Raw genomic sequence first — 105,965 nt, forward strand, 5'->3', positions numbered from 1 at the left:
CGGCACTGAGGGCGACAGCGCCCGCATTCATGAAAAAGTTTCTACGTGTAATCATCATTATTCCTTTGCCGCAGTTGCCGCACCTGGGCCGCTGCCATTGATGGCCGATTGCAATGCCGTTTGGGCGATCCAGAAATCGCGCTGGGTTTCGATGGCGCCGTTGACGCTGGCGACTTGCTCGCGCGCGTCGGCCAGCAGTTCGAACACGCTGGCCAGCATGCCGTTGTAGCGCAGCAGCACTTCATGCGAAATGGTCTTGCGCAGCGGCACGACTTCATCGCGGTAGTGGCGCGCCAGGTCGTAGGCCGTGCGGTAGCTGGAATACGCTTCGCGCACTTCCGAGCGGGCCCGCACCGCCGTGCCCGCCGTGCGCTGCAGCGACTGCTCGTACAGCGCCTGCGCCCGGGCGTCGCGCGCCGTGCCCCAGTCGAACAGGGGCAGTTCCAGCGACACCTCGTAGCCGTTTTCGCGCGGCGCCTCGCTCGTGCTCTTGTTGGTATAGCCCACGTCGAGCACATTGACGAACCCCGTCACCTTGGACAGGCCCAGCGCGCTGGCCGTGGCGTGCGCGTCGAGTTTCGCTCTTTGCACGTCGAGGCGCTGCTCCATGGCCTGCGCCTCGATATTGCCCGCATCAACAGCCTGGGCCGGCAAATCGGGCAGGCGCGACGGTAAAGTAAAGCTGGTCTGCCTGCCCCACAGTCCCAGCAAGCGCGTCAGGTGCTCGCGCGTGGCCGTGGCCTGGTGGCGCGCGCGGGCCAGGTCGCCGACGGCGTCCGCGTAGAACACTTGCTGGCGCGCCTGGTCCAGGCGGCTCCAGTTGCCCGCCTGCTGCAAGCGCGTGGCCAGTTCGGCACCCGCCTCGGCCGACACGAGCGCCCGCTGCATGAACGCTTCCGTCTGCACGGCAGCCACGGCATGGAAGTAGGCGCGGCGCGTATCGGCCGCCAACTGCACGGCGCTGCTGGCGGCCTGCAGCTTGGCTTGCTCGAAACGGCCCCGCTCGATGTTCACGCGCATCGGCATCGTCAGCAAGCCAGCCAGGTCGAAGCTGACGCCGCGGTCGATTTCATTGCCGTGGCTGCCGTGCGAGCGGCCGAACGACAGGCCCGGGTTGCGCAAGCGCCCCGCCTGCACCAGGTCCGCCTCGGACGCACCCAGCTGGGCCAGCGCCACCTTCATGTCCTGGTTGTTCATCAGGGCGATGCGCACGGCGCTGTCCGCGTCCAGGGGCTGGGCCAGCAGCTGCGCCAGCTTGGCTTCGCCGCCCTCGCCGGCCAGCGCCGCAGGGGCGCCCGTGCGGGCGTCGGCCAGCGCGGACACCGTCTGCATGCCGCCATCCTGGCTGAAGCTGGCGCAGCCGCCCAGCAGCAGGACGGCCGCCAGCGCCAGCGGCGTCAAACAGGTTGATTTGGTAAAACGGGCCATGTCAGTGTCCTTCATGCTGGTGTTGCGGGGCGGGCTTGTCCGCCGGCTTGGGCTGGACGTGGTCCATCGGCATGGCATGACCTTCCATCTTGTGGCCTTGCATCTTGTGGCCTTCCATCTTCATCATGCCCATGTGGCCGCCGGCCTTGCCGACCTTGTCGTTGGCGGCGCGCCAGGCCTGGTCGGGCGTGGCTTCGTCGTCGGCGGCGGGACGGTAGCCCGAGAAAGCGGAGCGGAAGGTGGTGGCCGGCACGGCCGCTTGCGCCTCTTGCGGGGCGGATGGGCTTGGCATTGCGGCGGCCGGACTAGCGGCACTGGCGGCCAGCGCGGGCAATGCAACGCCGGCGGCCAGCGCAAGGCTGAACAGGTATTTCATGGTATTCCTCGAATGACGGGGGATGGCGCGGCGGGCGCGCAGGTGGAACGGGGGGCGCGGCCAGCACGGCCAGGATGGACGTGCAGCGGCCGCACCGCCTGGTTCACGGGCGGTCAGGCGGAGCGCGTGCTTCTCGGGGGGCGTTCCAGGCCGGACGGGATATGCCCGGCGAACAGGGAATCGGGCGCCAGCGCCGGAGGCGGCGCGCGCAGGGTCAAGGCGTGCAAGGCAGGCATGCCGGGCGGCGCCGTGGCGCCCACGGTGCAGGCGCCATGGTTGCTGCAATCGTGGCCATGGTGCGTGGCGCCGCCATCGTCCATGGCCATCTTCATCGGCTGATCCGGCATGGCCATGTCGGCCATGTCGCCCATGTCATGGCATTGGGGCGTTTGCGCCTGGGCGGGCGCGTGCACGGCCGCGACGGCGACCGCCAGCTCGTCCACGCAGCAGCTGCGCATGGCCGACGCAAAGCCCTGCAAGGGCAGCGTGACGGCCAGCAGCCAGAGCAGCGAGCGGGCGAGAAAGCGGAAAAAGGCACGGTTCATGGCACGACTATAAACCTTCCCACATGAGGAAGGTCAAGCCCCATTTGCCATCCGCTCAATGCGTGAGCCAGATCACGTACGCGCCGTAATAGCCTTCCCCCTCGAACACGGCATGGCCGTCGGCAAACGACACGGTGTGCACTTGATTGACGGTGAAATAGGCGCGCCGGTCGGCCGTCTCCACATCGCCCCAATAGCGGGCATCGGGAGAACGGTAGCCGCTGGCGCGGCCGATGGCCGTCATCAGGTCGAAAATCATGAAGTCGTACAGCATCCCGGCCAGCAGGGGCCGGTGGTCCGCCAGCATGGCCGTGATGTCGGGGTAGCCGGCCTGCTGCAATTCGGGCAAGTCGCTTTCCTCGTACTGCAAGTCGTCTTCGCGGCAAGTCCGGAGAAAACGGTTGAACGGCTCGTCCAGCAGGCTCGCCAAGGCCGTTTCCGGCACGCTCAGGCGGAACGGGCGCAGCGGCAACTCGCTGCGCTGGCCATAATTGAGTTCGCGGCAGCCGAGCAAGGCCAGTGCGTGCGGCCGTCCATCGACGTCGCAGCGGATGCCAGGCTCTTGCTCAAACGTCATCAGTATCCATCCCTGCCATGCCAGCCGCCTTCCTTATGCATTCAAGGGCCACATGGTAAGCGCTGGCGGGCAAACGGGACAGGCTCAGATGCAACAGAAAACAGGGGATCAGTTCATGCCGTACGGCAATACCGTCAGGCGGGCTCCGTGATGCCCACGCAGTTGCGGCCGTTTTCCTTGGCCACGTACAGGGCCGCATCGGCAGCCAGCAGCACGGCATCCGTGCTGCGCTCCCCGTGCCCGTGCGACGACGAGACCACGCCCAGCGAAACCGTGATGGCGCCCGCGCCGGGAATCACGGCGGTGGCCACCTTGGCGCGCAGGCGCTCGGCCACCTGCATGGCCACGTCGAGGTCGGCGTCGGGCAGCAGCATGATGAATTCATCGCCGCCATTGCGGCACAGCACGTCGGCATCGCGCGAGCAGGCGCGCATCAGCTGCGCCAGGCGCAGGATGACGTCGTCGCCCACGGCATGGCCCCAGCGGTCGTTGACTTGCTTGAAGTGATCGATATCGATGGCGATGACGGAAAACGGCCGCGCCTGCGCCTGCCAATCGTCCAGCGCCGCCGCCATGCCGCGCCGGTTCGACAGGCCGGTCAGCGGGTCCGTCTGCACGTCCGTCTTCAGCTTGCCGATCTTGGTCTGCAGCAGCGCCAGGCCCTTCAGCAGGGCTTTCTTGATCTGCGCCGCTTCCACATACCAGGAGCGGATGGCGGCGATGTGCTCGGCCGTGCCGGGCGCGTCCATGCGCCGCGCGCCCTCGGCCAGCTGCACCAGGGGCCGCGAAATCAGGCTGGCCAGCCACCAGATGAATGGCAGGCTCAACAAGGCGATGGGCAGCGAGTGCCACACCGTATCGGCCATCAGCTGGTTCAGCGGGGCCAGGGTCATGGCCGTCGGCCGCTGCGCCACGATGCCCCAGCCCGTCGACGGCATGACGGCATAGCCGGCCAGCATGTCCACGCCCAGGCTGTTGTACATGCGCCGGTTGCCACCGCCCTGCTGCGCGATGATGGCGTCGATCACTTCATTGCGGCCCGCCAGGTCGCCCAGGCGGTCCGGGTCCGGGTGGTACAGCAGGCGCCGCTTCTGGTCCACCACGTACAGGTAGGAACCGTCGCGGTAATAATGCTGGCCCAGCATGGTGTACAGGATGTTTTTCTGTTTCAGGTAGATGCTGCCGCCCACATAACCGAGATAGCGGCCATCCTTGCCCACGATGGGGTGCGAAATGAAGACCACCAGGTTGCCGGCCGACGAGACGTAGGGCTGCGTCACCAGCGGGCGCCGCTCGCGCAGCGCCTGCACGGCGCCGGCCGAATCGAGCGTGCGGTGCTTGAGGGCCAGCGTTTCCGGCGACACGCCCAGCACCTTGCCCTGGGCATCGACGATGAGCACGGAATTGAAGCTGTTCGTCTGCAGGCGCAGGCGCTGCGCCTCGCCCGTCAGCCAGGCGTCGTCGTCCATGCGCGACGGCAGGCCGCCCGCGCTGTAGGCCAGCTGCTGGCGCGCCGACTGCAGGAAATCCTCGGCCGTGCTGGCCAGCTTGCTCGCATACGCATGGTTTGCTTCCAGCGTGGTATCGATCAGCAGCTGGCGCTGCACGCTGTAGCTGGCATAAAAGGTATTGGCCAGGGACACCAGGGCGCTGGCAAAGGCCACGAGCACGATCAAGCGGCGCAAATTCATGCGCAGAACAGGTTTAGTCCACATGGAGTCGGCAAAAAATTGGGAAAGTATTGCGCTAAAGAAAGGGCGCATTATACCGAGACACCCGTGCCAATATTGAAATCTTGGCATCAATGGTCAAAGAATGTGTACAAGCGGCAACGCAGGGCGCTGCCGCCTTGACCTGCATCAAGCGTGGATGGCGTGCTTCCTGACCCAGTCCACATAGCGCTGCATCCAGCCCTGGAAGAAGCCCAGGCTGGCCGGGCCGATGCCGCCATGCTCGTCGAACAAGCCTTCCTTGGCCTGGATAAACATTTCAGGCTGCCCCAGCAGCGGCACGTCCAGGTAGGCCAGCACATTGCGCAAATGCTGCTGTGCCAGGGCCGTGCCCGTGGCGCCCACGGAAACGCCGAGCACGGCGCCCGGCTTGCCGCCCCACACGCTCTGGCCGTACGGACGCGAGCCGTGGTCGAGGGCGTTTTTCAGCACGCCGGGAATCGAGCGGTTGTATTCGGGCGTCAGGAACAGCAAGGCTTGCGCGTCGGAAATCTCCGTTTTCAGGCGCAGCACCTGCGCGGCCTGCGCGCCATCGTCGTCCTGGTTGTACAGCGGCAGGTCGCCGATTTCGATGTGCTTGAAGGAAAACTCGGGCGGCGCCAGCTTGACGAGCGCATCGGCCAGCTTGCGGTTGAAGGAATCCTTGCGCAGGCTGCCGACGATGATTGCAACGTTATATTGACTCATAGATATCCCCGATGATGGTGAAAAAATAGCCCTGGAGTGAACTTCACTGCAGGACTATCTTGCCACACAATCATCGGGTTTGCGCTGCTTAGCGTGCGCCGCCAGCCAGGCCTTGATACTCGCGGTAATAGCGCCCGCCCAGGTTGGTCAGCACCTCGTAGCCGATGGTATTGGCCATGGCCGCCACGGCGTCGACCGGGTGTTCGGCGCAGATCAGGTCGACCAGGCTGCCCGGCGCCACGCGTTCCTGCGCAATGGCGCTCACGTCGAGCGTGATGGAATCCATCGAGATGGCGCCGATCTGCGGCACTTTCACGCCGTCGACAATGGCCAGGCCCTGGTTGCTCATGCTGCGCAGCCAGCCATCGGCATAGCCGACGGACACGGTGGCCACCTGGCGCGGCTCGCTGGCCGTGTAGCGGCGGCTGTAGCCCACGTGGTCGCCGGCGGCAATCGTGCGCGTCTGCATGACCTTGCCTTGCAGGCGCACGACCGAGCGCAGGGGATTGGGCTCGCCGCCCTGCGGCGCGATGCCGTACAGGGCCGCGCCGGGGCGCACCAGGTCGAAATGGTAGTCGGGCGACAGGAAGATGCCCGAGGAATTGGCCAGGCTGGCGCGGTACTGGGGCAAGCGGGCGCGGATGGCGACGAAACGGGCCAGCTGCTCGCGGTTCATGGGGTTGCTGCGCTCGTCGGCGCACGCCAGGTGGCTCATGATGTAGCGCACCTTGATGCCGTCGAGAAAGTGCTCATCGGCCAGCCAGCCATCGATTTCCTGCGGCGACAGGCCCATGCGCGACATGCCGCTGTCGACCTGCACGACGGCATTCAGGGTGGTGCCCAGCGCTTTTGCGTGGGCACGCCAGCCCGCCACCTGGGGCTCGCTGTTGAGCACTGGTGTCAGGCCATGGGCCGTGAATTCGCCTTCCGTGCCGACGGGCGGGCCGTGCAGCACGAAAATGTCCGCGTCCGGCGCCACGTGCGGGCGCAGGCTGATGCCCTCTTCCAGGTGGGCCACGAAGAAATGGCGGCACCCTTCTTCATACAGGGCCGCACCCACTTGCGCGGCACCGAGGCCATACGCGTCGGACTTCACCACGGCCGAGCAGGCGGCCGGATGCGCCTTGTCGCGCAGCAAGCGGTAGTTGGCGCGCACGGCATCCAGGTCCACCGTCAGGATGGCGCCGCTACGCTCTTTCAGAGGCATGCTGGCCCCCATCTCAAGCCACCGCGTGTTGCAGTTTGCCATTGCCCTGCGCGCCGCTGTAGCGGCTGACGGACAGGTCGTCGGCCAGGATGGCGGGCTTTTTCGACGACATCAGGTCGGCCAGCAATTGCGCGGAACCGCAGGACATGGTCCAGCCCAGGGTGCCGTGGCCCGTGTTGAGGAACAGGTTGCGCAGCGGCGTGCGGCCGACGATCGGCGTGCCGTCCGGCGTCATCGGGCGCAAGCCCGTCCAGAAGGTGGCCTCGGCCGTGTTGCCGCCGCCGGGGAACAGGTCGTTGACGACCATTTCCAGCGTTTCGCGGCGGCGCGGGTTCAGGTTCAGGTTGTAGCCGGCGATTTCCGCCATGCCGCCCACGCGGATGCGGTCGTCGAAACGGGTCACGGCGATCTTGTACGTTTCATCGAGGATGGTCGACACTGGCGCCTTGGCCGCGTTGACGATAGGCACGGTGATCGAATAGCCTTTCAGCGGGTACACGGGGATGTCGAGCAGCGGCTTCATGAAGCCCGTCGAGTAGGAGCCGAGCGCCACCACATAGGAATCGGCCTTGACGATTTCCGCGCCGCATTGCACGCCGGCGATTTCATCGCCCTGCGTCAGCAATGCATCGATGGAGACCCCATAGCGGAACTTCACGCCCAGCGCCACGGCCATTTCGGACAGGCGCGTGGTAAACAACTGGCAATCGCCCGTTTCATCGTTGGGCAGGCGCAAGCCGCCGAACAGCTTATCCTTGACCGCTTCGAGCGCCGGTTCCGCGCGCGACAGCTCGTCGCGCTGCAGCACTTCATATGGCACGCCCGCGTCCTTCAACACTTCGATATCCTTGGCGGCATCGTTGTATTGCTTTTCGGTGCGGAACAATTGCATCGTGCCTTGCTGGCGGCCCTCATAGGTGATGCCTGCCTCGGCGCGCAGCACCTTGAAGCAGTCGCGGCTGTACTCGGCCAGGCGCACCATGCGTTCCTTGTTCACGGCATACGCTTCCGGTGTGCAATTACGCAACATCTGCCACATCCATTTGAGCTGGGCGGCGCTGCCGTCGAGCGAGATGGCCAGGGGCGCGTGACGCTGCATCATCCACTTCACGGCTTTCAGCGGAATGCCGGGCGCAGCCCACGGCGAAGCGTAGCCGGGCGAGATCTGCCCCGCATTCGCGAAGCTGGTTTCCAGTGCCGGGCCCGGCTGGCGGTCGATGACGGTCACCTCATGTCCTGCCTTGGCCAGATAGTAAGCACTGGTGACGCCGATGACGCCGCTACCCAGAATCACAATACGCATAGTTTCCTCAATTATATTTATGGCTAGTGCCAGATTAACCGCTATCATATTGGGAAAGAGCCAGTATTTGTTCACGTATAAATCGAGATATTCAGCAATAAATCATGAGAATCCTTAAAGAATCGGCACGTGGCCTCGACAAGCTGGACCGCCACATCCTGCGCATCCTGCAACAGGATGGCCGCATCTCGATGAAAGACCTGGGCGAACAGGTGGGCCTGTCCATCACGCCCTGCATCGAACGGGTCAAGCGCATGGAGCGCGATGGCGTCATCACGGGCTACCACGCCAAGGTGAACCCGGCCGCGCTGGGCGCCAAGCTGCTCGTCTTTGTGGAGATTACGCTCAATCAAAAATCCGCGTCTGCCTTCGAGCAATTCCGCCGCGAAGTGCTGCAGATACCCGAGGTGCAGGAATGCCACCTGGTGTCGGGCGACTTCGATTACCTGATCAAGGCCCGCATCCATGAAATGGCCGAGTACCGCAAGCTGCTGGGCGACATGCTGCTGCAGCTGCCCGGTGCCGCGCAATCGAAAAGCTATGTGGTGATGGAAGAAATCAAGGAAACCCTGGCGCTGTCGACCGACGTCTTGCAGAACCGGTAAAAGTACCGGTTGCCGCTACCGACGGCACCGTTTTATGCGCCTTTGTATAATCTTGTAGCACATTCGCAGCGACACAAGCACACTCCTGCCATGACATCACGCCCGTCCCCTCTGAGATTGGAAGCAGTGATGCACACTGGGAGTCCATATGAACACATTGATAAAACTGGCAGCTTCCTGCCTCGCGGGCCTGGCCGTGGCCATGTGCACCGCCAGTGAATACAAGGTCAACCGCGCGCCGGACAATGGCGCCATCTATCAGAACATCAAGGTGGGCAAGACCACCCGCCTCGACCTCGACGCGGCCCTGGGCAACGCCACCGTCGTCAGCTTCGATCCCGGCTATGAAGTCTGGGTCTACAAGAACCAGCTGAAAACGCCCAGCGTGACGCGCCTGATCCCTCTGCTGGGCGAAAAAGGCACGCGCGAAGTGGCCGTCATGTTCGACCAGGCGGGCATCGTCAAGAAATTCCGGATACACGAGCCGCGCAAGTAGGCATGAATCGGCGCAGGCCGCGCCAGTGTGCGCCAGTGAACGGCCGCCGCCAGCCAGATGGCTATACTGTCTGCTGGCTACCGCCGCCCACCGCCCACTTATTCAGCAAGGAGTTTCCATGCGCCTGCCCCTGATCGCTCCGAAAGACCTGACACAAGAACAAAAGCCGCTGTACGACGATATGCGCAAAGGCATCACCAGCAATTTCAACGATTTCATCGCCGTGCGCGAAGACGGCGCCCTGATGGGGCCATGGAATCCGTGGCTGCACGAACCGGCCATCGGCAAGGCCATCTGGGACCTGACCCTGGCCATGACGGCCAACGCCACCTTGCCCGACAATGTGCGCCAGATTGCCATCCTCGTGGTAGGCGCGCGCTACAACGCGGCCTATGAAATCTACGCCCACATCGCCGTCGCGGAGCGCGAAGGCATGCCGGCCGAGCGCCTGGCCACGCTGGTGGCCGACGTCAAGCCCGCCGACCTGGATTCGCACGAGAGCATAGCCTACGACCTGGCCTATGCGCTCAGCCGCGGCGGCACCCTGCCCGAGCCGGTGTACCGGCTGGCGCTGGCCACGTTCGGCCAGCACGGCACCAACGAACTGATCTACCTGGTGGGCCTGTACGCGCTCGTCTCGACCACCTTGAACGGCTACAACGTGCCGGTACCGGAACGCGACTGAAGAACCTGGCCGGTGCCGCGCCCTATGCGATCCGGGCCGCCGCCGCGCTGGCCGCCCGCTGCGGCCGGTGCGCCACCGCGCATGCCAGCACGCCCGCCAGCAACAGGGCCGTCGCCGCAGCTTCCGCCGCGGTGGGCCAGCGCCGCTCCCACGCATAGCCGTACACCAGGGCAAACAGGAATTCAAAGACAATCATCTGCCCCATCAAGGTCAGCGGCAGCACGCGGCTGGCGTAGTTCCACAAGCCATTGCCGACGACTGAACACAGCAGCGCCACGCCCGTGACGAGGCCGGCAAACTGCAGCCATGCCGTGCCGCCATGCGCGGCCGGAGCGGCAAGCGCGACGGGAATCGCCAGCAGCAAGGCGGCGGCGCCCGTCACCACGCCCGTCAGCAGATTCCACTCCTGCGCCGACACCGCGCGCAAGCGCCCCAGCCAGCGGCTATTGCCGACGGCATACACCGTCCACGACAGCAGCGCCGCCAGCGCGCACAACAGTCCCAGCAGCGATGCATGGCCGGGATGCGCAAGCGACTGCCAGCTGATGCACAGCAAGCCGGCACCGCTGAGCACCAGCGAAGGGAGCAGCTTGCGCAGCGGCACGGCATCGCGGTCGCGGCTGCCGACCACGGTGACGACCAGCGGCAGCAGGCCGATCACCATCGACGTCATGGCCACCCCGCCCGTCTGCACGGCGCTGGCCAGCAGCACGTAATAGATGATATTGCCGGTCAGGCTGAGCCAGATCAAGCCCCGCCATTCGCGCCAGCCCAGGCTGCGCAGCAGGCGCCGCCACGACGGCGCCACCAGCACGGCCGCGATCAGGCCGTAGGCCAGGTAGCGGCCCACCGACAGTTCCAGCGGCTGGAACGCGGGCAGCAGCGCCGGCGCCAGGAACACCAGCCCCCACAGCGCGCCCGCAGCGATGCCGGCCAGCATGCCCAGCCGGGTCATATTCTTTTGCAACATAGTCAATCTCCTGAAAAGGAGATTGTGGCCGCTGGGGCGCGCCCGTTCTTGGCGCCATCTACTGCGTTTTTGACCTGTTCTCGCGACGTTGGCGCCGGTAGGCGGCCGGCGTGGCGTCGATGCTGTCGCGCATGGCCCGCGTCAGCGCGCTCTGCTCGGAAAAGCCGGCCGCCAGGGCAATCTCGGCAATGCTGACATCGCTTCCGGCGAGCAAGTCGCAGGCCCGCCTTATCCGCTGCTGTTGCAGCCAGGCATGCGGGCTCGTATCCATTTCTTCGCGGAACAGTGCATGCAGGCGGCTGACGCTGAGGTTGGCAAAGCGCGCCATCGATAGCGTCGACCAGGGCAAGCCAGGCTCGGCCTGCACGCGCGCCAGCAGCGCAGCCAGCCGCGAGCGGACCTGCGGCGGGGTCTGCAGCAAGGTGTCGAGCAGCAGCGGTGTCCAGCCGTGGATGACGGCTGGCGTCAGCGCCTGCTGCCCCTCCATGATGCCCAGGTATTCGATCAGCTTGCGGGCGCCCGGCCCCAGCGCCGCATACGGCCGCTCCAGCAAACGCCCCCAGCTGCCCTGCTCCACGGCCGCCGCATCCACGTCAACGATGATCGAGTGGTTGGCCACCCGGCTATGCTGGGCGTGCCAGGTATTGGCCGGGATCACCACGCCCTGTTGCGCGTCCACCTTGCCCTGCTTGCCGTCGATCTCCAGCAGCAGCTGGCCGTGCAGGGGCAGCACCAGCTGCACGAAGTCATGCCGGTTCGGCGCGCCGATTTCCGCGTAGCTACGAAAGCTGAGGTCGAAGGCAGGATGGGGTGTGCTGGACATGGGGACCGGCCTGGGCGAAGAAGCAATTATTTTATCAGCACGGCGATTGTCAGCACGGCAATGCCTCAGGCCTGGCGCGCCGCCCCGCGCTCCGACGGTGCGCGCCAAGGGCGCCCGCTTGCTCTACACTGGCGTTTTATCCTCTGCCACTTCCATGCTACTACCTGCACAACTCGCCCACATCTCGGTGGAACAAGACTGGCAACACAGCGCACCCTACCCGCCCCTCGGCTTCAATCCCTTCGTCGAAGGCGCGCTGGGCAATGGCGATACCTACGGCCTGTACTGGCCCATCGGCCGCGAAGCAAGCGAACCCATCGTCGTCGAAACGTGGCATGACGAATGGCGTTTGCAGCCGAACTTTTCCAGCCTGGCCGCTTTCCTGCGCGCCCATGCGGCAGCCGGCGACGCAGAAGACGGAGACGAAGAAGACGAAGAAGGCTACGTGGCGCTGCCCACCTTGGCCGACGACCCCGCCTCGCCGCGCGCCGCCTTCCTGGCGGCCAGGGAATCGATTGCCCAGCAAAACCCCGCGGCCGCCATCGCCTTGCTGGAAGCGGCGCTGGCCCTCCTGCCCGAATACACGGATGCGCTGGCGCTGCTGCACGGCCAGTATGTGCGCGCGGGAAGAACCGATGAGGCGGTCAGGGTGGCGATCCAGTCCATCATCTCGCCGCCCTCGTTCGGCGGCCCGCCCTTGAAAGCCTTGCAATGGCTGCGCACGCAGCCGGTACCGCAGAATGAACGCGACCCGATCTGGCACGCCTGCGGGCAGCTGTCGTTCAACTTCGGCGGCAGCAAGGAAAATGCGGACTACCCCGTGCTGCTCGCCGCTATCGACACGTATCTTGAGCAAGGCAATTACCGCTGCGCCTCGACCCTGATGCAAACCTATGCTGAACTGATGAGCGCGGAAACCGTGTCCTTCCAGGAACGCCACGCCTTCGATCCGGCCGCCTTCATTGCGCGGCAGCTCGCCGTCAGCGCCGCGCTGCCGCAGGGCAGCCGCGACCCGGCAAGGCTATGGTCAAACGGCCTGGCTTAGCTGCTGCCGGAACAGCTTGCGGTAGGCCGACGGCGACGTCTGCAAGCTGGCGCGGAAATGCTGGCGCAGCGACAGGGCCGTGCCAAAGCCGGCCTCCTGCGCCACGACATCGATCGATACTGCGCTTTTTTCCAGCATGCCTTGCGCATGCGCAAGACGCTGGTTCAGCAGCCACTGCTTGAACGACGTGCCCGTGGCCTGGCGAAAATGGCGCGTGAAGTTGCGCCGGCTCATGGCAGCCCGCTCGGCCAAGGCATCGATGCTGTGGGCCATGCCCAGGTTGGCCGTCACGCAGGCCAGCACGTCGGCAAAACGCCCTTCGCTGCCGGACACGGGCAGCGGACGCTCGATGAACTGCGCCTGCCCGCCCTGGCGGTGCGGCGCCACCAGCAGCCGGCGCGCCACCCTGTTGGCCACTTCGGCACCTGCCAGCTGGCGCAGCAGATACAGGCAGCAATCGAGGCCGGCCGCCACGCCGGCCGACGTCAGCACGGCGCCATCGTCCACGTACAGCACTTCGCGGTCCACCCTCACCTTGGGATAGCGTGCCGCCAGCCGCTCCGCCATGCCCCAGTGCGTGGCTGCGCTCTTGCCGTCCAACAAGCCCGCCTGCGCCAGCGGAAACGCGCCCAGGCACAGCCCCACCATGCGCGCGCCGCGCCCGCTGGCTGCCTGCAGCGCCGTGACCAGCGGTTGCGCCGCGTCGCGGCAATCGTCGTGCCAGGCCGGCATGATGACGATATCGGCATCTTCCAGCCCTTCCAGTCCGAACTCGGGCGTGATGCCGAAGCCGGCCGCCGTGCGCAAGGGCACGGGATCGGCGGCGCACACGCGCACGTGGAAAGGCGGCAGGTCGGTCTCGTCCGTCTGGGCGCCAAACACGAGGCAAGGCACGGACAGGTGAAAAGGCGTCATGCCGTCGAAGGCAATCACGGCAATGGTCAGGGGAGTGGAAGACGGAATAGGCATGGCCCGATTTTATCGCAGATAGGCCTTCAGGCCACTTTTTGTTTGCAAGGTCCGGCCTGAGAATGGCGGTATCGAGGAAGTCCTTCCTCTTTCAACCATGCCAGGAGAACCCATGACCACCACCCCGCGCCGCGCCCTGCTCGTCATCGACGTGCAAAATGAATACTTCACGGGCGACATGCCCATCGAATATCCATCCGTCGACATTTCCCTGCCGAATATCGTCACCGCCATGGCCGCCGCGCGCGCCGCCGGCGTGCCCGTGATCGTCGTCCAGCACGATGCGCCGGAAAGCTCGCCCATCTTCGCCAAGGGCAGCGACGGCTGGCAGCTGCATCCGCAAGTGGCCGCCTTTGCCGCCGACCACCGCATCAACAAGGTCATGGGCAGCGCTTTCGCGGGCACGGATCTGCGCGCCTGGCTGGAGGGCCACGGCATCGACACCCTGACGGTGATCGGCTACATGACGCACAACTGCGACGCGGCCACCATCTTCCAGGCCGCGCACGATGGCTTGCAGGTCGAATTCCTGCAGGACGCCACGGGCACCCTGCCCTATGCGAATGGGGGCGGCACGGCCAGCGCCGAGGAAATCCACCGCGTGTTCAGCACCGTGTTCCACTCGAATTTCGCCGCCGTCGTCAGCACGCAGGACTGGCTCGCGGCCGTGCGCGAGGGCAAGCCGCTGGAAAAGGACAATATCTACCTGTCGAACCAGCGCGCGCGCAAGGCGGCCACCGTCCAAGGTCGCAGTTAAAAACGCCGGTGCCCGTCATCGGCGTCGCAGCGCCCGCTGAACTTGACCAAGCCATCGACCGTGATCACGCCGCTGCGGCGATTGATCACCACGGTGGGACGGTTCAGGCTATTGAGCTGGAAACGGCCACGAATTTCATCGTGGCCGACGACCAGGTCCATCAAGTCCCACCAGCCATTGTTGCTGTCGCCGTGGATTGGCGGAACCAGTTGCTTGGGCAAGCGGATTTGTGCCGCACTGCCCTGGACGCTGACATTGACGGCCGTATCGAAGCGGCTCTTGCCTGTCTCCACGGTGGATTTCTGCACGTACCTGTGCTTGTCGCTGTCCCATTCCATGCCCGAGCGGTTTTCCATGACAATCTTTTCCGCCTCGCCATAGCACACGAGCTGGATATCCTCGCCGCGCCCATCCCGCTCCGGGCGGTCATACTGCCCCGCCGGTTCAGGCTGGCCCGTTTGGGCGGCAATGGCCATGGCGATCAACAGGCTGGAAATGGCTGTCATGCAGGTTCTCCGATGCAAGATGGACGAAGCGAGGTTGTCAGTTCACCAAGCTTAGCATGGAAGGACCGCTGCCGGCATGGCTTGCGAACGCTCACGGCAGGACGTGATCTGCTACAGTCGCGCTCACGAAAAATTTGCCGGATGCATACGATGCGTAGACTGAAACTGACCGCCCTGCTGGCGTTGATGATTTTCCTGCTGGCCACCGCCGCGCTGGTGCTGGCCGGACTGAACGACAAACTGGCCCCCGCCGACATGATCGTCGTGCCGGGCAACACGATTGCCCCGGACGGCACGCCCAGTCCCCGCCTGCAGGCACGGCTCGATGCGGCCCTGGCGCAGTTCCAGGCTGGACGGGCGCCCCGCATCCTCGTCAGCGGAGCGACGGGCAAGGAAGGGTTCGACGAAGCCGCGTCCATGGCCCGCTACCTGCAGTCGCGCGGCGTGCCGGCCAGCGCCATCATTGAGGATAATCAAGGCTGGACCACGGAAGCGACGGCCCGCAATGCGGCAATCCTGATGCGCGAGCACGGCTGGAAGACGGCCATGGTGGCCACGCAGTATTTCCACGTCCCGCGCTTCCGGCTGGCCTTGGAGCGCAGCGGCATCGCCGTCAGCGGCAACGTGCACGCGCCCTATTTCGAATTGCGCGATTTATACTCCATTCCCCGGGAAACTGTCGGCTATGCGGTGTACTATGCATTTCATCAGTAATTAAAAACAGGATGGAATGAATGCAGCAATTACTTATGGTTTTGATTGCCGCTTTCGGCCTCGTCAATTCCAGTTTCGCTCAAAACAAAGAAGAATTTCCCCTACGCGATTTTACGAAATGCAGTGTGGAGAATAAAAATGCGGGATATACAAAACCCTGCAAGGATGAATTAAACAGCACGGATATCAAAGAATCTCGGGAGTCTGGCGAAAAACAGCCTTTTTCCTTTGCAATACAAGGCGATACGCTAACAATCACGGCCAAGGTCGCCGCTGGCGATATTACGTTCGCGGGCAAGCCTTATCTCTGCTGTGACATACAGGCTTATCTCGATCCGCTTGGCAATGATCTCTATGCGGCGAAGTTTCGCTGGCATGACATGGATAAATCACTGCTGGAATTGCGCTTGTTTAATGTGGCCAAGCCATCGAATGGCAACGCCACCTACCATGGCAGCAAGGAATTCCTTGTCCCACGCAACGATATCGATCAATCCGTGTTGAAAAATGCCGGCATGGTACTGACTGAACATGCATTTAAAATCAGCCAAGAATTTGGTGCGCGCATGGTCACTGTCATCAAAGGCCGCGCTTGCCTCCAGAACTTAACGGCTTGCCGGGTGATTTACATGGCAGATGGCCAGTCGCTGGCTTTCCTGGTCAAGAACGCCGTGCTCAATCAGCACGATTTGAGCCGCTTTGTTTTCGTGGGCATCCATATAGCGGAAGCCAAAGAAAAGACTAATAATATCCGCATCGATGAGCTGTTATTTGGCTACCATCCTGCTCGCTATGACACCTTCATGCATTTTGCCACTGTGACCCTCATACACGAAATTGAAGGGAAAGACATTCCGTTGGCACGCTACAGTGCTGGCTATTCGAATGGCGGCGCCTGGGCCTACGATATGCTGCTGGCCAGGCCCGACGTGTTTTCCGGCGCGATTGTCATGTCGCCCGCGGAATGGAAGTCGCGAACAGATACCCGTCTGACGGAGCGCCGTGTCTTCATCGGCGCCGGCCACCTGGAAAGCGGGTTCCTGGCCAATGCGCGCGCGATGGCAGCAGACCTACGCTCCAGAGGCGCGTTGGTGCAGGAAATTTACGTGCCAAGCGGCCATGGCATGAATACGTGGACGAATATCTGGAGCCGCTCGCTGCTGGCCCTGTTGGACTCGGCACCGGCCCGGCGTCCATGAACGCCTTGACCTCCGGTCTTATCGTTCCCCTGCCCCTGCGGTGCCTTTTCCTGGCGACGGCAAGACACGGCCAGTAAGCAGTCACTCGCTCCAGTCGCGCGAGCGCTCCACGGCGCGCTGCCATTTGTGCAGCCGCGTCAGGCGCTCGTCGGCCGCCATCTTTGGCTCGAAGCGGCGTCCCACCTGCCATTGGGCAGCGATTTCTTCCTCGGATTGCCAGAAACCCACAGCCAGACCCGCCAAATAAGCGGCGCCCAGGGCCGTCGTTTCCGTTACCACGGGGCGCACCACGGGCACATTCAAGATGTCGGCCTGGAACTGCATCAGCATGTCGTTGCGGGCCGCACCGCCGTCCACGCGCAGCTCGGACAGTGCGATGCCCGCGTCATCCTGCATGGCGGACAAGACGTCCACGTTCTGGTAGGCCACGCCTTCGAGCGCCGCGCGCGCGATGTGCGCCTTGCCCGTGCCCCGCGTGATGCCGATCAGGGTGCCGCGCGCATACGGGTCCCAGTACGGTGCGCCCAGGCCCGCGAACGCGGGCACGAAGACCAGGCCGCCCGAATCGGGCACGCTGGTGGCCAAGGCTTCCACTTCGGACGAGTCGCGGATGATGCCGATGCCGTCGCGCATCCATTGCACGGCCGCGCCCGCGATGAAGGCGCTGCCTTCCAGCAAATAATCGGTCTTGTCGCTGCCCGCGCCCAAGCTCCAGCCCACGGTCGTCAGCAGCCGGTTTTTCGATGGCAAGGGGCGCTTGCCCACGTTCATCAGCATGAAGCAGCCCGTGCCATAGGTATTCTTTGCCATGCCCGGCTTCAGGCACGCCTGGCCGAACGTGGCCGCCTGCTGGTCGCCCGCGATGCCGGCGATGGGCACCGACACGCCCAGCAGAGCAGCATGCGTGTGCGCCGCCACGCCGCTGGACGGCACGACGTCGGGCAGCAAGGAGGCGGGAATGTCCAGCAGCGCCAGCAGATCCGTGTCCCACTGCAGGGTGTGGATATTGAACAGCATGGTGCGCGCCGCGTTGCTCGTGTCCGTCAAGTGGGCGCCGCTCATCTTGTAGATCAGCCAGCTGTCGACGGTACCGAAAGCCAGCTCGCCCCGCTCGGCGCGCGCGCGGGCGCCGGCCACGTTGTCGAGCAGCCATTTGAGCTTGGTGGCGGAAAAATAGGCGTCCAGCACGAGACCCGTCTTGCGCTGGATCACGTCCGCCTTGCCCTGCTCGACCAGTTGCTCGCAATAGGCGGCATTGCGCCGGTCTTGCCAGACGATGGCGTTGGCGACGGGCTCGCCCGTGGCGCGGTCCCACAGCACCGTCGTTTCGCGCTGGTTAGTTACGCCGATGGCGGCCACGTCGGAAGCGGCCACGCCGCTGTCGCGCAGCACCTGCTGCAGCACGCCCTCTTGCGAGGCCCAGATTTCGCCCGCGTCATGCTCGACCCAGCCCGGCTGGGGGAAGATCTGCCGGAACTCGCGCTGCGCGCTGGCGTGCGGCCGGCCCGCGTGGTCGAACAGGATGGCGCGCGAACTGGTGGTGCCCTGGTCTAAAGCAAGTATGTATTTGGTCATGGTCGCTACTACGTCTGTACAGTAAAAAAGGCACGGGCAAGCGCCCGTGCCCCGGGAAAGCGGCGGCAGAGTTTACACGACTACCTTACCTTGCCTTCTTTCCAAGCCTGCAATAATTTATCGTAGGCAATCGTTTCGCCCTTCGGCTTTTCATTTGCCAGCTTTTTCCAGGGGGCGTGCTGGTCCGACAGGTACTGGTTCGGGTCGCCCTTGGCATTGAGCTTCGGTGCGCACGCCTTCATGCCGGCCCGCTGCAGACGTGCCATGACCTGGTCCATTTCCTCGGCCAGGTTATCCATGGCGGCTTGCGGCGTTTTTTCCGCCGTAATCGCCGTGGCCACGTTCTTCCACCACAGCTGGGCCAGCTTCGGATAGTCGGGCACGTTGTTGCCCGTCGGCGTCCATGCCACACGGGCGGGACTGCGGTAGAACTCGATCAAGCCGCCGTATTCGTTCGCGTGTTTCGTGAAGTAATCGTGGCGGATGTCGGAATCGCGGATAAACGTCAGGCCGACGATCGATTTCTTCAGCGACACGGTTTTCGAGGTGACGAATTGCGCGTACAGCCAGGCGGCCGCCTTGCGGTCATCGGGCGTGGACTTGAACAGGAACCAGGAACCCACGTCCTGGTAGCCGTTCTGCATGCCCTCTTTCCAGTACGGGCCGTGCGGCGACGGCGCCATGCGCCATTTCGGCGTACCGTCCTTGTTCACCACCGGCAAGCCCGGTTTCGTCATGCCGGCCGTAAATGCCGTGTACCAGAAGATCTGCTGGGCGATTTCGCCCTGCGCCGGCACGGGACCCGATTCCGAGAAATTCATGCCGTTTGCCTGCGGCGGCGCGTATTTCTTCATCCAGTCGATATATTTCGTCAGCGCAAAGACAGCGGCCGGCGAATTGGTGGCGCCGCCGCGCGACATCGACGCGCCCACGGGCGTGCACTTGTCGGCCGCCACCTTGATGCCCCACTCGTCGACGGGCATGCCGTTCGGAATGCCCTTGTCGGCCGCGCCAGCCATCGACAGCCACGCATCGGTAAAGCGCCAGCCCAGCGATGGATCTTTCTTGCCGTAATCCATGTGGCCATAGACTTTCTTGCCGTCCAGTTCCTTCACGTCATTCGTGAAGAAATCGGCGATATCTTCATACGCGGACCAGTTCTGCGGCACGCCCAGCTCATAGCCATACTTGGCCTTGAACTTCGCCTGCAAATCCTTGCGCGCGAACCAGTCGGCGCGGAACCAGTACAGGTTGGCAAACTGCTGGTCGGGCAATTGATACACCTTGCCGTCCGGCGCCGTGGTGAAGCTGATGCCGATGAAATCCTTCAAGTCCAGGCCCGGATTCGTGTAGTCCTTGCCCTTGCCCGCCATATAGTCGGACAGCGGTTCCACGGCGCCATAGCGGTAGTGGGTGCCGATCAGGTCAGAATCGGAAATCCAGCCGTCATAGATGCTCTTGCCGGACTGCATCGACGTTTGCAGCTTTTCCACCACGTCGCCTTCCTGGATGATGTCGTGGCGCACCTTGATGCCCGTGATTTCCTCGAAGGCCTTGGCCAGGGTCTTCGATTCATAGACGTGGGTATCGATGGTTTCCGAGACCACGGAAATTTCCTTGATGCCCTTGGCTTTCAGCTTGGCCGCCGCATCGATGAACCATTTCATTTCAGCAAGCTGTTGCTGCTTGCTCAGGCTGGATGGCTGGAATTCCTTGTCGATCCAGGTTTGCGCCTGCTTGGCGTCGGCCAGGGCCGCATTCGACACGAGCATGGCCGCAGCCGCGAAGACCGTGAACTTCAATTTCATCGTGAATCTCCCTTATAGTTGTCATCCGGCCTGCCGGAGGCGGGCCGCTGTTTTCATCTACGACTTCACACATCCAACTAATTTGAAGCGCCTGACAGAAGCTTAGCGAGCGGCAGTGATTTGTGGCCGAGAAGCGCAACCGTACTTTAGTACGGTGAGCATCGCCGGCCGCAAAGCGCGCCGCGCAGTAGCTGATGTCTGGTGCCCTCACCCCCAACGCATTACCACCAACAACACTACAAAACTGATGCCCGCCCCGATGGCCTGCTGCATTTCCGTGAAGCCCGCCCACGCCAGGTTCACGTAGGCGGCCGTGAGCAGCCCGATGAACAGGCGGTCGCCGCGCGTGGTGGGCATGGGCAGGAAACCCTTGCGTTCGATGCTGGGCGAACGGATTTGCCACACCGTCATGCCGGCCAGCATCAGGCCGATGCAAATGAAAAAGACGGCCACTTCGGGCGTCCACGCCATCCAGCCGAACAGGCTGGCCGTGCTATCGGTATTTTCCATGTCACACCCTCCCCATCGCAAAACCCTTGGCTATGTAATGCCGCACGAACCAGATCACCAGCGCGCCGGGCACGATGGTCAGCACGCCGGCCGCCGCCAGCACGCCCCAGTCCATGCCGGCCGCCGACACGGTGCGCGTCATGGTGGCGGCGATGGGCTTGGCATTGACGGACGTCAGGGTGCGCGCCAGCAGCAGTTCCACCCAGCTGAACATGAAGCAGAAGAAGGCCGTCACGCCCACGCCCGACTTGATCATCGGCAAGAAGATGCGGATGAAGAAGCGGGGGAAGCTGTAGCCGTCGATATACGCCGTCTCGTCGATTTCCTTGGGCACGCCGGACATGAAGCCTTCCAGTATCCACACGGCCAGCGGCACGTTGAAGACCATGTGCGCCAGCGCCACGGCCAGATGCGTATCCATCAGGCCCACCGTCGAATACAGCTGGAAGAACGGCACGAGGAAGACGGCGGGCGGCGTCATGCGGTTGGTCAGCAGCCAGAAGAACAGATGCTTGTCGCCCACGAAGTTGTAGCGCGAGAACGCATACGCGGCCGGCAAGGCCACCGTGACGGACATCACCATGTTCAAGGCCACGTAAATCATGGAATTGATGTAGCCGCTGTACCAGGAACGGTCCGTGAAAATCGTGTGGTAGTTGGCGAACGTCAATTGCTGGGGCCACAGGCTCAGCACGCCGACGATTTCCTCGTTGGTCTTGAGCGACATGTTGAGCATCCAGTAGATGGGCAATAGCGAGCCCAGCAGAAAGACGATCAGGATGGTGCTGCTCATTTTCTTGTGCATCATTTCTGGTCTCCCGTGCCGACGCGCTGCATCCACGTGTACAGCACAAAGCAGAACAGCAGGATGATCAGGAAGTAAATCAATGAAAACGCCGAGGCCGGCCCCAGGTCGAACTGGCCCACGGCCTTTTGCGTCAGGTATTGCGACAAAAAGGTGGTGGCATTGCCGGGGCCGCCGCCCGTCAGCACGAACGGTTCCGTATAGATCATGAAACTGTCCATGAAGCGCAGCAACACGGCAATCATCAGCACATTGCGCAGTTTCGGCAGCTGGATGTAGCGGAACACGGCCAGGCGCGAAGCGCCGTCGATGCGGGCTGCCTGGTAATACGCGTCGGGAATGGCGCGCAAGCCCGCATAGCACAGCAGCACGACCAGCGGCGTCCAGTGCCAGATATCCATCACCATCACCGTCAGCCACGCGTCGAGCGAATTGCCGTTGTAATTGTAGTCAACACCGAGCTGGTTCAGGGTATAGCCCATCAGGCCGATGTCGCCGCGGCCAAAGATTTGCCAGATGGTGCCCACCACGTTCCAGGGGATCAAAAGGGGCAGCGCGATCAGCACCAGCGCCAGCGACGCCTTCCAGCCATCGGCCGGCATGCACAGGGCGATCAGGATGCCCAGCGGAATCTGGATGGCCAGCACGGAGCCGGAAAACAGCAGCTGGCGCAGCAAGGCGCTGTGCAAGTCGCCGTCGAGCATGACCATGCGGAACCACTCGGTACCCACGAACACTTTTTGCGTGGGACTCAGGATATCCTGCACGGAATAGTTCACCACCGTCATCAGGGGCAGGATGGCGGAAAAGGCCACGCACAGCAGCACGGGCAGGATCAAAAGCCAGGCGCGGCGGTTGTTATCGGTTTTACCGTTATGTATCATCATGCCACCCGCTTATCGTTGACATAGAACAAGGTGCGTTGCGGCGGAAAGCGCAGCCGCACGGCATCACCAGGCGCGGCATCGATGGCGCGCAGCTTGGCCGCCACCGTCGCGCCGCCCAGCTGGAATTCCGCCAGGTAATGCGTGCCCATGTTGCGCACGGCCGTCACCGTGGCGTCCAGGCAATGGTCGCCACCTTCGCCACCCTCGCCTGCCTTCACGCATTCGACGAATTCGGGCCGCACGCCCACCGTGATTTTTCCTTGCGCGCCCGACAGCGCCGCACGCGCGGCGGCGGACACGGCGAGCGGCTGGCCCGCCACGCGCACGCCGCCATCGTCCAAGGTGCAATCGAGCAAGTTCATGCCCGGGTTGCCGATGAAATAGCCGACAAACGTGTGCTCGGGCTCCTCGAACAGCGCTTGCGCGCTGCCCGTCTGCACCACTTCGCCCTGCGTCATGACGACCACCTGGTCGGCAAAGGTCAACGCTTCCACCTGGTCGTGCGTGACGTAGATCAGGGATAACTTCAGTTCGTGGTGGATTTCCTTGAGTTTGCGGCGCAGCAGCCATTTCAGATGCGGGTCGATCACCGTCAGCGGTTCATCGAACAGCACGGCCGCCACGTCGGGGCGCACGAGCCCCCGGCCCAGCGAAATCTTTTGCTTGGCGTCCACGGACAAGCCGCTGGCGCGCAGCTTCAGGTCGCCCGTCAATTCCAGCATCTGCGCCACCTGCTGCACGCGCTTCTTGACCTCGCTCTCTTTCCAGCCGCGATTACGCAGGGGAAACGCCAGGTTGTCGTGCACGGTCATGGTGTCGTAGATGACGGGAAACTGGAACACTTGCGCGATATTCCTCGCCTCGGTCGGCAGCTGCGTGACGTCCTTGCCGTCGAACAGCACCTTGCCGTGCGACGGTTTCACGAGGCCGGAAATGATATTGAGCAAGGTCGTCTTGCCGCAGCCGGACGGCCCCAGCAAGGCATAAGCGCCGCCGTCACGCCACTCCATGCTCATGGGCCGCAGCGCATAGTCGGCCGGTGCCGCGGGATTCGGTTTGTAGGCGTGGGCCAGGTCGACCAGTTCGATGCGCGCCATGTCACACCCCTCCTTGCACAGGAGCAAACAGCAGTGCGCCGTCATCGGCAAAGATCAGCAAGGCGTGCGGCTGGCAATACACGGTGCAGGCGCTGCCGATCTCCAGGTTGTGCACGCCGCCCAGCTGCGCCACCAGGGCCAGCTCGCCGCGGCGCGCATGCACATAGGTTTCCGAACCGCTGATTTCCGCCAGGTCCACCTGCACCGCGATGGGCACGTCGCCATCGGACTGGGGCGACAGATGCAGGCTGTGCGCGCGCACGCCGAGGATCACGTCGCGCCGCTCGCCCAGGCGGGCCCGCTGCTCGCCGCTCAAGTGGATGGCCAGGCCGTCGGCCGCCTGCGCCACGCCGTGCGCATCCACGCGCGCGGGGATCAGGTTGATGGGCGGATCGCTGAAGGTGCGCGCCACGTCGATGGAATTGGGCGCATTGAAGACGTCCAGGGTCGGCCCCTGCTGCAGCAGCCGTCCCTCGTGCAGGACGGCCACGTGGCCGCCCAGCTGCAGCGCTTCCAGCGGTTCCGTGGTGGCGTACACGACGGTCGTGCTGCCGCTGGAAAACAGTTCCGTCAATTCGCGCCGCAATTCCTCGCGCAGCTTGTAGTCGAGGTTGACCAATGGCTCGTCGAGCAGCAGCAACGATGCATCCTTGATCAGCGCGCGTCCCAGCGCCGTGCGCTGCTGCTGGCCGCCCGACAGTTCGCCCGGCGTGCGCTGCAGGTAGGGCGTGATGTGCAGGCGCTCGGCCAGCGCCAGCACTTTCGCGCGGATCTGTTCCTCGGGCACCTTGCGCAAGCGCAAGGGCGAAGCGATATTGTCGTAGACGGTAAAGGCCGGATAATTGATGAATTGCTGGTACACCATGGCCAGGTTGCGCTTGCTGACGGGCACGCCCGTCACATCCACGCCATCGGCCGTGACCGTGCCCCCGCTGGGCTTGTCCAGGCCCGCCATCACGCGCATCAGGGTCGTCTTGCCGGCACGCGTGGTGCCCAGCAAGACGTTGATGGCGCCCGGCACCAACGCCAGCGACATCGGATATAAAAAGTCGTCAGCCCCCTGCTTCCTGCTGATCTTGTCCAGTACCAGTTGCACGCGATTCTCCTCCAGTGATGATTTCTTATTCTTCGCCGCACCCTCTGCGGGGCGCGGTCGCCAGCGTGTTCGGTCTTGCTCCTACGGCAATAACGGGTGCTGCAACAGCCAGGCGCCCAGCGTGTCCGCCGTCCCGCGCGGCAGGTGCAAGCCCAGCTTGGAGCGCCGCCACAGGATGTCGGCCGCGCTGACGGCCCATTCATGGCGCCGCAGATAATCGACTTCCGCCGCGTACAGGCCGGCGGCGATTTCCTCGCCCATGGCCGCCACGTCCTTGCGCCCCGCGAGCAGCAGATGGATGCGCGTGCCATAGGCGCGCGCATAGCGCGCCACCAGCGCCGCCGGCAGCCACGCGTACTCGCGCTGCAAGTCCTGCACGAACTGGCCGAACTCGCGCACGGACCGGTTCTGCGGCGTGCTGCCGAACACGTCGCCGCCGGGCAGGCAGGCATGTTCCGTCCACGCGGGCTGCGCATTGCCGAGAATCGGCGCCAGCAAATCGAGCGCTTCCTCGGCCAGCTTGCGGAAGGTGGTGATCTTGCCGCCGAAAATGCTCAGCAGCGGCGCCCCTTCCTGATGCAGCTCGAAACGGTAGTCGCGCGTGACGGCCTTGGCGTCTGCCGCCGCGTCTTCCACCAGCGGACGCACGCCCGCATACGTCCACACCACGTCGGCCGGCACAATGGGCTTGCTGAAATAGTAACTGGAAAGCTCGCACAAGTAACGAATTTCCTCGTCATCGATTTCCACCTTGCCGCTGTCGCCGTGGTAGTCGAGATCGGTGGTGCCGATCAGGGTGAAATCGTGCTCGTACGGAATGGCAAACACGATGCGCCCGTCCGGATGCTGGAAGATATACGCATGATCATGCGCGAACAGGCGCTTGACGACGATATGGCTGCCTTTGATCAGGCGCAAATGCCGGCCCTGTCCGCCGGGCGCCGCCTGCTGCAGGAACTCGGCCGTCCACGGCCCCGCCGCATTGACGACGCTGCGCGCGCGCACCATCGTCTGCCTGCCGCCCGCGTGCTGCAAGGTGGCCAGCCAGGAAGCCCCCTCGCGCGCCAGCGCCGTGCAGCGCGTCTGCGTCAGCACATGCGCGCCCTTGTCCGCCGCGTCGATGGCGTTGAGCACCACCAGGCGCGCATCGTCGACCCAGCCATCGGAATACACGAAGCCCCGCTTGAATTCGGGCTTGAGCGGTTTGCCCGCCGCGTGGCGCGTCAGGTCGATGCCGTGCGAGGCGGGCAGGATTTCCCGCTTCGCCAGCATGTCATAGAGGAACAGGCCGGCGCGTATCAGCCAGGCGGGACGCTGGCCCCGCGCATGCGGCATGACGAAGCGCAGCGGCCACATGATGTGCGGCGCCGAGCGCAGCAGCACTTCGCGCTCGATCAGCGCCTTGCGCACGAGGCCAAACTCATAGTATTCGAGGTAACGCAGGCCGCCGTGTATCAGCTTGGTGGACGCGGACGACGTATGCGCGGCCAGGTCGTCCTTTTCGCACAGCACCACGGACAAGCCCCGGCCCGCCGCGTCGCGCGCGATGCCGGCGCCATTGATGCCGCCGCCCACCACCAGCACGTCGCATTCCATCGCTGTCTCCACACCTTGCTGTGCTGCGGCCATCGGGACTCCGTGTCTGTCGGGGAAAGGCCGGCGAGGAAAGACTAGGCATCGCCGGCGACTGTCGTTAAGATCAATACAGATGCATTTCGAATGCAATATGGATAAGGTTACGCCAGAATACGAACCCATAGCAACATATTTTCAATACTATTTGTTCGTTTCTGTTCGTTTGTGATTTTTAAAGAGACAGCCCATGATTTTGAATCCCCGCCAGCGCCGCCTGCTTGAAGTGGTGCGCCAGAAGGTCACCATGTCCGTCGAAGAGCTGGCCCAGCAGCTGGACGTGACGCCGCAAACCGTGCGCCGCGACGTCAAGCAGATGGAAGAAGCGCGCCTGCTGGCCCGCTACCACGGCGGGGTCGGCTTGCCCTCGTCCGTGGAAAACATCGATTACAGCCAGCGGCAAGTGTTCAACAGCGACGCCAAGCGGCGCATCGCCGCCGCCGTCGCCGCGCAAGTGCCGCACGGCTGTTCGCTGCTGATCAATATCGGCACGACCACCGAGGAAGTGGCGCGCGCGCTGGGCCGGCACACGGGCTTGCACGTGGTGACGAACAACCTGAATGTGGCCGCCATCCTGGCCGACAACGCGGCCTGCGAAGTCATCGTGGCCGGCGGCGTGGTGCGCGGGCGCGACCGCGGCATCGTGGGCGAAGCCACCATCGACTTCATCCGCCAGTTCAAGGTCGACATCGGCATCATCGGCATTTCCAGCATCGACGAAGACGGCAGCCTGCGCGACTTCGACGCGCGCGAAGTGAAGGTGGCGCAAGCCATCATCGAACAGTCGCGCGAAGTGTGGCTGGTAGCCGACCAGCACAAGTTCGGCCGCAAGGCGCTGGTGCGCCTGGCCGACCTGGCGCAAGTCGATATCCTGTTTACGGATGCGCCGCCGCCGCCCCGCTTTGCCCAGGTCTTGCGCGACGCCAGCGTGAAAGTGCACGTCGCCGCCTGACGCTGGCCGTCGCCGGGCGGGACAGGTGTCCGCTTCTCAGTGCGCGATGGCAAGCTTGCCGAAGTGGCGCCCGCCGGCGCCCAGCTCCGCGTACGCGGCGGCCGTGTCGTCGATGCCGAACACGCGGTCGATGACGGGCACGATGCCGTGCGCGGCGATGGCCTGGGCCGCCTGCGCCAGGTCGGCCACGGAACCCGTGTTGTTGCCGACGATGCGCAAGGCCTTGACGATGACGGGCAGCAGATCGATGCTGGCGGCCGTGCCGCCGACAAACCCCACCGTGAAGATGGTGCCGCCCATCGCCGCCGCATTGAGCGAGCGCGCGATGGTGGCGCCGCCCACCGTCTCAACCACCAGGTCGGCGCCCCGCCCGCCCGTCAGTTTCAGCACTTCTCCATCCCAGGCCGGCGTGGCCCGGTAGTTGATCAGGTGATCGGCGCCCAGCTGGCGCGCGCGTTCCAGCTTTTCATCGCTGGACGACGCCAGGATCACCGTGGCGCCCGACGCCTTGGCGAACTGCAGCGCAAAGATGCTGACGCCGCCCGTTCCCAACAGCAGCACCACCGACCCGGGCCGCACTTGCGCCGAACGCACGGCATTCCAGGCCGTCGTCGCCGCGATGGGCAGGGCCGCACCCTGGATGAAATCGAGATGGGCCGGCAAGGCGACCAGGCTGGCCGCGGGGACGGCCACGTACTCGGCCAGCGAGCCCGGCAAGGTGACGCCCCGCATCGCGCCCACGTTGTGCGGCGTGATGGCCCCGCCCTGCCAGTGCGGCATGAAGTGGGGGATGACGCGGTCGCCCACGGCCAGGCCGCAGACGCCCTCGCCCAGCGCCGCCACGTCGCCCGCGCCGTCGGCGACGGGGATCAGCGGAAAGGCCGCGCCGGCAAAGCTGCCCGTGGCAATCGCCACGTCCAGGAAGTTGAGCGTGGCGGCGCGCATGCGCAGCACCACCTCGCCCCGGCCCGGCTGCGGTTCGGGCAGCGCGGTCTGGCGAAACGCGGCAAGGGAGGGAGCGGTCAGTTGGATGGCTTTCATGGTCTGTTCTCAGGCGATATGTATGAGGGTGGCCGCAGGCTTGCGGGAAAAACAGCAGTGTCATTTAAAATCATGAATAGATAAACTATGGTTTACTTCATTGATTTAACACTAGGAATTGCCAATGGATTTGCTCGACAGCATGAAGGTGTACGTACTGGCCGTTGAAAAAGGCAGCCTGAGCGCTGCCGCGGCCGCCAGCGCCATCTCCGCGACGATGGCCGGCAACCACGTGCGGACGCTGGAAAAGCGGCTGGGCATGCAACTGCTCCACCGCACCACCCGGCGCCAGCACCTGACCGCCTTCGGCGAGGATTACTACGCGCGCTGCAAGGAAATCCTCAGGCTGGTGGCGGAAACCGATGTGCAGGCGCAAAACCTGCAACTGGCGCCCGCCGGCAAGCTGCGCGTCACGGCGCCGCTGACCTTTGGCGCGGAAGCGCTGATGCCCGCCATGGCCGTGTACCTGGAGCGCCATCCCCAGGTGAGCATCGACGTGTCCCTGAGCGACCGCGTGGCCGACCTGGTGGAGGAAGGCTTCGAGGCCGCCATCCGTATCGGCCAGCTGCCCGATTCGTCGCTGATCGCCAGGCCGCTGGCGCCCTACCGGCTGATGATCTGCGCTTCGCCCGACTACCTGGCGCGCAGGGGTACGCCGCGCGAACCGGCCGACCTGAGCCGGCATGAATGCCTGTCCTTCTCGCCCGCGGCCCTGGCGCACTGGCGCCTGACGGGCGAGGACGGTGTTTGCAGCGTGCCCGTCTCGGGCCGCCTGCAAGTCAATCACGGCCAGGCGCTGCGCGTTGCCGCCTTGCATGGCATGGGTATCGTGCTGCAACCGGCCTTCCTGCTGGAAACGGACGTGCGGGCGGGCCGCCTGGTGCAGCTGTTTCCCACGCATGCACTGCCCAGCCGCCCCTTGAGCGTGGTCTACCTGCCGGACCGCTATCGCTCGCCCAAGTTGCGCAGCTTCGTCGATTTTCTGGTGGAACGCTTCAGCTGAGTGGTGCCGCAAACAACATGTGCTATTCGACATCAGGTGCGCGTTGAAATATTTATCAATTCGGCAAAAATCATGTTACCATTGATGCAACATGAGTTATTTTTTTAATCTTCCTCTCCGGCAATACGATTAGTCGCTTGATATTGCTTTTTATCTATCTGGAGCAAGAAAAACAGGAAAAACTCTTTGCCGGTAAGTGATTTCCTGTGAAAACAGTGTTAGAAATACCTCAAGCACGATGATTGTTCCCAAACAAACCACTCGACAGCAAGCGTGAAGGCCTTAACCATGCCGGCAACGCCGCCCAGTGAAGGAAAAGAAATGAGCCATAATTTTGAAACGGCCGCCATGCCGCAAACCGCCCATTCCAACAGCGTCCCCGTCAGCGAGCTGGAAGCCCATCTCGGCTACTGGCTGCGCTTCGTCTCCAACCACGTTTCCCACAGCTTCCAGAAAAAAGCGGAAGCCAACGGCGTGACGGTGTCCGAATGGGTGGTGCTGCGTGAAATGTTCCGCCTGGGCTGCACCTCGCCCACGGTGCTGGCGCAGGTGTCGGGCATGAGCAAGGGCGCCGTGTCGAAGCTGATCGACCGCCTGGAAAGCAAGGGCATGGTCAGCAAGTCGATCCTGCTGGCCGACCGCCGCCAGCACTCGATCGAACTGACCACGGAAGGCGAAGCGCTGGTGCCCGTGCTGGCCGAGATGGCCGACCAGAACGACGAGGAATTCTTCGGCAAGCTGCCGCGCCAGCTGCGCGACGACCTGCTCGAAGCGATGAAGGAAGTGGCGCGCACGCATCAGCTCAAGAGCGTGCCCCTGAATTAAGCCAGCGTGCGGCAAGGGTGAGACGGTGGCGCCGGCGCTTCGGCTATGATGCAGGCCTGACCGTCTTCCAGGAACACGCATGGCCCTGCACATCGAAACTCCCCTGCTCAACTCGCGCGCCCTGAGCCTGCACAGCGAACGCGCCATCTGGCTCAAGCTCGAAGCCTTGCAGCCGCCCGGCTCCTTCAAGATCCGCGGCATCGGCCTGGCCTGCGAAGAATACGCACGGCGCGGCGCCAGCCGTTTCATCTCTTCTTCCGGCGGCAATGCCGGCATCGCCGTGGCCTATGCGGGCCGCCAGCTGGGCATTCCCGTCATCGTCGTCGTGCCGGAAACGACCAGCGAACGGGCCCGGGCCCTGATCGCGCAGGAAGGGGCCGAAGTCATCGTGCACGGCGCCGCCTGGCAAGAGGCCAACGCGCTGGCGCAATCGATGCTCACGCCGCAGGACGCCTTTCTGCACCCGTTCGACGACCCGCTGCTGTGGCAGGGCCATGCGGGCATGATCGATGAAGTGGCCGGCGCGGGCCTGAAGCCGGACGCCGTGGTGCTGTCGGTGGGCGGCGGCGGCCTGCTGGCCGGCGTGGCCGAAGGCTTGCAGCGCAATGGCTGGGACGACGTGGCCCTGGTAGCCGTGGAAACAGAAGGCGCCGCCTCGCTGGCCGCCGCCGTGGCCGCGCGCGAACACGTGGCCCTGCCTGCCGTGAGCAGCATCGCCACCTCGCTGGCCGCGCGCCAGGTCTGCGCGCAGGCATTCCACATCAGCCAGACGCGCCCGCTGCACAGCGTGGTGGTGTCGGACCGCGCCGCCGTCGACGCCTGCCAGCGCTTTATCGGCGACCAGCGCCTGGTGGTGGAGCCGGCCTGCGGCGCCGCGCTGGCGGCCGTCTACGGCAAGGCGCCGCAGCTGGCGCCCTACCGCAATGTGCTGGTCATCGTGTGCGGCGGCGTGACGGCCACCACGCAGCAGCTCGATCACTGGACTGCTACCCTGTAAAACCTACGGCGCCGCCTCGAGCAGCGCCACGCCGTCGCGGCCCTGCCCCTTGGCCTGATACAGGGCCTGGTCGGCCAGGTCCAGCAGCAGCGCCGGCGTCAGCGCGCCTTCGCGGAAGAGGGCGATGCCGATGCTGGTCGTCACGGGCAGCGGGCCGCCGGCCAGTTCGAATGGCTGGCGGATGGCGTCGATGATCTTCGCGCCGATCTGGCCCACTTCGGCCGCGCTTTTCACGCCCTCGAAAACGATCACGAATTCATCGCCGGCCAGGCGCGCCACCAGGTCGCTGGCGCGCACGCTGCGCACCAGGCGCGCGGCGAATTCCTTCAGCACCTCGTCGCCCGCATGGTGTCCCAGGCTGTCGTTGATGGCCTTGAAGCGGTCGATATCGAGATAGGCCAGCGCCATCGGCGCGCGCGTGGCGCGCGTGCGCTGCATGCTTTGCGCCAGCTGTTCGTCGAAGCGGCGGCGGTTGGCGATGCCCGTCAGCGTGTCGGTGGCGGCGGCAAACTGCAGCGCCGTATGCACTGCCTTGGTCTTGGTGATTTCATGGATCAGGCCATACACGCCGGCCACCGCGCCGCTGTCGTCCACATGGGGCACGTAGCTGGTCTGGAAGGCGCGCCGGCCCCTGCCCTGCGCACCCTCGCTTTCGCCCTCGATGTCGCCGTCGACGGTAAATTCGAACTCCACCTCCTCGCCCGAGAAGGCGCGCCGCAGGTAGGCTTCGCGCAACTGGTACGCTTCCTCGCCCAGCACCTCGCGGATGGAATGCATCAGGCTTTCCTTGCGCGACATGCCGAACCATTTTTCAAACGTGGCGTTGATGAACTGGTAGCGGTGCTCGCGGTCGATGTAGACGATCACCACGGGCACATGGTCGGTCAGCAGCTTCAATCGCCGCTCGCTGTCGCGCGTCTGCGCCTCGGCGATTTCGCGCTCGGCCACCAGCGAGTAAAAATCGCGGCTCAAGTCGCCGATCTCGTCGCGCCGCTCGATCTGCAGCGCCTCGATGCCCAGGCGCTGGCGGCGGATCTGGCGCACCTGGCGGCGCAGGCGCTCCAGCGGTTGCAGCAGACGCAGCACCACGCGCCAGCCGGCCAGTCCCGCCAGCAGCGCCAGCAGCACGGCGGCCAGCAGTATCCTGCTGCGCATCGCATGCAATGGCGCGAAAGCTTCGTGCATCGGATACACCGAGGCCAGTATCCAGCCCGTGGCGGCGATGCGGTGATAGGCGAACAAGGCATCGACGCCTTGCGTGGTGGTGCCCGTCAGCCAGCCCTCGAAGCCCTGCATGGCGCGCCGCGTCGGTTCGCTGACGGGGCCATTCGCTTCGATATGCTGCATGATGCGCGACTTGTCGGGATGCTCGACGATGACGCCTTCGCTGGTCATGATGTACAGGTAGCCGCCCGTGCCCGGCTTGAGCGTGCCCAGGCGCCCCAGGAAATCGGGCTGGCGCAGGTTCACGCTGGCCGCCAGCACATAGCGCACGCCGCCCTGCGCGTCGAACACGGGCTGCGTCACCACCACGATGGGCATGCCGGAAATGCTGCCGTTGAGCGGCGCGGAAATCACCGAGCGCCGCGTCGCCAGCGTCTGTTCGAAATACGGGCGGCCCTTCAGGTTCAGCCCCGCCTGCGGCTTGAACGGACTCACGCTGGCCAGGACCAGGCCGTCGATGCCGACCACGCCGGCCGAATAGAATTCCTTGCCCAGCACCGTTTGCGCGGCCAGGAAGCGCTGCAGGCTGGCGCCATCGTGCGCGCCGCTGGCCGCCAGGCTGTCCGCCATCGCGCGCAGCACATTGCGCTTGGCGTCGAGTTCTTCATCGATGAAGACGGCGGCGCTGGCCAGCGATACGTATTGCTGGCGGCCCGTCACGTCGCGCATGCCGCGCTCGGCCACGCTCAGGGTGGCCAGCGCCAGCGATGCCACGGCGGCCAGCACGAGCAGGAAGACGACCACGCTCATGCGCGCCTTCAGGCTGGCGGGCAAGCACCTGCGCAGCAGTGTGCGCAATCTCATACGCATCGCCGCCCCGCCGTTACAGCCGCTGCTGCAAAAGCCGGCACAGGCGTTCGACCGACTCTTCCAGCGCCAGCACCTGGGTGTCGAGGTTCAGCGCGGGCGACAGCGGTGCTTCGTAGGGCGCGGAAACACCCGTAAATTGCGCGATCTGGCCTGCGCGCGCCTTCGCATACAGGCCTTTCGGATCGCGCGCCTCGCACGCGGCAACGGGCGTGCTGATATGCACTTCGATGAACTGTTCGGCGCCGACGATGGCGGCAGCCATGGCCCGGTCGGCGCGGTACGGCGAAATGAAGGCAGCGATGACGATCAGGCCCGCCTCGTTCATCAGGCGCGCCACTTCGGCCGTGCGGCGGATATTCTCATGCCGGTCTTCCGGCGTAAAACCCAGGTCGCGATTCAGGCCATGCCGCAGCTGGTCGCCGTCGAGCATCGCCACGGCCCGGCCCTGCGCCTTCAGCGCCTGCGCCAGCGCCTGCGCGACGGTGGTCTTGCCGGCGCCGCTCAAGCCCGTCAGCCAGACCGTGGGGTGTTGTACTGCTGTCATCACACTGCCTCTCTGTTATAGAGCAGGCAATATAACAAAGCCGTGCCGGAAAGGACAGATTTTCAGGCCGCGCTGCGCACCTCAAGCAGCAACTGTCGTATCTCCGGTACGCAGGAGCCGCAATTGCCGCCCGCCTTGACGCAGGCCGTCACCTGCGCCGCCGTCGTCAGCCCCTGCTCCCGGATGGCCGCGCAAATGGTGTTGCGCCCCACGCCAAAGCACGAGCACACGGTGGCGCCGGCGTCGACACCCTTGCCGAGGGGCTGGCCCAGCAGCACGCCGGCGCGGTCCGCCACGTCCATCTGCGCGTGCGCAAACAGGCTGGCCAGCCAGCTGCGCGACGGCAGGTCGGGCCGCGGCGACACATACACGCACTGCGCGATGCGCCCCTCTTCCAGGTGCACGGCGCGGTACACGCCGGCGCTGGCGTCCGCGTAATCGAGCCAGTCGGCATGCTCGTCCTCCACGCCCAGCAGCGCGCGCGCCCAGGCGCCCAGGTCATCGATGCGCTGGCGCCCCGCCAGCTCGTAGCGCAGGAACTGCTCGCCCTGGATGCGCGTCCAGTGCGCCACGCCATCGAGCGCCAGGGGTGTGCGGCTCAGCACGAACGCATGCCAGTTCACGCGGAACTGCTCGATGCGCACGGGCGTATGCTTGAATTCGGGCTCGCCCGAGACGGGGTCGACGGCCGGATTGACGACGGCACCCACGCGCGCATCGGACGCATTTGCGTCGCTCCAGTGGATGGGCACGAAGACCTGGCCGCGCGCGATGCCGCCGCCGTGCACGACCCGCGCCACCATCGCGCCCCAGGCGCTGGAAATGCGCGCCAGTTCGCCTTCGCGCACGCTGTACAGCAGCGCATCCTGCGGGTGGATGTCGATGAACGCCTCGGCCACGTGGCCGGACAGTTTCGCCGCCTTGCCCGTGCGCGTCATCGTATGCCACTGGTCGCGCACGCGGCCCGTATTCAAGATCAGCGGATAGTCCTCGCCGGGCAGGTTCTGCGGCGCGCGCGGCGCCGTGGGAATGAAGCGCGCGCGCCCGTCCGCATGCGCGAAACGGCCATCGCCGAACAGGCGCGCCTGGCCCTGCGGCCACTGCTGCGGCTGCAAGCCATCGTACTGCGCACCGCTCAGCCCCACCAGGTGGATCAGGTTGAACAGGCGCGCCAGTGCCCCCTCGTTGCGGAAGGCGGACAGGCGCGCGTGTTCGTCGAAGATGGCTTGCGGCGACGTGAAGTCGAAGCCCGCATAGCCCATGCGCGTGGCCACCTCGCACAGCACCTGCCAGTCGGCGCGCGCTGCACCCGGCGCCGGCAGGAAGGCCCGCTGGCGCGAGATGCGGCGCTCGGAATTGGTCACCGTGCCATCCTTTTCGCCCCAGCCCAGCGCCGGCAGCAGCACGTGCGCATGCGCATTCGTGTCCGACTGCGCGCTGATGTCCGACACCACCACCAGTTCGCATTTGGCCAGCGCGCGGCGCACCTGGTCGGCGTCCGGCATGCTCACCAGGGGATTGGTGGCGATGATCCACACGGCCTTCACCGTGCCCGCCTCGATGGCGTGGAACAGGTCCACCGCCTTCAGGCCAGCTTTGGCGGCGATGCGGGGCGCATTCCAGAACGACTGCACCGTTTCGCGGTGCCGGGGATTGTCCAGCTCCAGGTGCGCCGCCAGCATATTGGCCAGGCCGCCCACTTCGCGCCCGCCCATGGCGTTCGGCTGGCCCGTGAGGGAAAACGGCCCCATGCCGGGCTGGCCGATGCGGCCCGTCGCCAGGTGGCAGTTGATGATGCTGTTGACCTTGTCCGTGCCGCTCGACGACTGGTTCACGCCCTGCGAAAAGGCCGTGACGACCTTGCGCGTGGCGGCAAACGCCTGATAAAACGCCAGCAAGGCGTGCGGATCGACCTTGCACATGGCCGCCACCTGCAGGGGATCGCCGCAATCCACGTGTGCGGCTGCCAGCGCCTCGTCCAGCCCCGCACTGTGCTGGGTGACGAAAGCGCCGTCGATCGCGCCTTCCTTCGCCAGATAGCACAGCAAGCCGTTGAACAGCCACACGTCGGTGCCCGGTTTCACGGGCAGGTGCAGATCGGCCAGCTCGCAGGTGGCCGTGCGGCGCGGGTCGATCACCACCAGTTTCATGTGCGGCCGGCTTTCGCGGATGCGCGCGATGCGCTGGAACAGGATGGGATGGCACCAGGCCGTGTTCGAGCCCACCAGCACGACCATGTCGGCCAGCTCCAGGTCGTCGTAGCAGCCGGGCACGATGTCTTCGCCGAATGCGCGCTTGTGGCCCGCCACGGCCGACGACATGCACAGGCGCGAATTGGTGTCGATATTCGCGCTGCCCACATAGCCCTTCATGAATTTATTGGCCACGTAATAATCTTCCGTCAGCAGCTGGCCCGAGACATACAGGGCCACGGCGTCGGGGCCGTGTTCGGCGATGATGGCGCGCAAGCCGCCCGCCACCTTGTCCAGCGCGGCATCCCAGGAAGCGGGCCGCAGCACGCCGTCCACGCGCACCTGCGGCTGCAGCAGCCGCTTGTCCAGATCCAGCGTATCGCCCAGCGCCGAGCCTTTCACGCACAGGCGTCCCAGGTTGGCGGGGTGGCTGCTGTCGCCGGCGATGCGGATGGCGCCGCCGGGCAGGCGCGCCGCGTCCACGCCGCAGCCGACGCCGCAGTACGGGCAAGTGGTTTTCACGGGTGGGCAAGTCGTCATGGGGATTCCAGTCAGGCGGCCTGGCCGCACAGGGCCTGGCCAAACAGAAGGTGGGAACGCAGCGCGCCGATGTCGCGGCGCTGCTGGATCAGGTCGAAATACCAGGGCCCGTCCTGCACGTCGCCATACAGCACGGCGCCCACCAGGCGGCTGCCCTGCACCACCAGGCGCTTGTAGACGCCCCGGCGCGGGTCGCGCAGCACCAGGTCTTCGCTGCCCTCGCCGCCGAGGATGTCGCCGGCCGAATACAGGTCGATGCCCGTCACCTTCAATTTGGTGGCGCTGGCCTGCTGCACGTAGCGCCGGTGTCCCGCGCCGGCCAGGTGCGCGCCGCACACGCGCGCCTGCTCCCAGATGGGCGCGACCAGGCCGAAGGTGGCGCGCCGGTGCTGCACGCATTCGCCCACGGCGTACACGCGCGGATCGTAGCTTTGCAGGCAGTCGTCGACGACGATGGCCCGTTCGCAGTGCAGGCCCGCCGCTTGCGCCAGCCCGATGTTGGGGCGCACGCCGGCCGTCATCACCACCAGGTCGGCGGGAATGCTGCTGCCGTCCGCAAACTGCACGCCTTCCACGCGGGTGCCGCCCAGAATGGCGGACGTTTGCGCCTGCATCAGGAAACGCAGGCCGCGCGCTTCCAGCGCCGTTTTCAGCAGCATCGAGGCCGGGGCGTCCAGCTGCTGGTTCATCAGGGCGCCGCTCATGTGCACCACGGTGACGTCCATGCCCTGGCGCTGCAGGCCGTTGGCCGCTTCCAGGCCCAGCAGGCCGCCGCCGATGACCACCGCGTGGCGGTGTGTGCGCGCCGCCTGCAGCATGGTGTCGACGTCGCTGATATCGCGAAAGCCGATCACGCCCGGCAGCTGGTGGCCCGGCACGGGCACGATGAACGGCGTAGACCCCGTCGCCAGCAGCAGGCGGTCGTAGCGCACCGCGATGCCCGATAGCGCTTGTACCGTGCGCGCCTGCCGGTCGATGCGCACGACGGGGTCGCCCGCGTGCAGGGTGATGCCGTGCTGCGCATACCAGTCGCGCGTGTGCAGCATGATGTCGTCGACCGTCTTTTCGCCCGCCAGCACGGGCGACAGCAGGATGCGGTTGTAGTTGCCGTGCGGCTCGGCGCCGAACACGGTGATGTCATACAGGTCCGGCGCGAGTTTCAGCAGCTCTTCCACCGTGCGCATGCCGGCCATGCCGTTGCCGACCACCACCAGCGAAGGACGCGCAGTGGCCCTGACTGGCGTGTTCACAGCGCCACCCACACCATGTCGGCAAACACGCGCGCGGGCCAGGCGGCCACGGAGTGCTCGGGCGCTTCGATGCACTCGCCGCTGGCCAGGTCGAAATGCTGCTTGTAGATGGGCGAGGCGACGACGACGCGCTCGCCGATGCTGCCCACGAGGCCCCGCGACAGCACGGAAGCGCCCGCGTTCGGGTCGACATTGTCGATGGCGTACACGCGCGGCGACGCATCGCCGACGCGGAACACGGCCACGTGGCGCCCGCCGATCAGCGCGCACACGCCCGTGTCGGGCACGATGTCGCTCAAGGGGCAGATGGCCACCCAGTTGTCGGCGGTGGCGCCGGACAGTTCATTCATCGCATTCATGCTTCAAGCCTCCACGGCAAGGATGGGGATCACGGTGCTGCGGCGTTCCATCTCTGTGGCAGGGCGGATCTGGCCCCGCTCTTCGACGAACACCACGTTGTCATCGTGCTTGTCGCTGTTGACGAAATGACGGAAACGCTGGCGCACGGCGGGGTCCGTGACGGCTGCCTGCCATTCGCAGGCATAGGTGTCGACCACGTGCTGCATGTCCGCTTCCAGCTCGTGCGCGATCCCCAGGCGGTCGTCGACGATGACGCGCTTGAGGTAATCGAGGCCCCCTTCCAGGTTGTCGCGCCACACGCTGGTGCGCTGCAGGCGGTCGGCCGTGCGCACGTAGAACATCAGGAAGCGGTCGACATAGCGCACCAGGGTGGCTTCATCGAGGTCCGATGCGATCAGTTCCGCGTGGCGCGGCTTCATGCCGCCATTGCCGCACACGTACAGGTTCCAGCCCTTTTCCGTGGCGATCAGGCCCACGTCCTTGCCCTGCGCCTCGGCGCATTCACGCGTGCAGCCGGACACCCCGAACTTGATCTTGTGCGGCGTGCGCAAGCCCTTGTAGCGGTTTTCCAGCTGAATCGCAAAACCCACGCTGTCGGCCACGCCGTAGCGGCACCAGGTGGAGCCGACGCACGATTTGACCGTGCGCAGCGACTTGCCGTAGGCGTGGCCCGATTCGAAGCCGGCCGCGATCAGCTCTTCCCAGATGGCCGGCAACTGCTCGACGCGCGCGCCGAACAGGTCCACCCGCTGGCCGCCCGTGATCTTGGTATATAAACCGTATTTTTTCGCCACCATGCCCACGGCGATCAAGCCGTCGGCCGTCACCTCGCCGCCCGGCATGCGGGGTACCACCGAGTACGTGCCATCCTTCTGGATATTGCCGAGGAAGTAATCGTTACTGTCCTGCAGGCTCGCATGCACGGGCGAGAGGATGAAATCGTTCCAGCACGAGGCGAGGATATTCGCCGCCACGGGCTTGCACACGTCGCAACCGAGGCCCTGTCCATGCGCGGACAGCAGCGCGCCGAAGCTGCGGATCTTGCCCACGCGGACCAGGTGGTGCAGCTCCTGGCGCGAGTAGGCAAAGTGCTCGCACACGTGGTTGTTGACTGCCAGGCCCTGCTTCTGCATTTCCGCCTTCATGATCTGCGTCACCAGCGGCACGCAGCCGCCGCAGGCCGTGCCGGCTTTCGTGCAGGATTTTAATGCGCCGATGCTGGTGGCGCCATCGGCGACGGCCGCGCACAGCGCGCCTTTCGACACGTCGTTGCACGAGCAGATCTGCGCCGACGCGGGCAAGGCATCCACGCCCAGGCCCGCTCTTTGCTGGCCGTCCGCCTGCGGCAGGATCAGGAACTCGGGCGATGCCGGCAGCTCGATTTTATTCAGCATCATCTGCAAGAGCGTGCCGTACTCGCTGGCGTCGCCTACCATCACACCGCCCAGCAGATACTTGCCGCAATCGGAAACGACGATCTTCTTGTAGATCTGCTTGCGCTCGTCCATGAACTGGTAGGAGCGGCTACCCGGCGCATTGCCGTGCGGGTCGCCCAGGCTGGCCACGTCCACGCCCATCAGTTTCAATTTGGTGCTCATGTCGGCGCCCTTGAACGACGCTTCGCCCTCTTCCTGCAGCATGTGGCGCGCCGCGATGCGGGCCATTTCGTAGCCGGGCGCCACCAGGCCGAACACGAGGCCGCCCCACAGCGCGCATTCGCCGATCGCATAGATATCGGGGTCGGACGTGACGCAGCTGTCGTCGATGGCGATGCCGCCGCGCGGCCCCACGTCCAGGCCGCAGGCGCGCGCCAGCTCGTCGCGGGGGCGGATGCCGGCCGAAAAGACGATCATGTCCGCTTCCAGGTGGCTGCCGTCGGCAAACTGCATGCGGTGCGTGGCCGCTTCGCCGTCGACGATGGCCAGGGTATTTTTTTGCGTGTGCACGGTCACGCCCAGTTCCTCGATCTTGCGGCGCAGGACGCGCGCGCCGCCCTCGTCCACCTGCACGGCCATCAGGCGCGGCGCGAATTCCACCACGTGGGTGTCGAGCTTCAGGTCGCGCAAGGCTTTCGCGCATTCGAGACCCAGCAGTCCCCCGCCGATCACCACGCCCGTGGCGGACTTGGCGCCCCAGGCCAGCATGGCTTCCAGGTCTTCGATGGTGCGGTAGACGAAGCAGCCGTCGCGGTCCTTGCCCGGCAGCGGCGGCACGAACGGCGTGGAGCCGGTGGCGAACACCAGCTTGTCGTAGGCGAGGATTTCTCCCGTGCTGGCCGTGACAGTCTTCGCCGCGCGGTCGATGGACACGGCGCGCGCATTGAGCTTCAGCACGAGGTTGTCCTTGTCAAAGAAGCCGGGCGCCACCAAGGAGAGGTCCTCGGCCGATTTGCCGCTGAAAAATTCGGACAGGTGCACCCTGTCGTAGGCAGGACGGGGCTCTTCGCACAGCACCGTCACGGACAGGCGCGTGTTGTGCTCCAGCGCCAGCCGTTCGAGGAATTTATGTCCGACCATGCCATGGCCCAGCACGACGATGTTCAGGGGATGGTTCATTGCTGTCTCCTCAGGCCGCGGCCATGTTCGGTTCGGCCGCTTCGCGCGTAAAACGCACGGCGATGGCGCACAGGGCCGAGATCACCACCAGCGCGCTGAGGATGGTCAATGTCTGGCGGATGTCGCCCGTGCCCTTCATCAGGAAGCCCGCCGCCACGGCGCCCACGTTGCCGCCCGCGCCGATGATGCCGGCCACACCGCCCAGGGCACGGCTGTCGATGAAGGGCACCAGCGCGTAAGTGGCGCCGCAAGCCATGTGGGTGAACAGGCCGAAGACCAGCATGGCGATGACGGCATAGGTCACGCTGTCGACTTTCGCAAACCACAGCAAGCCCACGCCTTCGCCTATCATCAGCATGAACAGCAGGGTCACGCGGCTGTTCAGATTGCCGCGCAGGGCCAATTTGTCCGACAGCCAGCCGCCCAGGGCGCGGGCAAACAGGGCCAGCAGGCCGAAGCTGCCGGCGGCCAGGCCCGCCGATTTCAGCGACAGGCCGAAATGGTCGACGTAATACACGGCGGCGATGTTGTGGATGAAGATCTCGATGCCGAAGCAGGCGCCGTAGGTGACGAACAGCAGCCACACGCGGTAGTTGGCACTGGCCGCCTTGAAGCTGCCCCAGCCGCCCTTTTTATTCCCTTCAATGGCCACGCCCGCCGCGCGCAATTCCGAGTAATTGCCTTCCGGGCAATCCTGCGTATAGCGCCAGTACAGGGCGGCCATCACCAGCATCAGCACGCCCGGCACCAGCAGGGCCACGCGCCAGCCCAGCGATTCGGATACGCCCAGCATCAGCACGGCGCCCAGCAGCAGCGGCATCAGCGCCTGCGCCGCCCCGCCGCCCGCATTGCCCCAGCCGGCGGCGGCCGCATTTGCCGTGCCCACCACGCGGGGCGCGAACATCACGGAGGTGTGATATTGGGTGATGACAAAGCTGGCACCTACGGCGCCGATGCCCAGGCGGAAGAACAGAAAGCTTTCATAGCTTTGCGAGGCAGCCACGCCCAGCACGGGGATGGCGCCCAGCAGCAGCAAGCCCGTGTAGGTCTTGCGCGGGCCGTAGCGGTCGCACAAGGGTCCCACGATCAGGCGCACGAGGATGGTGATGGCGACAGCCGCGATATTGATATTTGCCACTTGTGCCAGGGACAGGCCGAACTCGCCCTTGATGACCGGCATCAGCGGTGCGCAGGCAAACCAGGCGAAGAAACACACGAAAAATGCCATCCACGTCAGGTGGAATGCGCGCATGGGCGGCGTGGCGAGGGAGAAGAGCGCGATGCGCGTTGCTTTTTGGCTGGCCATGATAGGTTCCCGAAGTATCCCGTTGATAAAACAAAACGGCGCCCGCCCCCGCCGATGAAAAAATCAGCCAGGGCGGACGCCGTTGTCCAGGTGGTCCGTCGTTGGACCGTTGTGCGTTTATTCAGGGGATCGCCGTTGATCCGTCTCTTCTGTTTAGCAAGTGCCGTGCCAGCTTCTTCGCCGGGCACGCAGCGCCATTCGCACCGGCTTTGCGCCAGATCATGGCCAATCACGGTGCAAGCACGCCACTTGCTGGTGCATGCGGGAACCGGCACGTGGCATGTCTTGTCTAACTACCATCTGAAGCAGGTGCGGGAGGCCACGATGCTCAAGACATTGCGCCGCCGATTGTGGAAACACGCGCCACCGTGGCCGCCATGGCTCGCTTGCGTGTGCGCTGGCGTGTTGCTCATTACGTGGAGCAATACTGCCGCCGCGCAAGAGCCGAAGGAACACAGCGAACTCGATGCCACCGTCGTTGCGCCCTTCCGCGCCGCGCCCGGCGAGCGGAGCACGCAGGCGCGCACCTTTCTGGTCCGCCTCGCCTACCCCGACGAGGGCCGCCCCCATGCGGTGCGCTGGACCGTGACCCTGTCCGGCCCGGGGACGCAAGGCGCCGTGCTGCGGCGCTGGTCGGGCACGGCGCAGGTGGGAGCGGGCGGCCAGCGCATCAGCTTGCCCTGGGATGGCCGCGCCGACGCCGATGCGCGCGAACGGCGCGTGCGGGTGCCGGACGGCCTGTACCAGCTGCGCCTGGTGGCCGTGGCGGACGCGCAGACGCCGCAGCCAGCGCTGGTGGAACAGCAATGGCCGATCCAGGTACTGCGGGGCCGCGGCACGGCGCCTGACGTGCCCGCCTTCCAGGCGGGCCTGCAGCAACTGCCCAGCCTGGATGGCCAGGCAGACTACCGCATCGTCTACGCCAACCTGCACAGCCAGACGCGCCACAGCGACGGCGGCGCACCGCTCGATGCCTGCCATGGCGCGCAAGACCCGCAAACGGGGCTCTACGGCCCCATCGATGCCTATCTTTATGCGCAGCAACATGGGCTCGATGCCCTGATGACGTCCGAGCACAACCATATGTATGACGGTTCCGACGGCACCAACGGCGCTGCCGTGCCGGCCGAAGCAAAGGCCCTGTACCAGACGGGGCTGGCCGAAGCGGCTGCGTATTCGGCTGCCCATCCCGGCTTCCTGGCCCTGTACGGCATGGAATGGGGCGTCATCAACCAGGGCGGCCACCTGAACATCTTCAATAGCGAGCAGTTGCTGGGCTGGGAAAGAAATGCCCAAGGCGAGCTGCTGGCCGATGTGGAAACGCCGAAGAGCGATTACGCGGGCCTGTATACGCTGATGCGCGAACGGGGCTGGATCGGGCAATTCAACCATCCCGCCTATGCGGGCCAGTTTCTCGTCGACAGCCAGCCGCTGGGCTACACGCCGGACGGCGACGCGGCCATGGTGCTGTGCGAAGTGATGAACACGTCCGCCTTTTCCACGAACGACCAGGAAACGGAAACGCGGCGCAGCAACTACGAGGCGGCCTGCAACCGGGCCCTGGCGGCCGGCTACCACGTGGCCTTCAGCAGCAACCAGGATAACCACTGCGCCAACTGGGGCGCGGCCTACGGCAACCGCACGGCCGTGCTGGTGGCCAGCCCGGCCGCCGGCATGCCCGTGTCACGCGACAGCTTCCTCGAAGCATTGCGCGCGCGCCGCGTGTTTGCCACCATGGACAAGCATGCGCAGCTGCTGTTCACGGCCAATGGCAAGCTGATGGGCGAGCGTTTCGACAACCACGGTCCCTTGCACCTGGCCATCAGTTTCAGCAACGGCGCAGGACGGCAAGCGGCCGCCGTCGCCATCTTCCACGGCGTGCCGGGCGGCAATGGCTCCGTCACGGCCCTGTCGGACCAGGCCGAGCTCACCGTCACGCCCGTGCCCGGCCCCCATTTCTATTACGCGCGGCTGACGCAGGACGACGGCAATATCGTCTGGTCGGCGCCCGTGTGGGTCAATCAGTTGCCGTGACGGTGACCGCGGGGGCGGCATGCCGGGCCATCAGTTCGGTCACCCAGTCGATGAAGACGCGCAGTTTCTTGCTGACATGGCGATTCGGCGGATAGGCGAGATAGAGCGGCATGGCGTCGACCGTCCATGCCTGGAACAACGGCAGCAGCTCGCCCCTGGCCACGTGCTGCCGCGCCATATAATCGGGCAGCCACAGCACGCCCAGCCCCGCCACCCCGGCCGCCAGGTAGGCGTTGCCATCGTCGATCGACAGCACGTACTGGCCATGGATCTTCACGCTCTTGCCCTCGCGGTGCATGACGTACGGAAAGCCGTTGCCGCTACTTCCCCAGCGAAAGCGCACGATGCGGTGCGCGCTGTCCTGCAAGTCCAGCGGATGCAAGGGCGTGCCCACCCGTTGCAGGTAGGCAGGCGCCGCATACACGCCCAGTGGCAAGTCGGCAAGCTTGCGCGCCATCAGCGACTGGTCGGTGATGTCACCGCCGCGTATCACGCAATCGACATTGTCGCCGATCACGTCGACCATGCGGTCGCTGGCGCCCATGTCGAGCACAATATCGGGATACCGCGCATGAAACCCGGGCAGCGCCGGCACCAGCAGCAAAGCGGCGAGCGGACTGGGTACGTCCACGCGCAACTGGCCCCGTGGCAAGGCAGCGGCATGCGGCAAGCTCGTTTCGATTTCTTCCAGGGTGTCGAGCACCTGCACGATGCGCTCGTAGTAGGCGGCGCCATCGGCCGTCACATTGACCTTGCGCGTGGTGCGGTTCAGCAGCTTCAGGCGCAGCCGCGCCTCGAGCTGCTGCACCAGCTGCGTCACCGTGGTGCGGCTCATATGCAAGGTCGCGGCCGCCCGCGTAAAACTGCCCGTTTCGACCACCCGCACGAATGCCCGCATCGTATCCAACTTGTCCATCCACACCTCCACCACCCGATTGTTTGGATTATACAAATAGTGCAGACGATAATGGCCGCTTTATCAGCAGGACGGCAGCAGATAAAGTGTTCTCCAGGCAGCAACTTCGCTGCATCAACAAAGGAAAGCTGATGAAACGCGACGTCGTATTCCCTCCGGGCCGCCAAGCCCTGTATGAGCAGAACCGCTATTCGCCCGCCGTGCGCGCCAACGGCCTGCTGTTCGTGTCGGGACAGGTCGGCAGCCGCGAAGACGGTTCGCCCGAACCCGGGCTCGAAGCCCAGGTCCGGCGCGCCTTCGACAACCTGAATGCCATCTTGCAGGCGGCCGGCTGCTCGTTCGACGACGTGCAGGACGTGACCATCTTTATCGTCGACCCGCAGGCCAACTTCCAGCGCATCTGGGATATCGTGCAAGCCGATTACTGGGGCGCAGCCCCCCACCCCACCGTCACGGCCGTTGGCGTGACGTGGCTGTATGGTTTCCAGTTCGAGATCAAGGTCGTGGCCAGGCTGCCTGGCCAGCACACTGCCCCCGGCAGCGAGCAGGAAAAATAGCGGCAGCTTTTCCCTCGCACGATTGCCCGCTGCAAGGTGCGCTGGCGCTGATCTATGGCAACATGGCAGCGCCGTTTTGACCGCAGGCGGCGCAACCGACGAATGCCAGGACACGAATGAAGCCAAAAGCGCTGATCATCGCCAATATTGAAGCGTTCTTGCTGGCGCCGCTGACGGCAGCGGGCTTCAAGTTCTCGCCAGGCCAGCTGGCCTTCAAGCGCCCACGGCACGAATTCGTCCAGGCCATCCATTTCCAGGCCAACCGCCATAACGAGGAGCATGTCAGCGTGGAATTCTGGAGCCGCTATCAGGTTTCATCGAGATCCTACGCTTCGTGGCACAAGGCGCGTTACGGTCACGAACCGGCCAACCACATCGTCGGCGACACGGCGGACTGGAATATGGGGAACTGGCAATTCGCGGGCATCGCAGGCAAGCAGGACGCACATCACCAGCTCGTCGATCCTGCCCATCGGGCGACAGTCATGCATGGCCTGCGACACAATCTGCACACATTGGCCCTACCCTGGCTTGAGCGTCTTTCCAATTGGGAAAATGCCGCCTTGTGCCTGGTCGAAGCGCAGGACGCGCATGCCAGGGCCTGCGATTTTTATCTGATGGCGGGCCAGCAGGAAAAAGCCCTGTGGGCACTGAACGAGGGCCTTGCTTACTGGAAGAAAAATCCTGCGGCCTCTTTTCCCGAAGAAAAAGAAGCAATCGCTTTACGGATGGAGAAATACTTCAATGCCTAAACACGCTACGCCATGACCGACATTACTTGCCCCTACGACGGCGACTGCGGGCGCCGCTTCGACAGCAGCGCCATGGATGCCCCCGATGCTGCGTTTTTAAACACGGCCATCGGCAAGAAAATGACGTTCATGTTCCTGCACTGTCCCGCATGCTCAAGGATGTTCCAGTTCAATCCGGTCGCCTGGACGGCGCACGCTAGCGAAACGGCCGCGCCCAGGGCCGCCAGGGTGGCGAAGAAAAGCAGCAAGCAGCTGGAAAAATTGCTGGCCAGGGAACAAGTGACCGTGCCCCAGGCCTATCTCGCGCACCTCCGCAGCGCCAAGTCACGTCCCGGCGCGGCGATTTTCAAGGATGAAGAGCCCTTCACCCTGTACAGCCTGGACGCGCTGTGCCAGGAGGTGGACGTGGATGGAACCAGGTATCGGGCAGTCAGGCAGCTGGCTGGCTTTGCCCAGGCCCTGGGGCAAGCGGCGGGAAGCGGGTCGCAGCAGGCAGCCCCGTTCAGTCTTGCCGAGCTGGCGGCTTGCCTGGCCATCGGCGAGGAAAACACGCGCATCCTGTTCATCGACAGCCGCGACAACGATGCACTGTGGATCTATCACTGCGACGGCGGCGATGTCGAACCGACGCGGCTCACCCTGACCTCGCTGATCGGGCCTGGCGTATGCTGAAAGGCGCAATACGCCGCAGATTCTGCGGCCTGCCCCCATTCCAGCAAACAATATTGGAAATGTAAGTATTTTTCAAGCAGCCGTCCATAGGCACTGGTTCCCCACAGCAATCCATGGCACCATGGATGCGCCGTTTTGCCTGCAACGCGGCCTCCCACCGGACCATCAAGGAACATTACATGTCGTCATATCGCACCTTCGCCGGCAGCATGCTGCTCGGCCTGGCCGCAGCGGGCCTCGCCCATGCACAGGCACCCGCCCCTGCCGCCGCCAATACCGATCCCCACCAGTGGCTGGAAGAAGTCCTCGGCGACAAGCCGCTGGCCTGGGTCAAGCAGCACAATGCCGTCACCGTCAAGGAACTGGAAGGCCAGCCCGGCTTTTCGGCCCTGCAGGCGCGCCTGAAAACCATCCTCAATTCCAAGGAACGCATTCCCTACGTGAGCAAGGAAGGCGAGTTCTACTACAATTTCTGGCGCGATGCCCAGCACGTGCGCGGCATCTGGCGCCGCACCACCCTGGCGCAGTACCAGCTGGCCGAGCCAAGCTGGGAAACCGTGATCGACCTCGACCAGCTGGCGGCCGGCGAGAATGAAAACTGGGTCTGGGGCGGCGCCTCCTGCCTGTATCCGAAGGGCGAACGCTGCCTCATTTCCCTGTCGCGCGGCGGCGGCGACGCCAAGGTGGTACGCGAATACGACGTGGCCAAACGCGCCTTTGTCGACGGCGGCTTTACCCTGCCCGAAGCGAAGGGCAGCGCCAGCTGGATCGACCAGGACACCCTGTTCGTCTCCACCGATTTCGGCCCCGGCTCGATGACCAGCTCCGGCTACCCGCGCATCATCAAACAGTGGCAGCGCGGCACGCCGCTGGCGCAGGCGACGACGCTGTATGAAGCCAAGGCCGACGACCTGAGCGCGGGCGCCTACAAGGATTTCACGCCCGGCCACGAACACCAGTTCATCGAGCGGCAAATCGATTTCTACAGCGGCGAAACCTTCCTGCGCGATGGCGCGAACCTGAAGAAAGTGCCGAAGCCGGACGATGCCACCGTGTTTACCGTGCGCGATCAATTGATCATCACCTTGCGCTCGGACTGGAAAGTGAACGGCAAGACCTATCTGCAAGGCTCGCTGCTGGCCACGGATTTCAAGGCCTTCATGCAGGGCAAGCAGGACCTGGAAGTGCTGTACGCGCCCACGGCCACGTCGTCGCTGGACAATGTGACGGCGACGAAATCGGCCATCCTCGTGACCACCCTGGACAAGGTCAAGAACCGCCTGACGGAACTGCGCCACGTGAACGGCAAGTGGCAGCGCCGCGCCGTCGATGCGCCCAAGCTGGGCACCCTGGCCGTCAGCGCGCTCGACCCCGTCGACTCGGACCAGTACTTCCTGACGGTGACCGACTTCCTCAACCCGACCACCCTGTACCTGGCCACGGCGCAGAGCGACAAGCGGACAAAGATCAAGTCGCTGCCCGCCTATTACGACGCGGCGCCGTACAAGGTGGAGCAGTTCGAATCGACGTCGAAGGATGGCACGAAGGTGCCGTATTTCGCCATCATGGGCAAGAAGACGAAGTTCGATGGCAGCAATCCCACCGTGCTGTATGGCTATGGTGGCTTCGAAGTGTCGCTGAAACCCAGCTACAGCGGCACCACGGGCGTGGCCTGGCTGGAAAAGGGCGGCGTGTATGTGCTGGCGAATATCCGCGGCGGCGGCGAATTCGGTCCCCGCTGGCACCAGGCGGCGTTGAAGGAAAACCGCCAGCGCGCGTATGACGATTTCATCTCCGTGGCGCAGGATCTGATCAAGCGCAAGGTCACCAGTCCACGCCACCTGGGCATCATGGGCGGCAGCAATGGCGGCCTGCTGACGGGCGCCGTGCTGGTGCAGCGCCCCGACCTGTTCAATGCCGTCGTCAGCCAGGTGCCGCTGCTCGACATGCGCCGCTATAACAAGCTGCTGGCGGGCGCCTCGTGGATGGGAGAATACGGCGACCCGGACGTGCCGGAACAATGGGCTTACATCAGCAAGTACTCGCCGTACCAGAACGTCTTCAAGGACAAGAAATATCCGCGCGTGCTGTTTACCACCTCGACGCGCGACGACCGGGTCCACCCTGGCCATGCGCGCAAGATGGTGGCCAAGATGGAAGAGCAAGGCCACGACGTGCTGTACTGGGAAAACACGGAAGGCGGCCATGCGGGCGCCGCCAACAACGACCAGCAGGCGCTGATGTGGGCGCTGACCTACACCTTCCTGCTGGAGCAGCTGAAGTAAAACGGGCCTGACGGCCCCTGCAAGCGAGAACGCCTGCACCGGACTCCGGCGCAGGCGTTCTGCTTTTGGCGTTACTTTATCTGCGCGCTGGGGCGCTCGGCAATCCGGTCGCGGTAAGCCTGCAAATGCGCCAGTCCCTCCGCACCGGGACGGTATTTCATCAGGCCACGGACAAATTCCAGCGCGCAGAAGGCCGTGATGTCGGCAATCGTAAACCGTTCGCCCGCGACGTAGGGCTGGTGCGCCAGCACCTGGTCCAGCCATTGCGCCGTCTCGCGCATCTTGCCTGCCTGCGCCAGGGCGAAGTCGGGAAACTGGGGGTTTTCCAGCGCCACCAGGGCCGGATGGCCATGGCGCACCCAGTTGGCGGCGCCGCTGAACAAATGCAGTTCCACGCGGCGGTCGGCCATTTCGATGAAGGCGCGCTCCTCGAAACCCTCGCCCATCAGGTTAGGCTGCGGCTGCAAGCCTTCCAGGTAGGTGCAGATGGCGCGCGTCTCGGTCAGCACGCGTCCGTCCGCCAGTTCCAGCACGGGCACGCGGCCCAGCGGGTTTTTCGTCAGGAAGGCGGGGTCGCGGTGCTGGCCCGCCATCAGGTCGAGCGCCACTTCCTCGATGCCGGTGATGCCCTTTTCGGCGATGAACATGGTGACGCGGCGCGGATTGGGCGTACGGGGGCTGATATACAGTTTCATGTGCATGGGTCTCGTCTCGTCTATGGGGTGGACAATCAGCTGCGGGACTGGCCTGCGGCAGGACAGTCAGGCGCCCATCATACCAGCGCACCGCCATGGTGCGGCGTCCATGGCGCGTTGACTTTGCCCCCGTTTCCACTTAGATTGCTGTACGGGAACGCTGGCCTACAGCTCCAGCGATGTCCCGCTACCGCCATGACGCTCGCAGCCTACCCGGCTGGCGGGCGTTTTATCCATGAACCAAGGGCATACCATGCATCGCACACCGACTCCGCGTTTCCGCCGCAGCCAACTGGCCGCCGCCGTCCTGGCACTGACTGCCGTCGCCGCCTTCAACACGGGCCACGCCGCGCCCGCCGCCAAATACGCTTCGGCCAGCCATGCCGCCAGCACCACCACGCAGCTGCCGCGCGGCGTCACGCCCTTGCACTACATCCTGTCGATCACGCCGGACGCCGCCGCCTCCACCTTCAAGGGCGAGGCCTCCATCAAGATCGCCGTCGACACGCCGACCGCCAGCATCACCTTCAATGCCCTGAACCTGGCGTTTGCCGCCGCCGCGATCGAAGGCGCGGGCGGCAGCAAGCAGGTGGCGCGCAAGATCGATTTCGATGCGGACAAGCAGACGGCCACCGTGCATTTCGCGCAGCCCGTGGCCAAGGGCGAGTACCTGCTGCGCATCGACTACAGCGGCAAGATCGGCACGCAGGCCACGGGCCTGTTCTCGCTCGACTACGACACGCCCGAAGGCCGCCAGCGCGCGCTGTACACGCAATTCGAAAACTCGGATGCGCGCAGCATGCTGCCGTCATGGGATGAACCTGACTACAAGGCCACGTTCGCGCTGGACGTGGTCGTGCCGAGCAACCAGATGGCCGTCGGCAACATGCCCATCGTCCGCAGCGAAGAGCTGGGCAACGGCAAGAAGCACGTGTATTTCGCCACCACGCCGCGCATGTCGACCTACTTGCTGTTCTTCGGCCTGGGCGACTTCGAACGGGCGACAAAGATGGCCGACGGCACGGAAATCGGCGTCATCACCAAGCGCGGCGCGCTGGCGCAAAGCCGCTTCGCGCTCGATGAATCGGCCGCCCTGCTGCGCGAATACAACGACTACTTCGGCGTGCGCTATCCGCTGCCCAAGCTCGACAACATCGCCGCGCCGGGCCGCAGCCAGTTCTTCGGCGCCATGGAAAACTGGGGCGCCGTGTTCACCTTCGAATACGGCCTGCTGCTCGACCCGGCCATCTCGACCCAGTCGGACAAGGAAAACATCTACACCACCCTGTCGCATGAAATGGCGCACCAGTGGTTCGGCGACCTGGTCACCATGCGCTGGTGGGACGACCTGTGGCTCAACGAAGGCTTTGCATCGTGGATGGAAAGCCGCACCACGGAACGCCTGCACCCAGAATGGAACACGACCCTGTCCAAGGTGGGCGGACGCGAATCGGCCATGAGCCAGGATGCGCTGCGCACCACGCATCCGGTGGTGCAGCGCATCGCCACCGTGGAACAGGCCAGCCAGGCCTTCGACGGCATCACCTACCAGAAGGGCAAGGCCGTGATCAGCATGCTCGAAGCGTACGTGGGCGCCGACACCTGGCGCACGGCCGTGCGCAGCTACATGCGCAAGCATGCGTACGGCAATACGGTGTCCGACGACCTGTGGCGCGAAGTCGACGCGGCCGCGGGCAAGCCCGTCAGCGCCATCGCCCATGATTTCACCCTGCAGCCGGGCGTGCCCATGATCACGGTGAGCGACGCCGTGTGCCGCAAAGGCAATACGCGCGTGACCCTGACGCAAACGGAATTTTCCAAGGACCAGCCGGACAAGACACCGCTGTCATGGAAAGTGCCCGTGATCGCGTCGACGGTCGGCAGCGACAAGCAGGCCCGCGTGCTGGTCAAAAATGGCAAGGCCACCTTGAACGTGCCCGGTTGCGGCGCCCTGCTGGTGAACGCGGGCCAGAGCGGCTACTACCGCACCCTGTACGCGCCGGCCGGCACGCGCGCGCTGGCGGGCAGCTTCGCGCACCTGGCGCCCATCGATCAGCTGGGCCTGCTGGCAGACAGCCAGTCGCTGGGCATGGCGGGCTTGCAAGACCCTGCCGCTTTCCTGGAACTGGTGAAGGCCACGCCCCTGTCGGCCGACCCGCAAGTGCTGGGCCGCGTGGCCGCCTCGCTGAACGGCCTGTATGAACAATATGCAGGCGATAGCGCGGAAAGCAAAGCGCGCCAGCAGGCCTTCGGCCGCTTTGCCATGGCGCGCCTGGCGCCGATGATGGCGCAGACGGGCTGGGAAGCGCGCGCGGGCGAAGCATCGAGCGTGGCGACCCTGCGCGGACGCCTGATTGCCATCCTCGGCGACATGGGCGAGCCGGGCGTGCTGCAGGAGGCGCGCCGCCGCTACGCGGCCAGCGAACAGGATCCGTCCGCCATGCCCGCGCCGCTGCGCCGCACCATCCTGGGCGTGGTGGCGCAGCATGCGGACGCCGCCACCTGGGAACAGCTGCACGCCAGGGCGCAGCAGGAAAAAACGCCGCTGGTCAAAAACCAGCTGTACGACCTGCTGGCCTCGACCGACGACGCGGTCCTGGCACAGCGGGCGCTGGCGCTGGCGCTAACGGATGAACCGGGCGTGACCAACAGCCCGGCCATGATCTCGCGCGTGTCGCGCACGCATCCGGAACTGGCGTTCGACTTTGCGCTGGCCCACCTGGAGCAAGTCAATGCGCGCATCGATGCCAGTTCGCGCAGCCGCTACTTCCCGCGCCTGGCAGCAGGTTCCGCGCAGCCGGAGATGATCGCCAAGCTGGAAGCATATGCACAGGCCAACCTGCCGGCCAGCGCGCGCGGCGACGCCGACAGTTCCGTGGCCGGCATCAAGTACCGCATCAAGGTGCGCGCCGAGCGCCTGCCGGCCGTCGATGCGTGGCTGGCCAAGCAGACGGGCTAAGCGCCCGCGCCCGGCGCCGCAGTACGGCGGCGCCGGGCATTCTCCGGCCCTGCACGAAAATCCGGACAAAAAAAACCGGCTTCGCAAGTCGCGGCAGCCGGTTGAAACGCTGTTTCAGAGCGCAGGGATAAAACGGGAACACATGCAAAAGTGGAAATCGTGCCGGTCATTGAGGTGTCCGGCAACCTTGCGCCCGGGGTTTCCGTGCGCCATGTATCCACTATGCCAGTCCTTCCTTCAGGCAGGCTTAGGACTTCATTAAATCCCCGGCCGTTTCCCGATTTTTCCCGTCCTTGCCCTACCCTGCCCCGCTTTGCTTGCCAACGCGGCAATGCTTCTGCCGCGCCGGCCTGTCTGGTGCCGATGGTTGAGCTCACCGGCTAAGCTGTTGAGTCATGCCTGCATCCTATCGCTCCCGGAGCGTAGTGATCTGCGCAACACATGCTGTGTGCCAACAAAAGCATCATAACAGCGGCATATGACGGGCTTATGACGTAGCGCTAAGGTGTGCTGCCCTTCTTTGCAGAACTCTTGATACCCGTCAACTCGATCTCCACCCGGCGGTTCGGCTGCAGACAGGCGATCAGGGCCGCGCGCGGCGCCACCTTGTCGCAGGCGGCGACGGGTTCGGCCTTGCCCTTGCCATACGCGCTGATGACATTGGCGATGCCCTGTTCACGCAGCAACTGTTTCACCGTCAGGGCGCGCCGTTCGGACAGGGCCTGGTTATAGCTGTCCGAGCCCAGGCGGTCCGTATGCCCCGTCACGGACAGCGTATCGATCTGGACATAGCCCTGCTTCAGGCGCGCCGCCAGGTCGCGGATTTTCTCGACGCCCTGCGGCAGCACGTCGGCCGCGCCCGCCTTGTCGAAGCGGAACAGGGCATCCATGTCGAGCGTGATGCGCTCATGCCCGATGCGCGGGGGCGGAGGCACCGGCGGTTCCGGCTCCCGCTTCGGCTGGTCGGCCGGGCACGCCGCTGCGGCGGACTGGGCGGCTGCCTGCGCATCTTCGGCCAGTTGCACGTACGGGTTCGCGTGGCGCCAGCCCTGCTGCTTGTATTCATTGCCCGCATGCACCAGTTCCACTTCGCCGCACGCCACCTTTTGCGCTGCGCAGGCAAAGCCCGGCGATGCATGCAGCTTGCCGAAGCTGGCCCACAGGTCGTCGCGCAAGCGCGTGGCGTCGTTCACCAGCGGCGTGGCGTCGCCGGGATTGGGCGTGCTGCCGTCTTCCAACGCGGCAACGATCTTCGCCGATTCCTGCAAGGCTTGCAGGGGAAAGGCCGAGCGGTCGTTGCGCGTGTATTCGTGGAACGAGACGTCGAGCCAGCATTGCGCCTTGGACAGGTAATAGTCGCCCACGCGCACGCCGCCATCGTTGAGCTTTTTGATGCGCTCCTGCAGCAGGCGGTAGGCTTGCTGGTCGGCAGAGACGGCCTGGTCGCTGATGCGCAGTTGCGGCATGGCCAGCGGCGCCGCCGACAGGGTCGGCGTGACTGCCTGGGCCAGGCCCATGGCCAGCAGGCTGGCCAGCGGCAGCAGTTTCATCATCGGTGTCATGGTCGGTGTCAACATTGGTGTGATTTTCGGAGTCATGGTAGCTTTCATGGCCGGGCCAGGGTACGGTTGATGGTGGCGTCTTTGCCTTTGAACAGGTTTTCATCGAACTTGAAGCGCAGGCGCAAATACGGGCCGCGCGCCGTGTAGTCGGCGCCCGTCAGGTCGCGGTCGGAAAAGCCCGACCAGTTGTGGCCGGCCGACAGCCACAGGTTTTGCGCCAGCAGATAACCGACTTCGACGCCATTGGCCCACTGGCGGCTGCCCCCTTGCGGACTGCCCATCACGGCCGCCAGCACGCCGATGTCCCAGTTCTTGCTGATGTCATACACGGTGCGCCCGGAAAACAGCCACGCCGTGTATTTCTCTTGCCCGGCGGGCAAGTTCTTGTCGTTGTTGTGCTTGGCGGCGACCCTGCCCGTGAACCACCACGGACGGCTGGGGTGATAGTCGAGGTGCGTGGAAACGATATGCGCGCGATAATTGTCGCCATCGATCTGCGACTGGTCGCGCACGGTCTTGTACTCGTAGCGGGCCAGGCCGTTGAAACGGTTGTCGTCCACGGGGCGCCACGCAAAGCCCAGTTGCGCCCGGTCCTGCAGCACATTGCCCACAGGCGCGCCGCTGGCGTCGTCGTTATTGCGCGTGTACAGCAGGTAGTTGCGTGCAAGCAAAGTCCAGTCGCGGCTCAGCTTGCGTGCCCAGGCAATCGTATTGAGCCACTGATCCTGGCGCTGGTTGCCCGGCGCGACCTCGCTGTCGAACAGGCGCCGGTACTCGAGCTTGACGGAACCCCGCCACAGGGGATTGACGGCATAGTCGAAGCCTGCCGCCACGGCAACGGCTTGCTGTTGCTGGCCGTTCATGACTTTCAGATATTCCACATTCGTGTTGGCCGCCAGCCCTTCGCCCAGGTTCCACGTGTTGCGCAAGCCGGACGCCAGCTGCAAGTCGCGCTGATTGCTGAGGCTGTAATCGATGGCGTCGCGCATGCGGTACTCGCCAAACACGGTGCCGCCCGGCATGTAGCCCGTATCGGCGCCGGCCACAAAGCTGGTGCTGCGGTCGGCCGGATTGAGCGAATACGCGGACGCCAGCCCCGTCTGGTTTTCATAGCGCGCGTACAGCCGGCTGCGTTCGGCCAGCTGGTATTGCGCGCCCAGGCCGTAGCGGTGCTGGTCCGCGTCGGCTATGCTTTTTTCCACGTCGCCATTCAGGGTCCAGCGGTCCGTGGCCTTGTACTGCGCGCCCAGGCGCACGGTGGTGGCGTCCAGCGGCACCGTCGCGCCCGTCCCTGCGCCGGGATTGATGGGCGCAAACGTGGTGATGCTGCCGCCCGTGACAGGGTCGATGGCCGTGTTGGCCGTGCCGTTGCCGAAGAAGCCGCCCGTGGGATTCAAGCCCGTGCCCAGCGGCGAGGTATTCGGCGCGATGCCGGCCGTCGACGGCATGCCGCCGCTCTCCTTCATGTGCTGGATGGACACGTCGAGCAGCCAGCGCTCGCTGGCATTCCACGCCACGCCCAGGCGCTGCGCATCGCGGCGCGCGTCCGTGCTGCGCTCGTCGCTGCGGATGGCCTCGCCATACACGGTGATGACGGGACTGAGCTTGTAGCCCGCCTTCACGCCCGCCTCGCCCCGCCCGCCCGTGATGCCGGCCGCCGTGTTGTTGAAATCCTTGTCGGAACGGTTCCAGAACGCTTTCGCTTCCAGCTTGTCATCCTTGTGCTGCAACTCGATCCGCGCCGCGTTGCCGCTCACTTCATCGCGCAACTCGCCCGCCTGGCCCGACGGCGTCGTGTAGATATTGCCGCCCGCGCTGTAGCTGGTGGACGTGGTGCGCGCCACTTCCAGCACGAGCAGGCTGTGCTCGCCCAGGCGCAAGCCCGCGTTGGCACTATGCAATTTGTATGGCGACAAGGGATTCTTGTCTTCCACGGCCGAGCCGCCGAGCGAGACCATCTTGCCCAGCTGCACCTGCCCATCCACGCCCAGGGTCCAGAATTTCTCGCCGCCCTGGTCCACTTCATAGCTGATGCGTATCGATTGCGGGTCGCCATTCGGCGTCAGCGCGGGGATCGCCTGCTTGAACAGGATGCGCCCGCTGAACGGCTCGAAGCTGTAATCCTCGAAGCGGCGCAGCTGCGTGGCTTGCACGATATTGCCGTTCTGGTTCTTGTCGCGCACGACGATCTCGATCTTTTCCGAGTTTTCGATGGCGTTGTTGTTGCGCACGGCGAACGGTCCCGACGTGCCGTTCGCCCGGTATTCCTCGACCACCTGCTTCAGGCTGTCGTTGATGGCAAACGCATTGGCGACGATGCCATCCTGTTCGTAATGGCCGCGCCCGCCCGTGGCCGTGCGGTTGTACTGTCCCAGTTTCCTCTGCTGCAAGTTCGCCACGGCGCCGCCGCCCGTCATCTGGCTGAAGCCGTCGCCCGTGGCAAAGTCGCCGTACAGCACGTAGCTTTTTTGCCGGTCGATGCGCACGTATAAACGGTCGCTGGAGCGGGCGTCGAAATTGCGCACGGAACTGTCGCCGTAGACGGGATAAAACTCTTCCGGATTGACATCGCGCAAGAGGCGCGCGCGCGTGTCCTTGTCCGAATCGTAGGCGGCCGTCAGCAAGGCGTCGCCACGGATGGTGCCTTTCAAAAACATCGCCGCACGGCCCGCCACATTGGCCTTGCCATTGTTGAACGCCCGGCTCCAGCGCTGGATGTCGCGCTCGAAACCGTCATTGAAACGCGACGGCGCAATGGCATCGCTCGACAGGCTGCGCTTGCTGATGATGCCGTCGATCAAGCCCACGGCCAGCATGTCGCGCAATTCCGGCAGAAAACTGATCGTGCCCTGCGCCGCCACTTTGCCGGCCGACACGCGCAGCAGCACGTCCTGCGGCGTGGCGGGGGCCAGCAGGCTGAAGACCGCTTCGCCATTCTCCACCGTCAGCTGCGTGCCGGGCGTGACCTTGTCGGCGTCGCGGCGCTCCGGTCCCAGTTCGTCCGTGCGGGCCCCGGGCAGCAGGATGCGCCCGCCGCTGGCCTCGATGGTCAATAACGCCGTGCCCGCCAGGGGCTTGCCCTGCTCATCAAAGAGGCTCACCGTCACCTTGACGGGGCTCTGGCCATCGGCCGGCACATCGTTCCCGTCCGTCTCGACGGCGATGCGCGCCACGCCCCGGTTGATGGCGTAATCGGTGGCGCCCACCTTGCCGGCGAGGAAGGAAGGCGCCGCCACGGCGGAGCCTGACGCACTGTCCGGCAAGGGCAGTTGCGCCAGGCTGGCCGCCGGCAAGGCCAGCAGGGCCAGCGCGGCGGCCATGCGCCGAGGCGCGGGGAGAGTTCTCTTCATGGCTTGTTTCTCTTTGGCGGCATTGGCAAGCGGCAAGTAAGGTGGCAGAGGCTTATTGCACATGGCTGCCTCCTGCGGCTGGCGCCGTGGCTGGCACAGCGGCTGGCGTGGGCAGGCGGGGCGCGACGACAGGCTGGTTGGCGCTGTCCGTCGCCTGGGCCGGCGCGGCGGCCGGCTGGCTGCTGAAGCTCAGGCCCCCTCCCTTGCCGCCCTCCCTTTCCACGCTGCGCACTTCGCCCTGGGCACGGCGCGCCTTGACTTGCTCGAGCACGGGATTCGAGCACGAACCCTCGATGAAGTCGGCGCGCAGCAGCTCGCCGTTCTTGGTATCGAGGAACAGGCTGTGCGGATCGCCCAGGTTGCGGTTCGACGCTTCCATCATGCGGCTGGCGCGCGGCAACGTTGCGCCGTCGACCTTGATCACATGGCTGTTCGGCGTGATGCCGCAATAGCTATACTTGCCTTCCACGTCCGTGGTGAAGTTCGTGCCATCCTCCATGTACAGCCGCACGCCCGGGATGCCCAGTTCCTCGGCGTCCTGCACGTGGTTGTTGTTGCAGTCCACAAACACCTTGCCGGCGATGCAGGCATCCGTCGTAAACACGCCGCCCGTCACCTTCACTTTCGCGCGCGCCTCGTTCGACGGCGGGCCGTTGGTGGTCGTTGCCTGGGCCCGGTTGATGCCGTCGCCCTGCAGCGAACCGACGCCCACGCGCAGGCGGTAGCGGAAGCTGACGCTGGCGTTCGGCGCCAGCGATTCCAGCTTAAAGCTCAGCTGTGGCCCCGGCTTGCCGGAGGGATCGGGCTGCACCACATTGTTGCGCGTGGTGGTGCCGTCGATGTAGCGAAAGCCGGCCGGCAGTTTGTCGAGCACGCTGACGCCGAATGCCGTCGCCACGCCCGTGTTCTTCACCTCGATCGTGTATTGCAGGCTGTCGCCGATCTCGGCCTGGGTCTTGTTGACGCTCTTGCTGATCAACAGCATCGGCTTGTCCTTCGTGTTGAACACCACGGGCGTAAAGCTGGGCGGCGTGGCGCCTGGCGTGGCCGGCAGCAGCAGGGTGTCGGCCGAACTGGCCAGGGCCAGCACGCTGGCGGGCGCCACCGGCGTATTGCCGCCATCGGCACCGCTGTAGCTGTGGCCGATATTGCGGCCGCCTGCTTCCGAGCCCGGCATGGTGCTCGCATACACCTGGTTCAGCTGCGCCACGGTGGGGATAGCCGCCACGCTGCCGAAGTCGACCAGCACCGTGAAGACGATGTTGCAGCTTTCCTGCGGCTGCAAGTCACCCATGCCATTGAGCAAGCCAAACACGGTGGCGCCATTGAAGTCGGGATTGGCGACGCAGGCCGTGGCGCTGGCGGGCCGCGCCGTGACGGCCAGGCTGCCCGGCTTGAGGGCGACGCTGGTGGCCGTGGGGAAGACGGCGCGCAGGTTTTCCGCCACCTGCACCATGGTCGAGGTCGGGTAGCCGGCAGGATAGCGGTTGGCCGCCTGCACCGTGTAGCTGATCTCGAACTTGCTGGCATCGACTTGTTGCTGCGCCGACACTGCCTTGATGACATCGACCACTTGCCGCAGCAACACCACGGGCGTGGGCGTGTCTTCGCCCGTGTAGGCGACGCCGCCCACGGTATCCGAAGCATTGCCATTGCGGTTAGGGTCGACCTTGTCCGCCAGCGCCGCCACATCCGCTGCCGTGGCCGCGGCGCCCGCATGGCTGCCGCCATTGTTGGACGCATCGAACACGAGGCTGCCCACGGGGGGCGTGTACGTGGGGTTGGCGGCGATCACGCCAGCCGCCGGGGCGGGCGGCACGCTGATGGCGCCGCCCCCGTTGGCGACAGTGCCGGCCAGCGCGCTGGCAAACACGCTGTTGTTGTACTGCGGCAAAGTCGTATCCTGCACCGTGATTTCCACGGTGAACGTAATGACGCTCAACTCGCCCTCGCCCAGGGCCGCATCACCGCTCAGCAAGCGCAAGTCGCTGCCGCCGCAACCGCCCGTAAAGCCCGGGTTGACGGCCAGTTGCCGGCTGCCGCCAATGGCGGGCGCGGCAGGCGGCGCGACGATACGGCACGCGACGGGTTCGGGGAAGGCGGCGCGCAGGCTGTCGAGCGCCTGCACGTTTTGCGCCGCGCCCTTGCCCACGTTGCGGATCACCACCGTATACGGCACGGTGAAGACCTTGGCCGACAACTGGGTCACCTTGCCCACGCCCAGCGCCGCGCCGATGGCGGGATTTGCCACCTCCGTGACGGCCGTGCAATCGGACGCCTGCGCACAACGCGGCAAGTCGGGACCGGCGGGCACGATGGTGTTGCTCAACGTGCCGCTGGCCGCCACTTTCGCGCTCACCGTGACGGCGGCCACGGCGTTCGGCGCCAGGCCGGCCGGCACCGTGCACACCAGTTTGTTCGCCGCCAGCGGCGCGCACGTGGTGGGCGCGGCCGGCGTGACGACGATCTCGGTCAGGCTGGCGGCCAGGTCGTCCGTCAAGGTGATGGCGGCCGTGGTGGCGCCGCTGCCGCGGTTGGTGGCCGTGATGGTCCAGCTGACGGTGTCGCCGATGCTGGCATTGGCCTTGTCCGCCACTTTCTTCACCATCACGCTGGGGCTGGTGACATTGGTGCTGGTCTGGCAATCGGCCGGCGCCAGGCACAGTGGCGCATCGGGCCCGGACGGCACGACGCGGTTGAGGGCCGTGCCCGCCTGAGTGACGGTGGCCGACACTTCCACGCTGGCTTCGCCGCCATTGCCGATCAGGCCGGCAGGCACGCTGCAGGTCAGCACATTGCCTGCCACGGGCGCGCAAGTGGCCCGCACGGGCGTGAGCACCACATTCGTCAGGCCGGCCGGCAAGGTGTCGACCAGGGTCATGACGGCGCGCGTGGGGCCGGTACCCGTATTGCTGGCCGTAATCGTCCACACGACGGTGTCGCCCACATTGGCGCTGGCGCGGTTGACGCTTTTCCGCACCGCCACTTTGGGTCCCGTCAGCACGATGCTCGATTCGCAGCTGTTCGCCTGCGCGCAGGCCGGGTTGTCGGGTCCGCTCGGCATCACGCGGTTCGACAGCACGCCTTCCAGCGTGCCCGTGGCCGTCACGCGCACGCTGCGCGTGCCATTGCCGATAGCCAACTGACCAGCAGCAATGCTGCAGCTTTGCACGCTGTTCGCCACCCAGTTCGCCAGCGGCGGGCAAGTCACGCCCGCATCGGCGTTGACCGCCAGCACCGTCAGGTTCGGCGGCAGGATGTCCGCCAGGGTCACCACGCCCAGGTTGGCCACGCCGCCGCTGTTGATGGCGGTAATGGTCCAGATGATGCTGTCGCCCACGTTGGCATTGCCGACGTTGGCCGTCTTGGTGACGCGGATCACGGGACCCGGCATGGTCACCGTGGCCGTGTTCGGCAAGTCATACTGCACTTCCGTCGAGCTGGTGGCGATGATGCTGACGATGGTCGACACATTGCTGGCCGGCTGGATATACGACAGGCCAAAGCTGTGCAGTTCGTTGGCCGCCAGGCTGGCGGGCAAGCCCGTCACCGTCAGCATGCCGCTGACGGCGTCATAGCTGCCGGCCGCGCCGCTCAAGGTCACGCCCATCAGGCCTTGCGCCAGTTTCAGGCTGTACGTCACGTTCTCGGCCGTGCCGGGACCCACGTTGCTGTAGCTGACGATGCCGTTGATCTGGTCGCCGGCACTGGTGGTGCCGGGGAAACCGTTCAGGGTGGTGGTCACGTCGACCAGCAGCTTGATGGCCGTGGTGGTGGTGGTGCAGTCCGCCGCCTGCGCGCAGACAGGATTGTCCGGGCCGCTTGGCAACACCGTGTTCTGCAGCACGCCGGCCGCGCTGGCCGTGGCCCGCAGCACCACTTGCGCCTGTCCGCCCGGCGCCAGGCCGGCCGTCACGCTGCACGTGACGATATTGCCCGCCACGGGCGCGCAGGTGGCCAGCTGCGTGGACAGCACTTGCACGCCGCTGACGCCTGCCGGCAGGTTGTCGGTCAGCACGATGGCGGACTTGGTCGCGCCCGTGCCGCCATTGCTGGCGGTAATGGTCCAGGTCAGCAAGTCGCCCACGCTGGCATTGCTCTTGTCGACGCTCTTGCGCACCGTCACTTGCGGCGCGACGAGGGTCGTCGTGGCCTGGCAGGCGCCGGCCGTATCGCAGGCGGGGTTGTCGCCACCGCTGGGCACGACGCGGTTCGACAGGCTGCCGCCCACCGAACCGCGGCCCGTGATGACGACCTTGCGGCTGCCATTGCCGGCGGCCAATTGACCTGCCGCAATCGTGCATGACTGCACGCTGCCGGCCGTCCAGCTGGCGGCCGGCGGACAGCTCACGCCCCCATCGGGCGTCACGCTGAGCACGACGATATTGGCGGGCAACACGTCGGCGATGACGACGGCGTTTTGATTCGGCAAGTTACCCGTATTCGTGGCCGTGATGCTCCAGGTCAGGATATCGCCCACGGCCGCGTTCACCTTGTCGACCGTCTTGCTGGCGCGAATCACGGGGCCAGGCAAGTTCGTCGTCGCCGTATTCGGCAAGTCGTTGACGATTTCCGTGGAACTGGTGCCCACCACGCTGGTGATGCGCGAGCTGTTGCTGGCCGGCTGGGTGTAGAACAGGTTGAAGCTGGCGCTCTGGCCCGCGATCAGGGTGGCCGGCAAGCCGCTTAGCACGTACATGCCCGTGGCGCTGTTGTAGACGCCGCTGATGCCGGGCGCGCCGCTGACGGGGCTGAGGGACACGCCACCCAGGCCCGCTTCCAGCTGCAGGCTGTAGCTCATCGTTTCCGCCACGCCGGGACCCACGTTGGCAAACGTCACCACGCCGCGGATGGCGTCGCCCGCGTTGCTGCTGGCGGGAAAACCGTTGAGCGTGGTGGTCACGTCGACCAGCAGTTTCGACACCACCGTGGTGGTCTGGCAATCGCCTGGCACGGCGCACGCGGGGTTGTCCGGCCCGCCCGGCAGCAATGCATTGACGAGGCTGCCCGACAGGGTCGCCGTGGCGCTCAGCTTGACGGTGGCGCTGGCGCCGGCGGCCAGGCCGGCCGGCACGCTGCAGTTGACGACATTGCCCGCCGGCACGGCGCAAGTGACGGGCGCCGTCGGCGTCACCAGCACGTTCGCCAGGCCCGCAGGCAAGGTATCGGCCAGGGTGGCGATGGCCGTGCTGGGACCGCTGCCGCTATTGCGCAGGGTCAAGGTCCACGTCAGGGTATCGCCCACGTTGGCGGCCGTCTTGTCGACAGTCTTGCTGGCGTTCAGCAAGGGCGAACTGACGGTGCTCGTGGTGCTGCAATCGCCCGCCTGCAGGCAGACGGGGTTATCCGTGCCGCTGGCGCTGACGCCATTGACGAGACTGCCAGCGGCGGCGGCCCGCGCCGTCACTTGCAGCGTGGCATTGCCGCCGGCGGCCAGGCCAGCCGGCACGCTGCACGTGAGCACATTGCCGGCCAGCGGCGCGCAGGTGACGGGCGCGGCAGGCGTGACGACGATATTTGCCAGGCCGGCCGGCAAGGTGTCGGTGAGAGTGGCGACGGCCGTGCTGGCGCCCGTGCCGCTGTTGGCCAGGGTGACCGTCCACGTCAGGCTGTCGCCGATGTTCAGCGCCAGCTTGTCGACGCTCTTGCTCAGCGCCAGGCTGGGGCTGGTGATGGTGGTCTGCGTCTGGCAGCTGTTGGCCTGGAAGCAGGCCGGATTGTCCGGGCCGCTCGGCATGACATGGTTGGCCAGGTTGCCGCCCGCGCTCGCCTTGCCGGTCAGCACGATCTGGCGCTGGCCGTTGCCGGCCGCCAGCTGGCCGATGGCCACGCTGCAGCTCTGGCTGCTGTTGGCCACCCAGCTGGCCAGCGGCGGACAGGTGACGCCGCTGTCGGGCGCCACATTCGTCACGACGATATTGGCTGGCAGCAAGTCCGTCAAAATGACGGCGCCCTGGTTGGCCAGGCTGCCCGTGTTGCTGGCCGTAATCGTCCAGATAATTTCCTCGCCGACATTTGCCACGGCCTTGTTGGCCGTCTTGCTGACGCGAATGATGGAGCCGGGCATCGTGACGGTGGCCACGTTGGGCTGGTCGTTCGGCACTTCCACCGATGTCGTGGCGATGCGGCTGACCACGGTCGACAGGTTGCTGGCCGGCTGGATGTAGCTGAGCTGGAAGCTGAAGCCCTGCCCCGCCGCCAAGGTGGCCGGCACGCCGCTGAAGGTCACCAGGCCGGAGCCGCCGTTGTAGCTGCCCGTCACGCCGCCGAGATTGACGCCGGCCAGGCCGGGCGCCAGTTGCAGGCTGTACGTCACGCCTTCGGCCGGCCCGGGGCCGATATTGCTGAAATTGACGGTGCCCGCAATCGTGTCGCCCGCATGCGTGCTGCCGGGAAAACCGTTCAGGGTCGTGGTCACGTCGACCAGCAATTTCACGGCCGTGCTGGTGGTGCTGCAATCGCCGGGCTGCGGGCAGGCAGGGTTGTCGGGGCCGCTCGGCACCACCGTATTGACATAGGCACCGGCCCCATTGGCCACGCCCTTGACGACGATATTGAGCGTGGCGCCTGCCGCCATGCCGGCGGGAATGGAACACACGAGCTGGTTACCGTTCGGCACCGCGCAAGTGGCGGGCGACGCGGGCAACACTTGCCACAGGGTCAGATTGGCCGGCAAGGTGTCCGTCAGGGTGACGATGCCCATGGTCGCGCCCGTGCCCGTATTGGCCACGGCGATCGTCCACGTCAGCGCCTCGCCCACGTTGATGTTGCTCCTGTCGACGGTTTTACGCACGGCCACCTGCGGGCTGAGGATGGTGGTGGCCGTCTGGCACGAAGCGGCCTGGGCACAGGCGGGATTATCGGGTCCGCTCGGCAGCACTTTGTTGCCCAGGCTGCCGCCGGCCGTGCCCCGGGCCGTGATGGTGATGCTGCGGCTGCCATTCATGGCGACCAGCTGGCCTGGCGCGACGGTGCACGCTTGCGCGCTGTTGGCCAGCCAGCTGGCCAGCGGCGGACAGCTGACGCCCGCGCCCGGCATGACGGACAGCACCGCCACGTTGGCGGGCAGGATGTCGGTCAGGGTCACCACGCCCAGGTTGGCCAGGCTGCCCGTATTCGTGGCCGTGATGGTCCAGGTAATCGTCTCGCCCACGTTGGCCGTCGTCTTGTCGGCCAGTTTCGTCACGCGGATGATGGGGCCGGGCACGGTTGCCGTGGCCGTGTTCGGCAAGTGGTTCGCCACTTCCACCGAGGTCGTGGCAATGGTCGACGTCACCATCGACAGGTTGTCGGCCGGCTGCGTGTAGCTGACATTGAAACTGGTGCTCTGGCCATTCGCCAGGCCCACGGGCAAGCCGCTGAGGGTGACGACGCCCGTGGCGGAATTGTAGCTGCCGGCGGCGCCCGTCAGGACGACGTTGCTCAGGCCAGGCGTCAGTTGCAGGGTGTACGTGACGCCTTCGGCGGGGCCAGGTCCCACGTTGGCGTAGGTGACGGTGCCGGAAATCATGTCGCCCGCCAGGGTATTCGGCGGGAAATTATTCAGGGTGGTGGTGACGTCGACGAGCAGCTTGACCACCGTGGTGGTGGTGCCGCAATCGCCGGGCAACACGCAGGCGGGAGTATCGGGACCCGATGGCAGCACGCTGTTGACGGCGGCGCCAGCCACGGTGACCGTGGCGCTGACGACGATTTTCGCCGAGGCGCCGGGGGCCAGGCCGGCCGGCACGCTGCATGCGAGGTTCTGGCCCGCCACGGGCGCGCAGGTGGCGGGCGCCTGCGGGCTGACGACGACGTTCGTCAGGCCGGCCGGCAAGGTATCGGTCAAGGTGACGGCGCCCGTGCTGGCGCCCGTGCCGCTATTGCTCACCGTTAAGGTCCACGTGAGCGTGTCGCCCACGTTGATGCTGGCCTTGTCGACGGTCTTTTTCACGGCCACGTTCGGGCTGGTGACGGTGGTGGTGGTCTGGCAATTGGCCGGCGTGGCGCAGGCGGGATTGTCGACGCCGCTTGGCACGAGGCTGTTGGCCACCGTGCCGGCCGCATTTGCCACGGCCTTGATCAGCACCGTTGCCTGCATGCCGCTGGCCAGCCCAGGCGGTATGGTGCACGTCAGCGTGTTGCCGGCGGGCACGCCGCAACTGGCGGGCGCCACGGGCAGGATCTGCAGCGCGCCCACGTTGGCGGGCAAGGTATCGGTCAGGGTGATCGGGCCGTTCGTGGGGCCGCTACCGCTGTTGATGGCTTTCAGGGTCCACGTGATGGTGTCGCCGAGGTTGACGGTGGTCCTGTCGACGCCTTTCGTCACGGCCACGCTGGGGCTGGTCACCGTGCTGGTGGTGGCGCAGGCGGCAGGCGTGGCGCAGGCCGGGTTGTCGGCGCCGGACGGCACGACGCTGTTGTTGTAGGTGCCCGCCGCGGCAGGCTGGGCCGTGACGATGAAGCCGGCGCTGCCGCCGTTCGCGGCCAGGCCGGCCGGCACCGTGCAGGTGAGGATATTGCCCACCGGCGCAGCGCAGGTGGCGCTGCCGACCAGCGCCACGTTCAGGTTCAGCAGGTTGGCCGGCAAGGTATCGGTCAGGGTGATGGGCGCGGTGCTCGCGCCATCGCCGCTATTGGTCGCCGTGACGCTCCAGCTCAGGGTGGCGCCGATATTGATGCTGGCGTGGTCGACGGATTTCGTCACCGCCACCTTGGGGCTGGTGATCGTAGTGACCGTGCGGCAGTTTTCCGCCGTGGCGCAGGATGGATTATCGGGGCCGGTCGGCATGATGCGGTTGGCCAGGCTGCCGCCCGCCGTCGCGTGCGCCGTGATGGTGACGCTGCGGCTGCCGTTCAGGGCCGCCAGCTGGCCGGCGGCGATGGTGCAGGTCTGGGTGCTCGACGCCACCCAGGCCGCCAGCGGCGGGCAGTTCACGCCGGGACCGGGAAGCACGCTGGTGACGGCCAGGTTGGGCGGCAGCAGATCGGCCAGGCTCACGACGCCCTGGTTGGCGATATTGCCCGTATTGCTGGCCGTGATCGTCCACGTGATGTTCTCGCCCACGTTGGCCGTCAGCTTGTCGGCCACCTTGGTGACGCGCACGTTCGGCCCCGGCACCATCACGGTGGCCGTATTCGGCAAGTCGTTGGCCACTTCGACGGAGGTGGTGCCGATCACGCTGGTGACAAACGAGGTGTTCGTGGGCGGCTGCGTATAGCTGAGATTGAAGGTGACGCCCTGCCCGGCCGCCAGGTTCGGCGGCAGGCCCGACAGGACGATGAAACCCGTGCCCGCGTTGTACACACCCGTCACGCCGCCGACGGACACGCCCGTCAAGCCAGGCGGCAATTGCAGCGTGTATGTGACGTTTTCCGCCGCGCCCGGTCCCATGTTGCGGTAGGTAACCGTGCCGCTGATGGCATCGCCCGCATTCGTCGAGCCGGGAAAGCCGTTCAGGGTGGTGGTGACGTCCACCAGCGCCTTGCTGACCACCGTGGTGGTCTGGCAGGCGCCCGCCGTGGCGCAGCTGGCGCCATTGCCGCCGGACGGCGCCACGCTGTTGACGAAATTGCCGGCCGCCGTCGGCACGCCGGTGAGGCTGACTACGGCACTGGCGCCCGGCGCCAGGCCGGCCGGCACGCTGCAGCTGAGCGTATTGCCGGCCAGCGGCGCACAGGTGGCGGGCGCCGTGGGCGTGACGACGATGCTGGCCAGGTTGGCCGGCAAGGTATCGGTCAGGGTCAGGGTGGCCGTGGTGGCGCCCGTGCCGGTATTGTTCGCCGTCAAGGTCCACTGCACGGTGTCGCCGATGAAGGCGCTGGTCTTGTCGACGCTTTTTTGCACGCGCACGAGGGGACTGACGATGCCCAGGCTGTCGCTGTCGACGTTGTTCGCGGGGATAGGGTCCAGCGTGCTCGCGCCGGCCGTGGTGGTGATCGTCAGGCTGCCGCTGGCGGGCAGGTTGAAGGTGGAACTGCAATTGATGCGCGAACCGGGAATGAACGGCGACACGGGCGCACTGCAGGTGGCCGTGGCGCCGGCGGGCAAGCCGCTCATCACGCAGGTGGGCGCGGCCGCGCTGTCGGGACCGTTGTTCGTGCACACGCCCGTCACCGTCACGGGCGAACCGGCATTGTAGGGACCGGCCGGCACCGTCGTGACGGCTTGCATGTCCGCCTGCAGGCGGCGGTTGCTGATGGTACAGGTGACGGGCGCCTCGGGCATGGTGAAGTTGCCCCCGTTGGCCGCGCCGCTGGAAATGACGGCCGCCGTATCCGTACGCACGCAGCTGTAGCTGCTCTGGTACTGGGCCAGCACGGTGGCCGTGCCCGCGTTTTCCGCAAACGTCGCGAGGTTGCCCACGCGTACCACGGCGCTGGCCGTGGCGCCGTTGCCGCCCTGCACGCCCGCCGTGCCGTTGGCATTCATGATGAACAGGCCGCTGTCGCTGGCCGGCGCCAGCACCTTGAGCACCGTCAAGGTATTCGTCCTGACGGTGGCCGTGGTGCTGCTGCTGTTGTTGCTCAGATCGCTATCCGTTTCGTTGGGCGACACGGTCACGTTGGCCGTATTCACGATGCTGGCGGCGTCCCCCGGCGTGGCCGTGATCGTCACCGTCAGGTAGGAGCCCGCGGTGGGATCGCTGACGGCGCCATTCACGGGCAGGTTGCCCATGGTAATGCTCACATTGTTGCTGCCCGAACCCGAGGTTTTCGTGCCGCAGGAAGCGCTGCCGCTGGCGGCGCAGGTCCAGCTGACATTGCTCAGGCTGGCCGGCAGCACGTCGCTGAAGGTGGCGCCCGCGCTGAGGGCCGGACCGCGGTTCCACACTTTCATGGTGTAGCTCAGGGGCTTGCCGACGGAAAACTGCGCCGGGCCCACCTTGCTGACGGCCAGGTCCGTCTTGCTATTGGTACAGTCGGCATAGGAGCTGGCCAGGCTGGGGTCGCGCAATTGTGCTGCGGGAATAATTTCCGTCACATTGTCGGGACGCGTCCAGCGCATGTGCAGATAATTGATGCCGCCCACGTTATTCCACAGGACGCGGGCCAGATAACAGCCGCCGGGCGTGGCGCTATTGAAATTGCCGGCCAAATTCTGGAAATCCGTTTCATTATTCGAATATTCGGCCACGCTGCCCACGGCCACGTTGTACACGGTATTGCGGTAATTGGTCGAATACTGGGTCGAGAAATCCACCTTCACGTCATCGTCGTGCGCGACGCTGAATTTGTAATTGCCCGCCTGCGGAAACACCACCAGCGTGTACATCACGCGGCCCATGATCCAGGCGCGGCAGGCAGGGGACGTCTGCTGCGTATCGAAGTTGCATAGCTGCCCGGGATTGGCGGCCGTGCCATTGGCCCAGTCCAGCTGCGCCGAGGTGCCCGTGCGCGCCGCGTTGGCGGCGGGATTGGCGGCCAGCGCCGCCAGGCTGGCGAGCCGGCCCGTGCTGCCCGCGTTGAAGCCGTTGTTGTAATTGGGTGCGGGCGGATTGGCCGGCACCCGCTCGATGCCGCGGTAATCCTCCCACAACACCTGTGCGGCAGCGGGCGCAGCGGCGCCCAGCAGCAGGGAAGCGAGCACCAGCGGCACAACATGACACTTGGAAAGATGAAACCGGCGGGTGCGGCCGGCAAGCGCGGCCAGCATGCCCAGATAGCGCCCGGCGGACGAAAAAGCTGCATGGCGGCCGGAACGGCCTGCCGTTTCCTGGTGTGTTTTGATCATGTTGTTCGCTAAGAAATGTACCGCTGCAAGATGCAGGACAATATAAAAATGACATTTATTTGTCATGATTATATGAACAAGTAACAGTTCAAGCGTACGACAACAGTGCTTTTTTTGTTTCCAACAATGAAATTAAATTATCTCGTTGATATTTCGCAACACATTCCTCAAATTAATCGTGTAGTCACGCTGACATTCTATTTTTTACTGCATACTGATTAGCTCGACATAATATTTAAATTATCATTTACATAATCATGCGAAACTATCAAACGCGTAGTTTGTTTTCCAAAAGAAATTATTAATGCCAATTAACAGCATTTACTGAAATACGCCTCTTCCCTGCCTGCGCGGCAAATTCCCCATTCGCTCCTGCGCCGCCGGATATTCTTTTTCCGGCGCCTGTTCTTGATACCAATTTCACGGCATACACGTCCATTTCCCTGCAAGACAGGGCAGGCAGCAGGGGGAATTGGTCTTGCAAAACGGACGCGCAGGCGTCGCGGCTATCGCACCGGTGCCCGGATCGCTTACTATCGCCCCATCGCGCCCTGCGCCACCACCGTGCCATCCCTTTGCCAGGAGTCCTCATTGATGCCCCATGCCCATCGCCGCCTGCTGCTGGCTTGCGCCTGCGCCTTGCTCGCGGCCTGCAGCCCGTTCGCCCCGCCGCCCGCCGCCTCGCTCCCGGCCGCACCCGTAGCGGCGCCAGCCATGCAGGCGCCGCCGTGGCAGCAGCCGGGCGTGCGCATCCTGCACATCGCCCCGCAGGACTCCCTGCTGACCATCACCGTGCGGCGCGGCGGTGCGCTGGCCCGCCTGGGGCATGACCACGTGGTTGCCAGCCGCACCCTGCAGGGCGTCGTGGCGCCCGCGCCGGGACGCGCGCAATTCCAGTTCCGGCTCGACGAGATGAGTGTGGATGAAGCTAGCCTGCGCCAGGCGGCGGGGCTGACGACGACGCCGTCGGCGGACGCCATCGCGGGCACGCGCCACAACATGCTGGTGCGCGTGCTGGAAGCCGAACGCTATCCGTGGGTGCGTATCGACGCCCGGCGTATCGACGCCCGGCGCACTGGCGACGGCGACGTGCTCGACGCGGACATCACCCTGCATGGCGTGACGCGCACCGTGCAGCTGCCCGTGCGGATCGAGATGGCGGCCGATGGGCGGAGCCTGCAGGCCAGCGGCAGCCTGCTGTTAAAACAGAGCGATTTCGGCATCGTGCCCTTCGCCGTGCTGGGCGGCGCCATGGCCGTGCAGGACCAGATGGAACTGGCGTTCCGCATTACCGCCCGGCAGGAGATCAGCGCGCCAGGATCAGGCGCAAGCCCAGGCCGATGAAGATGGTGCCGGCCACGCGGTCCAGCCACAGGCCGGCGCGCGGGCGGCGGTTCAGCCACAGGCCCACGGCGCCGGAAAAATAGCCGAGCAGGCCGAACAGCACGCAAGCCTGCGCCGTGAAGACCAGGCCCAGCTGCGCCGTCTGCCAGCTGGCATTGCCCTGGCCCGCGACGATAAACTGCGGCAGGAACGAAAGGAAGAACAGCACGACTTTCGGATTGATACTGTTGGCAAACAAGCCCTTGCCGAACAGGCGCAGCAGCGATTCGTCGGGCAAGGCCGCCGCGCCATCGACCTTGGCGCCGCCGCGGCTGCGCAAGGCACCGATGCCCAGCCACACCAGGTACAGGCCGCCAACCACTTTCAGCGTGGTAAAGGCAGCGGGCGAGGCGGCCAGCAGGGCCGACACGCCGATGGTCGCCAGCACCGTGTGCGTGAGGCAGCCGAGGGCGCAGCCCAGGCCGAATGCCATGCCCTGGCGGCGCCCGCGCGACATGCCCACGCCCAGCACCATCAGGTTGTCGGGGCCGGGACTGGCGGTAATGAGGACGGCGGCGGCCAGGAAGGCCAGGAACTGATCGGGACTGAGCATGGAAGACTCGCAGGCAAAAGGCGACATGATACCGGAGCGGCCGCCATGCCGGCAGGACATGAAATTGCCCGTGTGCCACCGAGAGTCGATTAAAATGGGCACTCCACAGCAAACGGCGTTGCCGCCAGTTCCCGCGCGACCATCACCCTACCCATCGATGCCAGCCTTCCCGCCCCCTACCAGCCACCGCGCTTCCAGCTCCCGCGTCAGCGCCTGGCTATGCGGCTGGCTGTTCGGTTTTCTATTCAGCCTGCTGGGCCTGGCGGACGCGGCGCAGGCGGCACCTTTACCTCTGAGCAAGCAAGGCATCGCGCACCTGGGCAGCGGCGGGCAACTCTTTTTCGCCGGAGATGAAGCCGCGCCTGCCGATGCCGCCGCCCTGCCCGCCTGGCTGGCGCGCCAGCGCCCGGCCGGACAGGTCGACCTGTTCGGCGGCGCCTACTGGCTGCATGCGCAGGTGCGCAACGACAGCAACGTCGCGGCCTGGGTCATCGACCCGAACGACACCCTGATCGACCTGGTCGACCTGTACGTGTATGGTCCCGGGCCGCACGCGGCGCCGCAGACCTTGCTGACGGGCTACCAGCGCCCGCATGAGTATTTACTGCACTACGGCAAGGACGTGCAGCTGGCGCCAGGCGCCACGTATGACATCCTGATCCGCTTTTCCAGCCCCTATTACGCGCGCGCCCCCATGTTCGGCGTGAAGACACAGCACGATTACCGCAAGCTGGTGGGCAAGGAAAATTTCCTGATGGTGGCGTCCATCGGCGCCCTGCTGGCACTGGGCCTGTTCAATTTCTTCATCTTTTCCATCACCCTGGAAAAAGCCTCGGCGTATTACGCGCTGTACGTGCTCACGTACGGCCTGGCCTGGGCCATGACCTTCCACGTCTTTGCCGACCTGTTCGACTGGCACCTGCTGCAGTTGCATTACGTGCCGTTTTTCCTGCTGCCCGTCTTCAGCACTTTGTTCTACACGCATTTCCTGCGCCTGCGCGACTACTCGCCCCTGCTGTACCGCATCAGCAAGGTTAACCTCGTGCTGCCCCTGCTGCTCCTGCCCAGCTGCTTCTTCGCCCTGTCGTATGCGCACACGCTGGCCACGATCGCCATCAGCATCTGGATGTTGCTGGCGCTGATCTGCGGCATCGTCGTCTGGCGCCGCGGCTACCAGCCGGCCCGCTTCTTCGTGCTGGCCTTCGTCGCCCTGATGCTGCCCGGCTTCCTGATCCTGCCCGCCAACCTGGGCCTGATGCCGGCCATGGTGGCCAACGCCCAGCTGGTGACCTTGCTCGGCGGCACGCTCGACGGCTTGCTGCTGGCCTTTGCCCTGGCCGACCAGATCCGTTTGTTGCGCAACAACCTGGAACAGCGCGTGCAGGAACGCACCCTGGCGCTCACCCTCAGCAACGATGCCCTGCTGACGGCCAAGGAGCATGCGGAAGTGGTCAGCCGCCACCGCATCGACTTCCTGTCGGCCATGAGCCACGACATCCGCACCCCGCTGGCCGGCGTGATCGGCATGCTGAAATTCGCCCTGCGCGACCAGTCCGTCAAGGGCCGCACGCAGGAATACCTGCGCATCGGCCTGCACAACGGCGTCTCGCTCCTGACCATCCTCAACGACATCCTCGATTTCTCGAAGATCGACGCGGGCAAGCTGACCCTGGAAACCGTGGACTTCGACCTGCTGGCGCTGGTCGGCGACGCGGCCGGCATCGTGCAGGGCCAGGCCGACGCCAAGAGCCTGCTGCTGCGCCGCGAACTGGCGCTGGACCTGCCCCGCTACGTGCGCGCCGACCCCACGCGCCTGCGGCAGATCCTGATCAACCTGCTGGGCAATGCCTTGAAGTTCACGGCCAATGGCGAAGTGCTGCTGGAAGTGCGGCGCGCCCGCACGCCGCCGCGCCGCGACGGCCGCAGCGAGATCGACTTCATCATCAGCGACACGGGGCCCGGCATCGACGCCGATACCTTGCCGCGCCTGTTCCAGAAATTCGAGCAGGCCGACCATTCCACCACGCGCCGCTACGGCGGCACGGGCCTGGGCCTGGCCATCTGCAAGGAACTGGTCGAACTGATGGGCGGCACGATCGGCGTGGAAAGCCGCGTCGGCATCGGTTCGCGCTTTCATTTCACCCTGCCGCTGCAGGACGGCAGCGCGCCGGCGGCCGATGCGCGCCGGCCCCAGCGCCACGCGCGCCACGCCTGCCGCCTGCGCATCCTGTGCGCCGAAGACGTGCGCACCAACCAGATCATCATCGGCACCCTGCTCGAAAGCATGGGCCATGACGTGACCATCGTGGAAAACGGCGAGCTGGCGCTGCGCGCGCTGGGGACGGGCGCCTACGATTGCGTGCTGATGGACGGCCGCATGCCCTCGATGGACGGCGAACAGGCCGCGCGCCTGATCCGCGACGGCGGCAACGCCGAATTTCCCATTCCCGACACGCACATCCCCATCCTCGCGCTGACCGCCAACGCCAGCGAACATGACCGGCAGCGCTACCTGGCCGCCGGCATGGACGACTTCCTCAGCAAGCCCGTCGACGAAGCGCTGCTGTTCGAGAAGATCGACGCCATCATCGACCTGCTGCTGGCGCGCGGCCACGCCCTGCCGCCGGCCGTGCCCAGCGAGGACGAGAACCTGGCGCGCCAGTTCGGCCTGGACGGCGGCGAGCCGCCCGCGCCGGCCGATCCCATGACGGCGCCCGTGCACATCCTGCCGCTGGCGGGCCTGTCGCCGCAGCACCTGCAGCGCATCGCGCAAGCGTTCCTGACGGAAGCGCCGCGGCGCCTGGACCTGGCATGCCACGCCGTGCGCGACGGCAATGCCAGCGCGGCCGCTGCCGCCTTCCACGCCTTGAAAGGCAGCGCCGGCTACCTGAGCCGCCCCACCCTGCACGGCCTGTGCCACCAGATGGAAACCCTGGCCTCGAACGGCCAGCTCGATAACGTGGAACAGTTCCTGCCGCAGCTCCACGCGGCGCTGGATGCGGCGCGGCGCGACCTCGAAGTTCAGCCTGGCGCCTGAGGCATCCAGCCATGCGCCTGCAGCCACGCCAGCAGCAGCTGCGGCCACGCGGCCGGCTCGCTGCCCCGCTTGCCCAGGCCCCAGCCATGGCCGCCCTGCTGGAACAGGTGCAGCTCCACGGGCACGCCCGCGCGGCCCAGGGCGGCGGCCATCAGCCGGCTGTTCTCGGGCGGCGAAATGGGGTCGTCCAGCGCCTGCGCAATGAACATGGGCGGCGTGCGCGCATCGACGTGCAATTCCACGGACATGGCGTCGCGCGCCGCCTGCGCGGGGTGGCTTCCCAGCAGCTGCTTCTTCGCATGCGTCGTGTCGTATGGCGGCTGCATGGTCAGCACGGGGTACAACAGCACGGCAAAGTCGGGCCGCGCGGACACGGCATCGAGCGCATCGGCAGGCGCATAGCGGGCCGCGTCGGGCTCGACGGCCGTCATGCCGGCCAGGTGCGCGCCGGCGGAAAAGCCCAGCATGCCGATGCGCGCCGGGTCGATCCGCCACTCTTTGGCACGCGCGCGTATCACGCGCATGGCCCGCTGGCCATCCTGGAATGGCGCAGCCACCCCGCCGCCTTCCTGCGGCAGGCGGTACACGAGTTCAAACGCCGTGATGCCCTGCCCCTGCAGCCAGCTGGCGGCCGGGCCGCTTTCCTTGCCCGCCTCGATATGCGCATAGCCGCCGCCGCTGACCAGCACGATGGCCGTGCCGTTCGGCTGCGCCGGGCGGTGCACGATCAGATACGGCTGATCGACCTGCGTGATGGAACCCTTGGCGCTGTCGCGCTGCGGGCCTGGTGCCGCGCCACCGGGCGGCGCGCCGGGCCACAGCACGATCGCGCCGGGCGGCGCGGCGCCCCCGTGCAGGTGGACGAAGACCAGGCATAGCAGCATCAGGCGTTTCATGGGCAAGCTCGCGCAGGGAACAATGAAACGCCATCATAGCGAAATAACTAAAAATCCGTCTCGCCCTGGATCACGGCCGGATACCCCGTCAGCGCGCGCGAGGTCTGCATGCCCGCCATCACGGCCGCCTCCACGCAGCCCGCGTTGATGCCCGTCCTGATCCAGTCGCCCGTCAGGAACAGGTTGGAAAAGCCCGACTGGTCGGTGGCCAGCCGGTACTGGGTGCTGCCCACCACCGACATCACGTAGCGCTCGGACGGGTCGACATTGGCGCGCCAGTACTGGCTGTCGAAGCGCGCCGGCCCCGTGCCAGCCTTCGCATCGACCAGCCATTGCCACGGAAACGCGCCGGGTCCGCCCGCCTCGGGCCACAGGGCGCCGATTTCGCGGTCCAGCTGGTGCAGCGCGCCCGCCTTGGCGCGTGCCGCGCAGCGGGCGGGGAAATCCGTGTCGGTGACGGGCGGGTAGCTGTCGACGGGGAAGGCGCTGCAAAAATAGGACACGTTCTTCGGCGCCAGTCCCGCCGGCCAGTCCTCGTGCGCCAGCAGCTGGTCCATGGGCGCCCACGTGTCGTACGGCTCCGTGAAGGCCGACAGCACGGGCTGCTGGCCTTTCGGCTGCGTGGTCCAGCCCATCTGACGCAAATCCTTGTTGAGCCACACCTGGTAAGCCTGCGTGGCCACGGTTTGCACCTTGTCCGCCGCCAGCTGCAGGGCCGGGCTTTGCGCCAGCAGCTGCGGGCACAGGGCCGGCAGCGAGCCGATCGAGATGCCGAACACCACCTTGTCGAAATCGACGCCCTTCTTCAGGACCGTGGCAGGCAGCTGCCGGCCGAACGCCTGCTGGTACTGCTGCGGCCAGTCGCTCCAGTACGATTCCAGGTTGATGTTTTTCGCTTGCAGCAGGGCCGCCTGCGCGGGATCGAGCTGCGTGTAATCGGGCGCGCTGGGCCAGCACGCCAGGCCTTTCACGTCGACCAGCGGCGCATAGCCGGCGGCGGGATCCTTCAATTGCACCTGCTGCGTGATGCGGATGCTGTCGATGTCGCCCGCGCCCGGCACCAGTTCTTCCACGCGCTGGAAGAACCTGAATTCCACGCCCCGCTTGCGCAGCACTTCGTACAGGGGCGTGAAAATCGTGTCGCCCATGCCGGCCTGCATCTTGAACATGATGCCGCCCTTGTAGGCCAGGCCGATGCGCGCCATCGCCCGCAGCAGGGTGCCCGCCTCGATGTTCGGTTTGGAAAAATCGCCGCCCTCGTAGGCGAACACCAGGTCGTAGAAGCCCCGCACGGGCGCCGAATTGACGCTGAACTGCTCGTCGCCGCCGTGTTTTTTCAGCCAGGCGCGGAAATCAATGTCGTTGATGACGTCAAAGCCGTTCTTGAACACGCCATCCTCGAACATGCCCTTCATGACCGTGATGCCCAGATCCAGGCAGGTGAACAGGCGGCGCAATTCATCGTCGCCGTCGATCAGCGCGCGGTAGCGCAGGCGCAGCCAGGCGCGGATGCCGTTCAGGGTGCTGGCCAGCAGCTGGTGGCGGGCCTGGTCGTGGCGCGTGGAATCGGGCGCCAGGTCGGCCACCAGCGCCGCCAGCGCGCCCACGGACAGACCCACGTCCAGGCCCAGTTCATCAGCCTGCCCCACCACTTCGTCGGCCAGGCGGCGCAGCCAGCCCGGCCACACGCCCTCGCCTTGCGATGCGCTGGCGCGCACGATGCGCGCGTCCGCGTCCGCCACTTGCCGGATCTGGCGTATCCACTGCTCGATCCATCCCACCATGGCGATGGCCATCTGCCACAGGGTGATGTCTTCGCCGCCCTCGCCCGGCTCGCCCGGCAAGGTGGGAAAGACGATGGACCAGTTGCGCCACTTGCCCTTGACGTCTTCCGACAGGGCCACGTAGTCGTGCTGCTTGAAGGCGTCGCGCCAGGTGGCCAGCGGCGCGCCGGGCGGACGGTCAAGGCTGGCGTAGGCTTCCTTGATCATCCTGAAGGCGTTCGCGTAGAAGCCGAACCAGATGTGCAAGCCGTGCTCCTCGATGCGCTGGCCCGCTTGCGCATTGCGTCCGCTGGCGCCCTTGCCGCCCAGGCGCCAGCCCAGCTGGTACACGGTGATCGCGTGCCGGTTTTGCCAGCCCGGCTGGTTCGTCAGATAATACGCGGCCGTCATGGCCGCCACGCCGCCGCCCAGGATGGCGATCTTTTCGGGCGCGATGCGGGAATTGTCGACCAGCTCCTCGCCCGGCATGGCCGTGAAATCGAAGTTCACATTGAACGGCAGGATCGCCGCCTGCGGCCCCAGCTGCAAGCCCAGGGTCTGGTCCAGCGGAAAGCTGTCGAACGCGTGCACCGTGCATTCGTATTCGTAGCCCAGCAAGCGCGCACTGTGCAGGCGGTTGATCTCGGCCGGCGCGGCCACCAGGGCCTGGTACACGGCCTTCACACCCGCGCTGTCGGGGAATTGCTTGAGGAAGATCTGGTCGATGCGGGGGTTGCGCAGCAGGGAAAGGATATCGGCCCAGCCGGCCTGGTCCATGTCGAAGAAATCGGGGATGGAGAGGAAGATCTTGAACGCCTGCTCGATGAGTTCGAGAAAGCTGTTGACGGGTTTATGCTGTCCCGTCTGCACCGTGGCGTTGACTTCCAGCAGCGGGTGCAAGGCCAGTTTCGTTTCCGGCGAAAAATGCTGGAAACCCTTGGCGGCCACGGAGCAGCGCAGCGGCTCGCTGCCGGCAGCGGGAATCTCGTACTCGCACAGGTATTTCGGATAGCCAAACAGTTCGCGCCCGTTGATCAGGGCCATCGCATCGTCGACGAAGATATGGCACGGATACCAATAGATATGCGCGAGCTTGCCCGCCCCGTCCATCTCGCCGACCATGATCCAGGTGACGATATCGACTTCCGTGATCCAGCCCTTGGCCTGGTCGACGGGGTTGCTGGAGTCGGCATGGTTGACGCGCGTAAACGTCAGCATCACATACGGCGACAGGGCTTTCAGGGTCATCTTGCGGCCCGCCACCTGGTTCAGGGTGGTGTTCACGGTCGCCTGCAGCTTCGCCAGGTTGCCCCTGACGAAATAGCCGTACATTTCCGACTGTTTCAATTGCAGCGGCGAATGCATCATCACCGAACCGCCCTGGTAGATATACGAAGGTCTTGCCGAAGGTATCGCCGTCATTGCCCTGTCCCCCCTTTAAGTTTCATTCAAACAAGATTTCTACAGTGTATTTGAGAAATATCAATGAATGATATGAAATAAATTAAAGGATTTGCCAAGATGCATAGGCTCAGCAGGAAACAGCTTGCGCGCGGCAGGCGGGGCAAGCCCGGGCCATCGGGTGTACGATGAAAGCTCCTGACCGTTCCGAGCACCGCGCCATGGCAATGATTACCACCGATTACGTTTCCACTTATTCCGGCAACCGTTTTTATCCGCTGCGCCCCCATATCGACAAGGTCGCCATCGAAGACATCGCCCACGGCCTCGCGTACCAGTGCCGTTTCAATGGACAGACGCAGGTGTTTTATTCGGTCGCCCAGCACAGCCTGATCGTCGCCGGGCTGGTGCCGCCCCATCTGCGCCTGGCCGCCCTGCTGCATGACGCGGCCGAAGCCTACCTGGGCGACATGGTGAAGCCCTTGAAAGTGCTGCTGCCGGAGTTTGCCGCGCTGGAAGACAAGGTGAGCGCCATCATCGCTGCCACCTATGGCCTGGATTTTTCCGATTACGCGCCCATCAAGCGGGCCGACCTGATCGCGCTGGCCACGGAAAAGCGCGACCTGATGCCCCATTCGGCCGAACGCTGGGCCTATCTTGACGGCATCGTGCCCTTGCCCGGTATAATCGAAGCCATGGGACCGGCCGAGGCCAAGCAGCGCTTCCTGCATGCGTTTGCCCAGCTGGGCGGGCTGGGGCTGGCGGCATGAAAGCTTCTCCCACAGTCTCACGAACGGGCGCTAAGCCCCGGTTTTTGCACGGCTTTTTTAGATATCCACAGCAACTGTGGATAAAGTTGTTGATAAGCCCCTCTTGACAAGCCGCAACACCAGCATTGATGCGGGTTTCAACAATTTGCTGATTTCACAGGCAATTTTTTACCCCAATGAAATCAATGACTTAGAATCATGCATTTGCGCTAGCGCAAAGCTTCTCGGCCATTATGAAAATATATTTTGCGGTGCATCAGGCAAGCTGGCGCCAGGCCGTCTTGCCTGAACAGCATTGTTTTGACAAACCCCGCAGACTGGCATAGTGTGGAGTGAGCGAGCACGATCAACGGTGGATAAACGCATGAATATGGATAGCGACAGCGCCGCCAAGGGGGCGGACGAACCCGACTGGCTGGTCGACGACCCGCTCGAGAAGCCAGATGCGGCGGCAGAACCGGTCACCGCAGCGCCATGGCGCGTGCTGATCGTCGACGACGATGTCGACGTGCACGTGGTGACCAAGTTCGCCCTCAGCCAGGCCAGCTTCCAGGGACGCAGGCTGAGCTTTTTGCACGCGTATTCGGGCGCCGAGGCGCTGGCCTTGCTGCGCAGCACGCCCGATATCGCCGTGGTGCTGCTCGATGTGATCATGGAAACCCAGGATGCCGGACTGCAAGTGGCGCGCCAGGTGCGCGAAGAACTGCACAACAGCGCCGTGCGCATCATCCTGCGCACGGGCCAGCCCGGCCAGGCGCTGGAACACCGCATCATCATCGATTACGACATCAACGATTTCTGGTGCAAGACCGACTTGACCACGCGCAAGTTGTTCACCACCGTGATCGCCTCGCTGCGCACCTACGCCAGCTTGCGCGAAGCCCAGCAACAGGTCGCCAGCCTCGCTGCCGCCCTGGCCCAGTGCGGCGAAGCGCCCCCGGCGCCGGCCGGCGGCACGCCCTGAGCATCGGCCGCTACTTTTAGTCATAAAACAAGAGCACTGGATGGGCATACAGGCTTGTCCCGCACCCCATTTTGACCGGCCCGGATGCGCCATCCGCTGCGCCGAACGGCCGTCATTATCTAAGTGGCGGATTGTTAAGCGCTTTTTCAGATATCCACACGGACTGTGGATATCTTTGTGGATAAGCGCCTATTGACAGGCCTCAAAGCCACAGCCAGTGCGGCTTTCAATAAACTGCTCAATCAAACAGCAAAAATAAATCCCATTAAAATCAAATACTTAGAAACTCACACATAATCACAAGAAAATTATTTCGCCAATTTCGCTAACCCATCATTTGTGCATAACTGAGCCGTAGTGATCAATCCGACAACAGCGGACTAGCGATGCCAGCAACACAGTTGCCGTGCGGATATTCAATGCACGGTCTGGCGGCGCTGCTCCGGATGCAGCAGCACGCGTTCGATCAGTTCGGGCGCGATATTGTATGACTTCAGGTATTCCAGCGCGCACAAGGTACTGAAGGCAGCCTGCACGGCGATACCCAGGTTGACGATATCGGACATCTTTTGATCGACCCGGGCATGCAGCACCACGGTCTTGACGGGCATATGCAGCGTTTCTGTGGAATTAGGCATGGTGAACAACTCCTGCGTAGGGGGACGGAACGGAGGGAGACGGCGTAGCGGTGCGAACCGCGCCAGCGCGGACAGGGACAGCGGTCATGTTGCCGATCAAAGTATTGCTGATAAATTCTCGATGTCAATGGCAGGGAAACATGAGCCACGGTTTTTTCTTGCAGGCACGAGCTCAGCCGAAAGCGATGGACAAGCGCGATCGGCCACGGCGATAATCAGCCATGCCCTCGCCTTCGCCCCTCCCGCCCGACCTTCCCCGCCCGCAACCCGCCTCGCTTGCCGACCTGTTCTTCTCGTTCACCTGGCTGGCCCTGCAGGGATTCGGCGGCGTGCTGGCCGTGATCCAGCGCGAAATGGTCGAACGCAAGCGCTGGCTGACGCAGGAGGAGTTCCTGGAAGACTGGGCCGTCGCGCAAATCATGCCCGGTCCCAACGTGGTCAACCTGTCGCTGATGGTGGGCGGGCGCTATTTCGGCTTGAAAGGGGCATTGACGGCGCTGGCCGGCATGCTGGCCGTGCCGCTCGTCATCGTGCTGGTGCTGGGCGTGCTGTACACGCGCTTTGGCGACAATGCGCACATGGCGGGCGCGCTGCGCGGCATGGCGGCCGTCTCGGCCGGCATGATCGCCGCCACGGGCGTGAAACTGGCCGCCGCGCTGGGCAAGCATCCGCTGCCCCTGTGGCTAACCCTGCCCCTGGTCGTGCTGGGCGTGCTGATGGTGGCGGTCTTCCGCTGGCCCCTGCTGTACATCCTGCTGGGCCTGGGCGGCATCGGCTGCCTGCTCACCTACCGGAAGCTGGCCGCATGACGCCGCCCCTGCAACTGGTCTTGAGCACGGGCGACTGGCTGAACCTGTTCGGCCATTACCTGATGCTGTCGCTGATGTCGATCGGCGGCGCCATTTCCACCACGGCGGAAATGCACCGTTTCCTCGTCGAGCAGCATGGCTGGCTGACGCAGGCGCAGTTCAACGAATCGATCGCCATCGCGCAAGCGGCACCAGGGCCCAACGTGCTGTTCGTCGCCCTGATGGGCTGGAACGTGGGCATGAACGCGGGCAGCTATGCCGCCGCCTGCCTGGGCGTGCTGGTGACCATGGTAGGCATCATGCTGCCCAGCACCACCCTCACCTACGTGGCGGCCCAGTGGGGCTACCGCAACCGCGACCTGCGTCCCGTGCGCGCGTTCAAGCAAGGCATGGCGCCCATCGTCGTCGCCCTGCTCATTTCCACGGGCATGATACTGGGCGGCGCCAACCATCGATGGAGCACCGACTGGCCCCTGTGGAGCCTGTCCATCGTGGCCGGCCTCATCATCTGGCGCACGAAAATCCATCTATTGTGGCTGCTGGCGGCCGGCGCCGTGCTGGGGTGGCTGCAGCTGGTGTAGAACGCCTACACGGCCAGGTGCCGCTTCACCTCCTCGCCATCCATCTGCGCCGCCTTGCCGCTGGCCACGACACTGCCCCGCGACAGCACGATAAAGTCGTCGGCCAGTTCGCGCGCGAAATCGAAATACTGTTCGCACAGCACGATGGCCATGTCGCCACGCTGTTTCAGCAAGCGGATCACGCGGCCGATATCCTTGATGACGGAGGGCTGGATGCCTTCCGTCGGCTCGTCGAAGATGATCAGCTGCGGCTCGGCCAGCAGGGCGCGGGCGATGGCCAGCTGCTGCTGTTGTCCGCCGGACAAATCGCCGCCGCGCCGCTGCAGCATCTCTTTGAGCACGGGAAACAGTTCATACACGTGCGGGTCGATGCGCGACGCTGCCCTGCCCCGCTTCACCGCCATGCCCATCAGCAGGTTTTCCTCGACCGTCAGGCGCGCAAAGATGTCGCGTCCCTGCGGCACGTAGGCGATGCCCAGCTTTGCCCGCGCATGCGGTGCCAGCTTCGTGATGTCGCGGCCATGGAACAGCACCTGGCCCTGCGCCACGGGCAGCACGCCCATCAGGCATTTCAACAGGGTCGTCTTGCCCACGCCATTCCTGCCCAGCAAGGCCAGGCATTCGCCCTTGCGCGCCGACAAATCGATGCCGCGCAAGGTGTGCGAGGAGCCATAGTATTGGTTTAATTGTTGCACTTCCAGCATAGTCTGTGATCTCCCCTATTACCGTCCCAGATAGACTTCGATCACGCGCTCGTCCGCCTGCACCTGGTCCATGCGGCCCTGGGCCAGCACGGCGCCCTCATGCAGCACGGTCACGATGCCCTGCTGCGCAATCTCCGTGACGAACCCCATGTCGTGCTCGACCACCATAATGGAATGCTTGCCCCGCAATTCATTAAGCAATTCCGCCGTGCGCGCCGTTTCCGCATCCGACATGCCGGCCACGGGTTCATCGAGCAAAATCAGCTGCGGCTCCTGCATCAGGAGCATGCCGATTTCCAGCCACTGCTTTTGCCCATGCGACAGCAAGCCGGCCAACCGCCCCTCGTGGCCATGGAGGCGGATCAAGCGCAAGATCGCTTCGATCTTGCCTGCCTGCTCGGACGTGAGGCGCGCAAACAGGGTGGGCGCCACGCGCTTGTCCAGCTTCATCGCCAGTTCCAGGTTGTCGAACACCGTATGCTGCTCGAACACGGTGGGGCGCTGGAACTTGCGGCCGATGCCCGCGTGGGCAATCTGCGCTTCCGTCATGGTGGCCAGGTTCATGGTCTGGCCGAACCAGGCCGTGCCCGACGTGGGGCGCGTCTTGCCGGTGATCACGTCCATCATGGTCGTCTTGCCCGCCCCATTCGGACCGATGATGCAGCGCAGCTCGCCCACGGAAATATCGAGGCTCAGTTTATTGATGGCCTTGAAGCCGTCGAACGATACGCTGATATCTTCCAGGTACAGGATGGCGCCATGCGTCGTGTCGACGCCCTCGCCTTTCACGCGCGCATACGTGGGGCCCGCTTCGGCGCTGGCCATGCCGGGCAGCATGCGGATGCTCATGCGGCCTCCTCTGCCACGGCGGGCTTGCGTTTGAACTTGTCCAGCACGCCCAGCATGCCTTGCTGCATGAACAGGGTCACGCCGATGAACAGCAGGCCCAGCGCGAACAGCCACAGTTCCGGCAAGGCGGCCGTGAACCAGCTTTTCAGACCGTTGACGGTGAAGGCGCCCAGAATCGGACCGAGCAAGGTGCCGCGTCCGCCCACGGCCACCCACACGACCATCTCGATGGAATTGGCGGGCGACATTTCCGACGGATTGATGATGCCCACCTGCGGCACGTACAGGGCGCCGGCGATGCCGCACAGCACGGCGGATAAAGTCCACACAAACAGCTTGAACCACAGCGGGTTATAGCCGAGGAACATCAAGCGTGCCTCGCTGTCGCGCACGCCCTGCAGCACCCGCCCCAGCTTCGAGCGGACGATGGCGCGCGCGCCCACCAGCGCGGCCAGCAGGAAGGCCAGGGTCAGCAGGAACAGCACGGCCCGCGTGGCAGGCTCCGTGATGCTGTGGCCAAGAATGGTCTTGAAATCCGTGAAACCGTTGTTGCCGCCAAAGCCGGTGTCGTTGCGGAAGAACAAGAGCATGAACGCATACGTCATCGCTTGCGTGATGATGGAAAAATACACGCCCTTGATGCGCGAGCGAAACGCAAAATAGCCGAACACGAAGGCCAGCACGCCCGGCACCAGCACGACGAGGGCCATGCAATACCAGAAATGTTCCGTAAACGCCCAGTACCACGGGTAGGTTTTCCAGTCGAGAAAGACCATGAAGTCGGGCAAGCTGCTGTGGTACTGGCCCTGGTCGCCGATGGCGCGCATCAGATACATGCCGTGCGCATATGCACCCAGCGCAAAGAATACGCCATGGCCGAGGGACAAGATGCCCGTGTAGCCCCAGACGAGGTCCAGCGCCAGCGCGGCCAGCGCGTAGCACATGAACTTGCCCACCAGCGCCACCGTGTAGGCGGACACGTGCAGCGCATGGCCTTCGGCAAACATCAGATTAAACATGGGCAACAGCGCCGCCAGCACCGTGCATCCAGCGATGGCCATCCACACGGGCCTGGTAAACAGGCCCTCCTTGCTTCGGAGCGAGTTAATCATTCGACGCTGCGTCCCTTCATGGCAAACAGGCCCTGGGGCCGGCGCTGGATAAAGATGATGATGAATACCAAAATGGCGATCTTCGCCAGCACGGCGCCCGCCACCGGTTCGAGAAATTTGTTCACTTCGCCCAGGCCCAGCGCGGCGATCACGGTGCCGGCCAGCTGGCCCACGCCGCCCAGCACCACCACCATGAAGGAATCGACGATATAGCTCTGGCCCAGGTCCGGCCCCACATTGCCCAGTTGCGACAGGGCCACGCCGCCCAGGCCCGCGATGCCGGAACCGAGGCCGAAGGTCAGCATGTCGACCTTGCCCGTTGCCACGCCCACACAATCGGCCATACGGCGGTTTTGCGTGACGGCCCGCACGAACAGGCCCAGCCGCGTCTTGTTCAGGATCAGCCACACGGCCGCCACGACCACGATGGCAAAGGCGATGATGGCCAGCCGGTTGTACGGCAGCACGAGGCCGCTCAAGACCGTCACGCCGCCCGACATCCAGGCGGGATTGGCCACTTCCACGTTTTGCGCGCCGAAGATCGTGCGCACCAGCTGCATGAGGATCAGGCTGATGCCCCAGGTGGCCAGCAGGGTTTCCAACGGCCGACCATACAACCAGCGGATGACCGTGCGTTCCAGCACCACGCCCACCAGGCCGGAGACGAAAAAAGCGGCCGGCAAGGCGGCCAGCAGGTAGGCGTCCTGCAGGCCGGGCAGATAGGTGCGGAAGAACAGCTGGCACAGATATGTCGTATAGGCGCCTATCATCAGCAACTCGCCGTGGGCCATGTTGATGATGCCCATCAAGCCAAACGTGATGGCCAGGCCCAGCGCGGCCAGCAGCAGCACGCTGCCCAGGGAAATGCCGTAAAACACATTGCCGGCAAATTCCATGCGCTGCACACGTCCCTTGATCTGGCGCATGGTCTCGATGGCGGCCAGCTGCACGCCCTCGTCCGGCTCGCCGGCCTTGCCATCCGGCCCTGTATCGAGCATGGCTTGCAGCACAGGCAGCAGGCGCGCATCGCTGCTGCCCGCCAAGGCCTGCACGGCGGCCTTGCGCGTGGCCGCGTCGGGCGCATGCAGGTTGGCGCTGGCGATCAGCACCTGCAATATCTGCCTGATGTCGGCGTCGCTTTCCTGCGCCAGCGCGGCGCGGATCAGGGGCAGCTGGGCGGGATCGACTGCCTTTTGCAAGGCTTGCGCGGCAGCCAGACGCTGGGCGCGCTCCGGCGCCAGCAGCTGCAAGCCCGACAGGGCGCCGGCCACGGCCGCCCGCAAGCGGTTGTTGACCATCACGCCATCGATGCCGTCAGGCAGCGGCACGCGCTTGCCGCTGGCCGGGTCATACGCCTGCTCGCCATCGACGATGTAGACCTTGCCATCGGGCGCGGCATATAAAGCGTCGTCCTGCAAGGCTTGCAGCACCTTGGCGGCCTCGGGCGTGGCCAGGGCGGCGATCTGCGCCACGGCAGCCACGCGAGCGTCGGGGTCGTCGCCGGCCAGCGGCTTGAGCAGGTCCGCAGGGATGGCGGCATGCGCCATGGACGACAGGCACAGGCAGGCGAGGACCAGCAGTTTGAATAGGAGCTGCATTTGCGTTCCAAAGAATGACTGCACAGGGATCTATGCTTACCCCAAAGGCGAGGACTGGGGTCGGACCCTCAGGGTCCGACCCCGGCATTTGCGGGTGGGTGAATAGCGCCTACATAGCTAGCGCCTACAGCTTCTGCTTGCCCTCATTGCCCTTGATATACGGGCTCCACGGCTGGGCGCGTATCGGTTCCTTGGTTTTCCACACGACATTGAATTGCCCGTCAGCCTTGATCTCGCCGATCATCACTGGCTTGTGCAAATGGTGGTTGGTCGGGTCCATGGTCAGGGTAAAGCCCGATGGCGCCTTGACGCTCTGGCCCGCCATGGCGGCGATCACCTTGTCCGTGTCCGTCGACTTGGCTTTTTCCACGGCTTGCGCCCACATGTGGATGCCCACATAGGTCGCTTCCATGGGGTCGTTCGTCACCACGGAACCCGCGTTCGGCAACTTTTGCGCCACCGCGTACGCCTTCCATTGCTTGATGAACGCCGCATTCACGGGGTTCTTGACGGACTCGAAATAATTCCAGGCCGCCAAATGCCCCAGCAGGGGCTTGGTATCGATGCCGCGCAGCTCTTCCTCTCCCACGGAAAACGCCACCACGGGCACGTCCGTGGCCTTCAAGCCCGCGTTGCCCAGTTCCTTGTAGAACGGCACGTTCGAATCGCCATTGATGGTGGAAATGACGGCCGTCTTGCCGCCCGTGGAAAACTTCTTGATGTTGGCGACGATGGTTTGATAGTCGGCATGGCCGAACGGCGTGTAGACCTCGCTGATATCGCTATCCTTGACGCCCTTGCTTTTCAGGAAGGCGCGCAAGATCTTGTTGGTGGTGCGCGGATATACATAATCCGTGCCCAGCAGCACGAAGCGCCTGGCGCCGCCGCCATCCTTGCTCATCAGGTATTCCACGGCGGGAATCGCCTGCTGGTTCGGTGCGGCGCCCGTATAAAACACGTTCTTTTCCAGTTCCTCGCCCTCGTATTGCACCGGATAAAACAGCAGGCTGTTGAGCTCCTTGAACACGGGCAAGACGGATTTGCGGGACACGGACGTCCAGCAGCCGAACACGACGGCAACCTTGTCCTGCGCCACCAGCTGGCGCGCTTTTTCCGCAAACAAGGGCCAGTTCGACGCGGGGTCGACGACGACGGCTTCCAGCTTCTTGCCCAGCACGCCCCCCTTGGCATTGATCTCGGCGATCGTCATCAGCGCCACATCCTTGAGCGACGTTTCGGAAATGGCCATGGTGCCCGACAGCGAGTGCAGGATACCCACCTTGATCGTGTCGGCGGCCAGGGCTGCCTGCATATAGGTGGACGTGGCCAGGGCCAGTGCGCCGGCGGCGGTCGCTTTCAGGATGATGCGTCGTGACATGGGGACTCCTGTGATGGGTTCGTGGGGGTCGAGCTGGGCATACGATGTTGTTAAAGCAGAATGCATGCCAGCGCCAGCAGGTGTCCCCCATGGTGCACGGGGCCGGCGCCGCACGAAAAAAAACCTGGCTGCACAAGGACTGTGCAGCCAGGTTTCAAATTGCCGTAAAACGGTGCGTCGCCGCATCCATCCCTATCCATCAATCCTTGCGCGGCACGCCTTTCAAACGGCGCCAGCCCTTGCGCCCCAGCGGGAACAGCAGCACGAAAGCAATCAGCCACGGCAGGATGTAGGCCATGGCCGTGATGGCGTTGGCCACGCCTTCCGACAGGTTATCCGTGAAATTGCCCAGCGCGCGCTTGACGGGCGTCCAGAACGATTGCTTGCCTTCGGCGCTGATGGCCACGTTCAGCAAGTCCGTATCGATGCGCTGCATCAACAAGGCATTGGCCGCCGTCGCCTGCTCCAGTTCCACCTGTACGGTGGCCAGCTCCTTGCTCACCTTGATCAAGGCATCGACATTCGCACCCGAGCGTTTTTCCAGCTCTTGCAATTGCGCCTGGTACTGCTTGAGCATTTCCAGGCGTTTCTTGCTGTCGAGCACGGGACGACCCAGGTCTTCCACCTTGGTGCCCTGGCTGGTGATCTCGCCTTCGCTCCCCACCAGCGCCATCATCTTTTTGATGCCGGCCGGCTTGGCGCGCATGCTGATGCGCGCATGCACGTAGCGGCCGCTGTCGATGCTGGAATCGAGCAGCAGGCATCCGTTTTCCGTATCGGCCTTGCAGGCGGCCACGACTTTTTCGTACAGGGGCCGTATCTGCGCCTCCCCTGCCATCACGTCGACGTTATGTTCGTAGGCCAGGTAATCTTGCCCTTTACCCTCTGTGGCCACGCGCGTATCGCTGGGCTGGACAGAGCGGTTTGCCTTCCCGCAACCGGCCAGCAGCAACAGTCCGAACAGACATATATAGACTTTTTTCATGATTTCTTTCTTCTAGTTATAGATGCTGCGGCAGCAGTTCGATATCGGGCAGATGCGCGGCCACCTCCTGCACGGTCGCATGGCCCGTCAAGGACGCCACCACCTGCGGCAATGGTTCCGCCCAGATTTCCGGCAAATCGCGCTCCTCCGGCGCCAGCACGGGAAAAGCCAGCTGCTCGCGTGGCGGCACGAACGCCGCGTCGACGCCCGGCTTGTTGCCACGCGCATCGAGGCGGTACCAGCCGTAGTCTTGCAGGTAGACGGCATTCAAGCCATGCAGGCAGAACGGCGGCCCCGCCTCGCCCACGGCCAGGCGCTGGTAGCACAGTCCCGCAGGAATGCCGTTGGCGCGCAGCAGCGCAGCCAGCAGATGGCTCTTCGCATAACAATAGCCTGTGCCATGCTGCAAGACGTCGGACGCGCGGCAAGTGACGGGATTGCGCTGGTAGTCCCAGCTGTGGGCCACCTCGTCGCGCACGAAGGCAAAGCAGCGGGCGGCGATGGCGGTGTCGCCCACCGCGCCTGCCGCCAGTGCGGCCGCCCTGGCGCGCACGGCCGGATGGTCGCTGTCGATATGCAGGCTGCTGGCTAAATACGGGGAAAAGTCGGTAGACATGGCATAAAGGCAATGCGAAAAGATAATGCGCGATTCTAGTCGAAACGGTACGGAATCGAGCGTTTCTTTGCGCAGGAACAAAGAAAATCCACGTGCCAGGCTGGCTGCGCCGGGGGCGGCGACTTTGGCGGCGGCCCGGTAGCTGGTATCATGCGGGCAAACGCAGCCGGCCATATGGGCACGGCACATGCACTACCCTGCGAAGCGGCCCCCGCCGCCGACGCCTCCCTACAGATCAGAGAAACGAGTTCCTATGAGCACTTCATCGTCCCATCCATCGTTCTGGCGCCGAGTCCCGCTGGCTTTCGGCGCCTTCTTCAGCACCCTGTCGGACGCCGCCTATGCGGCCCGCGTGGAAAAGCTGTCCCTGCCCGAGGCCGCCCCGGTGGCGCCAGTGGCCCCGGCTCCGGCGCCAGCCCCCGTGCCGACGCCGGCCGCCGCACCCGTCATATTGAAGGAAGCCACGCCCGATGCGGCCCTGCAGTTGCTGGCCCTGCTGCAGCGCGAAGCGCGTCTGATCGACTTCACCCAGGAAAACCTGGGCAGCCATGCCGATGCGGACATCGGCGCGGCCGCCCGCGTCGTGCATGAAGGCTGCGCCAAGGTCATGCGCGAGTATTTCACCATTGACGCCGTGCGCCAGGAAGCCGAAGGCAGCCGCATCGTGCTGCAGGAAGGTTTTGATTCCGCGCAAGTGCGCCTGACGGGCAACGTGGTCGGTTCCGCCCCATTCACGGGCACCCTGAGCCACCGCGGCTGGCGCGCGTCCAGCGTGCGCCTGCCAAAACTGAGCCCGCAGCACGACGCCGCCATCCTGGCACCGGCCGAGGTGGAACTGTGAACGATCAAACCAACCCAAGCCCGCGCTACGCCATCGGCATCGACCTGGGCACCACCCACAGCGCCCTGTCGTATGTAAACCTGGTCGAGAGCGACGGCGAAAAGTCCAGCCACGGCGTGCTGAAGGTGCCGCAACTGTCGGCCCCCGGCACCGTGGAAGACCTGTCGCTGCTGCCGTCGTTCGTCTACCTGCCCCACGCCGATGAAGTGGCGGCGGGCGACCTGGCCCTGCCCTGGGTCACCGAGGAAGCGGAAGCGCCGTTCGTCGTCGGCGAGATGGCCCGCAGCCGCGGCGCCACCACGCCCATCCGTCTCGTGTCGAGCGCGAAAAGCTGGCTGTGCCACCCGGGCGTGGACCGCCGCGCGGCCATCCTGCCGAACGATGCACCGGCCGAAGTGGCGCGCATCTCGCCCATCACGGCCGCCACGCGCTACCTGACGCACTTGCGCCAGGCCTGGGACCACGCCCACCCGCAAGCGCCGTTCGCCGAGCAGGAAATCACCGTCACCATCCCCGCCTCCTTCGATCCGGCCGCGCGCGAGCTGACGATGGAAGCGGCGCAGGCGGCCGGCTACGCTTCGCTGACCCTGCTGGAAGAGCCGCAGGCGGCCCTGTACAGCTGGATCCAGACCAGCGAAGGCCGCTGGCGCAAGGAAGTCAAGCCGGGCGACATCATCCTGGTCGTCGACGTAGGCGGCGGCACCAGCGACTTTTCGCTGATCGCCGTGCTCGAACGCGACGGCGTGCTGGAACCGCACCGCGTGGCCGTGGGTGAACACATCCTGCTTGGCGGCGACAATATGGACCTGGCGCTGGCCCACCTGGTGGCCCGCAAGCTGGCCGCCAACGGCACCCAGCTGGACGCCTGGCAGATGCGCGCGCTCACGTATGGCTGCCGCAGCGCCAAGGAAAGCCTGCTGGCCGACAGCGGCATGGACACGGCGCCCATCGTCGTGCCGAGCCGCGGCTCAAAGCTGATCGGCGGCTCCATCCGCACGGAACTGACGCGCGCGGAAGTATCCACCTTCATCCTCGACGGCTTCTTCCCGCAGGTGGAAGCGTCGAGCCGCCCTGCCGTGCGCACGCGCGCCGGCCTGACGCAACTGGGCTTGCCGTATGCGCAGGACGCAGCCATCACGCGCCACCTGGCGGCCTTCCTGGGCCGGCAAGTGGCGGCGACGTCCGAACTGGAAGGGTTCGCGGGCCGCCAGTCGGCAGACGCCAGCTTTTTGCACCCGACGGCCGTGCTGTTCAACGGCGGCGTCTTCAAGTCCGACCTGCTGGTGCAGCGCATCCTGGCCACCGTCAACGACTGGCTGTACATGGAAGGCGCGGAACCGGCGCGCATGCTGGCCGGGGCCGACCTGGACCTGGCCGTGGCCCGTGGCGCCGCCTACTACAGCTACGTGCGGCGCGGCCATGGCGTGCGCATCCGCGGCGGCACTGCCAGTGCCTTCTATGTCGCCATCGAATCGGCCATGCCGGCCATCCCCGGCATGGAACCGCCAATCCAGGCCCTGTGCGTGGCGCCGTTCGGCATGGAAGAAGGCAGCGAACTGGAACTGCCGGGCCAGCAATTCGGCCTGGTGGTGGGCGAGCCCGTGCACTTCCGCTTCTTTGCCTCGTCCACGCGCCGCAACGACCAGATCGGCGACCTGCTGGACTTCTGGGGCCCAGATGAATTGCAGGAACTGAGCGAAATCCAGGCGACCCTGTCCGCCGAAGGCCGCTCGGCCGGCGACGTGGTGCAGGTCAAGCTGCATGCGCGTGTCACGGAAGCGGGCACCCTGGAGCTGCTGGCCGTTTCCCCTGACGGCGCCGAGCGCTGGAAGGTGGAATTCGACGTGCGCGGCACGCCGCAGCAATAGGCATGCGCAGCGCAGCGGGCAAGCCGGCCTTCCTGGTCGGCATCGACCTGGGCACCACCAATACGGTGGTCGCCTATGCGAATGCGGCCGATGCGGCCAATGCGCAGGCGGGCATCGAGCTGTTCGCCATCGAGCAGCTGGTCGCTCCCGGCGAAGTGGGCGCACGCCCCCTGCTGCCGTCCCTGCGCTACCACCCCGCTGCCGGCGAACTGGCGGCGGGCGACTTGCAGCTGCCCTGGCCGCAGCAGGACCCGGAGCATGCCGTGCTCGGAGCGCTGGCGCGCCGGCTGGGCGCCCAGGTGCCGGGCCGGCTCGTTTCCAGCGCCAAGAGCTGGCTGTCGCACGCGAACGTGGACCGCCAGGCGCCCATCCTGCCCTGGGGCGCCGATACCGACGTGGCCAGGGTGTCGCCCGTGGCGGCCAGCGCCAGCTACCTGGCCTACGTGCGCGCCGCGTGGAACCACCGCTTCCCGCACGCTCCTTTGGCGCAGCAGGAACTGGTGCTGACCATTCCCGCCTCGTTCGACGAGGGTGCGCGCGCACTCACCCTGGAAGCGGCCCGCATGGCCGGTTTGCCCGCCTTGCGGCTGGTGGAAGAGCCGCAGGCGGCCTTCTATGACTTCCTGCAGCGCCGGCGCGCCACCCTGCGCGCGGACCTGGCCAATACGCGCCGCATCCTGGTGTGCGACGTGGGCGGCGGCACCACCGATTTCAGCCTGATCGACGTGGCCTTCGGCGACGATGGCGAACCGCAGCTCACGCGCAGCAGCGTGGGCAACCATTTGATACTCGGCGGCGACAATATGGACCTGGCGCTGGCCCACCTGGTGGAAGCGCGCATGGCGCAAGGCAGCGAAGGCGGCATGAAGCTGTCGGCCGCGCGCCTGTCGCAGCTGATGGAACGCTGCCGCGCCGCCAAGGAGCTGCTGCTCTCCAGCGGCGCGCCAGAGACCACCACCGTCACCCTGCTGGGTGCGGGATCGCGCCTGATCGGCGGCAGCCGTTCCGTTGACCTCGCGCGCGAGGAAGTGGCGGCCATGGTGGTCGACGGCTTCTTCCCGAAGGTGGCGCTGGGCGACACGGCGAAAAAAGGCCGCGCCGGCATCGTCGAATTCGGCCTGCCGTATGCGCAGGACGCGGCCATCACTCGCCACCTGGCCAGCTTTCTGCAACAGCATGCGGGCGCACTGCCCGACACCCTGCTGCTCAATGGCGGCGTGTTCCGCGCCGACGCATTGGCGCGCCGCCTGGCCGAAACCCTGGCGCACTGGCGCGGCGCGCCCCTCACCATCCTGCACAACGACAATCCCGACGTGGCCGTGGCCCGCGGCGCCGTCGCCTATGCGCTGGCCCGGCGCGGCCAGGCGCCGCGCATCGGCGGCGGCTCGCCGCGCAGCTATTTCCTCGTGCTGGGCGAGGCGGGCAAGGAGCGGCGCGCCGTGTGCATCCTGCCCCGCGGCAGCGCCAGCGGCGAAGAAATCCGCCTGACGGAGCGCCTGTTCGCCTTGCGCGTGGGCCGGCCCGTGCGCTTCCACCTGGCGTCCTCGATCGCGGAAACGGGCACGCCGCCGCAACTGGGCGACATCGTCGACCTGGACGCGGACGACTACCTGCGCCTGCCGCCGCTGGCCAGCGTGCTGCACGCCAGGGACGGCGGCAATGACAAGCGCGACATCACCGTGCAGCTTGCCACCGTCATGACCGAGGTCGGGACATTGGAAGTGCACTGCGTGGCCGCAGCCGATGCCAGTCAGCGCTGGCTGCTGGAATTCCAGCTGCGTGGCGAAGAGGAAGCGCCCGCCGAAACGTCTACCGTGCCGCCGCGCGTCAAGGAAGCCATCGAGAAGATCGAGCGCATCTTCGGCGGCAAGGCGCAAAAGGTCGAAACCAAGGAAGTGCGCCAGCTGCGCCAGCACCTGGAACGGGGACTGGGCGGGCGCGAAAGCTGGGATACGCCGCTGCTGCGCCAGCTGTTCGACGCCCTCATGCTGCGTGCCCGCGGCCGGCGCCGCTCTGCCGAGCATGAGCGGGTCTGGCTGAACCTGGCCGGCTACTGCCTGCGTCCCGGCTATGGCGACGCGCTGGACCCGTGGCGCATCGAGCAGCTGTGGACGATGTTCGACACGGGCGTGCAGCACCACAAGGACAGCCAGGTGTGCGCCGAATGGTGGACCCTGTGGCGCCGGGTGGCCGGCGGCCTGAGCTCGGAGCAGCAATTGCGCCTGCTCGACGATTTCGCCTTCAACCTGCAAGCCGATGCGGCGCAGCGGGGCAGCCGCCCCGTCACCCTCGTCAACGGCAGCGACGACGACATGCTGCGCCTGGGCGCCTCGCTGGAGCGCATCCCTGGCGCCTACAAGGCCGAAGTGGGCGCCTGGCTGCTGAAACGCCTGGACAAGACCGGCAAGAAGGATGATACGGCGGACACGAATACCCTGTGGGCGCTGGCCAGGGTCGGCGCGCGCCAGCCTTTCCACGGCAGCGCGCACGAAGTGGTCGACAGCGCTACCGTGGCCGAGTGGCTCGCCGTGCTGCTGGCGCTGGACTGGAAAAAGACCGAACCGGCCGCCTTTGCCGCCGCCCACCTGGCGCGCATGACGGGCGACCGCTCGCGCGACATCACCGGCGACTTGCGCGCCACGGTGCTGGCGCGCCTGAAAGCCGTCGGCGCTCCGCCCCAGTGGCATGCCATGGTCAGCGAAGTCACGCAACTGGACGAAGCGGCAACCCGGCGCATGCTGGGCGAGGCGCTGCCGCCGGGCTTAAAGCTGATCGGCTGATTAGTTTCAATCGTAGCCTGCCTACGCCAGTGCCAACAACAGCGGCACAATTCTGGGATACGTGCGGTGCGACGCGCATATCCCCACGTCTCCCATCTGGCAGTCCAAGCATGTATATATATTATCTAACACACGCCAGGAGCAGCGACAAGCGGCCCCTCCTTCTTCCATGATGACTGCGCTTCCATCACAACAATATTAAAATCCCGCGCAGCCCCCTTTTCACTGCCGCTACCGTGTGCTGTTCAAGGCTGTGCCTGGCTTTTCCAGCCAAATGTCTCAGCCGGGGTAATGAAACACCAAGATAAGCTTTTGTCTGCATCAGAAGCCGACATCGCCGGAAAATCATCCAAAATTTAGTGCAAGCATCTTTAGGTGTCTATGGCTTGCCGAAACCACAAAAAATGGTAACTCGTTTACGCCATGAAAGAATCGTATTCAAATACCTAAAAGTCACAAATTCATTCAATCCAACCATCTTACTCATGACATATATCAATACTTAAATATTTTAAATACCATACCATGATATTTATCATACCATTTTACGCCCCATACCTTTCCAATAAAAATGACTTCGCAAAATAAAATACTTAACTTCAAATCGAAAAACAAAATCCCGCCGACAAAAAAGGAAACCATCAAAAATTGGCTATCCATAACAAAAGACATACTTGACATCGCATGGAGAGTAGCGCCGCCCCTATCGCTGGCATTTGCCGGATTATTCCTCTGGATGTATTTAAAACATATCCAATGGAGCGGATTATTTTATGAATCAGCCATGACAGGGACGGGACTCACCTTTCTGGTTCTGGCAGCGGTATCGTTGAGCACAATTAGTTTATTCATTCTTTCAACACCATCGATACTCATGGGAATCACCCTATCTTATTTTGATAAAAATCAAAAAATTAACAAGGAAATTTTTACCATTTATTTGATAGCACTTATTTCTTGGCTGGCCGTAATAAACGTGAGTCCATATATAGACGAAGCCTATGCTTGGATATTTATCGCTCCAATCATAACGACATCTCTTTATGGATACGTAAAATCAGATAAATTAGAAAATTCAACCTCGGCAACACATAGCAGAAAATGGAAAATCGCCAATACACTGGCAGTTATTTTAATGTCAAATTTTGCAATATTTGGAATAATTTTTCCGATATTCTTCTTTGATGGAATCATGTCTCATTATGCGGCAAATGTGAACAATGAAATAAGCAATAAAACAATAACGTTATTATTCATTCCGCTTGCAACGCTCGCTCCAGGCCTGATGTATCTAATGCTGCGAAAAACAAATACCGGTGCACATAATTTAATTAAGGTATTGGCAAATACATCAATTATTTTCATCTACTCAACATTTTTCCTTGTATTGATTTTTACTCCCGCATCCAAAATACTTTTGGAAAGCACAGAAATATACAATAACAATAAAAAGAAATTTCAAATACTAAAACCAGAGCTTAAAGAAATAATAAAAAATACAAATATAGAAACAAGATCGGATGGCGAATTGAGCACGATTTCAGCCTATATTCGCTACAGCTTTGCAGGAACAAAACTGATCTGTAATGAGCCATTGGAATTCATTGACTTCTCCAATTCGACGTCAAAAAAACGAAATAAGATAGATAAATCAAGCACCTTAAACTGTGTAGCGACTGTACCTGGTGATCTACGTGAATTCAGTAATTAACTTTACACCAGCGCCACCACCAGCAGCACCACCGCCAGCGGCGCCTGCACCAGCACGATGCCGGGATGCGTGCGGCGCAGCTGGGCCCACACGGACAGGCCCGGCACTTCTTTGTGCGGATGGTGGGCTTCGTCGCGCAGCGACATCGCGTGCAGGAACATGCCGGCGATCAGGGGACCGGGATTGACCCACCAGCCCTGCTCCAGCAAGCCGCGCGACAAATAGATGGCGAGCGCGCCGATGGCAAACGGCGAGGCCCACACCAGCACCAGCATCAGACGGATGCCATAGAATTCCGCCAGGGTGCCCATGCGGTGCAGGCGGCTGAAATCGTGGTCTTCCATGCGCTTGTCGATGGCCAGCTCGGCGCGGCCGTACAAGGTCCACAGGCCGCCGAACAGGCAGCCCAGCAGCACGCCGATGACGATGTCGGCCACGAACACCGCATATTTGTTGACGTCGGCCGTGCCGATGCCCAGCGACGTGTGGGCGGCCGCATGCAGGTGCAGGCTGGCCTGCTCGCCTTCGGCCGTCGTATAGCGGTCGCGCACGTCGTAGGTGCTGCCGATATACACGACGTTCTTGCGCAGGGCCCCGGCAGCCACGCCGGCCTGACCATCGATCAGTTTGACGCGCGTGCGCGTGGGGTTCAGGAATGCGGGCGCCACGGCGGCCGGGTGAAACGGCGCCGTGACGGCATTCTGTTCGGCCGCTGCCCTGGCGTCGCCCTGGATGACGGGTTCGAACGCCCAGCGCGCCAATTCCTTTTCGCTGTTCGTGCGCCGGGCCAGCTGGCACACGCGGCCGGCCAGCGCCAGCCCTTGCTTTTGCTCGGACAGGACGGCCGGCATCGGTTGCTTCTGCTCCTGTTCGTCGGCGCCGTGCGCCAGCTCGAAGGCCACGGCCGCCAGCACGGGGCTTTTCAGCTCGATGCGCGTGACGGCACCCATGCGTTCGCGAATTTGCGGACTGGCGAAATGGATGCCTGCCGCGCAGCGCGCGCGTATCCAGGGCAGGTTCGCATTCCGGTCCGATTGTTCGGGCAGGATCAGCACCAGTTGCCGGCCATGCGCGGCCAGCTGGTCGAGCAGGCGGTCCAGCGGCCGCTCGCCCGCCTTGTGCTGTTCGTACACGGCGGGCGCCAGGTCCAGGTCGATGGCCAGCACCTGGCTGCCGTGCGCGGCGGCGCTGGCGATCAATTGCTCCAGGCGTGAACGCTCCAGCGGTTCACGCTCGTCGAAGATCTGTTCGAACGCGGGCTGGTCGATTTCGATGATGCCGGGCCGGTAGGCGGTGCCCGGGTCCTTGCCCCGGTTCAGCAGCTGCCCATGTTCCGCGCTGGCCCGCAACATGGCCGCATCGAGCCATTCGAGCACGTGCAAGCCTTCCAGCGCCAGCATCAGCGCGGCGATCAGGCTGGCGCCGATCACGTGGTGCAGCAGGTGCGTGCCCGTCAGCTTGAAGGCGGACCCCACCCGCGAGACGGGCCACAGCAGGCGCCGCCAGAGCGGCGGGCGCGGTTGGTCTGGCTGGCTGGTTTCCACGGTGCCTGCTCCTTGCGTGCGACGAGTAAATTATCACTCAAGCAACAAGTGATGACGAAAGGACAGTGTATTGCAGTTGTGCCCGTTCCGCCGCACGGCTGGCAAGGGTCAGCCTGGCACCCTATTTCGGCCTGGCCAGCAGCAGCTTGCCCAGCGCTTCGAAGGCGGGCGTGGTGGTCGGATCGTTGGCCGCGTTGGCTGCCGTCGGCGTGGAGGCAAAGCGCACGATCACCATTTCCGCCTTCGGATCGATGTAGATGCGCTGGCCGTACACGCCGCGCGCCATGTAGGCGCCATGGTCGTTATGCGTGACCCACCACATGTCGCGGTAGCTCCACCCTTGCAGCAGGTCGTAGCCGCCCTTGGCGAACAGCTGCTTGTCGCCGCCGCGGCGGATATCGGCGACGGCCGCCCGGGGGATGATTTGCTGGCCGTTGTAGCGGCCATCGTTGCGCAGCATTTCGCCGAAGCGGGCCAGGTCGCGCAAGCCCGCGCTCAAGCCGCCGCCGGCAAACGGCGTGCCCGTCGAATCGACGCTCATGTAAGCATCCTGCTCGGCGCCCAGCTTTTGCCAGATATGTTCGGACAGGTAGTCGTTGACGTTCTGCCCCGTGACGCGGGCAATGATCCAGCCCAGCACGTCGGAGTTGACCGTGCGGTAGCCGAACGCCTCGCCATGCCGGCCTTCGTGCTGCACCGTTTGCAGGTACTCGAAATAGCTGCGCGGCCCCGTGTAGTCCTTGGGCTTGGGCAGCGGATTGCCGGCCGCCGCGTGCTGCCACACTTCCGCTTTCGGATCGGCATAGTCTTCGCTGAATTTCAGGCCCGTGGTCATGTCGAGCACCTGGCGCACGGTGGCGTCGCCAAACGCGGATCTGGCCAGTTCCGGCACGTAGTCGGCCACTTTCTTGTCCGGATCGAGCTTGCCTTCGGCCACCAGCGCCGCGCCCATGGTGCCCATCACGGACTTCGTTACCGACATGGCGCCATGCTGGCCGCTGTCCTTCAGCACGCCAAGGTAGCGTTCATACACGATGCGGCCCCGGTGCAGCACCACGATGCCGTCCGTGTAGTTGGCGCCCAGCGACTGCTCCCACGTCATCGTGTCCTTCGCCCCCAGGGGCGTGAAGCGCAAGCCGTCGATATCGTTGCGCAGCGCCCGCTGCAGGGGCACGGGCGCCTTCAGGCCGCGCGCCACGCTCACCGTCGGCATCAGCTGGCGGAAGTGCGACACGCTCCAGCGCAGCTGCGGGAAGGTGAAATAGCTGCCATCGTCGAAGCGGATGATTTTATCGGCCGGCGGCGGCGCGCCCACCATCCATTTCAATGCGGCCGGGTCGCTGGCGGCCGCCGACAGCGGCGCCGTCGTCTCGGCCGCATGGGCGCTGGCGACCAGCGCCAGGCAGGCGGCGCCCATGGCCAGGCGTTTCATGCTGGGAAAATCGTTCATGCGATGCTCTCCTTGATAAACAGAATATTTAATAGACCCATACGACATTCGCCAGCCAGCCCGTCCAGGTCCTGGCCTGCCCGTTCACCAGCTGGTTTACTCCCGACTGCGCAAACGAGGCGCTAAAGCCCAGGGTCAGGTAGGTATTCGGGTTCACCACGCGCACGTATTTGACGAAGACATCGTTCGCCAGCATCGGGCGCAGCACGCCGGCGATCACCACGGGCGCGTCGCCCGGAACGTCGAGGCGCGTGGCCTGGCCGAATTGCAGCGGGCTGCCCATCTGGTTGGCCCGCACCTGGGCCAGATAAGCAATCACGGTGTCTTTCGGCGTCGGATGCAGCTCGATGGTGGCCTGCAGCGCATTCACGTTGGCGTTGACGAAGACCCAGGTCGCCTTGCTGCCCGAGGCCCAGGCGCCGGGCGTGCCTTCGAAGAAAAGCGGGTCGAAGCGCTCGTTGCGGGCCGTGTGCGGGTCGTCGCCGGAAAAACTCTGGTAGCCGAGCGTAAACTTCGGCGTCCACGCCACGTCGGGCAGCGAAAAGCCCCCTTCCGTGCGCCAGCCCCAGGCCCGCATCGGCTCGCGCGTATTCCATTCGCGCGTGGCGTCGATGCCGAACCAGCCTTTCGGCAGCACGGAGGGCAAGACGGGAACGCGCGCGTAGCCATACACGAACTGCAAATCCTTGCGGCCGTCAGGCACGGCCAGCGGTGCGCCGATGCCGCCGGGCGCCGCCTGCGGATACGCGGCATGCGAGCGGGGTACCTTGCCGTATGCGATGCCGGCCTTGCGGTCGTTCGCGGGCGCGTAGCTGACGTCAACGCCCACCACGCGCGTGCCCGAATCGTTGTCGGGGTTCTCATTCGGATCGAGATAGAACGCCTGGGCGCTGAACGCATCCTGGCTCACCCTGGCCACCACGGAATTCTGGAAGGCCTTGCGCGGCCCCAGTTTCAGCGCGCCCCGGTCAAAGCCGTTCGAGCCCCCATTGGCGATCAGCATGCCCGTGCCCAGCGTGAAATTCTGCGCGCCGGCCGACACATCGAGCACGGCCCGCGTGCCGCCGATCGGCATGCGGATGCCGGCGACGAATTCCTCGATCGAGATGCGGCCCGTATCGCCCGCGCCGAAAGGGTCGTGGCGCGCCGTGCCCGAAGCGACGGCGGACGCGCGCGCATACAGCTGCTTGCCGTCGCCCAGATTGCGCTTGAAGCCGAGCGCCGGCTTGACATAGAACTCGTACCAGTAGGGATTGAAATCGAAGTCGGGATTGCGCGCCGGCGTATTCGACAGTTTCCAGAACAGATTGCTTTCGCCGGCGACCTGCACGCCCGCTTCCACGGAACGCGTCATTTGCCAGCCGGCGCCGATGTCCGGTTCGACGGCAGCGCGCCGGGCTACTTCCCTCTCCAGGCTGCTCTGGCCTTCGGGATCGAGCTGGCCGGCGGCGCCGCAGGCGGCGCTCCCTCCCAGCAAGGCCAGCGCGAGCGCACGGCGCACCAGTAACATCGCTTGCATGGCCATTGGTATCCCTTGCGATAGCTGACTGTATATTGAAGCGGATGTTATCAGAGATGCTCTTTTTTATTGTTTTAAAGCATCCTATTGTGCGGGCGCCCGTCTTGAGACAAACGTCTCACGCGCGCGCCATGCTGCAACGCAGGATGCGTCCTCCGGCGCTTCGTGCTAAAAACGAAGACGACAAGCGAAACACCCTCAAAACACCAGATACCGTGCCACTGGAGAGCGCCATGCCCTACGTCCGCCAGACCAGCCATATCGACCGCGTGCGCGACCTGATCGCGGGCAGGATCGTCAATCCGGGCGCCGATACGGCCAGGCTGGCCTCGTCCTACCGGCGCTCGCTGGACGACTACCGGCTCGATCCCGCCTCGACGACGGGGCCGCGCATCCTGACGGGCACCGAGCTGCGCGCCATCCAGCAAGCCGAGGAAGGCTTCCTGCGCTCCACGGGCCAATGCCTGCCGCGCCTGCACGCCATGGTGCGCGAAGCCGGCTACTGCGTCATCCTGGCCAATGCGCACGGCGTGACCATCGACTACGCGGTCGATGCGGACCAGCGCAAGGACTTCAAGAAGGCGGGCCTGTACCCGGGCTCGTGCTGGTCGGAAGAAGAGGAAGGCACGTGCGGCATCGCCTCCGTGCTGCTCGACCAGGAAGCCATCACGGTGCACAAGACCGACCATTTCCGCGCCGCGTTTACGGGCCTGACGTGCAGCGCAGCACCCATTTTTTCGCCGCACGGCGACTTGATCGGCGTGCTCGATGCCTCGGCATTGCGCTCGCCCGACGCACGCGACAGCCAGCGCCTGGTCAAGCAGCTGGTGCGGCAAGGCGCGACCCTCATCGAGGACGGCTTTTTTCTCAAGTCCTACGGCCATTGCTGCATCCTGCTGGCGCACCGCAACCGCCACTTCGTGGAAGTGCAGCCCGAGATGCTGCTCGCCATCGACGAACATGGCAACGTCGTCGCCGCCAACCGCTGTGCGCGCGACGTCATCGCAGGCCTGGCCAGTCTGCCGCGCCCCGTCGCCGAGGTGCTGGACGTGCGCGCCGAGCGCCTGTTCGATGCGCGCGCGGGACACAACCTGCTGTCCCTGCGCCTGGCCGGCGGCAGCACCTGGCTGCACGCCCGCGTGCGCGCACCGCTGCGCCAGACCAGCACGCGCCCGCGCGTCGCGCGCGACGCAACGGCGGCTACCGCAGGCGTGGAATACTCGCCGCCCGAACTGGCCGAACGCACGCGCATCGTGCACGCCATGAACGCCGCCAAATGGCGCCCGCTGCAGGCGGCAGCCATGCTGGGCGTCTCGCGCGCTACCCTGTACCGGCGCCTCAAGCAGCTGAAAATCGTGCCGCCGCACCGGCAGTAAGCTGTCCGGACAGCTGAGACTTCCGTCTCAATTACCGCCATGCTGCGCTGCAGGATGCGGCGCCAAAACGCCGGTGTTACAACATCGTCAGCGGCAACACAGCCGCATCCCATCATAAAGTCAGCAGACTTGGAGGAGACACGATGCATACCGATACCAACCCGCACGACCTGGCCGTGGCCGGCATCCTGGAACAGCTCGAAGGTGCCTTGCGCGCCCGCGACAGCACGGGCGCGGTGCAGCTGTTTGAAAGCGACGGCTACTGGCGCGACCTGGTGCTGTTTACCTGGAACCTGAAGACTCTGGAAGGCCGCGAACAGATCGCCGCCATGCTGGCCGCGCAGCTGGGCGCCGTGCAGCCAATAACGATGCGCATCGCCGACGGCGAACATGCCAGCGAGGCCGGCGGCGTGCTGCAAAGCTGGATCACGGTGGAAACGGGCGCGGCGCGCGGCGTGGGCTTCATCCGCATCCGCGACGGAAAAATCTGGACCCTGCTCACCACCATGAGCGAATTGAAGGGTTTTGAGGAAGCCAAGGGTGCACGCCGGCCCATGGGCGCCGAACATGGCGCGCGCACGAACCGCAGCAGCTGGCTGGAGCACCGCGAGCAGGATGCCAGGGAACTGGGCTACGCGCGCCAGCCCTATTGCGTCATCATCGGCGGCGGCCAGGGCGGCATCGCGCTGGGCGCGCGCCTGCGGCAATTGAACGTCCCCACCATCATCATCGAGAAAAACGCGCGCCCCGGCGACAGCTGGCGCAAGCGCTACAAGTCCTTGTGCCTGCACGACCCCGTCTGGTACGACCACATGCCCTACATCCCCTTCCCCGACAACTGGCCCGTCTTCACGCCCAAGGACAAGGTGGGCGACTGGCTGGAAATGTACACCAAGGTGATGGAGCTGAACTACTGGGGCTCGACTTCATGCGAATCGGCCAGCTTCGACGAAGCTGCCGGCGAGTGGACGGTGCAAGTGCTGCGCGACGGCCAGGCCGTCACCCTGAAGCCGAAGCAGCTGGTGCTGGCCACGGGCATGTCGGGCAAGGCCAACATGCCGAAGTTCAAGGGCATGGACGTGTTCCAGGGCGAGCAGCAGCACTCGTCGCAGCACCCGGGTCCGGACGCGTATGTCGGCAAGAAGGTGGTCGTCATCGGCGCGAACAATTCCGCGCACGATATCTGCGCCGCCCTGTGGGAAGCGGGCGTGGACGTGACCATGGTGCAGCGCTCGTCCACGCACATCGTCAAGTCCGATTCGCTGATGGACCTGGCGCTGGGCGACCTGTATTCGGAACGGGCGCTGGCGGCCGGCATGACGACGGCGAAGGCCGATCTGACGTTCGCCTCGATCCCGTACAAGCTGCTGGCCGACTTCCAGAAACCCGTCTTCAAGGCCATCCGCGAACGCGACGCGGACTTTTATGCGCGCCTGGAAGAACGGGGCTTCATGCTCGATTTCGGCGACGACGATTCCGGCCTGTTCATGAAATACCTGCGCCGCGGCTCCGGCTACTACATCGACGTGGGCGCCTCGGAGCTGGTCGCGGAAGGCAAGATCAAGCTGAAAAGCGGCGTCGGCGTGCAGGAACTGAAAAGCCATTCCATCGTGCTGTCGGACGGCACGGAACTGCCGGCCGACCTGGTGGTGTACGCCACCGGCTACGGCTCCATGAATGGCTGGGCGGCCGACCTGATCTCGCCGGAAGTAGCGAACAAGGTGGGCAAGGTGTGGGGACTGGGCTCCGCCACGACGAAGGATCCCGGTCCGTGGGAAGGCGAGCAGCGCAATATGTGGAAGCCCACGCAGCAGCAGGCGCTGTGGTTCCACGGCGGTAACCTGCACCAGTCGCGCCACTATTCCCAGTACCTGTCGCTGCAGCTGAAGGCGCGCATGGAGGGACTGCCTACGCCCGTGTACGGGCAGCAGCAGGTGCATCACCTGGCGTGATCTTGATTCGCTGGCCAAAAAAAAGCGGCGGGCCCTGGCCCGCCGCTTTTTCCATTTCACCCCAGGAGCAAGTACTGGGGTCGGACCCTCAGGGTCCGACCCCGGCAGTCCAGATGTCGGGGTTATAAATTACTGTTTGATCGCTTCGATGGCAAACGTCAGGGTCACGTCATCGCTGACGGCTGGCGCATATTTGCCCGCGTTGAATTCCGAGCGCTTGATCTTGGCCGTGGCGTTGGCGCCGCAAGCGTCTTTTTTCAGCATCGGGTGCGGGGCGCAGGTGAACGAGGTGACGGTCAGGGTCACTGGCTTGGTCACGCCTTTCAGGGTCAGGTTGCCTTCCACGGAAGCGAGCTTGTCGCCGTCAAAATTGAACTTGGTCGACTTGTAGGTGGCGACAGGGTATTTGGCCGTGTCGAGGAAGTCTTCGCCCTGGATGTGCGAGTTGAACAGGGTCGAACCCGTGTCGACGGACTTGGTGTCGATCAGCACTTCGACGGCGCCCGTCTTGGCGGCGCGGTCCAGGGTGACCTTGCCGGTGGTGTTATTGAAACGGCTCTGCTGCGTCGAGAAACCCATGTGGGTGTACTCGAAACGGGGGAAAGTGTGGCTGCCATCGATGACATAGACTTCAGGAGCGGCAACGGCGGACAGCGAGAAGCCGGCGGCGGCGATAAAAGCGAGCAGTTTTTTCATTGTGGATTCCTAACAGGGAGTGGAGGATGTCAAAACCGCAACCGGCTGCCGGCGAAGATGCGGGCGGCCGGTTGTCTGGCTTCAGTTGCAACAGATTATGCATGGCATGAAGATCGATGTAAAACGGAAAATATACCTAGTTAGCATCGAAAAAATCGATAATAACGCCCATACTGTCCGCAACAGCGCCTTCTGCTGCCGATTATTGTCCGTGTTGACAAAAATATCCAGCGCTATCCAACGGGACCGCATGCCATAGATGAGAATGATTCTTGTTATTATTTGATGGGCTTGCTATCATGGCGCGCTTTGATCACGGGGAAACGCGCGGTGCTTGAACGCTATTACCAGGAATTGCTGCGCCTGATTTCGCGCTCCACAGGCTGCCGCGACAAGGCGCAGGACGTGGTTCAGGAAGCCTATGCCCGCATCCTGGCGCGCGAGCCGCAAGGGGGCGCCCCCGCCCTGCGCGCCGACGCGGCGCCCGACAGCGGCCAGCGCGCGCTGCTGTACGTGACGGCGAAAAACATCGTCATCGACGAACAGCGATTGCACCAGCGCCGGCCCCACGACGACATCGACACGCCCCAGCTGCAGCTGCGCGCCCCGCGCGCCGACGAACCGGAGCAGCGCCTGCACGACCGGCAAACCATGGAGCGGCTGCTGGCCATCATCGAATCGCTGCCGCCGCGCTGCCGCCAGGCCTTCGCGCTGTACAAATTCGATGGCCTGAGCCAGATCGAAATCGCCGCCCAGATGGGCATCTCCGTCAACATGGTGGAAAAACATATCATCAACGGCATGCTGGCCTGCAAAAAAGGCTTGCCCGACCGCGTGACTGGAAAAGACAGCGCATGACACAGACAACTTCCACGGCAGACGAGATCGACTTCCAGGCCGCGCAATGGCTGCTGCGCCACGATGCGGGCCTGGCCGCGCCGGAACTGGCGGCGCTGCACGCCTGGCTGGCGGCCGATGCGCGCCACCAGCACGCCTGGGATGCGCTGGCCCGCACGGACGCGTTGCTCGCCAGCCTGCCCGCGCAGCGCGTGGCCGCCTTCAGCC

General features: G+C 64.8%; 80 protein-coding genes (1 of these 80 cut by a window edge). 31 read left to right on the top strand and 49 right to left on the bottom strand.

Features of this window, described 5'->3' with window-relative positions:
• The 9 genes from GCN75_RS10260 to GCN75_RS10300 form a co-directional block, all read right to left on the bottom strand.
• A protein-coding gene (locus GCN75_RS10260; protein ID WP_152282429.1) for a multicopper oxidase family protein crosses the window boundary here: on the bottom strand, window positions 1-55 show its beginning. It extends 1,328 nt beyond the left edge of the window; only the first 55 of its 1,383 coding nucleotides appear in the window; it begins with the start codon at window positions 53-55; its stop codon lies off the left edge, out of view.
• A gap of 2 nt (window positions 56-57) precedes the next feature.
• Window positions 58-1,428: a TolC family protein gene (locus GCN75_RS10265; protein WP_226941258.1), complete on the bottom strand. Its 1,371-nt coding sequence runs from the start codon at window positions 1,426-1,428 to the stop codon at window positions 58-60.
• Window position 1,429: 1 nt separating this feature from the next.
• Complete coding sequence (locus tag GCN75_RS10270; protein WP_152282431.1) at window positions 1,430-1,804, bottom strand: hypothetical protein; 375 nt, start codon at window positions 1,802-1,804, stop codon at window positions 1,430-1,432.
• Between the two features lie 113 nt (window positions 1,805-1,917).
• The gene (locus GCN75_RS10275; RefSeq protein ID WP_152282432.1) at window positions 1,918-2,349 is read right to left on the bottom strand and encodes a hypothetical protein; all 432 of its coding nucleotides are present in this window, start codon (window positions 2,347-2,349) and stop codon (window positions 1,918-1,920) included.
• Between the two features lie 55 nt (window positions 2,350-2,404).
• Window positions 2,405-2,926: a hypothetical protein gene (locus GCN75_RS10280; RefSeq protein WP_152282433.1), complete on the bottom strand. Its 522-nt coding sequence runs from the start codon at window positions 2,924-2,926 to the stop codon at window positions 2,405-2,407.
• A 134-nt stretch (window positions 2,927-3,060) separates the two neighbouring features.
• The gene (locus tag GCN75_RS10285; RefSeq protein ID WP_152282434.1) at window positions 3,061-4,641 is read right to left on the bottom strand and encodes a sensor domain-containing diguanylate cyclase; all 1,581 of its coding nucleotides are present in this window, start codon (window positions 4,639-4,641) and stop codon (window positions 3,061-3,063) included.
• Between the two features lie 144 nt (window positions 4,642-4,785).
• Window positions 4,786-5,343 carry an NADPH-dependent FMN reductase gene (locus tag GCN75_RS10290; protein ID WP_152282435.1) on the bottom strand — a complete coding sequence of 186 codons (558 nt, stop codon included), beginning with the start codon at window positions 5,341-5,343 and terminating at the stop codon, window positions 4,786-4,788.
• An 88-nt stretch (window positions 5,344-5,431) separates the two neighbouring features.
• Entirely contained in the window at window positions 5,432-6,550 is a 1,119-nt protein-coding gene (gene alr, locus GCN75_RS10295) for an alanine racemase (RefSeq protein ID WP_226941260.1), read from the bottom strand.
• A 13-nt stretch (window positions 6,551-6,563) separates the two neighbouring features.
• The gene (locus GCN75_RS10300) at window positions 6,564-7,853 is read right to left on the bottom strand and encodes a D-amino acid dehydrogenase (protein WP_152282437.1); all 1,290 of its coding nucleotides are present in this window, start codon (window positions 7,851-7,853) and stop codon (window positions 6,564-6,566) included.
• 104 nt (window positions 7,854-7,957) lie between these two features.
• On the opposite strand from GCN75_RS10300, the gene GCN75_RS10305 reads away from it, so the two are divergent.
• The 3 genes from GCN75_RS10305 (at window position 7,958) to GCN75_RS10315 (ending at window position 9,639) form a co-directional block, all read left to right on the top strand.
• Complete coding sequence (locus GCN75_RS10305; protein ID WP_070222192.1) at window positions 7,958-8,458, top strand: Lrp/AsnC ligand binding domain-containing protein; 501 nt, start codon at window positions 7,958-7,960, stop codon at window positions 8,456-8,458.
• Window positions 8,459-8,606: 148 nt separating this feature from the next.
• A complete protein-coding gene (locus tag GCN75_RS10310; protein WP_152282438.1) occupies window positions 8,607-8,954 on the top strand; it encodes a hypothetical protein in 348 nt (115 codons plus the stop codon).
• 118 nt (window positions 8,955-9,072) lie between these two features.
• The gene (locus GCN75_RS10315) at window positions 9,073-9,639 is read left to right on the top strand and encodes a carboxymuconolactone decarboxylase family protein (RefSeq protein WP_152282439.1); all 567 of its coding nucleotides are present in this window, start codon (window positions 9,073-9,075) and stop codon (window positions 9,637-9,639) included.
• A 22-nt stretch (window positions 9,640-9,661) separates the two neighbouring features.
• Here the strand turns inward: GCN75_RS10315 and GCN75_RS10320 are convergent, their stop codons facing one another.
• Together GCN75_RS10320 and GCN75_RS10325 are read right to left on the bottom strand one after the other, a co-directional pair.
• Window positions 9,662-10,609, bottom strand: coding sequence for a DMT family transporter (locus GCN75_RS10320; RefSeq protein ID WP_226941261.1), 948 nt, complete (start codon window positions 10,607-10,609; stop codon window positions 9,662-9,664).
• A gap of 58 nt (window positions 10,610-10,667) precedes the next feature.
• Entirely contained in the window at window positions 10,668-11,432 is a 765-nt protein-coding gene (locus tag GCN75_RS10325; protein ID WP_152282440.1) for an AraC family transcriptional regulator, read from the bottom strand.
• Between the two features lie 154 nt (window positions 11,433-11,586).
• Between GCN75_RS10325 and GCN75_RS10330 the strand changes: the two genes are divergently transcribed.
• Entirely contained in the window at window positions 11,587-12,477 is an 891-nt protein-coding gene (locus GCN75_RS10330; RefSeq protein ID WP_152282441.1) for a tetratricopeptide repeat protein, read from the top strand.
• Here the strand turns inward: GCN75_RS10330 and GCN75_RS10335 are convergent.
• The gene (locus GCN75_RS10335) at window positions 12,460-13,422 is read right to left on the bottom strand and encodes a GlxA family transcriptional regulator (protein WP_405002800.1); all 963 of its coding nucleotides are present in this window, start codon (window positions 13,420-13,422) and stop codon (window positions 12,460-12,462) included. The genes GCN75_RS10330 and GCN75_RS10335 overlap by 18 nt on opposite strands.
• Window positions 13,423-13,558: 136 nt before the next feature.
• Between GCN75_RS10335 and GCN75_RS10340 the strand changes: the two genes are divergently transcribed.
• A complete protein-coding gene (locus tag GCN75_RS10340; protein WP_152282443.1) occupies window positions 13,559-14,203 on the top strand; it encodes a cysteine hydrolase family protein in 645 nt (214 codons plus the stop codon).
• Here GCN75_RS10340 and GCN75_RS10345 read toward each other — a convergent pair.
• Entirely contained in the window at window positions 14,200-14,709 is a 510-nt protein-coding gene (locus GCN75_RS10345; RefSeq protein WP_152282444.1) for a hypothetical protein, read from the bottom strand. The two genes, GCN75_RS10340 and GCN75_RS10345, sit on opposite strands and share 4 nt — an antisense overlap.
• A gap of 150 nt (window positions 14,710-14,859) precedes the next feature.
• On the opposite strand from GCN75_RS10345, the gene GCN75_RS10350 reads away from it, so the two are divergent.
• Together GCN75_RS10350 and GCN75_RS10355 are read left to right on the top strand one after the other, a co-directional pair.
• Window positions 14,860-15,423, top strand: a complete 564-nt coding sequence (locus GCN75_RS10350; protein WP_152282445.1) for a YdcF family protein — start codon at window positions 14,860-14,862, stop codon at window positions 15,421-15,423.
• A 20-nt stretch (window positions 15,424-15,443) separates the two neighbouring features.
• Window positions 15,444-16,622 (top strand): hypothetical protein, encoded by a 1,179-nt coding sequence (locus GCN75_RS10355; RefSeq protein ID WP_152282446.1) that lies wholly within the window; start codon window positions 15,444-15,446, stop codon window positions 16,620-16,622.
• 81 nt (window positions 16,623-16,703) lie between these two features.
• Here the strand turns inward: GCN75_RS10355 and glpK are convergent, their stop codons facing one another.
• The 8 genes from glpK to glpD form a co-directional block, all read right to left on the bottom strand.
• Entirely contained in the window at window positions 16,704-18,197 is a 1,494-nt protein-coding gene (gene glpK / locus GCN75_RS10360; RefSeq protein ID WP_152282447.1) for a glycerol kinase GlpK, read from the bottom strand.
• Between the two features lie 80 nt (window positions 18,198-18,277).
• The gene (locus GCN75_RS10365; RefSeq protein WP_152282448.1) at window positions 18,278-20,005 is read right to left on the bottom strand and encodes an ABC transporter substrate-binding protein; all 1,728 of its coding nucleotides are present in this window, start codon (window positions 20,003-20,005) and stop codon (window positions 18,278-18,280) included.
• 207 nt (window positions 20,006-20,212) lie between these two features.
• A complete protein-coding gene (locus tag GCN75_RS10370) occupies window positions 20,213-20,515 on the bottom strand; it encodes a DUF2160 domain-containing protein (RefSeq protein ID WP_405002798.1) in 303 nt (100 codons plus the stop codon).
• Window position 20,516: 1 nt separating this feature from the next.
• On the bottom strand, window positions 20,517-21,323 hold the full coding sequence (locus GCN75_RS10375) for a carbohydrate ABC transporter permease (RefSeq protein WP_152282449.1): 807 nt from the start codon (window positions 21,321-21,323) through the stop codon (window positions 20,517-20,519).
• The gene (locus GCN75_RS10380; protein ID WP_152282450.1) at window positions 21,320-22,207 is read right to left on the bottom strand and encodes a carbohydrate ABC transporter permease; all 888 of its coding nucleotides are present in this window, start codon (window positions 22,205-22,207) and stop codon (window positions 21,320-21,322) included. Before GCN75_RS10380 ends, GCN75_RS10375 begins: the two co-directional genes overlap by 4 nt.
• Window positions 22,204-23,304 (bottom strand): ABC transporter ATP-binding protein, encoded by a 1,101-nt coding sequence (locus GCN75_RS10385; RefSeq protein WP_152282451.1) that lies wholly within the window; start codon window positions 23,302-23,304, stop codon window positions 22,204-22,206. Before GCN75_RS10385 ends, GCN75_RS10380 begins: the two co-directional genes overlap by 4 nt.
• Before the next feature lies 1 nt (window position 23,305).
• Window positions 23,306-24,400 carry an ABC transporter ATP-binding protein gene (locus tag GCN75_RS10390; RefSeq protein ID WP_152282452.1) on the bottom strand — a complete coding sequence of 365 codons (1,095 nt, stop codon included), beginning with the start codon at window positions 24,398-24,400 and terminating at the stop codon, window positions 23,306-23,308.
• 81 nt (window positions 24,401-24,481) lie between these two features.
• Window positions 24,482-26,029: a glycerol-3-phosphate dehydrogenase gene (glpD, locus tag GCN75_RS10395; RefSeq protein WP_226941263.1), complete on the bottom strand. Its 1,548-nt coding sequence runs from the start codon at window positions 26,027-26,029 to the stop codon at window positions 24,482-24,484.
• 193 nt (window positions 26,030-26,222) lie between these two features.
• On the opposite strand from glpD, the gene GCN75_RS10400 reads away from it, so the two are divergent.
• Window positions 26,223-26,984 carry a DeoR/GlpR family DNA-binding transcription regulator gene (locus GCN75_RS10400; protein ID WP_193317096.1) on the top strand — a complete coding sequence of 254 codons (762 nt, stop codon included), beginning with the start codon at window positions 26,223-26,225 and terminating at the stop codon, window positions 26,982-26,984.
• Between the two features lie 36 nt (window positions 26,985-27,020).
• On the opposite strand, the gene GCN75_RS10405 is transcribed toward GCN75_RS10400, so the two are convergent.
• Window positions 27,021-28,025, bottom strand: a complete 1,005-nt coding sequence (locus GCN75_RS10405; RefSeq protein ID WP_152282453.1) for a zinc-dependent alcohol dehydrogenase family protein — start codon at window positions 28,023-28,025, stop codon at window positions 27,021-27,023.
• 124 nt (window positions 28,026-28,149) lie between these two features.
• Here GCN75_RS10405 and GCN75_RS10410 point away from each other — a divergent pair, with 124 nt between their 5' ends.
• From GCN75_RS10410 to GCN75_RS10420, 3 genes are all read left to right on the top strand, one after another.
• Window positions 28,150-29,028 (top strand): LysR substrate-binding domain-containing protein, encoded by an 879-nt coding sequence (locus GCN75_RS10410; protein WP_152282454.1) that lies wholly within the window; start codon window positions 28,150-28,152, stop codon window positions 29,026-29,028.
• Between the two features lie 321 nt (window positions 29,029-29,349).
• The gene (locus GCN75_RS10415; RefSeq protein WP_152282455.1) at window positions 29,350-29,853 is read left to right on the top strand and encodes a MarR family winged helix-turn-helix transcriptional regulator; all 504 of its coding nucleotides are present in this window, start codon (window positions 29,350-29,352) and stop codon (window positions 29,851-29,853) included.
• Between the two features lie 79 nt (window positions 29,854-29,932).
• Window positions 29,933-30,850, top strand: coding sequence for a pyridoxal-phosphate dependent enzyme (locus GCN75_RS10420; protein WP_152282456.1), 918 nt, complete (start codon window positions 29,933-29,935; stop codon window positions 30,848-30,850).
• A gap of 3 nt (window positions 30,851-30,853) precedes the next feature.
• Here the strand turns inward: GCN75_RS10420 and GCN75_RS10425 are convergent, their stop codons facing one another.
• From GCN75_RS10425 to GCN75_RS10455, 7 genes are all read right to left on the bottom strand, one after another.
• Window positions 30,854-32,878: a sensor domain-containing diguanylate cyclase gene (locus GCN75_RS10425; protein ID WP_193317445.1), complete on the bottom strand. Its 2,025-nt coding sequence runs from the start codon at window positions 32,876-32,878 to the stop codon at window positions 30,854-30,856.
• Between the two features lie 19 nt (window positions 32,879-32,897).
• Window positions 32,898-33,428: an adenylyl-sulfate kinase gene (gene cysC / locus GCN75_RS10430; RefSeq protein WP_152282458.1), complete on the bottom strand. Its 531-nt coding sequence runs from the start codon at window positions 33,426-33,428 to the stop codon at window positions 32,898-32,900.
• A gap of 62 nt (window positions 33,429-33,490) precedes the next feature.
• Window positions 33,491-36,160 (bottom strand): nitrate reductase, encoded by a 2,670-nt coding sequence (locus GCN75_RS10435; protein ID WP_152282459.1) that lies wholly within the window; start codon window positions 36,158-36,160, stop codon window positions 33,491-33,493.
• Window positions 36,161-36,171: 11 nt separating this feature from the next.
• A complete protein-coding gene (locus GCN75_RS10440; protein ID WP_152282460.1) occupies window positions 36,172-37,410 on the bottom strand; it encodes an NAD(P)/FAD-dependent oxidoreductase in 1,239 nt (412 codons plus the stop codon).
• A complete protein-coding gene (gene nirD / locus GCN75_RS10445; RefSeq protein WP_152282509.1) occupies window positions 37,407-37,760 on the bottom strand; it encodes a nitrite reductase small subunit NirD in 354 nt (117 codons plus the stop codon). Before nirD ends, GCN75_RS10440 begins: the two co-directional genes overlap by 4 nt.
• A 12-nt stretch (window positions 37,761-37,772) precedes the next feature.
• The gene (gene nirB / locus GCN75_RS10450; protein WP_152282461.1) at window positions 37,773-40,325 is read right to left on the bottom strand and encodes a nitrite reductase large subunit NirB; all 2,553 of its coding nucleotides are present in this window, start codon (window positions 40,323-40,325) and stop codon (window positions 37,773-37,775) included.
• Between the two features lie 10 nt (window positions 40,326-40,335).
• Window positions 40,336-41,631, bottom strand: coding sequence for an MFS transporter (locus GCN75_RS10455; protein ID WP_152282462.1), 1,296 nt, complete (start codon window positions 41,629-41,631; stop codon window positions 40,336-40,338).
• Window positions 41,632-41,955: 324 nt separating this feature from the next.
• On the opposite strand from GCN75_RS10455, the gene GCN75_RS10460 reads away from it, so the two are divergent.
• Entirely contained in the window at window positions 41,956-43,665 is a 1,710-nt protein-coding gene (locus GCN75_RS10460; RefSeq protein ID WP_152282463.1) for a CehA/McbA family metallohydrolase, read from the top strand.
• Here the strand turns inward: GCN75_RS10460 and GCN75_RS10465 are convergent.
• Window positions 43,649-44,581, bottom strand: a complete 933-nt coding sequence (locus tag GCN75_RS10465) for a LysR family transcriptional regulator (RefSeq protein WP_152282464.1) — start codon at window positions 44,579-44,581, stop codon at window positions 43,649-43,651. The two genes, GCN75_RS10460 and GCN75_RS10465, sit on opposite strands and share 17 nt — an antisense overlap.
• A 128-nt stretch (window positions 44,582-44,709) precedes the next feature.
• Between GCN75_RS10465 and GCN75_RS10470 the strand changes: the two genes are divergently transcribed.
• The 4 genes from GCN75_RS10470 to GCN75_RS10485 all read left to right on the top strand — a co-directional run bounded on the left by GCN75_RS10470 (window position 44,710) and on the right by GCN75_RS10485 (window position 48,847).
• Entirely contained in the window at window positions 44,710-45,138 is a 429-nt protein-coding gene (locus GCN75_RS10470; protein WP_152282510.1) for a RidA family protein, read from the top strand.
• Window positions 45,139-45,254: 116 nt separating this feature from the next.
• A complete protein-coding gene (locus tag GCN75_RS10475; protein WP_152282465.1) occupies window positions 45,255-45,890 on the top strand; it encodes a hypothetical protein in 636 nt (211 codons plus the stop codon).
• Between the two features lie 12 nt (window positions 45,891-45,902).
• Window positions 45,903-46,562: a hypothetical protein gene (locus tag GCN75_RS10480; RefSeq protein ID WP_152282466.1), complete on the top strand. Its 660-nt coding sequence runs from the start codon at window positions 45,903-45,905 to the stop codon at window positions 46,560-46,562.
• 179 nt (window positions 46,563-46,741) lie between these two features.
• Entirely contained in the window at window positions 46,742-48,847 is a 2,106-nt protein-coding gene (locus GCN75_RS10485) for a prolyl oligopeptidase family serine peptidase (protein ID WP_152282467.1), read from the top strand.
• A 71-nt stretch (window positions 48,848-48,918) separates the two neighbouring features.
• Here the strand turns inward: GCN75_RS10485 and GCN75_RS10490 are convergent, their stop codons facing one another.
• A complete protein-coding gene (locus GCN75_RS10490) occupies window positions 48,919-49,542 on the bottom strand; it encodes a glutathione S-transferase family protein (protein ID WP_152282468.1) in 624 nt (207 codons plus the stop codon).
• A 253-nt stretch (window positions 49,543-49,795) separates the two neighbouring features.
• On the opposite strand from GCN75_RS10490, the gene GCN75_RS10495 reads away from it, so the two are divergent.
• Window positions 49,796-52,501 carry a M1 family metallopeptidase gene (locus GCN75_RS10495; RefSeq protein ID WP_152282469.1) on the top strand — a complete coding sequence of 902 codons (2,706 nt, stop codon included), beginning with the start codon at window positions 49,796-49,798 and terminating at the stop codon, window positions 52,499-52,501.
• A 500-nt stretch (window positions 52,502-53,001) separates the two neighbouring features.
• Here the strand turns inward: GCN75_RS10495 and GCN75_RS10500 are convergent, their stop codons facing one another.
• From GCN75_RS10500 to GCN75_RS10510, 3 genes are read right to left on the bottom strand one after another with little or no spacing between them, the layout of a single operon-like run.
• Window positions 53,002-54,099, bottom strand: a complete 1,098-nt coding sequence (locus GCN75_RS10500; RefSeq protein WP_193317447.1) for an OmpA family protein — start codon at window positions 54,097-54,099, stop codon at window positions 53,002-53,004.
• A gap of 8 nt (window positions 54,100-54,107) precedes the next feature.
• On the bottom strand, window positions 54,108-57,413 hold the full coding sequence (locus tag GCN75_RS10505; RefSeq protein ID WP_152282471.1) for a hypothetical protein: 3,306 nt from the start codon (window positions 57,411-57,413) through the stop codon (window positions 54,108-54,110).
• Between the two features lie 52 nt (window positions 57,414-57,465).
• Window positions 57,466-69,126 (bottom strand): DUF7933 domain-containing protein, encoded by an 11,661-nt coding sequence (locus GCN75_RS10510; RefSeq protein WP_193317448.1) that lies wholly within the window; start codon window positions 69,124-69,126, stop codon window positions 57,466-57,468.
• Window positions 69,127-69,720: 594 nt separating this feature from the next.
• On the opposite strand from GCN75_RS10510, the gene GCN75_RS10515 reads away from it, so the two are divergent.
• Window positions 69,721-70,470: a YceI family protein gene (locus tag GCN75_RS10515; RefSeq protein ID WP_226941267.1), complete on the top strand. Its 750-nt coding sequence runs from the start codon at window positions 69,721-69,723 to the stop codon at window positions 70,468-70,470.
• Here the strand turns inward: GCN75_RS10515 and GCN75_RS10520 are convergent.
• Entirely contained in the window at window positions 70,433-71,062 is a 630-nt protein-coding gene (locus GCN75_RS10520; protein WP_152282473.1) for a LysE family translocator, read from the bottom strand. The two genes, GCN75_RS10515 and GCN75_RS10520, sit on opposite strands and share 38 nt — an antisense overlap.
• 118 nt (window positions 71,063-71,180) lie before the next feature.
• Between GCN75_RS10520 and GCN75_RS10525 the strand changes: the two genes are divergently transcribed.
• Window positions 71,181-74,099, top strand: a complete 2,919-nt coding sequence (locus GCN75_RS10525) for a hybrid sensor histidine kinase/response regulator (RefSeq protein WP_226941269.1) — start codon at window positions 71,181-71,183, stop codon at window positions 74,097-74,099.
• On the opposite strand, the gene GCN75_RS10530 is transcribed toward GCN75_RS10525, so the two are convergent.
• Window positions 74,084-74,995: an alpha/beta hydrolase gene (locus tag GCN75_RS10530; RefSeq protein WP_152282474.1), complete on the bottom strand. Its 912-nt coding sequence runs from the start codon at window positions 74,993-74,995 to the stop codon at window positions 74,084-74,086. The genes GCN75_RS10525 and GCN75_RS10530 overlap by 16 nt on opposite strands.
• Before the next feature lie 47 nt (window positions 74,996-75,042).
• On the bottom strand, window positions 75,043-78,180 hold the full coding sequence (locus GCN75_RS10535) for an NAD(P)-binding protein (RefSeq protein WP_226941271.1): 3,138 nt from the start codon (window positions 78,178-78,180) through the stop codon (window positions 75,043-75,045).
• A 167-nt stretch (window positions 78,181-78,347) separates the two neighbouring features.
• On the opposite strand from GCN75_RS10535, the gene GCN75_RS10540 reads away from it, so the two are divergent.
• On the top strand, window positions 78,348-78,929 hold the full coding sequence (locus GCN75_RS10540; protein ID WP_226941277.1) for a phosphohydrolase: 582 nt from the start codon (window positions 78,348-78,350) through the stop codon (window positions 78,927-78,929).
• Between the two features lie 364 nt (window positions 78,930-79,293).
• Window positions 79,294-79,893: a response regulator gene (locus GCN75_RS10545; RefSeq protein WP_226941279.1), complete on the top strand. Its 600-nt coding sequence runs from the start codon at window positions 79,294-79,296 to the stop codon at window positions 79,891-79,893.
• Between the two features lie 416 nt (window positions 79,894-80,309).
• Here GCN75_RS10545 and GCN75_RS10550 read toward each other — a convergent pair whose 3' ends face one another.
• On the bottom strand, window positions 80,310-80,531 hold the full coding sequence (locus GCN75_RS10550; RefSeq protein ID WP_152259390.1) for a hypothetical protein: 222 nt from the start codon (window positions 80,529-80,531) through the stop codon (window positions 80,310-80,312).
• Window positions 80,532-80,752: 221 nt separating this feature from the next.
• Between GCN75_RS10550 and GCN75_RS10555 the strand changes: the two genes are divergently transcribed.
• A complete protein-coding gene (locus GCN75_RS10555) occupies window positions 80,753-81,340 on the top strand; it encodes a chromate transporter (RefSeq protein WP_152282475.1) in 588 nt (195 codons plus the stop codon).
• The gene (locus tag GCN75_RS10560; RefSeq protein WP_152282476.1) at window positions 81,337-81,921 is read left to right on the top strand and encodes a chromate transporter; all 585 of its coding nucleotides are present in this window, start codon (window positions 81,337-81,339) and stop codon (window positions 81,919-81,921) included. Before GCN75_RS10555 ends, GCN75_RS10560 begins: the two co-directional genes overlap by 4 nt.
• 5 nt (window positions 81,922-81,926) lie before the next feature.
• Here the strand turns inward: GCN75_RS10560 and urtE are convergent, their stop codons facing one another.
• From urtE to GCN75_RS10595, 7 genes are all read right to left on the bottom strand, one after another.
• The gene (urtE, locus tag GCN75_RS10565) at window positions 81,927-82,625 is read right to left on the bottom strand and encodes an urea ABC transporter ATP-binding subunit UrtE (protein ID WP_152282477.1); all 699 of its coding nucleotides are present in this window, start codon (window positions 82,623-82,625) and stop codon (window positions 81,927-81,929) included.
• 18 nt (window positions 82,626-82,643) lie between these two features.
• Window positions 82,644-83,474 (bottom strand): urea ABC transporter ATP-binding protein UrtD, encoded by an 831-nt coding sequence (urtD, locus tag GCN75_RS10570; RefSeq protein ID WP_152282478.1) that lies wholly within the window; start codon window positions 83,472-83,474, stop codon window positions 82,644-82,646.
• Window positions 83,471-84,586, bottom strand: a complete 1,116-nt coding sequence (gene urtC, locus GCN75_RS10575; protein ID WP_193317449.1) for an urea ABC transporter permease subunit UrtC — start codon at window positions 84,584-84,586, stop codon at window positions 83,471-83,473. Before urtC ends, urtD begins: the two co-directional genes overlap by 4 nt.
• The gene (urtB, locus tag GCN75_RS10580) at window positions 84,583-86,184 is read right to left on the bottom strand and encodes an urea ABC transporter permease subunit UrtB (RefSeq protein ID WP_152282479.1); all 1,602 of its coding nucleotides are present in this window, start codon (window positions 86,182-86,184) and stop codon (window positions 84,583-84,585) included. The genes urtC and urtB overlap by 4 nt, the downstream gene beginning before the upstream one ends.
• Window positions 86,185-86,308: 124 nt before the next feature.
• Window positions 86,309-87,562, bottom strand: a complete 1,254-nt coding sequence (gene urtA / locus GCN75_RS10585) for an urea ABC transporter substrate-binding protein (protein WP_152282480.1) — start codon at window positions 87,560-87,562, stop codon at window positions 86,309-86,311.
• A gap of 199 nt (window positions 87,563-87,761) precedes the next feature.
• On the bottom strand, window positions 87,762-88,547 hold the full coding sequence (locus GCN75_RS10590; protein ID WP_152282481.1) for a DUF4349 domain-containing protein: 786 nt from the start codon (window positions 88,545-88,547) through the stop codon (window positions 87,762-87,764).
• Between the two features lie 16 nt (window positions 88,548-88,563).
• Window positions 88,564-89,163 (bottom strand): transglutaminase-like domain-containing protein, encoded by a 600-nt coding sequence (locus GCN75_RS10595; protein ID WP_152282482.1) that lies wholly within the window; start codon window positions 89,161-89,163, stop codon window positions 88,564-88,566.
• A 253-nt stretch (window positions 89,164-89,416) separates the two neighbouring features.
• Here GCN75_RS10595 and GCN75_RS10600 point away from each other — a divergent pair, with 253 nt between their 5' ends.
• The 4 genes from GCN75_RS10600 to GCN75_RS10615 all read left to right on the top strand — a co-directional run bounded on the left by GCN75_RS10600 (window position 89,417) and on the right by GCN75_RS10615 (window position 96,363).
• The gene (locus GCN75_RS10600) at window positions 89,417-90,004 is read left to right on the top strand and encodes a DUF2760 domain-containing protein (RefSeq protein ID WP_152282483.1); all 588 of its coding nucleotides are present in this window, start codon (window positions 89,417-89,419) and stop codon (window positions 90,002-90,004) included.
• Window positions 90,001-91,872: an Hsp70 family protein gene (locus tag GCN75_RS10605; protein ID WP_152282484.1), complete on the top strand. Its 1,872-nt coding sequence runs from the start codon at window positions 90,001-90,003 to the stop codon at window positions 91,870-91,872. The genes GCN75_RS10600 and GCN75_RS10605 overlap by 4 nt, the downstream gene beginning before the upstream one ends.
• A 2-nt stretch (window positions 91,873-91,874) precedes the next feature.
• Window positions 91,875-94,652, top strand: coding sequence for an Hsp70 family protein (locus GCN75_RS10610; RefSeq protein WP_152282485.1), 2,778 nt, complete (start codon window positions 91,875-91,877; stop codon window positions 94,650-94,652).
• Between the two features lie 571 nt (window positions 94,653-95,223).
• Entirely contained in the window at window positions 95,224-96,363 is a 1,140-nt protein-coding gene (locus GCN75_RS10615) for a hypothetical protein (RefSeq protein ID WP_152282486.1), read from the top strand.
• Window positions 96,364-96,365: 2 nt separating this feature from the next.
• On the opposite strand, the gene GCN75_RS10620 is transcribed toward GCN75_RS10615, so the two are convergent.
• From GCN75_RS10620 to GCN75_RS10630, 3 genes are all read right to left on the bottom strand, one after another.
• A complete protein-coding gene (locus GCN75_RS10620) occupies window positions 96,366-97,907 on the bottom strand; it encodes a CHASE2 domain-containing protein (protein ID WP_152282487.1) in 1,542 nt (513 codons plus the stop codon).
• A 121-nt stretch (window positions 97,908-98,028) separates the two neighbouring features.
• Window positions 98,029-99,357, bottom strand: a complete 1,329-nt coding sequence (locus GCN75_RS10625) for a serine hydrolase domain-containing protein (RefSeq protein WP_152282488.1) — start codon at window positions 99,355-99,357, stop codon at window positions 98,029-98,031.
• A 28-nt stretch (window positions 99,358-99,385) separates the two neighbouring features.
• Window positions 99,386-100,876 carry an alginate export family protein gene (locus GCN75_RS10630; protein WP_193317450.1) on the bottom strand — a complete coding sequence of 497 codons (1,491 nt, stop codon included), beginning with the start codon at window positions 100,874-100,876 and terminating at the stop codon, window positions 99,386-99,388.
• A 233-nt stretch (window positions 100,877-101,109) separates the two neighbouring features.
• Here GCN75_RS10630 and GCN75_RS10635 point away from each other — a divergent pair, with 233 nt between their 5' ends.
• Both GCN75_RS10635 and GCN75_RS10640 read left to right on the top strand, forming a co-directional pair.
• Window positions 101,110-102,252 carry a sigma-54-dependent Fis family transcriptional regulator gene (locus tag GCN75_RS10635; protein ID WP_152282490.1) on the top strand — a complete coding sequence of 381 codons (1,143 nt, stop codon included), beginning with the start codon at window positions 101,110-101,112 and terminating at the stop codon, window positions 102,250-102,252.
• 143 nt (window positions 102,253-102,395) lie between these two features.
• Entirely contained in the window at window positions 102,396-104,204 is a 1,809-nt protein-coding gene (locus GCN75_RS10640; protein WP_152282491.1) for an NAD(P)/FAD-dependent oxidoreductase, read from the top strand.
• Window positions 104,205-104,333: 129 nt separating this feature from the next.
• On the opposite strand, the gene GCN75_RS10645 is transcribed toward GCN75_RS10640, so the two are convergent.
• A complete protein-coding gene (locus GCN75_RS10645) occupies window positions 104,334-104,900 on the bottom strand; it encodes a YceI family protein (RefSeq protein ID WP_152282492.1) in 567 nt (188 codons plus the stop codon).
• Between the two features lie 330 nt (window positions 104,901-105,230).
• Here GCN75_RS10645 and GCN75_RS10650 point away from each other — a divergent pair, with 330 nt between their 5' ends.
• Together GCN75_RS10650 and GCN75_RS10655 are read left to right on the top strand one after the other, a co-directional pair.
• Window positions 105,231-105,758 (top strand): sigma-70 family RNA polymerase sigma factor, encoded by a 528-nt coding sequence (locus GCN75_RS10650; protein WP_193317451.1) that lies wholly within the window; start codon window positions 105,231-105,233, stop codon window positions 105,756-105,758.
• A partial coding sequence (locus GCN75_RS10655) for a DUF4880 domain-containing protein (RefSeq protein ID WP_152282494.1) occupies window positions 105,755-105,965 on the top strand: 211 nt, incomplete at its 3' end. The genes GCN75_RS10650 and GCN75_RS10655, both read left to right, overlap by 4 nt.

Source organism: Janthinobacterium violaceinigrum, from assembly GCF_009208555.1.
In the GTDB taxonomy this organism is placed as follows: domain Bacteria; phylum Pseudomonadota; class Gammaproteobacteria; order Burkholderiales; family Burkholderiaceae_D; genus Janthinobacterium; species Janthinobacterium violaceinigrum.

Excerpts from the sequence above, each read along its gene's own strand:
- GCN75_RS10265 (WP_226941258.1), bottom strand. The coding sequence starts at position 1,428 with ATGGCCCGTTTTACCAAATCAACCTGTTTGACGCCGCTGGCGCTGGCG.
- GCN75_RS10270 (WP_152282431.1), bottom strand. The coding sequence starts at position 1,804 with ATGAAATACCTGTTCAGCCTTGCGCTGGCCGCCGGCGTTGCATTGCCC.
- GCN75_RS10275 (WP_152282432.1), bottom strand. The coding sequence starts at position 2,349 with ATGAACCGTGCCTTTTTCCGCTTTCTCGCCCGCTCGCTGCTCTGGCTG.
- GCN75_RS10280 (WP_152282433.1), bottom strand. The coding sequence starts at position 2,926 with ATGACGTTTGAGCAAGAGCCTGGCATCCGCTGCGACGTCGATGGACGG.
- GCN75_RS10285 (WP_152282434.1), bottom strand. The coding sequence starts at position 4,641 with ATGTGGACTAAACCTGTTCTGCGCATGAATTTGCGCCGCTTGATCGTG.
- GCN75_RS10290 (WP_152282435.1), bottom strand. The coding sequence starts at position 5,343 with ATGAGTCAATATAACGTTGCAATCATCGTCGGCAGCCTGCGCAAGGAT.
- alr (WP_226941260.1), bottom strand. The coding sequence starts at position 6,550 with ATGCCTCTGAAAGAGCGTAGCGGCGCCATCCTGACGGTGGACCTGGAT.
- GCN75_RS10300 (WP_152282437.1), bottom strand. The coding sequence starts at position 7,853 with ATGCGTATTGTGATTCTGGGTAGCGGCGTCATCGGCGTCACCAGTGCT.
- GCN75_RS10305 (WP_070222192.1), top strand. The coding sequence starts at position 7,958 with ATGAGAATCCTTAAAGAATCGGCACGTGGCCTCGACAAGCTGGACCGC.
- GCN75_RS10310 (WP_152282438.1), top strand. The coding sequence starts at position 8,607 with ATGAACACATTGATAAAACTGGCAGCTTCCTGCCTCGCGGGCCTGGCC.
- GCN75_RS10315 (WP_152282439.1), top strand. The coding sequence starts at position 9,073 with ATGCGCCTGCCCCTGATCGCTCCGAAAGACCTGACACAAGAACAAAAG.
- GCN75_RS10320 (WP_226941261.1), bottom strand. The coding sequence starts at position 10,609 with ATGTTGCAAAAGAATATGACCCGGCTGGGCATGCTGGCCGGCATCGCT.
- GCN75_RS10325 (WP_152282440.1), bottom strand. The coding sequence starts at position 11,432 with ATGTCCAGCACACCCCATCCTGCCTTCGACCTCAGCTTTCGTAGCTAC.
- GCN75_RS10330 (WP_152282441.1), top strand. The coding sequence starts at position 11,587 with ATGCTACTACCTGCACAACTCGCCCACATCTCGGTGGAACAAGACTGG.
- GCN75_RS10340 (WP_152282443.1), top strand. The coding sequence starts at position 13,559 with ATGACCACCACCCCGCGCCGCGCCCTGCTCGTCATCGACGTGCAAAAT.
- GCN75_RS10345 (WP_152282444.1), bottom strand. The coding sequence starts at position 14,709 with ATGACAGCCATTTCCAGCCTGTTGATCGCCATGGCCATTGCCGCCCAA.
- GCN75_RS10350 (WP_152282445.1), top strand. The coding sequence starts at position 14,860 with ATGCGTAGACTGAAACTGACCGCCCTGCTGGCGTTGATGATTTTCCTG.
- GCN75_RS10355 (WP_152282446.1), top strand. The coding sequence starts at position 15,444 with ATGCAGCAATTACTTATGGTTTTGATTGCCGCTTTCGGCCTCGTCAAT.
- glpK (WP_152282447.1), bottom strand. The coding sequence starts at position 18,197 with ATGACCAAATACATACTTGCTTTAGACCAGGGCACCACCAGTTCGCGC.
- GCN75_RS10365 (WP_152282448.1), bottom strand. The coding sequence starts at position 20,005 with ATGAAATTGAAGTTCACGGTCTTCGCGGCTGCGGCCATGCTCGTGTCG.
- GCN75_RS10370 (WP_405002798.1), bottom strand. The coding sequence starts at position 20,515 with ATGGAAAATACCGATAGCACGGCCAGCCTGTTCGGCTGGATGGCGTGG.
- GCN75_RS10375 (WP_152282449.1), bottom strand. The coding sequence starts at position 21,323 with ATGATGCACAAGAAAATGAGCAGCACCATCCTGATCGTCTTTCTGCTG.
- GCN75_RS10380 (WP_152282450.1), bottom strand. The coding sequence starts at position 22,207 with ATGATGATACATAACGGTAAAACCGATAACAACCGCCGCGCCTGGCTT.
- GCN75_RS10385 (WP_152282451.1), bottom strand. The coding sequence starts at position 23,304 with ATGGCGCGCATCGAACTGGTCGACCTGGCCCACGCCTACAAACCGAAT.
- glpD (WP_226941263.1), bottom strand. The coding sequence starts at position 26,029 with ATGGCCGCAGCACAGCAAGGTGTGGAGACAGCGATGGAATGCGACGTG.
- GCN75_RS10400 (WP_193317096.1), top strand. The coding sequence starts at position 26,223 with ATGATTTTGAATCCCCGCCAGCGCCGCCTGCTTGAAGTGGTGCGCCAG.
- GCN75_RS10405 (WP_152282453.1), bottom strand. The coding sequence starts at position 28,025 with ATGAAAGCCATCCAACTGACCGCTCCCTCCCTTGCCGCGTTTCGCCAG.
- GCN75_RS10410 (WP_152282454.1), top strand. The coding sequence starts at position 28,150 with ATGGATTTGCTCGACAGCATGAAGGTGTACGTACTGGCCGTTGAAAAA.
- GCN75_RS10415 (WP_152282455.1), top strand. The coding sequence starts at position 29,350 with ATGAGCCATAATTTTGAAACGGCCGCCATGCCGCAAACCGCCCATTCC.
- GCN75_RS10420 (WP_152282456.1), top strand. The coding sequence starts at position 29,933 with ATGGCCCTGCACATCGAAACTCCCCTGCTCAACTCGCGCGCCCTGAGC.
- GCN75_RS10425 (WP_193317445.1), bottom strand. The coding sequence starts at position 32,878 with ATGAGATTGCGCACACTGCTGCGCAGGTGCTTGCCCGCCAGCCTGAAG.
- cysC (WP_152282458.1), bottom strand. The coding sequence starts at position 33,428 with ATGACAGCAGTACAACACCCCACGGTCTGGCTGACGGGCTTGAGCGGC.
- GCN75_RS10435 (WP_152282459.1), bottom strand. The coding sequence starts at position 36,160 with ATGACGACTTGCCCACCCGTGAAAACCACTTGCCCGTACTGCGGCGTC.
- nirD (WP_152282509.1), bottom strand. The coding sequence starts at position 37,760 with ATGAATGAACTGTCCGGCGCCACCGCCGACAACTGGGTGGCCATCTGC.
- nirB (WP_152282461.1), bottom strand. The coding sequence starts at position 40,325 with ATGAACCATCCCCTGAACATCGTCGTGCTGGGCCATGGCATGGTCGGA.
- GCN75_RS10455 (WP_152282462.1), bottom strand. The coding sequence starts at position 41,631 with ATGGCCAGCCAAAAAGCAACGCGCATCGCGCTCTTCTCCCTCGCCACG.
- GCN75_RS10460 (WP_152282463.1), top strand. The coding sequence starts at position 41,956 with ATGCTCAAGACATTGCGCCGCCGATTGTGGAAACACGCGCCACCGTGG.
- GCN75_RS10465 (WP_152282464.1), bottom strand. The coding sequence starts at position 44,581 with ATGGACAAGTTGGATACGATGCGGGCATTCGTGCGGGTGGTCGAAACG.
- GCN75_RS10475 (WP_152282465.1), top strand. The coding sequence starts at position 45,255 with ATGAAGCCAAAAGCGCTGATCATCGCCAATATTGAAGCGTTCTTGCTG.
- GCN75_RS10480 (WP_152282466.1), top strand. The coding sequence starts at position 45,903 with ATGACCGACATTACTTGCCCCTACGACGGCGACTGCGGGCGCCGCTTC.
- GCN75_RS10485 (WP_152282467.1), top strand. The coding sequence starts at position 46,742 with ATGTCGTCATATCGCACCTTCGCCGGCAGCATGCTGCTCGGCCTGGCC.
- GCN75_RS10490 (WP_152282468.1), bottom strand. The coding sequence starts at position 49,542 with ATGAAACTGTATATCAGCCCCCGTACGCCCAATCCGCGCCGCGTCACC.
- GCN75_RS10495 (WP_152282469.1), top strand. The coding sequence starts at position 49,796 with ATGCATCGCACACCGACTCCGCGTTTCCGCCGCAGCCAACTGGCCGCC.
- GCN75_RS10500 (WP_193317447.1), bottom strand. The coding sequence starts at position 54,099 with ATGACTCCGAAAATCACACCAATGTTGACACCGACCATGACACCGATG.
- GCN75_RS10505 (WP_152282471.1), bottom strand. The coding sequence starts at position 57,413 with ATGAAGAGAACTCTCCCCGCGCCTCGGCGCATGGCCGCCGCGCTGGCC.
- GCN75_RS10510 (WP_193317448.1), bottom strand. The coding sequence starts at position 69,126 with ATGATCAAAACACACCAGGAAACGGCAGGCCGTTCCGGCCGCCATGCA.
- GCN75_RS10515 (WP_226941267.1), top strand. The coding sequence starts at position 69,721 with ATGCCCCATGCCCATCGCCGCCTGCTGCTGGCTTGCGCCTGCGCCTTG.
- GCN75_RS10520 (WP_152282473.1), bottom strand. The coding sequence starts at position 71,062 with ATGCTCAGTCCCGATCAGTTCCTGGCCTTCCTGGCCGCCGCCGTCCTC.
- GCN75_RS10530 (WP_152282474.1), bottom strand. The coding sequence starts at position 74,995 with ATGAAACGCCTGATGCTGCTATGCCTGGTCTTCGTCCACCTGCACGGG.
- GCN75_RS10535 (WP_226941271.1), bottom strand. The coding sequence starts at position 78,180 with ATGACGGCGATACCTTCGGCAAGACCTTCGTATATCTACCAGGGCGGT.
- GCN75_RS10540 (WP_226941277.1), top strand. The coding sequence starts at position 78,348 with ATGAAAGCTCCTGACCGTTCCGAGCACCGCGCCATGGCAATGATTACC.
- GCN75_RS10545 (WP_226941279.1), top strand. The coding sequence starts at position 79,294 with ATGAATATGGATAGCGACAGCGCCGCCAAGGGGGCGGACGAACCCGAC.
- GCN75_RS10550 (WP_152259390.1), bottom strand. The coding sequence starts at position 80,531 with ATGCCTAATTCCACAGAAACGCTGCATATGCCCGTCAAGACCGTGGTG.
- GCN75_RS10555 (WP_152282475.1), top strand. The coding sequence starts at position 80,753 with ATGCCCTCGCCTTCGCCCCTCCCGCCCGACCTTCCCCGCCCGCAACCC.
- GCN75_RS10560 (WP_152282476.1), top strand. The coding sequence starts at position 81,337 with ATGACGCCGCCCCTGCAACTGGTCTTGAGCACGGGCGACTGGCTGAAC.
- urtE (WP_152282477.1), bottom strand. The coding sequence starts at position 82,625 with ATGCTGGAAGTGCAACAATTAAACCAATACTATGGCTCCTCGCACACC.
- urtD (WP_152282478.1), bottom strand. The coding sequence starts at position 83,474 with ATGAGCATCCGCATGCTGCCCGGCATGGCCAGCGCCGAAGCGGGCCCC.
- urtC (WP_193317449.1), bottom strand. The coding sequence starts at position 84,586 with ATGATTAACTCGCTCCGAAGCAAGGAGGGCCTGTTTACCAGGCCCGTG.
- urtB (WP_152282479.1), bottom strand. The coding sequence starts at position 86,184 with ATGCAGCTCCTATTCAAACTGCTGGTCCTCGCCTGCCTGTGCCTGTCG.
- urtA (WP_152282480.1), bottom strand. The coding sequence starts at position 87,562 with ATGTCACGACGCATCATCCTGAAAGCGACCGCCGCCGGCGCACTGGCC.
- GCN75_RS10590 (WP_152282481.1), bottom strand. The coding sequence starts at position 88,547 with ATGAAAAAAGTCTATATATGTCTGTTCGGACTGTTGCTGCTGGCCGGT.
- GCN75_RS10595 (WP_152282482.1), bottom strand. The coding sequence starts at position 89,163 with ATGTCTACCGACTTTTCCCCGTATTTAGCCAGCAGCCTGCATATCGAC.
- GCN75_RS10600 (WP_152282483.1), top strand. The coding sequence starts at position 89,417 with ATGAGCACTTCATCGTCCCATCCATCGTTCTGGCGCCGAGTCCCGCTG.
- GCN75_RS10610 (WP_152282485.1), top strand. The coding sequence starts at position 91,875 with ATGCGCAGCGCAGCGGGCAAGCCGGCCTTCCTGGTCGGCATCGACCTG.
- GCN75_RS10615 (WP_152282486.1), top strand. The coding sequence starts at position 95,224 with ATGACTTCGCAAAATAAAATACTTAACTTCAAATCGAAAAACAAAATC.
- GCN75_RS10625 (WP_152282488.1), bottom strand. The coding sequence starts at position 99,357 with ATGAACGATTTTCCCAGCATGAAACGCCTGGCCATGGGCGCCGCCTGC.
- GCN75_RS10630 (WP_193317450.1), bottom strand. The coding sequence starts at position 100,876 with ATGCAAGCGATGTTACTGGTGCGCCGTGCGCTCGCGCTGGCCTTGCTG.
- GCN75_RS10635 (WP_152282490.1), top strand. The coding sequence starts at position 101,110 with ATGCCCTACGTCCGCCAGACCAGCCATATCGACCGCGTGCGCGACCTG.
- GCN75_RS10640 (WP_152282491.1), top strand. The coding sequence starts at position 102,396 with ATGCATACCGATACCAACCCGCACGACCTGGCCGTGGCCGGCATCCTG.
- GCN75_RS10645 (WP_152282492.1), bottom strand. The coding sequence starts at position 104,900 with ATGAAAAAACTGCTCGCTTTTATCGCCGCCGCCGGCTTCTCGCTGTCC.